This window comes from Roseibium suaedae, assembly GCF_900142725.1.
In the GTDB taxonomy this organism is placed as follows: Bacteria; Pseudomonadota; Alphaproteobacteria; order Rhizobiales; family Stappiaceae; genus Roseibium; species Roseibium suaedae.
This window is the reverse complement of record NZ_FRBW01000005.1, coordinates 114,344-227,835: the sequence shown is the minus strand read 5'-3', so window position 1 is coordinate 227,835 and position 113,492 is coordinate 114,344. Positions and strand designations below refer to the sequence as shown.

The following is a 113,492-nucleotide window of genomic DNA, read 5'->3' as shown; positions in this document are numbered from 1 at the left end:
TGCCGTTGACGATCACGGCGCGGGCTTCAAAGGCCTCAAGGTCTCGGAAGATGATCAGATCAGCCCGCTTACCGGCGGCAATGAGACCAAGGTCTTCGCGGCCGAACCGGCGCGCTCCATTCAAGGTGGCTGCCTGCAAGGCCCATTCCGGCTTCAGGCCATAGCGCACCAGACGGCGGACGACATCGTCCAGACCGCCGTCGCAGGCAAGGTCATCGGGAAATACGTCGTCCGTGCAGAGGGTGACGGTCTGAGGCAAATGGCCGAGCTGATTGAGTGCCTCAACGAACTCCGGCAGCAGATGGTCGTGAGATCCGCGCAATTCGATGGTCAGGCCTGCCCGCAGCTTGTCCATAAGGTCTTCGCCCGAGGTCAGCTCATGATCTGAGGTGACGCCAGCGGCCATGAAGGCGGCAAGGTCTGATCCCTTTAGACTGCGGGCATGGCCGCAGACGGGCTTACCGGCCGCTAGACCGGCCTGCACGATGGCGCTCATGCGGGGATCGCCGGAAATGACGCCGCGCATGTTCATGACTTCGGCAATGCCGCCTATTTCCGGCTTTGCCAGCAGATCCGCAATTACAGAGGCATCGAAATCCGCTCCGGCCTGTTCCAGGCCGGGGGCGGATGGCACGCAGGACGGCGCAAGTGTGATAACGCGCAGCTTGAGGTTTCGCGTGGCCTCAAGCGCGTAATCGACCCCGGCAACGCCGTGAACATTGCCGAACTCATGGGGGTCCCAGACAATGGTGGTCACACCGCGCGGCACGACTGCATCCGCATAGGTGGCCGGGGTGACCATCGAGCTTTCCACATGCATATGGGTGTCGATCAGGCCGGGCGTGACGAAGCTTCCGGTGGCATCAATGATCTCAGCTGCATCGGTCCGGCTGCCGGTGGCGTGTACGGAAGCGATCAGCGGCCCGGTGAGCCCTATGTCCGCAAGCCGCCGTTCTCCGGTCACCATGTCGATGACGGTGCCATTGACGATCAGCCGGTCAAACGGCGCATCGCCACGGGCGGCGGCGGAGGCCTTCAGGCGCAGGGTGCTATCGGCAAGATCGAAAGGTTCCTGAATGGAATCGGTCATGGTTTGGCTGCTTCCCGTTCAAGAGCGCCCAGAATAAGGGCCTTCACCGCGTCTGTGTCGCAGGAGGCTGCATAGGCTGCGTTGAATCTGGCGTGGGTGGCGCGGGTCTCCACCACGGTCCGACCACGGGTTAGGGAACCGGCGGTTTCAACGGCGATGTGGGCGGCTTCAAACCGGATGAGGTCTGGCCGTACAAAGGCTGCTGCTGCGGCAGGGTCGTAAAGGGCCATGGCCGGGCGGCCCCGGCTGGTGGCAATCCCGATAAAGCCGTCCAGCATGTCGGCGATCAGGGCAGCGTTGCGCCCCCCTGCTCCACGAATGGGGACGCTATCGGCGGGAGATGCCAGGATCTGCCGGCAGAAGTCGAGATCAATCATTTTCACGGGCAGGTTCTGCGCGAAAACGATGGCCGCGGCTTCCGGATCGGCAAAGGCGTTGAATTCTGCAGAGGCCGTGTGGTTGCCCTTGGTCAACCCGCCGCCCATCCAGACGATTTCAGCGATCCTGTCTGCCAGATCAGGCCGAGCCAGAGCCAGGGCCGCGATATTGGTCAAGGGGCCAAGTGCGAGGATGCGGCGTGGTTCCGGGGTATTTTCCAGCCATGCACAGAGTGCCAGGAATGCGCCGTCTTCCGAACCCGGCAGAACGGACAGCTTGTCCTGGGGCACGGTGAGGCCCACGGTCGGAATGCCTGTTTCACCAAGGATCCGCTCGGCGGTTTCAAGTTCGCCCATGACTGGCAATGCGCGGCCCGCATGGATTGGAAACGTCCAGCCGAAGGCGGAGGCCGCACCGGCGGCATTGCGGCGCACTTGCTCCAGAGGCGTGTTGCCGAAGACAAGCGACAGGCCGTCCACGGTCAAGCCAGCATCAAGGACCGTCAGAATGGCCGCGATGTCGTCGAACCCCAGATCCGTATCGATCCAGATACCCATTGCGGCTCAGTCCATCTTCTGCAAGGGAGCCGCAGCTTCCGGCGGCAGGTCGAAGGCAAGCTCTGTGCCGAGCGCATAGGCAGGCAGCGCTGCATCCACTTCGGCCTTGACCGGTCCAAGGGGTGTTTCCAGGACATATTCCCGGCTGCTGCCCGCATAGGAAACGCCGCGGACGGTGCCCTTGTAGGGACCTGAACCAAGCGGAATGGAGCGCGGACGCCAGGCAAGACCGGCAGCCTGCGGCAACGGGCCAGACGCTTTCACCTCACCGGCAGGGCCGACGAGCATGCCGTCCTTCACGGCCGTAATGTTCTCGAAACCGACGAAGTCAGCCACGAAACTGGAAGCGGGCTGGTTGTAGATTTCTTCCGGTGTGCCGATCTGCTCGATCGCGCCATTGCGCATGACGACAATGCGGTCGGCCAGGGCGAGCGCTTCCACCTGATCGTGGGTGACGAAAATCATCGTCACGCCGCTTTCCTTCTGCACCCGCTGCAGTTCCGTGCGCATTTCCAGCCGCAGCCGGGCGTCCAGGTTGGAGAGCGGCTCGTCCAGCATCAGGACCTTGGGCTGCATGACCAGCGAGCGCGCCAGGGCGACACGCTGCTGCTGGCCGCCGGAAAGGTCGGGCGTCTTGCGTGCTGCAAAGTCGGAAAGACCAACGGTCTTGAGCCCTGCTTCGACCTTTTCAGTCAAGGCGGCGCCGGACATGCCCTGCAGGCGCAGGCCGAAGGCGACGTTTTCGAAGACGGTCAGATGCGGGAACAGGGCGTAGGACTGGAACACCAACCCGATCTCGCGCTTGTTGGCGGAGACACGGGTGATGTCCCGGCCGTCCAGCACGATCTTGCCGCTGCGCACGGGCATCAAGCCGGCGATGGAGCGCATGGTCGTGGTCTTGCCGCAGCCCGATGGGCCGAGCAGGGCGAGAAGTTCGCCCCGGTGAATGGAAAGGTCGAGGTTTTCGACGGCGGCCGTCTTGCCATAGGCGAGGGTCAGCTTTTCCAGCGTGAGATAGGTGGCGTCAGACATAGCGGGAGAACCCCAGGAAACGTTCGGCGGCAAAGACGATGCCGATGGACAGGAAAGCGAGAAGCGACGAAAGGGCGGCAATGGAAGGATCGAAGACGATCTCCATGTAGCCCAGCATGTCGATGGGCAGGGTGCGCACGCCCGGGCCGGACAGGAACAGGGACACCGGCACCTGGTTAAAGCTGGTCACGAAGCCCAGGATGAAGGCCGCAAGAATGCCGCCCCGGATGTTCGGCAGGACAACGCGGAAGAAGGCCCCGGCGCGGGAGGATCCGAGCAGGACAGCTGCTTCCTCCATATCCGAGCGCAGGTTGTTCAGGCTCGCCGATACGACGCGCACCGCATAGGGCAGCACCAGAGCCGTGTGGGCGATGAACAGCGCCAGGCTGATGGAAATGCCGAGCGGAATGACGAAGTAGCGCAGCAGGGCCAGGCCGACGATGATGCCGGGAACGATGATCGGCATGGAGACCATGAACCGCACAATCTCCGCACCCGGCAGCTTGTAGCGGGACATGGCATAGGCTGCCGGGATGCCGAGGATGAGCGCCGTCAGTGTGCCGCCGATCGCCAGGATCATCGAAGTGACGAAGCTTTGCTGGAAGCTTTCGACGGTGAAGACCTTCAGGATCCACTTGACCGAAAAGCCCTGCGGTGGAAAGGCCAGGGTGTCGCCCGCGGAAAAGGATGCGGCGACGATGATGAAGAAGGGGCCAATCAGAAAGATCAGCACCAGCGACAGGATGGACCAGGTGTAGAGCTTCTGGGTCATTTCGCGCTCCTCGCGCTGGCGATGCGGCGCAACAGAATATTCGCGGCGAAACTCATGGCGATCAGGATCAGGGCAATGATGCTGGCGGAGACAAAATTATTCGCCACGGTCACCTGCTGGTAAAGCAGGGTTTCCAGCATCAGGACCTTGGAGCCGCCGAGAATGGCCGGGGTGATGTAGGCGGTCAGGGAGCCGGTGAAGACAAGTGTTCCGCCGACGATCAGGCCTTCGCGGCTGAGCGGCAGGATGACCTTCCAGAAAACCTGGAACCAGTTGGCCCCCAGAACCCGTGCGGCGGGAACGGCATCGCGCGGCAGGTTCTCAAGGGCGCTGATCAGGGAGATGATCATGAGCGGCAGGAACAGCTGAAGGAGACCGATGAAGACGGCGGTCTCGGTGAAGAGGATGCGGACCGGCCCGTCCGTCAGACCGACAGCGGAAAGCGCCTGATTGATGATGCCGGTGCGTCCCAGAATGACGATCCAGGCATAGGTTCGCGCCACCGGCGAAATCATCAGCGGCAGTACGACGAGCCCGATCATCTTTCCCTTGCTGCTAGCCGGAAGCGTGACGATGGCATAGGCGGCTGCATAGCCGATGACGGCGGCCGCAAGGGTCACGGTCAGGCCCAGCTTCAGGGTCCGCAGGAACACGGCCTGATTGAGCGGCATGGAGAAGAAGTCGATATAGGCCTGGATGGTCCAGCCGTCGGCGGTCTTGAACCCTTCCGACAACAGCAGGGCGACCGGCACGAGAAAGACGACGGCGGCAAACACGGCTGCGGGCAGTGCCAGCGCAAGTGCTTCTGTCCGGTTCTGGAACATGTCGTTTTGCCTTCAAGAGGTTCTTTTAACGGCAGGACCAGAAGGCCACCGCTGATGAGGCGAGGCTGCTGCGGAGGGGTTGAGGGTGGGGTTCAACCCTTCCGCAGCACCTGTCCCTTCGGGCAGGAACTTGTCCTGCCCGAAGGGGGAACGGTCACCCGAAAGGCCTGCCAGAACATGCCGGCAGGCAATCCGGCAGTGCTTACTGGCCGACTTTCGCGTTCCACTCGGCAAGCCAGGCGTCGCGGTTGTCGAGGGAAACCGAAGCCGGAAGAAGCGTCAGGCTCTTTGCGGTTTCGGCGCCGTAGGTGATGTTGTTGGCGACTTCGTCGGACACCTTCACTTCGGAATTGGCCGGGCTGTCGACCAGAGCGGTGGCAAGTTTGGTCTGAACTTCGGTGGAGAGCCAGTAGTCCATGAACTCAAGGGCCAGATCACGGTTCTTGGAACCCTTGGTGACGACCATGACGTTCATGCCGCCTGTCTGGCCTTCCTTCGGGGTTGCCCATGCCAGCGGCAGGTCAAGCTTGGTGAAGGGCGCCCAGGAGAAACGGCCGATGGGAGCGGCCCAGATTTCTTCCTGCTGCATCAACTGCACGAGCTGGGAAGACTTCACGTAGAAGGTAACGATGTCGCCTGCCTTCTTGCTGACCGCGTCGATCGGAACCTGCAGGTCCGGATTGTCGGAACCAAGAGCCTTGCCGAGCATGTAGAGTGCCGGAGCGCCCTGGTTGGTGGTGATGTTCGGGAAGGCGATATGCGGAGCGATGTCGTCCTTGAGCAGATCTGCCCAGGAGTCGATCTTCATCTTGTCGGTGCGATAGACGATCGACGTTGCATAGAATGTGTAGCCGACGCTCATGCCGTCGCCGTTCGGATCCTTGGCAACATCATAGAGCTTGTCGAAATTGGTGAGCTTGGACGTGTCGACCGTGTCGATCAGACCGTTGCGGGAGGCTGCCATGGCATCAGCGGTGGACATTACGGCCATGTCGATGACCGGATTGTCCTTGTTGGCTTCCAGCTTTGCCAGACGCTCGACGCTGTTGCCGGTTTCGACGACGACCTTGCAGCCGCACTTTTCCTCGAAAGGCTTGTAGAGGATCTCGCTGAACTCGTCCTGTGCGAAGGCATAGGCGGAGATGGTCAGGGTCTTGTCCTGAGCCTGGGCAAAGCCTGCGCTCAGCGTCAGCGCGGTTGCCGCGCAAAGAAGGGTCTTGAGGGTCATTCCATGTCTCCTGCTGGTGGTGCTTTTACTGCTTGGGACGAAGCCGGGCCGGTGGTTTGGCGCACGACCAGATCCATTGGCACGCTTGTTCGGTCTGCCTTCGCAACCTTGCTGAGCCGAAGGACGGACTTTTCCTGGTCCGGAGCCGTCTGGGCCTCGATTACGATTGTGAGGGCGGAAATGGCTTGTTCGGCGATGGTTTCCATATCCATGCGCACGGTGGTCAGAGCAGGCGTGATGGCCGAGGACCAGATCAGGTCGTCAAAACCGGTCACGCTGGCCTCATCAGGGACGCGGACACCCGCCCCTTGCAGCTCGGTGAGGGCTCTGAGGGCATGAAGGTCAGAAACGGCGGCAAAAGCGGTCACGCCTTCCTCGAACCGTTCCTTCAGACCAAGATGGCAGCCTTTCCCATGTGCTTCCTCATGGGGCTCGATCCAGAGGACGCGGGCGCGCACCGAAGACGGCAGACAGGACTTGATGCCCCCGATGCGGTCGTTCTGAACGTTGGAGGCAGGGTTGTTGCCGATCAGAAGCAGATCCCTGTGACCAAGGTCCAGAAGATGGCGGGCGACCAGCTGACCGCCCTGCCAATGGTCCGCGGAGACTGTGTTTCCCGGGGTCGAGGGGCTGTCGATGACGGCGACCGGGCTGCCGATGTCGGCAACCCGTGTTCCGCGTCTCGGGACGATGACGATGCCGTCCACACCCCGGTCCTGAAGCTGCTGAATGGCTTTCGTCTGCATGGCCACATCGCCGCGGGAGTCCGCGATCAGCACGCCATAGCCCGCATTCGAGGCAGCGTGTTCGATGGCCTGGGCAATCTGTGGGAAAAGCGGATTGGCAATGTCCGGAAGCACCAGGCCGAGCACCTGGGTGCGGCCGGTTCTGAGCGCCCTGCCCGCCTGGCTCGGCATGTATCCAAGCTCGGCCGCCTTGGCGCGGATCCGTTCCGCCAGCTCTTCCGAAACCCGCCCCTTGCCGGACAAGGCATTGGAGACCGTCGCGGCGGACACGTCCAGCAGCGTGGCAAGCTGACTGAGATTGGGTCTGGTCCGGCTGGTGCTCATAAGCCTTCGCAAGCGCTTGATTAAACGATTAAGCGTAGCGATAGACGAAAAATACGGTTCTGTCGACTCGAATGTCACAGGGGTGTCATCCCGCGAAGACGTGAGGGAAAGCGCGGAAATCTACTGGCTGCAATCAAGAGGGAGTGGGCCCGCAATGCGCTCTATCCTGGCGTGCTGTGTGCCAGGGCGTCGCGATGTGCTGACGTACCTGTTTGCTGAAGGGAGGAAACAGTCTCTCTCTTCAATTCCCATCAGGTCAGGCATCAATGAATGCAACGCCTTAGGTCTATGTTGTCACGCCTTGCAGCAAGGACAGGTCGACGCAGAGACGCTCGGGGGCTTCCTCGCCATTGAGCCGGCTGAGGATCATCTCACCGGCCTGGCGGCCGATCTGTGAGGTGTCGACGCCGACGAGTGACAGACGCGGCGAAAGGGCGGCGAGATCCGAGCGGTCACCAAAGCCGAGGATGCCGACGTCTTCGGGAATGCGTTGCCCCTGCGCTCCGGCCTCGATCATCGCGCCTATCCCGAGAAGATCATTGGCGCAGAAGACGCTGTCAAAGCTGACGCCGCTTTCCTGGAGCTTCCGGTAAGCGCTGCGGCCGTTTTCGATGCTCTCCACCTGATCGACCACCACACTTCCGGTAAGGGGAAGATCGCGCTGGGACAGGCGCTCCGTGAAGCCTTGGAGCCGCAGTTTGCCCCGGCCGCCACCGCGTCCGATGAAGGCTGGCCGCTTGAAGCCGCGATTGGCCAGATGGGTTGCCGCGAGCCTGCCCGCGTCCACGTTGGAGAAGGCCACCAGCATGTCGATCGGGTCGCGGGTATGGGCCCAGCTCTCGACGATCGGAATGTTCAGGTCGCGCAGCATGCGTCGGTTTTCCTCAAGCTCGATCACGCCAGTGAGGAAGACGGCAGCAGGGCGCAAGGCACGTAGCGATTGGATTGCGGTCAGTTCGCGGGAATAGGAATAGGAGGTCTGCCCCACCATCATCTGCAGGCCGTTTGCCTCTATCACCTGAGCGCAAGCCTGGGCGGCCCGGGTGTATTGCTGGCTCAGCAGATTGGAGACAAAGACCGCGACGATGCTGGAGCGGCCTGACCGCAGGGCAGAGGCATGTGGATTGGACCAGTAGCCGGTCTCCTGCACGACCTCGAGAATGCGCTTGCGAGTTTTCTCCGAGACGAGATCCGGGTTCCGGAGCGCTCTGGAGACCGTGATCGGTGACACGTCTGCCAGGCGGGCCACCTCTTCGATCCGGACGGGCTTGCTGCGGCCGGTTTGAGAGGAGGATGTCTCCTCCTCAATGCGCACCACGTCATCAAAGGAGTGGGCAGTCATATCATCCGCCATGATGCCCAGCTCCCTGGTCACTTAAATCAAGAGGCCAACTTGAACCAGGCAATCGCCTGCTTGCGAGTCCGTGTGAAGGCGTCTTGAAAGCACCACGCCACCAACTGAGAAGTGCAAGGATTCTTCAGGCAAATCAAGCCTTTCAAAATCGTGGTACCAGCCCGCGACATCCCCTGCCTTGACTGTATCGCCGACGGCAACGGCCGGTTCGAACCAGCCCCGGCGCGTGGCATAGATCGCTTGCTCATGACTGGAAAGTGCCAGCAGGGTCATCGTCCGGTTCTGCAAGGGGTCTCGGGAGAGAACCGGCTTGTCGCAGATGCCGAGCGCCATGAGGACATTGTCGATGGCCTGGGTGGTGACGGCCATGGATTCTCGGGTGGCTGTGCCGCCGCCGCCGAATTCACCGCTGAGGCCGATGGCGCCTGCACGGGCTGCAGCTGCCATGGAGGTTGGCGCAGAAGCACCATTCTCGGCGATGAAGCCATACGGCAGGGCCATGGCCTGCATCAGGCGGGTGGCTTCCGCCAGCTGTTCAGGCGGACCCTGGCGTTCGATCAGGGCGCAAAGAAGATGTTCCATGGAGGTGCCGCCGGAGTGGAGGTCCAGGACGACATCATGTTTCGGGAACAGTTCATGTTCCAGAAAATGGGCCATGCGCTGGGTCGGCGTGCCGTTCGGATCGCCCGGGAAGGCACGGTTCATGTTGCCTTCGTCCAGCGGAGAGCGACGGCGGGCAGCCATGACGGCGGGGGCATTGGCGAAGGGAATGATGGTGACGGAGCCGCGGATGTGTTCGGGCTCAAGCAGCCGTGCCAGGCGCACCAGAGAGATTTCGCCTTCGTATTCGTCACCGTGATTGCCGGCCATCAGGAGAAGGCTCGGACCATCGCCATTGCGAATGCGGATGACGGGAACCTTCACCTGGAAATAGGGCGAACGATCGACGGAAAAGGGAATGGACAAATAGCTCGAGGACTTGCCGTCGGCGTCGAGATCCAGGTCGTGAAAAATACCGGTATGCATGGATGCTGCCTTGAAAGGGAGATGGGCGGCGGAGGCTGGCTCCGCCGCCCCAAGGATCAAACGTAGGCGACGGCCGTCATTTCGACCCGCAGGTCAGGATCGGCAAGGCGTGCCTCGAAGCAGGCGCGTGCCGGCGGGTTTGCCGGGTCGATCCAGGCGTCGTAGACCGCATTCAGCGCGTCGAAGTCGGTGATGTGAGGCAGAAGCACCGTCACCGACAGCAGCTTGGACTTGTCGCTGCCTGCCTGTGCCAGGAGGTTGTCGATCTTGGCAAGGATTTCGCGGGTCTGCTGTTCCAGCGAGGACTTGCGGTTGTCGGCCACCTGACCGGCGATGTGGACAGTTCCATTATGGACTACGGCCTGGCTCATGCGCGGGCCGACTTCGAAACGTTGTGCAGTCATAGGGTCGTCTATTCCTTAGAGCATGTTGGGGACTTGGCTTGCCTGGCCGAAGAATTCGACCTGCAGCGCGTCAAGCTTGCCGTTGAGGCGGTTGAAGAAGAGATCGGTGTTCAGCCACTGCAGCAGGTTGTGCTCACCCTGGTTGACGGCGATATGGGCCGGGGACTGACGGATACGGAACTTCAGTTCCAGGTCCGCGCTGCCCTTGGCGCTGTTGGCGATCACGCTGTTTTCGGCGAAATATTGGGTCTGGCCTGCGGAATAGGCAGCCATGGCGCTGGCGGCGTCTTCAAAGCGCACGATGTTCGCCTTCGGGGCGTTGTCGGTCAGCCAGACGTCCAGGGTGGTGCCACGGGCAACGGCGATGGAGATGCCGTCCATGTCTTCCGGGCTCTTGAATTCGGCCGAGCTGGCCGGGCCGAAGACGCCGAGATCGGTGGCAACATAGGGGGCGGTGAACATGACCTGCTGGGCGCGCTCCGGCGTTGCGCCTGCGGCGGCAATCAGGATGTCGATCTGGTCGGAGAGCAGGCTCGGCAGACGGGCTGCGCCGGTCACTTCCACGATTTCCAGCTTCACGCCGAGGTCGGCGGCGACCAGATTGGCAAGGCCGATGTCGAAGCCGGTCAGATTGCCGGAGCCATCGCGGTAGCCCCACGGTGCGGAGTCGGCGAGGACGCCGATGCGCACGGTGCCGTTGTTCAGGATGTCGGCGAGCTTGTCGGCGAAGGCGTTGACCGGCGCCAGGGTCATCAGACCCATGACAGCGGCTGCAAATGCAGACTTCAGGTTCATTTTATTATCTTTCCTCTGGATGGTCAGTGAGTTGAGCTGATGAAGTTCCGCAGCTCCGGAGTTGCCGGATTGGCAAAAAGCGCCGCTGGCGCACCTTGCTCATGCACCTTGCCGGCATGCATGAAGACGATCTTGGACGCCACATTGCGGGCGAAGTTCATTTCGTGGGTGACGAGGATCATGGTCATGCCCTGACGGGCGAGGTCTTCCATGACCTTCAGCACTTCGCCGACCAGCTCCGGATCGAGTGCCGACGTTACTTCATCGAACAGCATGAGCTCCGGTCCCATGGCGAGGCAGCGGGCGATCGCGACGCGTTGCTGCTGGCCGCCGGAAAGCTGCTCGGGATAGGCATCGATCTTCTGTTCCAGACCGACGCGGCTGAGCACTTCATGGGCCAGCTTGCGGGCCGCCTCCCCCTTCGCCACACGCTTGGTCAGCGTCGGGGCCAGGGTGATGTTCTGCTCCACCGTCATATGCGGAAAGAGATTGAACTGCTGGAAGACGATGCCGACCTTTTCGCGCAGACGGCGCAGGTCCGTTGCCTTGTCATGCACCACTTCGCCGTTGATGCGGATCTCTCCGTCATCAATGGATTCAAGGCCATTGATGCAGCGCAGGAGCGTGGATTTTCCCGATCCGCTGCGGCCGATGATGGTAACGATCTCGCCCTTTTCAACGTTGATCGTCACGCCTTTGAGCACTTCGACATTGGCGAAGGACTTGCGGACATTTTTGATGTCAACGAACGACATGAAGCTTCTTCTCCAAAGAGCGGGACCACTGGGTCAGCGGGAAACAGATGGCAAAGTAGATGGCCGAGACACAGGCGTAGGAGGTCAATGGCGCGAAGGTTGCGGCACTGGCAAGCTGACCGGCGCGGGCCAACTCGACAAAGCCGACGACCGATGCCAGCGAGGTGTTCTTGATCAGCTGCACCAGGAAGCCGACGGTGGCCGGAAGCGCGATCCGGAAGGCCTGAGGTGCAATCACATGGCGGAAGCTCTGCCATCGGGTCAGGCCAAGACAGGCAGCCGCCTCGCTCTGGTTGGTGTGGACAGCCTGGATGCCGCCACGCCAGATTTCGCCCAGAAAGGCGGCGGCGAAGACCGTGAAGGCGATGCTGACGGAAATCAGGGCCGGAACCTTGATGCCCAGGAACACCGGCACGCCGAAATAGAAGAACATCAGCATGCCGAGCAGGGGAACGCCCTGGACGATCTGCAGGATGACAAGGGCAATGCCGTTCAGCACCGGATTGCGGCTGGTCCGCATCATGGCCATCAGCAGGCCGAGCGGGCCGCCCAGGGCCAGGGCGATGATCACCAGCGTTGCCGTCCATTGTACGGCCCACAGCATGGTTTCGAAGTCGGAGAGGGTAAATCCGCGCATTGACTGGATCCTAGCGACGGGTGGGCCAGCGGAAGGCAATCCGCTCGGCACCGGCAAAAATCAGGCGCAGCGACAGCACCATGACGAAGTAGATGGCGCAGACCACGGCGTAGACTTCGAAGCTGCGATAGGTGCGGCTTTCAACGAAGGCGGCCGTGTGGAACAGCTCTTCGGCGGAGACCTGGCTGGCCAGGGACGAGCCCAGCAGAATGAGGATGATCTGGCTGGTCAGGGACGGATAGATGTTGCGCAGGGCCGGCAGCAGGATGACATGGCGGAACACTTGGAACCGGGTGAGGCCCAGGCATTGGCCTGCCTCGATCTGGCTCCTCGGAATAGACGCGAGGCCGGAGCGGAAGATCTCCACCGAATAGGCGCCCATGTAGATCGACAGGGCCACAGCGGCAGCTTCGAACGGTGGCAGGCGCAGACCTGCATAGGGCAACACGAAGAAGATCAGGAAGATCTGGATCAGGGCTGGCGTGTTCCGGATCACTTCCACATAGGAGCGGATGAGCAGGCGGACAGCCGGGAGCCGGTTGTTCGACAGAAGAGCCCCGAGGAGACCGATGAGCATTCCGGCGACCGTCGCAATCAGCGTCAGCGTCAGAGTCATCTGGATGCCATGCAGGAAATCATCCTGATAACGCCAGAGCTGGTTGAAGTTGAGGGTCATACGACAGGCCTTTTGTGCCGGTTAGCCGAAATAGGTAGGGAAGCTGGCGAGGATCGCGCCGTCCGGGCCGCGTCCCAGGATTGACCGCCAGCGGTCGATACAGGTGCAGGGGTGGGAAATGCCGAACTCGACGACGTCGCCCACTTCCGCCGGATGGCTTGGGTCGACGCGCAGGAAGGCATGCTGGTCGTTCAGCTTGAACACCGATGCGCCCTTCCCGTCTTCTAAGTGGTTTCCATTCCTGTAGAAAGCCAGAGGCCGGGGCATGTCCTGATCAAAGGAGACGTCACGCATGCCCATACCGCAGATCAGCAGGTCAGGTTCCGGCCGGGACAGGACCTCCGCCCAGACCCGGAGCGCGGGTGTGAAGGCTTCGGAGGCCTTCTGACCGGTGACGGGTTCAAAGCCGTTGCGCTGGTCAAGCTGGGCCAGCGCGCGCTCATAGACACCGTGGTCATGGAAGAAGATTGCACCACTGCGCAGGACCATGCGGGCATTGCCGTCAGCTTCGACTGCCGGCAAGAGATGTCTGACCACCAGATCGAAGAAAGAAGAGCCGCCGGCGCTGAGGAGGAGTTCCGCTTCCGGCCGGGCCTTGCGGATCTTGGCAAAGGCCTGAAGAGACAGGTCGCACAGTTCTGCGATGGCAGCTTCCGTTTCGGCCGGGTCTGCCTTGGCGGCGGCTCCCTCGTAGCAGGCGATGCCTGAAAGCTCGAGACAGTCTTTTGCCAGAACTTCGTCAATCAGGGCGGTGATTGCGGCCTCATCCCGCGCACCGGCACGTCCGCTGCCGATTTCGATCAGCACAGGTAAAGTGCGGCCGCAGGCCTTTGCGGCAGCCACGATGGCTTTGGCGGACGCGATGGAGTCGATGAAGAAGATTACTTCCGCTTCAGGATGGGCAGCCAGAAGCTTGCCAAAGCGGACACCGGAGACTTCCCCGCCAATCTGGTTGGCGACAAGCAGCCGCGAGAAGCCGCTGTTTAGAAGCACCATCGCCTGCTGCAGATTGGCGACCGAAAGGCCCCAGGCGCCCTGATCTGCCAGACGGCGGCTGAGTTCCGGAGACATGGGTGTCTTTGCATGAGGCGCCAGCAGAAGATTGCGCGCCTTGGCATAGGCGAACATGGCCTCTGCGTTCTTGTCAAAGGCTGCAAGATCAAGGGTCAGAGCCGGCAGGGAAAGATCCCCCCGTTCCGGATGCAAACCCTTGGAGGCAAGGTCATCGCCTGCCCCAATCACGCCCACCAATCCACGCAGAAAACTCACGCCCAACCTCCAATGATAACGTTGTCATTAAGTGCCAAAATGATAACGTTGTCAATTGGGCCGCTTGCATATTTCTTAGGCCTGCATTTTTGAGGGATTCTAGGGAGTTTTTGCGGCTCTCGCGCTGGAAATCAGTCCAGCCTGCTCACGACTTGATCACGTCAGGAGGGAGGAACAGCAGGTTCCTGAGGCTGAGCTCAGAAAATCCCGACCGGATGTTTTCCGGTCAGGAGCACTTTTGAAATAGGGACTTACCAGGGTTGGGAGGCCGGGCCGACGGTGAATTCGTTGACGGTGGTGTCTTCCGGCATGTCGACTGCGAAAGCGACCACCCTGGCAATGCGATCCGCCGATATCCCATAGGTCGCATAAAGGCTCTTCATACCTTCTGCGCTCCGTTCGTCGGTGATCGTATCAAGCAATTCCGTGTTGATGGCAGCGGGATAGATCGTGGCGGTGCGGATATTGGTGCCTTCCATCGCAGATTCCATTCGCAGCACTCCCATGAAGTCCTTCAGGAACCATTTCGTCCCGCCATAAACGGCGCCGCCCGGATAGGCCTTGAGACCGGCGACGGATGATGTGGCAAGGATCTGTCCGGACTTTTGCGCCAGGAAGGTTGGCATGACAGCGGCCACGCCATTGAGCACGCCGGTGATGTTCACATCGACCATCTGCTTCCATTCCGCGGTCTTCAGGGCGGAGACAGGGCTGCTTGGCATCAGGCCCGCGTTGAGGAAAATGGCGTCGACGCGGCCGAATTTTTCCTTGGCGAGGCTGACAAAGGCATCATTTTCGTTGGGGTTTGTCACATCCAGAGCCGTAAATTCGGCCTGACCACCTGCTGCCCTGATGTCTTCGGCGATCTGACGCAACTTGTCTTCACGCCTTGCCCCCAGAACGACTTTCGCCCCTTTTGAGGCCAGTTCGACGGCGGTGGCAGCTCCGATGCCCGAGGAGGCGCCGGTGATGAGAATGACTTTGTCTTTGATCATTGGGTCTCTCGTATTTTCAAATGTTGATTGTCAGCCGGCGTATTGGCCGTCCGTTACATGTTCCATCCAGTCGACGACCTTGCCGTCCTGCACTTCCTGAAGAGCCGTATGGGTCATGGCGCTATCGGGGGCGGCTCCATGCCAGTGTTTTTCCTCTGGCGCGAACCAGACGATATCGCCCTGCCGGATTTCTTCGATCTGCCCGCCCCAGCGTTGAACCCTGCCGGTTCCGGAAGTCACGATCAGGGTCTGACCCAGCGGGTGTGTGTGCCAGGCTGTGCGCGCGCCAGGCTGGAAGGTCACGCTGGCGCCTTGCACCCGGTCCTTGTCGAAGGAATTGAAGAGCATTTCGACCTGAACCTTCCCGGTGAACCAGTCACCAGGCCCAGCAACCGCCTTGCGGTCATCGGCTCGGATAATCTCCATGAGGTGCATTCCTGTCTTGCGGTCCGGCCAGTGGCCGAACCAGGTGTGAGTGGATGCCTCGCTATTTAGGCTGCTCTGGGTTATTGGATTAGGTGCATTAATTTGCATGAACTAATGAGCAGGATTCAGGAATGGCGCGTGATGAACTGAGCGAATTGCGAGCTTTTGTTGTCGTCGCCAGTGAGAGCAGCTTTACGAGAGCTGCCGCCCAGTTGGGTGTTTCGCCGTCGGCTTTGAGCCATACGGTGCGGGCACTGGAGGAACGGCTCGGTCTGCGTCTTCTGGCGCGGACGACGCGCAGCGTTGCGACGACAGAGGCAGGGGAGCGGCTCTTCCGGTCCTTGTCCGGGCACTTCGAGCAGATCCGCATTGAAGTCGACGCCTTGAGTGAACTACGTGACAAGCCGTCGGGTACGATCCGGATCAACTCGGGAGTCCATGCGGCAGAAACGATCCTGCGGCCTCACCTGAAGCGGTTTTTGCCGGACTATCCGGATGTCAGGGTCGAAGTGTCGGTCAATGACGGGTTCATCGATATCGTCGGCGAGCATTTCGATGCAGGTGTCAGGCTTGGAGAATCCATCAGCAAAGACATGGTGGCCGTGCGGATCGGGCCTGACTGGCGCTTCCTTGTCGTCGGGTCTCCTGCCTATTTTACAGGGCGCACTCCTCCCGAGCATCCGGGCGAGTTGACCGGCCATCAATGCGTCAATCTGCGTTTGAACTCTGCTGGCGGGCTTTATGCCTGGGAGTTCGAGAAGGATGGCCGGGAGCTCGAGGTCCGTGTCTCAGGCCAGCTGACCTATGACAGCATCTTTCCCGTCCTGCATGCTGCACTTGACGGGCATGGACTGGCCTTTGTTCCCGAAGATCTGGCCTGCCCCTATCTGAAAACGGGGCAGCTGGTGGCAGTTCTGCAGCCGTTCTGTCCGCTGATACAGGGCTATCATCTTTATTATCCGAACCGGCGCCTCGCCTCCCCGGCCTTTGCGCGATATGTCGATACGCTGAGGGTCAGAGCCTGAAGCAGCAATGGCCTGCGCTTCAAGACGTTGCTGGCAGCGCAGGCTTCAGCCCACCATATTGATTTAGCCCCGCGATCAACGCTTTGAGTTCCGGCTCGCTCACGGCTGATGCGGCTGCCTCGGGAGTAAACCAGCGCCGCTGACGCTGTTTCTGCTCCGGAAAGCTCTTCGCCAATTCGCGCACTTCAAGCAGAAAAACTTCGACAACTGCGGGCACCAATGCACCCTTGCTCATTTTCTTGATGTAGGAATAGGTGCCACAGGGCTTTTTCTGAATGCGGCCCTTAACGCCGGCTTCCTGCCAAGCCTCCAGCCCGGCGGCCTGGTGCGGTTTCTTCTTCCGCATTGGCCAGCCTTTCGGGATGACCCACCGGCCAGTCTCCCGGCTGGTTATGAGCAGGATTTCCAGTTTCTCCGGGACCGTTTCAGACTTGCGGAAACACAGGGCGCCATATTGGGTCCTGACGCTTCTCTCCCGATAAGCGTCTGCCTTTGCCTGTTCGCTTGTGCTTTCTGTGTCCGCGTAGGGCATGGCTCCCCGATGGCATCAAAACAAGTCTTGAATTGGCTGAGAGGTCACCGGAACAGGTGTTCGTTTTCCTCTTCCGGTTGAGTTGACATGACCCCTCCCCGGACCGTCAAGCACGGTCCCTGTCTTTTGCAGATAGAGTGCGATCTACCCCCGGATTATTTGTCCCAAGCGCCAGTGCGGCAACTTAATCCACTTTGTGCAGCAGTATTGCGCGGAAGTCGTTCACGTTGGTGAGTGTTGGGCCCGTGATGACCTGATCACTAAGAGCTGCAAAGAAGCTGTGGCTGTCGTTGGCAGCAAGTGCTGTCCTGATCGACAATCCCTGAGCCCTTGCACGAGAACACGTCGTTTCGTCGAATAGTGCGCCTGCAACTTCTGCAGCACCATCCACACCGTCCGTATCACATGCGATGGCGGAAATGCCTGGTGCTCCGTCTAGGGCATCGGCCAAAGCAAGGCAGTATTCTGCGTTTGGACCGCCTGTACCCGTACCCTGGTGGGTAACGGTGCATTCGCCGCCGGATAAAAGCAGCAGAGTCTCTCCAGGGGCAAGCGCTGCCTGTTCTTCAAGGGCAAGCCGGGCGTGCGCTGCGGCAACCTCCCTTGCCTCTCCCTCAATGGCGTCGCCGAGTACCTTGACAGCAATTCCCTGGCGGATTGCCTGCTTGCGCGCTGCCTCGAGCGACAATGCAGGTGCGGCGATGATGCGGCTCTCTGCGCGGGACATTTCCCGCGCCGTGTCCGGCCAGGTTATCCGGGATCCGGAAAGCACAGCCTCCATGGAGGGGGGCAGCGGAATGGACCAGCGATCCGCAATTTCCTTCGCCTCCTTCTGGGAGGTTCCGTCGGGAATTGTTGGACCGGAAGCGATCATGGCCGGATCGTCTCCCGGAACGTCCGAGATGATCAGGGACAGCATCGGGGAGGGCCAGGCAGCCGCAGCAAGTCCTCCGCCTTTAACCCTGGAAAGGTGTTTCCGCAGCGTGTTCATCTGAGAAATGGGCGCGCCGCTGGCCAGCAGCGCTTGTGTCATCGCCTGCTCTTCCTGGAGCGTGATGTCACCTGCAGGCCAGGAAAGGAGCGAAGAGCCCCCGCCCGAGATGAGGGCGATGACAAGGTCATTTTCACCGCATCCCTGCAGCAAATCGACAAGACGGCGTGTTCCGGCGAGTCCGCGGCTGTCCGGAACCGGATGGGAGGCACAGACAACTTCGATCCCCCGCAGCTCGCGGCTATAGCCGTCTCGCGTAAGAACGAGGCCCTCGCAAGGACCCCAGACTTTTTCGACGGCTTCCGCCATGCGGGCAGACGCCTTGCCGGCACCGATCACCACCACCCGGCCGGACGGACGGGGTGGCAGCGCCGCAGGAACGGCCTTTAAAGGGTCTGCCGCTGCCACGGCCGTATCGAACAGGCTTCTGAGCAGGTTGCGCTGCCACAAGATTTGCCCGGAAGCCTGAGCCAGCCTGTCAGGAGAGTGCATCTGCAATTGCCTTGCCGCAGGTTTCCGTATCCGCGGATCCGCCCAGGTCTCTGGTCCTCAGAGCTGGTTCTGAGAGACATTTTTCGATTGCGGTAACAACATCGGCCGCAGCCTCAGCATGCCCCAGATGCTCCAGCATCATGGCTGCCGCCCAGATCTGGCCGACCGGATTTGCGACACCAAGTCCGGCGATATCGGGTGCAGATCCGTGAACAGGCTCGAACAGGGAGGGAAAGTTCCGCTCGGGATTGATGTTTCCGGAGGGCGCGATGCCGATGGTGCCGGTACAGGCCGGACCGAGATCCGACAGGATGTCGCCAAAGAGATTGGAGGCGACCACCACATCGAACCGGTCCGGATTGAGCACGAAATGGGCGGTCAGGATATCGATATGATATTTGTCGACGCTGACGCCCGGATAGGCCTTGGCCATCTCCGCAACGCGCTCGTCCCAGTAGGGCATGGTGATTGAAATGCCGTTGGACTTGGTGGCGGATGTGAGCTTCGCACGGGGGCGTCTGGCTGCCAGTTCGAAGGCGTATTTCAACACCCGGTCCACGCCGACCCGGCTCATCACCGTTTCCTGAAGAACGATTTCGCGCGGGGTGTCCTCATACATTTTTCCGCCGATCGAAGAGTATTCGCCTTCGGTGTTCTCCCGGACGATCCACATGTCGATGTCACCCGGCTTACGGCCTGCCAGCGGACAGGGGACGCCCGGCATCAGCCGCGCCGGGCGCAGGCTGATGTACTGGTCGAACTGGCGGCGGAACTGGATGAGGGATCCCCAGAGGGAGACGTGATCGGGCACAGTCTGGGGCCATCCGACGGCACCGAAGAAAACGGCATCGTGGGTTTCAATCTGCGACTTCCAGTCATCGGGCATCATCTGCCCGTGCTTGGCGTAATAGTCGCAGGAGGCAAAGTCGAATTCCTTGTAGCGCAGATCGATCCGGTGCTTCTTGGCAGCCGCTTCGAGAACGCGAAGACCTTCGGGAATGACTTCCTTGCCGATACCGTCCCCTGCGACGACGGCAATGTTCAGATGGTTGCTCATTGGCGCCTCAGTCGTTCCGGCCGCGGATTGCTGCGATGACGGCGTCCGTAACCATGCGGGTCGTTGCCTTGCCGCCCAGGTCTGGCGTGTGCAGCGAAGGGTCGGCGGTAACAGTCTCGACTGCCTGCATCAGCCGGGCGGCTGCGGGTTTTTCGCCGAGATGTTCCATCATCATGGCCGCCGTCCAGAAGGTTGCGACCGGGTTGGCCACCCCCTTGCCGGTGATGTCGAAGGCGCTGCCGTGAATGGGTTCGAACATCGAAGGGGTTTCGCGTTCGGGATTGAGGTTTGCCGTCGGGGCAACGCCGATGGAGCCGGAGAGCGCGGCGGCAAGGTCGGACAGAATATCCGCGTGCAGGTTCGTCGCAACGATCGTGTCGAGAGAGGCCGGGTTCATCACCATTCGGACCGTCATTGCGTCCACCAGCATCTTGTCCCAGGTGACATCCGGGAACTCTTTTGCGACTTCAGCCGCAATCTGGTCCCACAGAACCATGCCGTGACGCTGTGCATTGGACTTCGTCACCACAGTCAGGAACTTCCGGGGACGGCTCTGGGCAAGTTTGAACGCAAAGCGCATGATCCGTTCGATGCCTGCGCGGGTGAAGATCGAGACATCGGTCGCGATCTCCAGCGGCAAGCCGGGATGCGACCTGCCGCCTTGGCCTGCATACTCGCCTTCCGAGTTTTCCCGGACGATCACCCAGTCGAGCTCATCCTTGTTCACGTGCCGGAGCGGTGACTGGATACCGGGCAGGACGCGGGTCGGACGGACATTGGCGTATTGATCCAGAGGCTGGCAAATGGCCAGCCGCAGGCCCCAGAGTGTCAGGTGATCCGGTACATCCGGAGCGCCTACGGCTCCGAACAGAATGGCGTCGAAGGCCCGCAGCTGATCCGCACCGTCCTTCGGCATGAATTCACCGGTGCGCTTGTAGCGTTCGGTCGACCAGTCGAAGTTTTCGACCTGGAATTCAAAGCCGCCGTCGCGCTCTGCCAGTGCATCGAGCACCTCAAGGCAGGCATCGACAACTTCCACACCAATCCCGTCGCCGCCGATGGCGGCGACCTTGTGTATTTTCTTGCTCATAGTTTGCTCCAATTCAGAGAAATAGTCCGGCAGGCATGCGCAGCATCAGCACATTGGCCATGAGCCACCAGAAGCCTGCGCAGATGGCCAGTCCGGTGAGGGCCCAGATCGCCCAGGTGCGCAGTCCGGGCCGGTCGTAGTCTGCAATCAGCATGATCAGGACAAAGGCCGCGAAACTGGTGGCGAGGAAGCCGATCATCGGCAGCGCAATGACCCACGCCAGCATCACCAGTGCGAGTGCCAATCGCCGGGCAGAGCCTGGATCTTGCGGGCGGCGCTGCGAGGCAGGGCCGGAGGGCCGGCGGAGATGCTGAAGGATCAGGATGATTGAGAAGGCTGCAAGGGCAGCGGAAATCGTCCAGGGGAAGACCGCTCCGAGAGGTGACATGCCGTTTGCGCCGGTGAAAATCCAGATCCCGAGGGCGATGAACAGACCGGCAATAGCCATTGACGGCAGGTCGCGGGTTTTCACCTCCGGAGCGATCCGGCTGCCGGAATCTGAAACCGGGTCATCCGTCCTGCTGAGTTGCTTGCGGCGGTTCTTCTTCCAGTCCGACCACATCGGCAAGAGCAGGGTGAGAAGGGCTGCAAGAATAATTCCGATGCTGATGGGCCGGGTGAAGAACATCTCCGCAACGCGGCCGGAAGCATTGCCGATCAGCCAGGTCTGGACAAAGCCCTGCTCGGCAATGGAGCCAAGGACCAGGCCAAGAACAATCGGTGAAGGCTGGAAACCGTAGCGGTTCAGGATCCAGGATAGGATGCCGAGACCGACCATGAGTTGAGCGTCATCGATATTAGAATGGATCGCAAAGGACCCGATGATGGTCAGCAGGGCCACGGTCGGGGCCAGCAGGGCCTTCGGGACCTTGATGATAAAGTTGTAGGCATAGCGGCCGATCAGGAGCCCGACAGGCAGCATCAGGACCGTGGCGATCAGCAGACCCCAAATGAAGGTATAGACAATGGGAGCGTCCGTCGTGAACAGGGTCGGGCCGATCTTGATGCCTTGCACGAGCAGCGCGCCCAGGATGATCGCGTCTGGAGGTGTTCCTGGAATGCCGAGCACGAGCGTTGGAATGAAGCCGCCGCCGACGGTGGCATTGTTTGCAGCCTCTGTTGCCAAAACCCCGTCCGGATTGCCCTTGCCGAAACTTTCAGGCTGGCGGGACGAGCGGCGTGCCTCCGAATAGGACACAAGACCGGCGATGGAACCCCCTGCCCCGGGCAGAATGCCGATGACGGTGCCGATCACCGACGAACGCAGGATGTTGACCTTGCTTTTGATGGCAACGCGGACGCCTTCACCGAGGCGCAGACCGCCAGCTTCAGAAGGCTTCAGATGCGGGTCAGGATTGGCCACGAGATCAAGGATCACGGGAACGCAATAGAGACCGATGATGGCAGAGGTCAGATCGATCCCCGCCAGAAATCTCTGCATTCCGAGTGTATAGCGCACGTCTCCGCCCACAATGGCGACGCCGACCATGGACAGGAACAGGCCGATGCAAGCCCCGATCAGGCCCTTGACCGTGTTGCCGACGGACAGGGCAGCGATCAGGGTCAGCCCGAAAACCGCAAGCCAGAAATATTCCGTAGGGCCAAAGGCCAGTGCAACCTTGGCAAGGGGCGGTGCGAGCAGCAAAAGCGCGATAGCACCGACGAGACCACCAGCGACAGAAGCAATCGTCGCCAGGGACACGGCCAGACCGCCGTCGCCCCGCTTTGCCATCGGAAAGCCGTCGAAGGTTGTCGCGATTGCCGAAGGCGTTCCGGGTGTATTGACCAGAATGGCAGCGAAGGCGCCGCCATAAATTGCGCCGGTGTAGATCGCGCCGAGGGCGATGAGGCCCGCGGCGGGATCCATTGTAAAGGTGAAGGGGACAAGCACGGCCACCGCCATGGTAGCCGAGAGCCCAGGCAAGGCACCGATCACCGTTCCAAGGATCACGCCAACAAGCGCAAGTCCCAGGTTCAGCGGTGTCAGAGCGTCCAATAGGTAGCCGAGAATGTCCATCTTCAAGCGCCGTTACTTGATGATACCGAGCGCTTTTGCGCCTTCGGTATATTCCTCAACCCGTGCTGCGACGAAGTCATTCATCTTGCTGTAGCCGATGTCGGTAAGCACGAAGCCGCCGCTTTCCATTTTCTGCACGAAATCAGGACGCTTGTTGATTTCAGACACGATGTCCGAGATCCGCTGGCGGAGATCTTCAGGTGTCGAGGCCGGAACGGCGACACCGCGATAGGCACCGCCTACGATGTTGTAGCCAAGTTCCTTGAAGGTAGGCACATCGGGGAAGGCTGGAAGGCGCTCGTCTGCAGCAACTGCCAGCATACGCATGGCATCACCCTGAGTTACGCCGGACGTCGCATAGTTGAACCCCGCCATGGTCGAGCCGCCGAGAACCGCGGTGACCGAAGGACCCGTGCCGGAGAACGGCACATAGGTGGTCTTGACATCGGCTTCCGTGTTGAAGCGGATCGCGGCCAGATTGTTGGACGAGTTAGACCCGGAGCCTGCAAAGGTTACGAGGCCGGGATTGGCTTTTGCATAATCCACGAGGTCGGCGAGCGTCTTGAACTGGCTTTCCGCGCGAACAAAGATCGCATCCGGCGTGTAGTGGAAATAGTGAACGGGAACAAGATCTTCGGTCTTGTAGCCGACAGATCCTGCCAGCGGCTGCAGAACCGTGTGCGGCATGTTGATGCCCATGATCGTGTAGCCGTCACCCGGAAGGGAGTTCAACTGCGACCAGGCCTGGGCACCGCCCGCACCGGGCTGATACTGGATCACGACCTGCTGACCGGTGACAGCTTCCCATTCTGCCTGCTGGTACCGGGCGGAAATGTCGGACTCGCCACCTGCGTTGAACGGGATGATGTAGGTCATCGGCTTGGTCGGAAAATCGGCCGCAGACTGTGCGGCTGCGGGAGCAATGGCTCCCAGAAGCGCAACGAGCGCTGTTGCAACGGTTCTTTTCATGGGTTCCTCCACTTGTAACGCTGCACCTTCGCGCAGCGCAGTTGATGCGGGAGTTCAACCGCAGACTGTGTCTGTCGAGTGTGGTCCCGCTCCCTCCCTGACCTTTTGGGCATTCGCCCGGTCTGAGCCAGACACTCCTCAATGCCCAGTGCCTTTCACCCTAGACTGCTGCGTAGAAATAATTAAATTCAGAAAATGAACATCATTATTGCTTTGAGGGAAGTAATGAGCGAGAGCGACATGAGTTTCTTCGTGCTGCTTGCCAGGCATGAAAGCTTTGTGGAAACGGCAAGAGAGCTGGGGGTGACGGCCTCCGCTGTAAGCCGCAGGCTCGCCCGTCTGGAGGATCGGCTGGGTGTCCGGCTCATGAACCGCACCACCCGCCGGGTCAGTCTTACGGGCGAAGGGGAAGTCTATTTCGCCAAGGCTGTCAGGCTGCTGGGAGAAATCGAGGAGCTGGAAAGTAGTCTGCGTACCGCGCGCGAGAGGCCCAGTGGTCTTTTGCGGATCAATGCGACGTTTGGCTTCAGCCGGGCCTATATTGCCCCGACTGCAGCCCTCTTCTCGGAACGCTATCCGGATGTGGATGTTCAGCTGGTGGTGAGTGATGCGCCGTTGAACATCATCGAGCAGGGGTTCGACCTGAACATTCGGTTCGGTCACCCGCCGTCAAGCAATCTGGTGCAGCGTCTTCTTCACCGGAACCGCCGCTTCATGTGCGCCTCTGCTTCCTACATTCAAAAATTTGGGAGTCCGAAGGTCCTCAAGGATCTCAGTCACCACGATTGTATCGTTCTTCGTCAGGAGCATGACATTTACGACATCTGGAAGTTCGAGGGACTGGATGGCGAAAGCGCTTCGGTGAGGGTCAATGGCCGGCTGAGCACCAATGATGGGGAAATGGCGCGAGAGTGGATGCTCGGCGGACGCGGCATCATGCTCAGGTCGGAATGGGATATTGCAAGCCACGTTCGGGAGGGGCGCATTCGGGTGATCCTGCCTGACTATTTTCAGACGGCCAATATCCTGGCGATCTACCCGGAGCGGCATAATCTGACTGCCAAGGTGCGTCTCTTTGTCGATGCGCTTGCCGAGTGTATCCAGTCCTCGAATGCGGCCTCCCCTTTCCAGATCACCAACCAGCAACTTCATGGCCCCAGATAGCAATCGCCTTTGTGCCGAATGGCTGCTATTCAATGCGCATTGGGCATGAATAATCCGGAAGCTGCACATGGACCTGGCTTTGCTCGAAGATTTCCTGGAACTTGCGAGGGAGCTGAATTTTTCGCGTGCGGCAGCGAAGCGGAACCTGACCCAGCCAGCCTTCAGCCGGCGGATCCGCGCGCTTGAGACGGCTCTCCAGACGGATCTTGTTGTGCGTACGACCCGGCAGGTCTCCTTGACCGCTGCTGGTAAGGCCTTTCAGCCGCGCGCCGAGATGATTGTCCGGATGCTGGTGGATGCCCGGCGGGAGGCGCTCGAGGTCGCTGGCCAGGCGCAGCGCAACCTGACCATCGCCGCGACCCATGCCTTGTCCTACACGTTTGTGCCGCGCTGGCTGATGCAGGTGGCGGGTCCAGCCGATGTGGGCATGCTCAACATGATTTCCGACACCCATCGCCAATGTGTCCGGCTTATGGAGAGCGGAGATTCCAGTTTCTTCATATGCCACAAGGGACCGGTCGGCCCCTCCGTTTTGCCCGAGCGCCACTACCTTTGTAAGTCAGTCGGCAAGGACCGGCTGGTTCCCCTTTGTGCGCCCTCTGCCGATGGTCGGCCAAAATGGGAATTGGGCAAGGAGGCAACTGAAGCCCCGCTCATTGCCTATGCGCCTGCCTCAGGCCTGAATGCCATCCTTGAGGCGTTCTGGTCGAGCTTCGGTAGACCAGATGTTGCTCCGGCAATGAGCTCGGTTCTGGCGGCGGCCAATCGCGAGATGGCCAAGGCAGGACAAGGTGTCGCCTATCTGCCGCAGTCTCTTGCCGAGCCGGACATGGCGGCTGGAACACTTGTTCGGGCAGGAAGCGGCAAACACGACATTCCGCTTGATATCGTGATCTACCGCCCGCGTTCGCGCCTCTCGCCTCACTGTGAGGCTTTCTGGCAAAAGGTGGTGAACGGGTCTGTTGATGATTGATGCTGTTCTGGCATGAATTGTCGTGAAATCGGCATTGGCTGCCTGGATCTGAAAAACGTTAGTGTCCTGTCACAAGCCCGAGGACCGGGCCTAGACACCAACGGGACAGCGCCAATGCGTATTGTAGACATTTGCGAAATCACCAAGCCGATCTCCTCGCCGATCCGGAACGCCTATATCGACTTCAGCAAGATGACTGCGAGCCTGGTGGCCGTTGTCACCGATGTGGTCCGGGACGGCCGCCGGGTGGTTGGCTACGGCTTCAACTCCAACGGCCGCTATGGTCAGGGCGGTTTGATCCGCGAACGGTTCCGTGATCGGGTCCTGGAAGCGGATCCAGCGCAACTGCTGAATGAGGAAGGCACCAACCTAGATGCGCACAAGATCTGGTCGGTCATGATGCAGAACGAGAAGCCCGGCGGTCACGGCGAGCGCTCTGTTGCGGTGGGCACCATCGATATGGCGGTGTGGGACGCCATTGCCAAGATCGAGCAGAAGCCGTTGTTCCGGTTGCTGGCCGAGCGCAAAGGCCTTGAAGCGGATCCCCGCGTCTTCGTTTACGCGGCTGGCGGTTACTACTATCCCGGCAAGGACGACAGCGCGCTGCGCAAGGAAATGCGCAGCTATGTCGATCGCGGCTATACAGTGGTCAAGATGAAGATCGGCGGAGCATCTCTCGCAGAAGATCAGCGCAGGATCGAGGCTGTGCTTGCCGAAATCGAAGGCGAAGCGCAGCTTGCAGTCGATGCCAATGGGCGCTTCAATCTGGAGACGGCCATCGCCTATGCCAAGATGCTGCGGGAGTATCCGCTGTTCTGGTATGAGGAAATTGGAGATCCGCTGGACTATCAGCTTCAGGCTGCGATGGCGGAATTCTATCCCGGACCAATGGCAACCGGAGAGAACCTGTTCTCCCACCAGGATGCGCGCAATCTGATCCGCTACGGCGGGATGCGCCCCGACCGGGACTGGCTCCAGTTCGACTGCGCCCTATCCTATGGGCTGGTCGAATATCTGCGCACACTGGACGTTCTCACCGAGCTTGGCTGGTCGGCCAAGCGCTGCATTCCCCATGGCGGACACCAGATGTCGCTGAATATTGCCGCAGGTCTCGGACTGGGCGGCAACGAAAGCTATCCGGATCTGTTCCAGCCTTACGGCGGCTTCCCGGATGGAGTGCAGGTTGAAGATGGTCACATCGTCATGCCTGAACTGCCCGGCATTGGCTTTGAGGGAAAGTCCGACCTGATCAAGGTCATGCGCGAGCTGGCGCAGTGAAATTCTGTCTGGCCCCGGCAGCCATGCCGCCAGGGCCAGACAGAGGTATAAAGATCAGAAAGTCAGCTGGACTTTCATAGACTTGCTGCGGTCTCCTGCAAGCTCAAACGCTTCCACCGCTTGTTCAATCGGGAAGGTTCCCGTGATCAACGGCTTCAAGTTCACTCGCTTGCGGTTGATCAGATCCACCGCAAGGCCGAACTCTTCATGGAAGCGGAAGGTGCCCCGGATGTCTATTTCCTTGGCAACGATCAGGTTCTGGGGAATGGAGACGTTGCCGCCCAGCCCAAGTTGAACCAGAACCGAGCGCGGCTTCAGGGTTTCAAGACCCGTATGAATGGCCTTTTCGTTGCCTGAAGCTTCGAAATGGACGTCAAAGTAGCCTTTGTTTTCGCCGTAGGCTGCCAAGCTGCCGCTGTCCTTGGCGACGTTGATCACCCGATCAGCCCCGATTTCCAGCGCTTTGTCCAGAACAGTGTCCATGACATCCGTGGCCACGATTTCCGCAGCGCCATGGGCCCGTGCGGCGATGATGGCCAAAGCTCCGATGGGGCCGCAACCCGTGACCAAAACGCGCTTGCCAAGCAGGGAGCCTGCGCGGGACACCGCATGCAAGGTCACCGCAAACGGTTCGGCAAGAGCTGCTTCCTGGATGGAGACGTCATCGGCCACCTTGTGGCATTGCCATTGCTCTGCGATCAGCTGCTCCCTGAAAGCGCCCTGAATATGCGGCATGGGCATGGCGCTTCCATAGAAGCGCATGTTCACGCACTGATTCTGCTGGCCTTTCAGGCAATAGCTGCAGGTGCTGCAGGGGCGGCTGGGAGAGATGGCCACCCGGTCGCCAATGGCAAACCCGGACACACCTTCTCCCAGTGCCTTGATCGTTCCCGCTACTTCGTGGCCGAGGATCATCGGCTCCTTGAGACGCACCGCGCCGAAGCCGCCATGATTGTAATAATGCAGGTCCGACCCGCAGATGCCCCCAGCGTTGACCGCAACGCTGATCTGGCCCGGTCCCGGTTGCTCAAGGTCGCGGTCTTCCAGACGCAGGTCCTTCGCGGCGTGAATGACGAGTGCTTTCATGGCAGAACCTCAAACGACCGGAGTCAGGAGCGCGGCTCCGGAAAAATGAGCGGCCAGATTGTCGCGCACGAGCTTGCCCATGGCCTGCCGCGTTTCCACGGTGCCGGAGGCGTGGTGGGGCTGCAGCACGACATTGGTCAGCGGCAGGTAACGGGCATTGATGTTGGGCTCGGTTGCAAAGACATCGAGACCGGCTGCCTTGATCTGCCCCTTTTCAAGCACATCAAGAAGAGCGTCTTCATCAACCGTCGAGCCGCGGGAAATATTGACGATGATGCCGTCCTTGCCGAGCGCTGCAAGCACGCCGGCATTCACGATGCCCTTGGTGCTTTCGCCGCCGGAAAGCGTGACGATCAGGAACTCGCAGCCTCTGGCCAGCTCGGTCAGATCCGCCACGAAGGTGTAGGGCAGGTCTGTCCGGGCGGCGATGTCGAAATAGCTGATGTCGCACTCAAAGGCGGCAAGCCGGCGGGCAACGGTCACACCGACGCGGCCCATGCCAACGATGCCGACCTTCTTGCCGCAGACCCGGGTTACCAGACCCATGTTGCCCTTCGTCCAGCTTCCCTGGCGCACATAAGTGTCTGCCTGCGGGATCTGGCGCGCGGCAGCCAGCAGAAGTCCGACACCCAGATCTGCAACGTCAGCGGTCAGGACATCCGGAGTATTGGTGACCTTGATGCCGTTGCTCTTTGCATAGCCCAGATCAATGGCATCGGTACCGACACCGTAGCAGCTCACGATTTCCAAGGACGGGAGCTTGCCCATGAGAGCAGCAGAAGCGCCAAGCTCGCCACGGGTGGCAATCGCACGGATATTCGCGCCATGCTGACTCAGAAGGGCATCCTTGTCAGCGGCTTCGTAGAACTTGTGAACCTTGTACTTTGCCTCGAGCTCCGTCATGTCCCAGTCCGGATAGGGGCCCATCAGCAGAATTTCAGGTGCGGACATGTATTCCTCCAAAATGATGTTCTTAAGCGTTGAGCAGGATCATTGGCCTGAAGTGAGAGCTGCGAGGCCCGCGAGAGCGTCCTGCAGGACCTTTCCGGCGTCCTGATCGATTTCGACGGTCACCACACCCGGTTCGCCTTCCGGGGATTCCAGGGTGGCAAGTTGACTGTCCAGAAGGGCTGCAGGCATGAAATGCCCGCTCCGGCCTGCCATGCGTTGCGACAGGCAGGCGTGGCTGCCCGTCAGGAAAACGAAGGAAGGCGGCTGCAGACAGTGCCGCCGCAACTGGTCGCGGTAGCGGCGCTTCAGGGCCGAACAGGAGACGACCGGGAGGTCGCCGCGGGCGAGTTCTGAACCAATGAGGTTCAGCCAGGGCTCGCGGTCAGCGTCGGTCAATGGGATGCCGGCGGACATCTTCTCGACATTGGCAGCCGGGTGCAGGGTATCGCCTTCAAGGAAAGAGCGGCCAAGGGCACCGGCGAGCTGTTGTCCGACCGTGGACTTGCCGCATCCGGAGACCCCCATGACGATAATGGGACCCATGAGTTTAGTGCCTCACAGACAGGTCGTGATGCCGCCATCGACATAAAGCGTGTGACCATTCACGAAGGAGGAGGCCTTTCCGGAGAGGAAGATTGCAGCTCCGATAAGCTCTTCGACATTGCCCCAGCGGGCTGCCGGCGTGCGCTTCTCCAGCCAGGCCGAAAACTCCGGATTGTCCACGAGGGCCTGATTAAGCGGCGTCTTGAAATAGCCTGGAGCAATGGCGTTCACCTGGAGGCCATGCTGAGCCCAGTCCGCGCACATGCCACGGGTGAGATTCTTGATCGCACCTTTCGTGGCCGTGTAGGGCGCAATTCCAGGCCGGGCAAGCTCGCTTTGCACGGAAGCAATGTTGATGATCTTGCCGTTTCTCCGGGCAATCATGTGGCGGGCTACAGCCTGCCCAACATAGAATGCACTGGAGATATTGGTTTCGAGCAGCTGCTTCCAGCGATCGATTGGGAAGTCCTCAAGAGGCGTGCGGAACTGCATGCCCGCATTGTTGATGAGGATGTCGATGGGGCCGGTGTCTTGTTCAATGGCATCGATTGCTGGGCCAACGGCCGCAGGATCTGTCACATCAAAGACAGATGCGTCGGCTTCAAAACCCGCATTGCGAATGCCTTGCACGGCAGTCTCGAGCTTTGCCGTGTCGCGGCCGTTCAGAACCACTGAGGCACCGTGCTGGGCCAGTCCCTGAGCCAGCGCCAGACCGATCCCCTGTGAGGAGCCGGTTACGAGCGCCCGTTTGCCGGCAAGATCGAAGAGCGGAAATGTCATGGTTTCCTCCGTCAGGGTGGCTCGGGACGGTTTGCCTGCGGTCTTGCGCAGGGAGTATCCTGGCCGGAAATTGGATAAAGAGACCGGCAAACGAAGCCATCAGGCTACGGCGTTTACCGCGCCGGATTTCGCCTATCCTTAGCTGGCGCCTTACCAGATTGCCCAAGATGACCTTCATCTTGGGTCATATGGAATGCTTATGGATCTGGCCGGCAAAGGATTTCTGACTTGGAGAGCGGAGGCTTGCCTGCTCAAAACCGCGAAAGCCGATGAGGACAATTGCTGCAGCAAGGGAGCCATATGAAATTGCGATCACCCCATATGGCACTCATCACTTACCCCCTCCCGGTTCCGACTCTAACATCGGAAATGACCAGAGCGTCAGATCATGCCACGTGAGAGTGTTGAGTGAGGCACTTGCTAAAGCTGGAAGATCTTTGTCACGGATACCGTGGCTGGAGGATACATTTAGCGAACGTGGTACAATAAAGAAGGGGAACCACTATGCTATTCAACAGGCGCAATATTATCAGCGCGGCGATTGCTGGGGCTATGCTCGCAACTTCTGCGATCACGTCCTTTGCGGAGGTTAAAATCAATCTGGCGGATGCTTTGCCGGATTCCAACTTCATGGTGAAGAACGCTGTCGAGTTTGCCGATGCCGTGAAGACCGTGACTGATGGAAACGTGGTCATTTCTGTGAAGGCTGGCGGCTCTTTGGGCCTGAAAGGTCCGGATCAGCTGACGGCAGTGCGTGATGGACTGGTCGAGATGGCCGACATCAACATCAGCCAGCAGGTTGGCGTCAATCCGCTCTTCGGTGTTGAGGGAATTCCGTTCCTTGTGTCTTCCATGGACGAACTCAAGAAGTATCACGCGATCATTCGCCCGGTCTACGAAGAGCTCGCCGAAAAGAACAACCAGAAGATCCTTTACATGGTCCCCTCGCCGGCCCAGTACGTTTATCTGAAGGTGCTGGCTGCCAATATCGAAGATTTCAAGGGCATTCCGGTTCGCGGTGCTGACAAGAACACTGTCGATATCGTCAGTGCGATCGGTATGGCCGGCTTTGTGATGCCTTGGGGTGAGCTTATCCCGGCTCTGGCCTCCGGCCGCGTGGACGGTGTTGCGACTTCCGCGACTTCGGGCGTTGACGGCAAGTTCTGGGAATTCCTGAAGTATGTCTACCCGACCAACCACACCTGGGGTTCCAACATGGTGACCATCAACCTGGACACCTGGAACTCCATCCCGGCTGACCAGCAGGAAGCGATCCTGAAGGTTGCCGCAGAGCTGGAGCCCAAGTTCTGGGACGTTTCGCGTCAGGGTGACGTCAACAGCATCAAGACCATGTCCGAAAACGGTATGGAGCTCGTAGAGATCTCCCCGGAACTGCGGGCACAGATGGAAGAGCGTGCGGCAGCCCTTCAGGCAGCTTTCCTCGAGCGGGTTCCGGATGCGAAGCCTCTCGTCGAGAAGTACAAAGCTTCGATGAACTGAGATGAGCAGCATGACGTCTTCTTTGAATGAAGATGCACGCAGCAAAGGATTGGTGGCGGCCTTGCAGGCCGCCGCTGATTGCCTTTCCCTGACGGGGGCGTTCCTTGCCGTGCTTTGTATGGTCGCCATGACCCTGCTCGTGCTTGCCGAGATCGTGCTGGCGGGCGTGTCGCGGATCATTCCGTCGGTTCCCTCAACCACGCATATCGGTTGGGAATACAGCGGCTATCTGATGGGCGCGTGTTTTCTGCTGGGTGCAGGCATGACTTTCCGTGCGGGACTGCAGATCCGCGTCGAGGCGTTGCTTCGCGCCGGCAAAGGCAGATTCTCACGCGTTCTGGAGACAATTGCCAGCCTGGCTGGCGCTGCCGTAGCGGTTTTTGTTGCCATGGCGCTTGTGCAGTTCGCGTTGCGGACATGGGGCTACGGCGAAGTGTCCCAGGATAGCCTGACGCCTTTGTGGATCCCGCAAGCCGTTCTGGCCCTGGGTGCTGTCATCATGGCGCTGCAGATGCTTGTCCGCGTTCTTGCCTGTCTGACCGGTGCCCCTCTGGACCGGCCTGACCTTGGGGCTGCTTCCGCGATCGAATAGTCATCGAGACTTTTCCGCATGTCGGAATACTAATTTGGAGAGTTGTCGATGACGGCAGTCATAGGTAGCCTTTTCGGGTTCTTGTTTTTACTTCTCGGCGCCGGAACCTGGATCGGCATGGCCCTGCTCGCAACTGCGATTGCGCTGGGGTACATGTTCCTTCACGTTCCGCTGGACCGGCTGATCCCGCAATATGCGTTCAACATTCTGACGTCGTCGGAACTGGTTGCCCTTCCTCTGTTCGTGCTGATGGGAGAGTTCCTGTTCCGCACCCGCTTGTCGCAGGCCATTTTTGCAGGCCTTGCACCTTGGGCCGGCCTGCTTCCGGGGCGCCTGCTTCATGTGAACGTTATTGGCTGTTCCATTTTTGCGGCCATTTCGGGCTCATCTGCCGCTACGACACAGGTTGTCGGCCGGATGACGTTGAAGGAGCTTCTGGCCCGCGGCTATTCGCCTGACGTTGCCATCGGCAGTCTGGCTGGTGCCGGCACCCTCGGGTTTCTGATTCCCCCGTCCACTGTCATGATCATTTATGGCGTGCTGGCTGAGGAATCCGTGCTGCGCCTGTTCACGGCAGGCCTAATTCCTGGATTGCTGCTCGCCGGTGCCTTTGGCGCCTGGATCATGATCCACACGACCATCAACAAGGATCTCGTGCCGGAAAGTGAAAGGGCACTCAAGCATCTGAGCTTCGGTCAGCGCGTTGCCGCGCTCAAGGAACTCTGGCCAACCATGTTCCTCATGGTCTGTGTTCTGGGCTCCATGTATGGTGGTCTCGCAACGCCGACAGAAGCGGCTGCGATCGGGGTCGTCGGTGCTTTCATTCTCTGCTGGATCCAGGGGATGCTGTCCCTCGAGGTGCTGCGGAACATCGCACTAGGCGCCGTTCAAACGTCGTCCGTTATGGGTCTGGTCATTCTTGGGGCATCCATCCTGGGCAATCTCAGTGCGATGCTGGGCATTCCCGATGCGGTTGCCGCAACTGTTGCGGGCTGGAACCTGTCGCCGCTGTCCCTGATCCTTGCGCTGATGGTGCTCTATCTGATCCTGGGGACGGCTCTGGAAGGGTTCTCCATGATCGTGACCACCTTGTCCGTGGTTCTGCCGCTTGTTGAGCAGGCAGGCTTTGACAAGATCTGGTTCGGTATCTTCATCGTGCTCGTTGTCGAGATGGCGCAGATCACCCCGCCGGTGGCCTTCAACTTTGTGGTCATCCAGAACATCAGCGGACGTGACACGGGTTACATTGCGAAAGTCACGATGCCCTATCTGATGATCATGATCGCCTTCGTGGTGGTTCTTGCACTGTTCCCGCAGATTGTCTCTTTCCTGCCCAACCTGCTCATGGGCTAAGGAGCGTCAGAACGAGGTACCAACGCCCGGTACATGGTTCTGCTAGAGACAAAAGAAGACCCGGAAGCCGAAAGGCTCCCGGGTCTTTTTCTTTGTGAAGGTCAGGTCGATAGCTGGCGACAAGCGTGGGGTACTCGAGGCCTTCTACAGCCTGGCGGGCATCGATCTCTATTTGAACAGCCGAGTTGAAAGATGGAGACGACCTTGCGCGACGAGGCCTCTGCAGGCGAACCGGCAGAGGGGCAGAGGTTGGGACTGGGCACATGAACCTCGTCTTCCCTTTTCGGGCTCCCAATAGCAAAAGGCCCCCGGGGTCATACCCCGGAGGCCTTTGCTGCCTGGACAGGGCCGCTTGGGAGGAGCGCGCGGTCTGTCTGGGCTTTCGGTCACCCGCCACCGAAGTGGCTGAAGGCAATCACTCGTCTGTCGTCAGGCCCTTTGCAGCCAGAACGCCAGCAAGATTGCTGACTTCGATGACGCTCTTGCCTGCCTTGTAGGCAGCGATATAGCCAGCCTCGGCATCTTCGCGGGCCTGGGAAAGCTTTGCGACTTCTGCTGCATCCTCGCGGCGGACGATCACCACGCCGTCGGCATCGCCGCGCACGATGTCGCCCGGGCGGACGATCTGGCCACCGATGACGATGGTATCGTTGATCTTGCCGAGGGTTTCCTTGACCGTGCCAATGACACAGACGCTCAGGCTGAAGACGGGGAAGCCGAGATCGATGATTTCCTTGGTGTCACGGACACCGGTATCGGTGACAAGGGCGGTCACGCCCTTTGCCTTGCAGGCATTTGCCAGCACGTCGCCGAAGGAGCCGGCGTCTTCATATTCTCCGGCGGAGACGATGATGACGTCACCCGGCTGAGCATAGGAGATCGCAACCTGCAGCATGATGTTGTCACGGGGAGCAGACTGAACCGTGAAGGCCGAACCGCAGAAGGACATATTGCGGTCGATCGGCTTGATCTTCTGGTTCACCGCGCCAAGACGGCCCTGGGCCTCGTGAATGGTGGCAACGGAAAACTTGGAGAGTGCTGCGACATCTTCCGGACGTGCGCGCTCGATTTTGGTTCTGACATGTACCATTTGATTTTTCCTGGTTAGGGACGGGTGTTTCAGGAGAGCGCGGCGCAGGCAGCCTCGATACGGCGGCAAGCCTCACGGATCAGGTCTTCCGAGGTCGCGGTCGACAGGCGGAAATAGGGCGACAGGCCGTAGGCTGCGCCGTGAATGGCAGCCACGCCGTTGTCCAGAAGGTAGAGAACGAAGTCGAGATCGTTTTCGATCTTCTGTCCGCTGGGAGCCGTTTTGCCGATCGCGCCACTGCAATTGGCGAACAGGTAGAAGGCACCGTCTGGAGCCTTGCAGGACAGGCCGGGAATCCCGTTGAGCAGTTCAACGGCAACATCGCGGCGGCGGCGGTAGGCCTTGCCGGATTCTGCCACAAAGCTCTGATCGCCGGACAGGGCTGCAGCAGCGGCAGCTTGGCTGATCGACGACGGGCAGGATGAGATCTGCGACTGAAGCTTGTTGATCGCATTGACCAGCACAAGCGGTCCGACCGCATAGCCAAGGCGCCAGCCGGTCATGGCATAGCTCTTGGACACGCCATTGACGGCAAAGATCCGCTCCTTGAGAGCCGGAACGGCTTCCACGAGGCTTACCAGTTTGCCTTCGCCAAACCAGATTTCGTCGTAGATTTCGTCGGTCAGCACGAAGACATGCGGATGACGCTCGAGCACCGCGCCAAGTGCCTTCAGTTCGGCCTCATTATAAACTGCGCCAGTCGGGTTGGACGGCGAGTTGAGCACGAGCCAGCGTGTCTTGGGGGTAATGGCGGCTTCCAGAGCTTCAGGTGTGAGCTTGAAACCATTGTCTTCCGGGCAGGTCACGATGACCGGCTTGCCTTCGTTGGCAATCACCATGTCCGGATAGGACACCCAATAGGGGGCCGGAATGATGACTTCATCGTCGTCGTCGATCGATGCCATGAAAGCCAGGAAGATGATCTGCTTTCCACCGCCGCCGACAGTGATCTGGTCAAGAGCATAGTCCTGACCTGTGTGACGCTTCATCCGGGCGGCAATCGCCTGGCGCAGTTCCAGCGTTCCGTTGACGGCAGTGTATTTCGTCTGCCCGGCCTGCATGGCCGCTACGGCTGCCTGCTTGATGATATCCGGCGTGTCGAAATCCGGCTCTCCGACAGTCATGTCGACAATGTCACGGCCAGCAGCCTTGAGTTCTTTCGCACGTGCTGCCGCAGCCGTACTGGGGGAGGGCTTGATGCGCGTCACGCGCTTAGCAAGCTTGAAATCCGGCATTTCCCAGCGTGCGTCTTTCACGCACGTCCTCTCATTGAAATAACCTTGAAACAATAACTGCAGCCAGATCGCGCGAGGTAAGACGCATTCATTATGGGCCGATAGCAGACGGCGATGTGCGCTCAGGCCCAGGAAAACGGCGGAGATTGCAAGGTCCGGAGGTCAAGGCACGGTCCTCAAGACATAGCAATATCGTCTGACCCCATCACCAGCGCCTTATGCTAGCGTTTTCAAATTACGAAAATGGACCGGAATGCCGGCTTCCCGGATGGAAATGTCAATGGATATTGAACGGCTTAGCAAACTGATGGATTGGATGAACTCCACACCTCTTTCCGAATTTGAATGGAAAGACGGCAAGGAGCACATCAAGCTCGTCAAGACTGCGGCTGCGGCCAGTGACGTGTCTGTTCAGTCGAGTTCTGCTCCTCTTGTCCCTGCTGCTCCCGAGGAGAGCGGCTCAAAGGAAGACCTGGTGCTGGCGCCATTCATGGGCGTTGCACATCTGTCTCCTGAACCGGACACGGCGGACTATGTGAAGCCTGGTTCCAAGGTTGCAGAAGGCGATACGCTCTGCACCATCGAAGCAATGAAGATTTTCAACGCCGTTCAGGCCCCGCATGCCGGGGTCGTCGAGGAGGTGCTGGTCAAGCCCGGTGAGCAGGTCTCGCTGGATCAGCCTCTGTTCCGGCTTGTCAAGAACTGACGTTCGAGACCGAGATGAAGCAAGAAACTCCCTTTGATACCGTTTTGATCGCCAACCGCGGCGAGATCGCCTTGCGGATTTTGCGTGCCTGCCGCCAGCTTTCGCTCAAGGCGGTTTGTGTCTACTCGGAAGCGGATCGGGGAGCTCCTTATCTGGAGCTGGCCGACGAAGCTGTCTGCATCGGGCCGGCTGCTGCATCTGCAAGCTATCTGAATACGGATGCCCTGCTTATGGCGGCTGAAGCCACAGGTGCGGGTGCGATTCATCCGGGCTATGGCTTCTTGTCGGAAAACGCAGCCTTTGCCGATGCAATTGCGGCTTCGGGACGGGTCTTTATCGGTCCTTCGGCGGATTGCATTCGCACCATGGGTGACAAGATCGCGGCGAAGCGCGCAATGATCAGTTCCGGTGTGCCGTGTGTTCCAGGGCCGGATGACGCCCTGATCGGTTCAGCTGATGATATCGCAGCGGTCGCGGGTGACATCGGCTTCCCGGTTATCATCAAGGCCGCAGGTGGTGGTGGCGGACGCGGCATGCGCATTGTCCGCTCAGCTTCCGAACTTGTCGGCGCCGTTGAACTGACACGCAAGGAAGCCGCACGCTTCTTTGGGGATCCGACGATCTACATGGAGAAGTTTCTCGACCGTCCCCGCCATGTGGAAATTCAGGTGATCTGCGACAAGCATGGCAATGCTGTCTGGCTGGGCGACCGGGATTGCTCTCTGCAGAGACGCCATCAGAAGGTCATCGAGGAAGCTCCAGCGCCTGGCATCGACCGGGCTCTTATCGCCCAGATCGGGGAGCTTTGCGCCGGAGCGTGCCGTAATATCGGCTATTCAGGCGCAGGGACCTTTGAGTTCCTCTACGAGGATGGCGCGTTCTATTTCATCGAGATGAACACGCGGGTCCAGGTGGAGCATCCCGTAACGGAGATGGTCACCGGAACCGATATTGTTGCTGAACAGATCCGGGTTGCTCTGGGCCACGAACTGTCGATCCGGCAGGAGGATGTGGTTTGCGAGGGGCATTCGCTGGAATGCCGTATCAATGCTGAAGATCCTTTCAATTTTCAGCCGCGTCCGGGCCGCGTTACCCGTCTTGCCTTGCCAGGCGGACCGGGCATTCGTGTCGATACCCATCTGGTTCAAGGCTACGAAGTTCCCGCAAGCTACGATTCCATGATCGCCAAGGTTATTTCACATGGCCGCACCCGGTCGGAGGCGATCGAAAGGATGCGCGGGGCCTTGCGCCAGCTCAAGATCGAAGGCCCCGCAAGCAACGGGCCGTTGCACGCCTCCCTGCTCGAGGACCCCGGCTTCATCGTGGGCGGGGTGGATATTCATCACCTGGAACGGCTGCTGAAAGAACGGGGGAGCGTGTAACATGAACGTTGTGAACGTGCTCGCCGAGCCCCGGATCAGTCTTCTTGGATCCAGTGCCGTGCTGTTCGAGGCGCCGGGCGACTTTGACATTCATAACCAGCGGCGGGTCTGGGCGCTTGCCGAGCGAGCCTCCTCCTGGCCTGAGGTCGGTGAAGCGGTCCCGGGCATGACCAACCTGACCCTGATCCTAAAGGAGCCTCCGCGCAGCATTGATACGTTGAAGCGCAAGCTCTACGACGGCTGGGCCTCGGGTGAGGAACTGCAGCCGCAGTCCCGAACCGTGGAAATTCCGATCCATTATGGTGGCGAGGGCGGACCGCATCTGACCGATGTTGCCGAGGGAACCGGCCTAAGCGTCGCCGACGTCGTGCGTCTTCACAGCGAGCCTGATTACACGGTCTATGCCGTCGGCAGTCATGCCGGATATTGTTACCTTGGAGGGCTCGACCCGCGTCTCTTCATGCCGCGGCGGAAGGTTCCGCTGCTCAGCATTCCTGGCGGTTCGCTGTCTGTTGCTGGCATGCAGACCGGTGTTTCTGCCTCAAAGGGACCAAGTGGTTGGCATACGATCGGCCGCGCCGACATAGTGTTTTTTGATCCCGCCAACCAGCCTCCTGCTTTGTTGCAACCGGGCGACATGATCCGGTTCAAGGTGGCAGAGGTGCTTTCATGATTGAAATCCTCACCCCCTCCCCCTTGATGACGGTTCAGGATCTCGGCCGGCCCGACTTCTACCGCTACGGCGTCAGCCGGTCGGGCGCCATGGATCGCATGGCTCTTGCCGTTGGAAACATTCTGCTGGGCAATGCGGATGACGCAGCTGCTCTTGAAATTCCGTTGCCGCCCGTTCGGTTTCTGTTCCGGGAAGATTGTGCCTTCGCGCTGACGGGGGCAGATTGCCGTGCCACCCTTGATGGCAAGCCGGTTCCGCCATGGTGGGCAATGGAAGCCCGCGCGGGCCAGATTCTGCAGCTTTCAGCTCCGGTCGAGGGCAGTCGTGCCTATCTTTGCCTGGCTGGCGGGATTGATGTTCCCGCAGTTTTGGGCTCGCGCAGCACACAGCTGCGCGAAGAGTTCGGCGGTCTTGAAGGCAGGCCCGTTTCCAAGGGAGATGTGTTGCCCTCAGGTGACGGACATGCGGAGCTGCCAGCGTCCGGCACAGGCGCGCTGCCCCCTCGCCAGGCTCTCGCCTTCGGCGATGAAAGCGCAATTGCCATTCGCGTGGTGCCGGCTGCGGAATATGAGTGCTTCACAGGCGGGACGAGAGATGAATTCTGGGCTGCGGACTGGGATGTCACCGTTCAAAGCAATAGAGCCGGTTTCCGTCTTTCCGGACTGGAATTAAAGCTCAAGACGACGCTGGAATTGCGTTCGCACGGTATCGTTCCCGGCGTCATTCAGGTGCCGCCCGGCGGACAGCCCATCATTCAGCTCGCAGATGCAGCGACCATGGGCGGCTATCCGAAAATTGGGTCCGTGATTGAAGCGGATCTCTGGCGCATTGGTCAGGCAAAGGCCGGAGACAAACTGAAGTTTGTGCAGGTCACCTACGAGGAAGCGCTGGATGCGCTTTCCGCATCGGGAGCCTATCTCGAGGGCTTGCGTGCTCAAGTAACGCGGCTGCGGAGCCTCGCCAATAAGTGGGCCAAGACATGAATACCGAAGACTTCGACAAGCTTGTTGCGCTCATGCTGGCCAAAGGGTTCAGCCATGTCAGCTATGAGCTGGATGACCGGAAAGTTTCTCTGACACTGCCCACTCACGGCAAGACCGGGGCAGCGCAGGAGGGCCTGAACGCTGGCGCAGGCATGCCCACGCGCGCCTCTGCAAAAGCTGAGCATCTTTGCTCGCCTCTGATTGGCACGTTGCTGGCGGCGCATCCGGGCTCTTCGCAGAAAGCGCTGCAGGAAGGTGATGCTGTTTCCAAAGGACAGCCTGTGGCCTATGTCCGCAGCGGATTGATGCTCATGGCCGTGATTGCAGAGAGCGCTGGAAAGCTTGGCCGTCCGCTTGTCCAGCCAGGCAGCGTCGTTGGTTACAACACACCCGTTTTCGAGTTTTTTCCGGAGCCGGACACCTCCGGGCAAAAAGGATAAGCCATGCAAATCGACATCAATGCGGACCTGGGTGAAGGGTTCGGTCCCTACGCCATCGCCGATGATGCGTCCCTCCTGCAGCTGATCACCTCTGCCAACATTGCCTGCGGCTATCATGCGGGCGATCCTGTCATCATGGATCAGACCGTAAAGGTCGCCGTTGAAAACGGGGTCGATCTTGGTGCGCATGTCAGCTTTCCGGACCGGATGGGATTTGGCCGCCGTGTCATGCAGATGGATCCGGTCGAACTGGAAAAGCACGTTCTTTACCAGCTCGGAGCGCTGGATGCTTTTGCCCGGACCTGCGGCCGCAAGATTGCGCATGTGAACCCGCATGGTGCGCTTGGAAATTTGGCTTCGGCCGATGACGTGATCGCGTCCGCACTGGTGCGGGCGGTTGGGTCGTTTGACAAGTCGATCCGCTTTCTTGTCCTGCCAGGCTCTGCCCTTGAAAAGGCGGCTCATCAGGCCGGCCTTTCCTGCTACCGGCTGTTTCTTGCCGATCGGGCCTACACGGCGGATGGCCAGCTGGCGCCGCGGGCAAGGCCTGGCGCCGTCATCAAGGATGCAGAAGAAGTGATTGCCCGCCTGTTGCGGCTGGTGCGCGAAAAGACAGTCGAGACCATTGATGGTGAAACCATTGCGATGGAAGTGAATTCGGTTCTGGTTCACTCCGATACCCCTGGTGCAGTTCAGCTTGCCAGGACTATCCGGACGAAGTTGCAGGAAAACGGAGTTTCGATCACGGCCCTGTCAAAGCAGGCCTAGTTTTTGAACAGGCTGCCAGTTCCGCATTGCCGGGACTGAAGGTTTGCAGCGACGCAATGGTGTTTACCCGAAACTAAAAACCCGCTGCCGGAGCAGCGGGTTTCTTTTTTACTTGGTCTTCAAAGTGGTCAGGCCGCCTGGAACCTGGAAGGTCGGCATGATTTCAATCAGCCCGACATTCACATAGCTTGGCATGTTGACGGCAAAGGCTGCCGTGTCAGCGATGTGCTCGGCGCTTGGCACTTCATAGCCTTCATAGAATTTCTTATGCGCTTCTTCGCCCGATGAGACACCATGATTGGTGTTGAAGATTTCGGTTTCGACCCGGCCGGGGCAGATTTCGGTCACGCGGATCCGCTTGCCCAGAACATCCACGCGGATCTGCTGGGACAGCATGTGAATGGCGGACTTGGTTGCGTGATACACCGGGTTGCCGCCGAAGTTATAGTGACCGGCGATCGAGCTGATGTTGATGATGTGGCCGCGATCGCGGGCGATCATGCCTGGCAGCACGACACGAACCGACTGCAGCACGCTGCGCAGGTTCAGGTCGATCATATTGTTGATGTCGTCTTCGCCCAGCGTGGTCAGATTGCCGACCATGCCGAGACCGGCATTGTTGACCAGAACATCCACTTCCAGGTTGCCCAGCAGTTCATTCAGGCCGGCGTAGTCGGTCATGTCCAGCTCATGGGGAATGCAGCCGGTGCGGGCGGCAAGGTCCTGAAGCCGGTCCTTCCGGCGAGCCACTGCGTGAACCGTGAGGCCTTCCTTGCAGAAACGCTCAACGATTGCCGCTCCCATGCCGGCAGATGCGCCTGTGACCAGGGCTGTCTTGTAGTCTGAAAAGCTCATGCGTCCCTCGTTGGATAGCAGATTGTCTCGCGCTTGCGCGCCGCTCTCGGAGAGTCTAGGCAGGCAGCGGCGGCGGGTACAGCTCCCGCGCAGTTATGGGGGCAGACTGAATTCTTATTTGCCCGGCTGTCCCGGTCAAACTTCGCCGGGAAAGTTGACTTGCACGGCAATAATCCGTCTATTCGGTTGGACTTAAATCAGGTGGTCTGCAGTGGATACCCGGCGGCTTCGTTTCTTCATTACCATCGTCGATACCGGCAGCATTACCCGTGCTGCGGATCTTTTGCACATCGCTCAGCCTGCGCTCAGCCAGCAGCTCGCAACGCTTGAAGATCATTTTCGCAAGAAGCTTCTGATCCGGGGTCACCAGGGCGTGACTATGACTGAAGCCGGGAAGATCCTTTACCGACATGCGCAGGTTGTCTTGCGGCAGCTTGAACAGGCCCAGGCGGAGGTCTTGACCGATGGCGAGTTTCTGTCAGGACGGGTGGTGGTCGGTCTTGTGCCCTTCAGCAGTGCCGGCACGCTCTCCGTCGATCTGATCCGCGAGGCACGCGCCCGCTTTCCCGGTATTCTGCTGGAAGTGACGGAAAGCGTCAGTCAGCCCTATAGCCAGATGATCATGAACGGCCGGCTCGACATGGCGCTCATTCATGGTGCCGGTCCGATCAAGGGTGTTCACTTCGAGCAGGTCCTGCACGAGGAATTCTTCCTTGTTGCCCGCCGGGACATGCTGGCTGAGCTGCCGGAGGACGGACCGCTGGCCGTTTCCAATCTGGCGGATCTGCCCTTCATTCTGCCTCCAGCTTATAATTTTGTCCGCCGGGCAATCGATATTGCCTTCATGCGCAGCAAGACCGATCTGAAGGTGATCGCTGAAATCGATGCCGTCCGGACCCTCACGTCTGCTGTTCAATCCGGGCTTGGGGTGACGATTGTTCCCTATGCAGTCGCGCAGCGCATTATGGGCGAAAACAGTCCGGTGGCCGTTCGCAAGATCACCAATCCGGCAATCGGTGAAGCGCTGTCCCTTTGTACAGCCGAGCATTCGCCCTTGTCCGAACCGGCAGTTGCAATCAAGGAGCTTCTGCTGGAGTTGACCGGGACGCTTCTGAAGGAAAAAGCTCAGCTGCCTGGGTGAACCTGCTGACAAAGAGCATTCCGCCAACCGGACAGGATATCCGGCTGGCGTTGAATGTCTGATCGCAGTTTATTCGGCAGCATGGGTGCTGCCCGACGCCGTCACGGGTGCGGCGTGCCGGGCGAGCCAGCCGAGGATTATGTCTGCGATTTCAGCGGAATTGTTGTCCATCATCGGCATATGCGAGTTGCCGAAGATGCCCTGCTTCGGCAAGTCGATGCTTTCCGCAGTTCCACCCAGTGCCTGCAGTCTTTCGACCTGGGCAAGAGCGTCAGACTTGTAGGGAATCCAGGCTGCGTGATCGTCGCAATAGTCCCCCCAAAGATAGAGATGGGGCACGCGTGAGGCCGCTGCCAATGCGCTCTCGTTCATTGCAGGAGCGCCTGCCGGCTCCACCAGTACGACGGCCTGCACTCTTTCCGGCATAAGCGATGCGACCCGTTGCGCGAACCACCCGCCTTGCGAATGGGCAACGATGATCACCTTTTCGAACCGGTCCACCAGCTTCTGGTAGGCGGCAACGGAAAGGTCGGCGTTCGTGGTCCAGCGGGGGACGAACTGGGCGCAGAGCTGATCGAAGGATTCGATCGGGAAACGCTGTTTGTCGAAGGCCCGGCGGTTCGCTGGAGAGGCTGCGAACCCGTTCTTCGGCCCCATGCGGAACAGATGCCAGGCATCTTCCAGGGTGCGGTACAAGGGCGCGCTGTCATAGATTTGCGGCCATGGCGACCATGAGGACCGGCCACGCTCCACCGCATCGGAGACCACGACGTCATATCCGGATCTCAGGAAGATGGAAGACCAGCCGGGCCGATTGTCCGGTGTCGTCTCCCAGGTGACGCCTGTCATTGCTCCGCCATGCCAGAAAAGCACCGGTACATCGGACTTAGGCGCCGCCAGCCTGAAATGCTGCGCATACAGCTGACCGTTGACATAGTGACCATTGAGGTCGACGGACCGTGCAGCTGCATTCGGAGACACCTGAACAGTCTGGATGGGCTGATCGGTCAGTTCCACCAGACTTCCCCCGACGTGGAAGGAGAGAATGTCGCGAAGCGCGATTTCGGTATTCATTCTGGGGTCTCCGGCGTATCGGACGCGGCAATGGTGGCGGATTCAAGGGACATCAGACGCACGCGGACGCTGTGACCGGTGAACTGCTGAAGCGTGTCATGCAGCTTGTCGGCAACGGCCTTCCGGACCTCTGCGGTTCGTGCTTCCGTTGCTCGGTGGAACACCTGACAGAGCACCTCTTTGCCGAAGACAGGCGCGATTGCTGCCGTGAACACGACCTGGATGAGGTCCGGCCGTGCGAAGAGGTCCTGGCTGAGGATCTGGACGATCTTGTCCGTCAGCTCCTCCGACTTGCCGCGCAGTGCAGGCAGGACCTTTTCGGAAACCGTTATCTGGGCGATTGGCATGCGGGTTCTCCTACCTTGCACCGAAGACAAGGTTCGGCAGCCATGTGGAAACGGCAGGCACGAAGGTGATGAAGACAAGCAGGAAGAGCATCAGGATGATGTAGGGAACCATGCCCTTGATGACCTTCTCGATGCCCGTGTTGGCGACCGACTTCAGAACGAAGAGGTTCATTCCAACGGGCGGCGTCAGAAGGGCGATCTCCATGTTCACGACCAGGATCACACCAAAGTGGATTGGATCGATGTCGAGCTGGAGGATCACCGGCACGATCAGCGGCACAAAGATCAGGATGACCGAGATCACCTCGAGGAACATGCCCAGAATGAACATGATCAGGTTGGCGATGATCAGGAATTCCCAGGCCGAGAGATCCATGCTTTCGACGAACTCCACGAGGACACGTGTTACGCCTGCACCGGTCAGCCAGTGTGCGAAAGTCAGTGCGCCCAGGACGATGAAGATGATGACGCCTGTCTGACGGACGCCATCCGCGAGGATGGGCAGCACGTCGAGCAGCTTGATTTCCCGGTAGAACAGAAGACTCACGATCAGGGCAACGACTGCAGACAGTCCAGCCGCTTCGGAGATGGTCACGAGACCGGAGTAGATGCCTCCGAGAATGATGACCGGAACCAGGAGTGCGGGCATTGCACGGACGTTGGCCCGGATGAACTGCTTGCGGTCAAGCTTGTCTTCGACGGGCAGATTATTGCGGACCGCGAAGAAGCGGACATAGGCAATCAGCAGTGCTGCCTGGATAAGACCGGGAACCACACCGGCCAGAAACAGCCGGGGCACGGATTCATCCACGATGATGCCGTAGATCAGCATCGCCAGGGATGGCGGAATGAGAATGCCGAGGGTTCCGCCTGCGCCGATGGTGCCGGTGGCAAAGCTGATCGGGTAGCCGCGGTCGCGCATCGCAGGGATGAGGACCGCCCCGATGGCCAGGGCCGTTGCAACGGAGGATCCCGAGATGGCAGCGAACACGGCCGTTGCCAGGATGCAGACAATGCCGAGGGCGCCGCGTGTACGGCCGACCCATGCCGAAGCCATGTCGATCAGGGCCCGCGCAACACCACCACGCTGCATGAAGGTTGCCGCAATGACGAAGAGCGGAACAGCAACCAGCGTGTAGGAGTTCAGATGGTTGGCATATTGCTGGCCGAGGGAAACCAGCGGGTCGCCTTCCACGAGCCAGACCATGGCGGCGAGGCCCGAGAGAACCAGATAGATCGGTACGCCTGCCAGAAGCAGCAGGAAGAACAGGATCAGGACTGAGGTGAGCAACATGGATCAGTCCTTCCGCTTGAGAAGCAGGCAACCGAGTTGCCAGAAGTAAGTTGCCGAGCACAGCCCGAAACCGACCGGAATCGCGCTGTAATAGGCCCACATCGGGAAGCGGATGGATGAATCCGAGCGTTCGCCGAGGAGGAGTGCAAAGTCGACCATTTGCCAGCCGGCAAAGGCGATGCACGTCGAGACTGCAACGCCAAAAAGACAGGCGAAGATCTGAAGGCCCTTCTGCAATCCGGGCGTCATGCGTTCGGAAAGCATTTCGACATTCACATGCATGCGGTCTCGAATGAGACGGCTTGCGCTGAGCATGACCGCCCAGCCGACCAGATAGATGGTGACTTCAGCACCCCAGTCCGGAAGTTTGGTTGGCGCGATGTAGCGCAAGACGGATTCGCTCACGGTCAGGAGCGCCGCAGCGAGAGCCAGGAGACCGGTGGCACCGGTCTCCAGCCCGACAAGGAGTTTTTTCATTGTGACGCTCCGACCTGATTAGCGGTCTTACTTGCCGATCGCTGCGGAGAGCTTGGTAATGAAGTCAGGATCAATGCCGAGTTCATCCACCAGCCCCGGCTGGGCAGCCAGCAGCTTCTGACGCATCTCAACCAGGGCTTCTTCGCTTGGATCCGAGGTGACGATGCCGTTCTTGGCGTTGAGGTCGCGTGCGGCCTGCTGACGTTCGGCAGCAAAGTCACGCTGGCCGTCGACCATTTCATCCCAGGTCGAAAGCAATACCGTCTGAAGATCTTCAGGCAGCTTGTCGAAGCTGCGCTGGTTGATCAGCGGAACGTACTGAACGATCGCCTGGCGGTCTTCCATCGCATATTTTACGCCAGCGTCCCAAAGCTTGGCCGAAGCAACGGATTCCTGCGTGGCCCAGAGCGAGGAAACGGTTCCGGTCTGAAGAGCCTGCGGGACATCGGGCCAGGAAATCTGCACAGGCACCGAGCCCATGGTTTCATAACGCTGCACTGTTGCGGGACCACCCGGAACGCGGACCTTGAGGCCAGCCAGATCTGCCGGCGTCTTGAGTTCCACATCGGTGGAGAAAACGGTGCCGAAGCCAAGGTCGATCGGACGTCCAAGGACCTTTACGCGCAGCTTGTCTTCAATGCGCTTGTGCAGATCCTGACCGACCTCACCATCGACGGCGGCATAGATCTCGTCACGGCCGAGGCCGTAGAACATCGGGAGCTGCTCGAAGTCGCTTTCAGGAACGAAGCGGGAGATCAGCTGGTATTGCGGCATGGCGATATCGATGGCGCCCTGTGCCACAGCTGCGGCTGCTTCGCTGTCCTTGTATTTTGCTGCTGCTTCGAAGATTTCGATTTCGAGACGGCCAGAGGATTTGTCCTCGATGGCTTTCGCGAAGTCTTTCAGCCAGACGTTCCGAACGTGCTGGGGGCTGGTGTCCAGCGTAACGGTCAGCTTGTAATCGGCGGCCATGGCGGCGCTGCTGGTCAGAACGACAGTCAAAGCGGTCGCGGTCAGGAATTTCTGCAGTTTCATTTGATCCTCCCAGAGATGCAGTCCGTCAGAGGTAGCGGCCCCTGACACAAAAAACTCATATTGTTTGCATCTTCCGCTATAATCATTTTTATATGGATCATGGCTCAGCTTGCTCATCAGTTTGATCTCAATAGACTTCAGGCCTTCGTCACTGTTGCGGAAGAAGGTTCGATTACAGCCGCAGCGGAAAGACTTGGCGTTGCACAACCGGCACTCTCGGCTTCTATCCGGCGACTTGAGGCTGATCTCGGCCTGACACTCTTCGACCGGTTGGCCCGGGGTGTTGCTCTGACCCCTGCCGGGCGCCATTTGCTGCCGCAGGTCTACGAGGTTTTCGGTATCCTTGGAACGCTCAGTTCAGAACTCAAGCAGATTGCCACTGAACCTTCCGGGGATGTTTCCATCGGCCTGCCGCCGTCAACAGCAGCGGTTCTGACACAGCCCTTGCTGCGCCGCCTGACAGAGAGATTCCCGAAAGTATCTCTGCGTCTCGTGGAGGCCATGTCCGGATATCTCCACGACTGGATTTCAGCCGGTGAACTGGACATTGCGATCACTTTCAATGAGGTGGAGACGGATACGGTCATTAGTCAACCGCTGATGAAGGAAGAGATGGTTCTCATCGGGGCATCGGATGCGATGCGCGGCATCCCGGATCCTTTTCCGTTCACGCGGCTGGCCGAACTTCCGATCATCATCACCTCCGGACGGCATTCCTTGCGGAACAACCTCGAGCGCAGAATCGAGGCGTTGGGGCTGAAGATGAACATCCGGTTTGAAATTGACGCAGGCCATCAGCTTGTCCGGCTGGTAAGTTCCGGCGAGGGCTACGGGGTCTTCGCCCGCAGTGCCTTTGTCGAAGAGCTTGCGGCCGGACGTGTCCGCGCCGTCTCTCTTTCTCCCGACTACATCAGGACGGTCTGTCTTAGCTATCATCGCCGCAACAAGGCGGATCCGGTCATCGCAAAGGTGATTGCGGAAATTGAGGATCTGACCCGGGAAATTGCCGGAACGGATCAGTGGCCGATGTCCTGAGAGGCCGCAGTGAAAGGCATCCAGTCCGCAGGCAGGGTCAGATCCGGTGAATGGTCACCTCACTGCCGCAGACCTCACGGGCGATGTCGACGACATGCTGATGGTGTGTCAGGTAGATGGCCTGGCCGGTGCGCCCGATCGTGCTCATGACTTTGCAGGCCGAGCGGGTGCGGCTTTCATCGAAGGTTTCAAAGATATCATCACAGAAAAACGGCAGGCAGAGGTTCTGGCTGGCCAGCTGCTGATAGGCGGCTGCGCGTAGGGCCAGATAGAGCTGGAATCGGGTGCCCTTGGAAAGTTCCATGGCTTTCTTGGCCGTTCCCCGCGCGTCGATGGCAAGCAGGGCTTCCGTCTTGCCTTCCGGCTGGGTGGTGAGACGGGCATAAGCGCCGTTGGTGAGGTCGGCAAAGGCCTTTTCCGTGGCTTCCATCATGGAGCTGCGATGGGTGTCGCGGTAGCGGCGGATGGCCTCTTCAGCCAGGCTCAGACCATATTGGGTTTCCAGATAGGTAAGCACCGTCTCTTCAAGCGCCAGTTCCAGCGTCGTCTTGCGCTCGACCAACCGGGCAACCTCGCCGTCGCCGGAGACGGCAGCAAGATCCCGTTGGGCATTTGAGCGCCGCTCGATCGCTTGCTCCAATTGCTGGTCTGCCCGGTTCAGATCTTCATCGATCAGGGATAGGGCAGCGGTCAGATCCGTCTCGGTCTTGTCCTCCAGGCGCAGCTTGGCATCCTCGAGGCTTCCGATCAGGCCCTGAAGAGAGGACGTCAGGTCATCCAGCCGTTTCCGCTTTTCGATGACCTCTCCTGCCAGGCTGACAGCGCTCCTGAGGCTTTGAAGGCTCCCGGTCGCGACCCTGTCGGGGAAGGCTTCTGCCAGAACCAGCCGCTTGCCGTCGATCTCACGCAGTACGGTCTCTGCTGCGGCAAGCCCTGACCTGGCAGCTTCAAGCCGTCGCCCAAGTTCCACATAGGTGTCTTCGGTCTTCTGGGCGGCTTTCGCCAGCTCTTGCAGCTGGCCATAGGTTGCCGCGGGTGTTTCGGACAGCCGGAGGCCAGCTTTTTGCGCGAGATCTGAAACCTCGCGGGAAAAGTCCGCCTGGTCTGCTTCCATGCTCTCTATCTGGCGGGTCAGTCCCGATCGGGTCAGCTCCAGCTCCCGAAGGCTGCGCAAGGGCTGAAGCGACTGGACCAGCAGATCCGTGTCGACCGGCGCCTGAAAACTTTCAGCGGCCAAAGCCTGCCAGCTGGAGTTCGCAGCCAGCTTGGCTGCCTTCAGCTCGTTGATCCGTTGCTGATGGCGCTCGACCGCAGTCTCTTGAGACTTCAGGGCGTCTTCTGCCGACTTCCGCTCGTCTTCCCGGTTGCGTTCGTCCTGCAAGCGGCGGCGGGCCTCCGAAACCAGGGTCTGAAAATCTCCTGTTTCAAGGGTCAGGAGGGGACGAAGGTCTGCGGCAAGACGATTGGCACTCGCCAAGGTCTCTTCATGTTCCTGGGAAAGCCGCTCCCAAGTGCGTTGAGCCTTGGAGGCAAGGTCACGTTTCGCCACCCACTGCGCCAGAAGCTTCGGCGGGACCGGGCTCTTGAAGCCGAAGGCGCGTGCATGCCCGTCCGCCGTGGCAAGCAGAGCGGTCGCCTCTTCTTCAAGCCTCGCAAGTCTCTCCTTGTAGGCAGAATACCGGGCTTGCAACTCGATCCGGCGCTGCTCTTCGCCGCGCAGCTGACCGAGTTCTGCCGCGTGATCAAGACGCAGGCTGCTTGTCTTGTCGAGGCTTTCCATGGCGGCTTCGAAGGCATTTGCCGTGGTCGGGCTGAGGTCTGACTTGTGAACGCTCCAAAGCCGGTCCCGCTCGTCCCTTGCAGACTTGGCATGGTCATCGTCGATCAGGCCGGATGCAGATGTCAGATGTTCAATCTTGAGGCCAAGTGCTGCGAGGTCCCGCTGACTTTCCGAACAGCGCTCTGCGCAAGTCTGGCGCTGGCTTTCAACGCCGTCGTGGGCTCGGGCAAGCTCTTCTGCTTCCGTCAGTGACAGGCCTGACGCCGGTACCGCGTCAAAGGTCTGGCCTGCCATTGCCAGATCCGCAAGGGTCTCATCCCGTGCCGTCGCTGCAGATTTCAGTGCTTCCGTCGCGCTTGCAAAGCGGGGGGCGAGACTGTCGATGGCATAGCGTTGAAGCAATGGGCCGACGGGCGTATTGGCGGTGTCTGCCGTTTTGAGTTCTGCCTGCCGCTCCTGGGCGTGGCGCAAACGGAGTTCCGCCTCCTTGAGCTGCTCCCCTTCCCTTTCAAGTTGGAGAGTGAGATCCCGCAAGGTCTGGCGGGTGTCTTCGAGCTTTTGAAGCTGTGCTTCGGTGACCACGAGTGTGACCGGATCTGTGCCTTCGGGAACCTGCAGATCCCGTGCTGAGCGCGCCATATCCGCATGGGTCTCCGCCAGAGACTTGCGGCGTTTCTCCAGATCCAGTTGTGCCGTGGAGTAGCGGGCGCTGAGGGAGGCAAGGGCTGCCAGCTCGCTCTGGAGGGTCTGGTGAGACGGGTTCCGGACAAGGCCCGCCTGCTCTTCCGTCAGAGTTGCTATTTCTGCTTCCAGCCGGTCCTTGTCACCAAGGAGCCTGTTCTGCCGGGTCAGGAGCTCAACAAGATCCTCAGGATTGACTTCAAGCTGGCGGGGGAAGTCCTCATGATCTGCGAGTGCGTCTGTGAGGTTCTGGATCTCGCTCAAGAGAGGCAGGGCCGATTTTTCAGAGCTCAGAATGGCCTTTTGATCATGAAGGCTTTTTCGTTGACTGCGAAGGTCGGCTTCCTCCTGGCGCGCTGTCTCAAGTGCCTGTTTCAGCTTCTTGTAGGCGCTTGCGGGAATATCCAGATCCTTGATCTGCTGATCAACGTCTGCCAGCTCCTTCTTGAGCCGCGCGACCTCTGTGGAGCTGGCCCTTTTCCTGTAGAGGCTGTCGGCCTTCGACCGGAACTGGTCAAGCACACCGGTCAGGTCGCTGACGCCAGCTGCGGCTGAAAAAAGCAGCCGGCCGATGTCCCCATTGCTGGCGACAATCTCGTCGCCGCCCTTTTCGATGGTCTCGTCATCGAGGCACAGGAGCTGGCGGTAATCGGTTTCCGACAAGCTGCCGAGATGGGCCTGGATGGCCGCTTCCGGCAGGATCATGTCATTGGCATCACGGAGCGACCCGTCCCGGGTGGAGAGACGTGTCAATTCAAGGCGCTGGCCGTTCACATCCAGAACACCTGAAACCTTGAGGTTCTTGCGCTGATGCAGGAAGCCGTAAGGGTCGATATGCGGAAAACCATAGAGAAGCCGCAGGAACCCTTCCATGCTGGTGGTCTTGCCGGCTTCATTCGGCCCATAGATGACATGGAAATCCGGGCGGTCTGGTGTTGCATCGCCAAAGTCATAGGACTTTGCGGAGAAATGGCCGAACAGGTCGAGGGTCAGGGAGCGCAGGCGCATCATTCGCTCGCCCCCTTCATGGCTGCCAAAATGGTTTGTGCGCCCGCGCTTGAAAGATCCGTAGAGAGCTGTCTGGCTGCAGCTTCGTCCGGAAGTAACTCGGCGCGTCTCCTGACCGGAATCTCGGCGCTGACCCCTTCCAGAAGTTCGCTCATTTGAGCCTGAAAGCCAGGCTCTGTGCGAATGGAAGCCATGAGTTTTTCAAGTTCGGCGACGGCTGAAGACGCCGCCGTTTCCGCTCCGGGATCGCTCAGATCAATTTTCAGCTTCTCGATCCAGATCCGGCCTGTGTTGGCAGCAATCTCACCTGCGGTTTCCCGCCAGAGATCCTGATCCCGCAGGATTTGCCATTTGCGTGCCGTGGAGCCCGTCAATGTCAGCCGCAACAGGCCGATGTCCGAGACAAGTCCGGTGCTGAGGTCCTGCAGCCGGGCACGTATGCGGCCGCGAACCTCGTCATCGCTGGTGCAGCCTTCAAGATCGACCTGAAGCTCGCAGAACTCGGCGGCGGAGGTCGGCACTTCGGAAACGGATATCCGCCGCTCTTCGATGGTCAGCAGCGTTGCAGATTTCGGGCCAGCTTCGCCGATGTCCCGTCCCTGCGGGATGCCTGGCATCACGATCCAGGGCGCGCTCGCGTGAACCTGGCGCTTGTGGACATGGCCAAGGGCCCAGTAGTCAAAGCCCATGGCGGAGAGTTCCGATACCGTGCAAGGGGCATAGGTGTCGTGACCCTGGCTGCCGGCGAGCGACGTGTGCAGCATGGCGATGTTGACGGCGTCCTCCTCCGGGGCGCCAAACTTGCTCAACAGGCTTTCGGGAGCATGACGGCCGCTGAAGCTGACGCCGTGGATCCAGATACCGGTCGCCCCCAACTGCTTCTTGCCACCACGGCCATCGAAAACATGGACATTGTCTGGCAGGCTGACTTCACCCGTGACCGGGTTTTCGGCGTCGTGATTGCCCTTGATGTAGAAGACGGCAATGCCTGCGGCCTTCAGCCGGTCGAGTTCAGTCAGCAGAAATGCGCCGGTCTTGGCGCTGCGTTGTGCGCCGTCGAAGAGATCACCGGCAATCAGGAGAGCAGCGACTTCCTCAGTAAGGGCAAAATCGATCAGTTTGGAAAAGGCGGTTCGGGTAGCGGTCTGAACCGCTGACTGTAGGCCTTCCTCGCGCAGGGCAAGCGATTTCAGGGGGGAGTCCAGATGCACATCGGCCGTATGTAAAATCTTGATTGAACTCATTTTTATAAAACTAACTGCCCTGAACCTGATTGTTTCCACCATAGGAGCAGTCAGGATTTCTTGCCAAGCTTGAATTGTACCGGATCTGGCAATTGCAGATTTGTTTTACAAGTTGTTTTCTTGTAAAGTCATTTGACGTGATTTGAGAATGGCTTCCTTATGAAAATCCTGATCATTGCCGATGATCTGACCGGCGCCCTGGACAGCTCCGTCGCCTTTTGCGGACGGGGTCTTTCCGTTGTCTGCGCCCTTTCGCCAGATGCTGTGGCGGAGGCAATCGCCCGGGACCCTGATGTGCTTACAATTTCGGTCAACAGCAGGGAAGGGACTGAAAGTGAAGCCATAAATCGTGTCGAGACCGTCTGGCGACAGTGCCAGAAGCACGACGTATGGGCACAGGCATTTCTTTTCAAGAAGGTCGACAGCCGGTTGAAAGGCCATGTGGCCGCCGAGCTTTCGGTGCTTGCGCCTTTCCGGTCCCGAGTGGCCGTGACACCCGCCATTCCGAAACTTGGACGACTTGTAAAATCAGGCCTGGCTTCCGGCAATGGAATTGCGGTTCCCATTCCCGTGGCTGAAAGAGCGGGCGTGGCCTTCGAAGACGTCATTGATGGAGCGTCCGATGCGGATCTGGACCGTGCCATCGATAAACTTGGAGCCGACACGCTTTTTGTCGGAGCTGCCGGATTGGCCGAGGCACTTGCGCGCAAGTTGGCTCCCCTAGTTCTCAAAGAGCAGCCCGTGCAGATTGAGGCCCCTGCCCTTTTTGCCATTGGCTCGAGAGACCCGATCACTCTTGCCCAGCTGGACCGGCTCAAGGCCACTGATATCGATCGTGTTCTGGCCCCAAATGGTGAAGTCGCATCTGGCATTTCACCAGCGCAGGTTCATGACTGCTTGATCCAGTTGACCGAAGGCGCAGACACAATCTCGGTTCAGACGGCAGCTGAGAGGTTCGCCCTCACCTGTTGCCGTGCCGTCGAGCACATGCGCCCGCGAACGCTGGTTGCCAGCGGCGGTGAGACCGCTGCGGCGATCGCAAAGCATTTGGGTTGCGGTCTGCTGCAGGTCGAGGGAGAGGCATTGCCGGGGCTTCCCGTCTCGCGAATGTTGGATGGACTGCCAGGCATGAGGTTCATCACGAAGTCAGGTGGCTTTGGAGGAGCGGAAACCCTTGTAAGCCTCTACCGGAATTTCATAGTCTTGCCCGCCGACAGTTGAGAAAGCATACGTTTTGAAAAGCGCTTCGCCAAAGGAAACCCGTGACAGGCCAAAGCTGACCCTGGCTGACCGCGTTTATCATTCGCTGTACAGCCGGATCACCAATGGTGAATACCCGCTGAACCAGAAACTTCCCTCCGAGCACACCCTGTCGGAGGAGTTCGGCGTTTCGCGTCCGGTTCTGCGCATGGCCCTTGAAAAGCTGCGGACGGAAGGCGTCATCTATTCGCGCCAGGGTGCGGGAAACTATGTTCGCGCGGCTTCCGCCAATCCGGTCGGCTTCGCCAAGGTGCAGAACCTTGCGGATGTGCAGCGGTGCTACGAGTTCCGGATCACCATCGAAACGGCAGCAACCCGGTTTGCGGCAGAGCGGAGGGACACCGCCTCCCTTAATGAAATCCGGGATGCTCTTGACCTGATGCGGGCTGCCACGGGCAGTCATCAGCACCGGGAAGATGCTGATTTCACCTTCCATCTGTCCATCACCAAGGCCTCGAACAACCATTATTATGAAGCCGCGGTGCGGGCGCTCCGGGAGCACATCTATGTCGGCATGAAAATGCACGGCCAGTCGCTAATGACCGATGGCTCAAAGGCGCTGGAAACGGTGCTTGAGGAACATACCGGAATTTATGAGGCGATCCGCGATCAGGACGGTGACCTGGCGGAGGCTCGCATGCTCGCTCATCTCGAGCATTCCCGCGACAGGCTCTTTGGCAGCGGCCTTCTCGATCTGAGGATGCGGGAGAAATAAAAAAGGCGCCCCCTGATCACAGAGGGCGCCTTTTTCAATTGCTGTCCGGATCCGTCAGGAGCGGCCGGATGCCAGCTTCCCGGCATAGTCGAGAGCTGCCAGCATGTTGACGTGGTTGGCCTTGCCGGTGCCTGCGATGTCGAACGCGGTGCCGTGGTCGACGGAACAACGATCAATCGGCAGGCCGAGCGATACGTTGACCGCTGTATCGAAGGCGATCAGCTTGATCGGAATATGACCCTGATCGTGATACTGCGCGATCACGAGGTCGAAGGCGCCGGTGTTGGCCCGGTGATAGACCGTGTCCGCCGAGATCGGACCCTGGACATTGATGCCTTCTGCCTGGGCCAGCTTCACGCCCGGGGTGATCTGCTCATCATCTTCGCGGCCGAACAGGCCGTTCTCACCGCAATGCGGATTGATGCCCGCCACTGCGATGCGCGGGTTTTCGATGCCCATGCGCTTCAGGTGCTTGTGACCGGTGCGGATGGTTTCGAGAACTCGTTCCGGCGTTGCCCGTCCGATTGCATCCTTCAGGGACACGTGGGTGGAAACATGGAGAACGTTGAGCGTCGGCGATGCCAGCAGCATCCAGCTGGACTTGGACTTTGTCAGATGCGCCAGCATGCCGGTGTGACCATCGTAATGGTGGCCGGCTGCGTTGAGCGCTTCCTTGTTGATCGGAGCGGTCACGATGCCTGCAGCGGTCCCTGCCATGGTCAGTTCGACCGCCTTTTCGATGTAGCGGAATGAGGCTTCGCCGCAGGCAGGAGACAGAACTCCGAACTTGCCGGGCAGACCTTCAACAGCCACATGGATCACGGCCAGGTCATCCGGTCCGATGTCTGAGCCATGAACGACCAGCTTCAGAGACAGGCCGCACGCCTTTACTGCCCGTTCCAGGGTGGGCATGTCGCCAATCACCGCATAGCGTGCGCGTTCCGGCGCGGCCAGCGAAGCCATGGCCTTAACCGTCACCTCGGCACCGACGCCCGACGGGTCTCCCATGGTGATGACAATCGGCTTCTGGGTCATGTGTATCTCCAGTTCGAGGCTTCCTGCCGGTTTCCTGGCCGCCTCGTTAATTCAGATGTTCTTGGCGTTCAGGCAGCGGGCAGGCATGCCGCCACCGATCAGGGTCTTGATGTCTTCGATTACCATCAGGCCCACATTCTCCAACGCTTCCAGCGTGTCGGCCCCTGAATGCGGGGTGAAGACAGCGTTAGGATGGGAGAAAACCGGATGATTGATCGCTGGCGGCTCCTGGACATAGGCGTCGATGGCAACGCCGCCGAGATGGCCACTGGCGAGGCTTTCGGCTACAGCGTCGAGATCGACAACCTCTCCGCGCGCCAGATTGATGAGCTTCGCACCGGGCTTCATCAGGCCGAGGCTGTCCCGGTTGATCAGGGCAGCGTTGTCTTTTCCGCCGAAGACATGCAGCGAGACATAGTCCGATTGGGCCAGAAGCTCTTCCAGTGACAGGAAGCGGATGCCATTGGCTGCCGCGAAGGCCTCGTCCGGGTACATGTCGCTGGCGACAACCTGCATTCCCAGACCAAGCGCGAGCTTGGCCAGTCTCTTGCCGATGTTTCCAAGTCCGACGATGCCGAGGGTCTTGCCGCCAAGCTGGCTGCCGATCCGCCGCTCCCATCCACCGGAAGTCACGCTTGCGTGGCCCTGCGGAATGAACCGCGCCATGGAGAACATCAGACCGACAGCAAGTTCAGCCACCGCATCCGCATTTGCGGCAGGCGTATTGCAGACCGGAAGACCCTTCGCCGTGCAGGCCGGGATATCGATGTTGTCGACACCCACGCCATGCTTGATGACAGCTTTCAGCTTGTCAGCACCTTGCAGGGTTTCGCCGGTGACGGGCACGAGGCCCACCACCAGAAAGTCCGCCCGGCCAATATTCGCTGCCACTTCGGCAGCATCGACGCAGCGGATGAATTCCCACCCGGCTTCTTCAATCAGCGCCGGAACCTTGCCGTGCTTTCCAAAACCCGGAGATGTCGTGACGACAACGGTCATTTCAGCAGGTCCCGCTTCTTCAGGATCTCGACGATCTTCGCGTCCTGTGCAGCATCCGGCAGAAGCGCCGGCTGGCGGGACAGACCGACAGAGCTGTCGTTCATGAAGAGCGCGCGCTTGACCAGCGCGGGCGGGAAACCAAGAGCATAGAGATCAACGCGCAGGCCGGCGAAGTTCTCCTGCGCTGCCTTGGCTGCATCCATGTCGCCTTCGTTGAAGCCCTTGATGATCTGCGCCAGCAGTTCCGGAGCAACGTTGCCGAGACCAGACACGACGCCAGCGCAGCCCTGTTCCAGACCCCAGAGAACCAGATGGTCCGGTGCACAATAGACTTCGAAGTTGCCGACTTCCTTGGCAACGGCAAGGTATTCCAGAACCGTTTCGGTGGAGCCGCCGGAGTCCTTGATACCTGCAATGTTCGGGTGCTGGGCCAGAACCTTGGCCGTGGCCGGTTCGATGTGGTTCTGGGTGCGGGCCGGAATGTCATAGAGGTAGATCGGGGTCTTCACCGCATCGGCGATGGTGGTGAAGTGACGGATCAGACCATCCTGGGTGCAGGCGATGAAGTAAGGCGTGATGACCGCGATGCCGTGCAGGCCCATGTCGTCCACGGCCTTTGCAAGCTGAAGCGTCTCAAAGGTCGACGGGCAACCAACGTTGGCGATCACCTTCACCTTGCCGCCGACTTCTTCCATGACTTCACGGGTCAGACGGATCTTTTCCTCGTGGGTCAGGGCCGAAAAGTCACCATTGGTGCCGCAGACCATCAGGTCGTTGCCAGCGGCGACCTGGCGGCGCACTTGTGCGCGGGTCGCCTCATAGTTGATCGTCTCGTCCTCATTGAAGCAGGTGACGAGGGCGACATGGGCATTGCGGGACATAGATTACTCCGTAATTTCAGGGCGCGCGTTGGACTTGCGGGCCAGCGCTTTCGCGACCATCGGCCAGCCAAGTGACAGCACGGTGAGCGCGAGAAACAGAAGGGTGATCGGACCGGACAGGAATTCGGTCAGATTGTCGCCGGCCTGCAGCAGACCGCGGCGCAGGTTCGCTTCCAGCATCGGCCCGAGGATGAGGGCAATACACAGAGCTGCCTGAGAGAAGCCGAATTTCTGCATTCCCCAGCCGAGCACACCGAAGCCGACCATTGTGTAGAGGTCCACCGGGTTCAGGTTGATCGAGAACGAACCGATGAAGCAGAAAAGAACGATGGAGATGGTCAGCATGCGGCGGGGGACCATCAGGATCTTTGAGAAGACCGGGATGAGTGCCATGCCGAAGATGAACATGAAGATCGTTGCGATGAAAGTGCCGCCGAAGATGCCGACAACGACGTCCGGATTGGTCTGGAACAGCATCGGTCCCGGAGCAAGGCCCTGGATCATCAGGCCGCCCATCAGAACGGCGGTCACCACGTCACCAGGTACGCCCAGAGCGAGGAGCGGAATGAGAGCTGCGGCGCAAACGGCGTTGTTTGCACTTTCGGTCGCGGCAATCCCCGGCATGTGGCCCGTGCCGAATTTCTCGGGCGTCTTGGAAGAACGGCGCGCTTCGTTATAGGCAATCCACGAAGCAGTGCCGGAACCGGTACCGGGGATGATCCCGATCAGAGTGCCGATGAACGAGCCACGGATCAGGGCCGAGCGGCTTTCCTTCATATCTGCCCAGGACGGCCAGCGGTTCTTGACCAGAGTAACCGGCGGCTCCTTGCTGGCAAGACGCTCGATCTGGGTGAAGACCTCGGACAGAGCGAAAAGGCCGATCAAGGCAGGGGTGAAGGCAAAACCAGAAGCAAAGCCCTGAATGCCAAAGGTGAAACGGGAGATGCCGGAAATCGGATCTGCGCCGACGCAGGAGATGAGGATGCCGAGCAGTCCCGAAATCGCGCCCTTCAGAATGTCTCCGGACAGCGAGGCGATGATCGTCAGGCCAAAAAGGGCAAGCGCGAAATACTCAGGCGCCCCGAATTCCAGTGCGATCCCTGCGAGCTGCGGTGCGAGGGTCGCAAGAACGACTGCCGCAATGAGGCCGCCAATGGTCGAGGCGATTGTCGCCATGCCGAGCGCCTTGCCCGCATGGCCCTTTTGAGCCATCGGATAGCCATCAAGAACGGTTGCGGCAGACGCGGGCGTGCCGGGCGTACGCAACAGAATGGAAGAAACACAGCCGCCGTAAATGCCGCCGATATAGATACCGATCAGCATGTTCAGCCCCATTACCGGGGCCATGCCGAAGGTCATCGGGATCAGGAGGGCAACGCCCATGGTCGCGGTGAGACCGGGCAATGCACCGATAATCAGGCCGCCAAGGGTTCCAAGCGCAATGGTCCAAAGCACGTCGAGCTGGGCCAAAGGTGCGAGATACGACAAGGTTTCCATATTAGACCGGCTGCATGAGGGCGCTGCCCTTCAGATGAGTTTGAAGGCCGGAGCGGTGTGCCGCTCCGGCCGGATGACTTGTAGTGTGGCTTACTTGTTCATGCCCAGGAGACCGAGGTCTTCCAGCACAGCCTTGGACATTGCGCTGTCCTTCTTGACGCGCGCTTCGAAGGCCGGGCCATCTTCGTAGGTCACGAATTCACCCATTTCGGTCATCTTTGCGATGAAGGCCGGATCGCTGGCCACTTCCTTGACAGCATTGCGGAGCCAGTCGAGATCGGCTGCCGGAATGCCCTTGGGAGCAAAGAGACCCTTGTAAGACGACCAGGTGAAGTCGACGCCCTTCTCGACTGCGGTCGGCGTGTCCGGGAACAGGTCGATACGCTTGTCTTCCATGACGAAGAGCGGGGTCATCTGACCGGCGTCGGCAGCAGTCTTTGCTTCTGCAGGGGAGGCAACCATGGCATCGATGTGGCCACCGATGCAGGCCGTGCGGGCTTCAGAGGAACCGCCAAACGGAATGGACTCGATCTTGATCCCGGCTGCCTTTGCAAAAGCTTCTGCGGAAACATGGTTCGCTCCGCCTGCGCCCGAGTTGCCGATCTGCGGTGCCTTGGTCTGGGCATAGGCCATGAAGCTGTCATAGTCGTTGAAGGGCGCATCCTTGCAGGCAACCAGAAGCTGGAGCGAGCGGGAGAACAGGCCAACGAACTCGAAGTCGTCAACCGTGTAATCCGCACCGCCGACATGCGGCAGGATCGCGATCGGCCCTTGGGCGCCAGCGCCGAGAGTGTAGCCGTCCGGACGGGCATGTACCGCGGCCGAAGTGCCGATGCCGCCGCCGCCGCCTGGCTGGTTGCGGACAACGGTACGAAGACCGTCAAACTTGCTTTCCAGCGCATCGGCAACAACGCGGATGCCGAGATCGGTCGAACCACCTGCGGAATAAGGAACGATGATCTGAATCGGGCGTTCCGGGAAATCAGCGAGAACCGGAGTTGCTGCCCCAAGGGTCAAGGCGATTGCTGCTACAGTAGTCTTGAACATGATAATTCCTCCCATTGAAGTTTTGAGTGTCACGGCAGCCAGACGGCCAGAAGTTCCGTGAAGCCGTAATAGACAGCGGTGGTCATGATCACCGGGAAGCCCAGCAGAACGAGGATCTTGCGCTCGCCGATCAGCCACAGGCCGGCAAAGGAAGCGACAAGAGTCGAGGGGATGTATCCCACCGGGTAGAAGGCCGCGGCATAGGCAACGAGCAGGACCGCGAAGGCCGCAAGCTTGAGCAGGCCGCCACGATCCGGCAGGTTTTCGGTCGAGAGCGAGCCAGGCAGGCCGCTGCTCCGGAGGCCGCGCACGATGAGAACGAGCGACAAGATGGAAACCGCTCCAATCATCAGCCAGGGCACAAAGGAAGGCCCGGCGATGGTCGATGAGACGACCTGCTTGATCTGGAGCGTGCGCCAGGTTGCGAAAGCGCAAAAGCCGAGAAGCCCCGCGCCGATCCATATGTCAGCTTTGGAATGCTGGGCAGTGGACATCATTCCTCCCAAAGGACCTGCCAAGTTTTGCAAGACCATGACGATGGCCTGACAACTTGTCAACTAAATTTGCGAGAAAATACCCTGAGAAAATTTGATCTATCTTTTACGGCGCTTTCTGATTTTGCCGTTCTTGAGTGCTGGCTTCTGAAAAATCTCGGCATTTCTGCGGAATAATTGATTATATCGATTGAATTTAGCCGGACTGATGCTGAGAGGTTTCAAGTGTGTTTGTTGTAAATTGAAATTGACAAGCAAATTTACAAGTGACTAGATGCGGTCCGATTTCTGCAATCAAAAACCGATGATTGCAATGTGCTACATATGCGGAGGTACCATGCAATCACTTGATGCAGCGCTGACAATGCAGCGCCCGGCTGAAGTCTATTTTGGCGCAGGAACGCTGGAAAACCTTGCCGTTTGGGTTCGCCAAAAAGGCTTCAAGCGGCCCTTCGTTGTGGCCGATCCTGTGAATGCGGCGCGCCTGGCTGTGTTGGGGCTCGATTCCCCTGCCGTCTTCGGTGAGGTCGTTCCGGAGCCCGATACGCATAACTTGTCAAAAGCTGTGAAGGCAGCTGGCGATGCGGATCTGATTATCGGGTTTGGTGGCGGTTCCGCCATGGATCTGGCCAAGCTTGTGGCCGTTCTTGCCGGAACGAATCTTGCCCTGTCCGACATCTCCGGCCCCAACCGCGCTCCGGCGCGCAAGGTCGGTCTGGTTCAGATTCCGACCACTGCCGGAACCGGTTCGGAAGTCGGCACGCGTGCATTGGTCACCGATCCTGACACGCTCGCAAAGGTTGCGAGCGAAAGCCTCAACATGCTTGCGGATCTGGCCATTATCGATCCTGTCCTGACCCTGTCCGTGCCGCCGGCAGTGACAGCGGCCACCGGCGTCGATGCCATGGCGCATTGCGTCGAGGCCTTTACGTCCAAGCGGTCGCATCCCCTGATCGATTCCTATGCGCTTCAGGGCATTCAACTCGTCGGAAAATATCTCAAGCGCGCAGTCGATGATGGTAGCGATGTGGAAGCGCGCGCCGGTCTTGCCCTTGCCGCCTTTTACGGTGGGGTGTGTCTGGGGCCCGTCAACACCACCAGCGGTCATGCGGTCGCCTATCCGCTCGGCACACGTCACAAGCTGCCGCATGGCATCGCCAATGCGCTGATCTTTCCGCATACGCTTGCGGCGAATGCCGAGGCTGAACCGGCAAAGACCGCTGCCATCTGCACTGCGCTTGGCGTTCCCGCCGAGGGCAAGGATGCCGTTCGAAGCGCCGCGATCCAGTTCTGCCAGAGCCTGGGTCTCGACATGCGCCTTTCCGCGCATGGTGTACCGCAAGACGACCTCCCCCGAATGGCAGAGGATGCGCACAAGATCCGGCGGTTGCTGGATTGGAACCCTGTCGATCTCAGCGAGCAGGATATCCTGCAGATTTACCGGGATGCATTCTGAGGCAAGTCAGCCTCTAATTGTCCGTAGATCAAGGGCTCTCGGGAAACTGGGGGCCCTTTTGCGTTTCTACGACAAATCGAACAGGCCTTTGCCGGGAGGTTTTCCGCCAGCTTGAACTGTCAGAAGAAGATCAGCGCGTCCGTGCATTTATTGATGAGCTGCGCGGCTATGGACTGCGTTTGCTTATGGTATCCAAACCGGCCGCTTCGCCAGAGAGCATTCTTATGGCTCTGGCGAGGCGGCACGGTCTCGATCCTTCGAAATTTGCGTCGAATTTGGGAACGGGCACCTAGCTAGACGACCCCTCCGTCTACAATCAACGTTTGACCGGTGATCATTCTGGCTCCGGATGAGGAGAGCCATAGAACGGACTGAGCAATGTCTTCCGGGGTGATAATGTCCTTGAGACATTGGATCTGATGCGTTTCGGCTATCCATGCGTCAGTCAGTTTGGCATTCACCCGTTCGGTGACCACCCGGCCTGGCGCAATTGCATTGACCCTGATGTTTTTTGCCCCAAGGTCGCGGGCCAGACCCTTGGTCAGACCGATGATTGCAGATTTGGCCGCATGATAGGCGGTTAGGTTCCCGGCGAGTTTCATCCAGGCGGTGGAGGACATGTTGACGATGGCGCCCCCACCGGCCTCAGTCATGCCTGGCGCTGCAAGACTGCTCAGGATGGCTTGATGATCGAGGTTCAGCATCATCATCTCACGCCAAACTTCAGGTGACTGGTCCTCCAGAGAGATGCGCCTGTCAACGCCTGCATTGTTCACCAACACGGTAACCGGACCGCGATGTTCCGTAGCTTGCTCAAAGGCAGTCCGGATTGCACCGGTCTCGACCAGATCCAGCGTGATCGGAGAGATCGACCCACTCTTGAGAGGTTCGGTTGAGAGGTCAACCTCGGCCCGGTCTACTGCGGTGACATGGGCGCCTTGTCTGGCGAAAGCCAGGGCCACTGCCTTGCCGATGCCTGCGGCAGCGCCAGTGACCAGTACGTGCCGGCCGGCGAATTCGGAATATTGCACGGTCAAACTGCCACCTCAGCTACCTCTTGTCCGGGCACATCCATCCGGATCGAAAACAGGCCGCCAGACAAGGGAGCCTCTTCCAGAACACTGGCAGGAAGCCGGATCGAGGCCGTCGTGATGTAAAGGGTTTTCTTGTCTTCTCCGCCGAAGCAGCAGCAGGTGGGGCGCGGTACGGGCATATCGATTTCACGGACAAGTTTGCCCTTCGGGTCGTATCCGGCAACCCGCCAGCCGTCCCAGAGAGCGATCCAGACTGTGCCTTCGCTATCGACGGCCAGACCGTCCGGCTTGCCCTCTGAGGGAGAGAATTGCAAGAAGACCCGCCGGTTGGAAAGGGTCCCCCGCTCCAGATCAAAATCATAGGCAAAGACGACGCCCAGGCCGGAGTCTGTGAAATAGAAGGTTCTATCGTCCGCACTCCAGCCAAGTCCGTTGGAGACCTGAAACCCACCATCGACTGCCCTTGCTCTGGTTGGAGTATCAAAGCAATAGAGAGACCCTGATGGCATCGAGGCATCGAGGCTCATGGTTCCAGCCCAGATGCGCCCTGCCCTGTCCGTCTTGGCATCGTTGAAACGGTTGGAAGGCAAGTGGGCTTCCGGATCGTAGATTGGATCGAGTGCGCCATTGGTCAGGTTCAGCTTTTCAAGGCCGTTCTGGGTGATGGCGAGGATCGTTCCATCATTGGCCGGCAGGACTGCGGAAACCAGTCTTGGCGCCGGGTGCATTGCGGTGCCTGTTCCGGCGGGATCGAAGACCCTCGTGGCGGGAGCCGCGATGTCCACCCAGCGCAGCAAGTTGCTGCGCCTGTCCCAGACAGGCCCCTCCCCCACGATCGCGCCAGCCGCCTGAATACACTCGAGCGCTTCTTCAACATGGAGATGGCGCCGGGGATTTGAGGAAATGCTCACGCTTGCCGTACCGATGTTGCCCATGACACGGCGAGCAGCCTCCATCAGGTCGCGGCCAACGATATGCCGCTGTTCATGACTGAGAGCACTCTCGTGTGCGGTGACCGCGATGGCTCCTCTCCCCATGCCGGGGGGGCCATGAACCTCGACCGCAATGACTGTCAGACCGGGAATCGAACGGGATTCTGCGATCGAATAGCCTCTGGCGCGGCTGATTGCGATCTCGGACAGGATTTGATGCCGTTCTTCCAGACTGTAGTTATTGAGATAGTTGCCCATCTCGTGAGGGGGCATTGCAGCCAGAATGGCCCGCCCCGACGAACTCTCTGCGACCGGCAGCGTCCGGCCGACTTCGATGTTGACTGCGAGCGGATTGGCGGGCCGGCGCACATCCACATAGATGACGTGGTCACCTTCATGGGCGACCAGAGAGACGGTTTGTCCGAGGCTCGCTGACAGCCGTGTGAGTTCGTGCTCAGCGGCACTGCGCAGATCGAATGCAGATAGCGAACTGCGGCCAAGCTCGATGAAGCGCTTGCCAAGACTGTAGGTCTTGGCCTGTGTATCATGCTTCACGTAGCCAAATTCGACCAATGCTCCCAGCAAACGATAGAGCGTTGCCTTTGGCAGTTTTGTCTGCTTCAGCAGATAGGTCGAACTGCAGGGGTCAGCTGCTTCAGCAATGAGTTCGATCAGCTGAATGCCCTTCACCAGGGTTCCCGCGCCCGGGTAGAGCTTCGCTATGTTGTCGAAGTTCGGCAAGCCCGCTCCTATACAATCGCTTCGTGGGTAACCGTATCGAATATATGAACTTTGCCCTCCGGCAAAGCGATGCGAATGGTTTCTCCATCATGGTAACGGCGATCATCAATTACGCGGGCAAGCATGGTCTTCTTGTCGCGGGCATCCTCGTCGGAAACGATCTCTGTTTCGATGGCATCCGTCTCCTGGCCTTTCGGCGTGGCAAAGTGAAGGATCTTCTCGGTGCCGAGGCTTTCGACGAGGGACAGCGTTACAGGAACGCCGGTTTCCCCCACCTGCAGGTGTTCCGGGCGGATGCCGAAAATGGCCTCCTTTGCCGTCAGTTTTTGTGGGACTTGCCCAAGCGGGATTCTCTGTTCGCCGAAGCGTGTGAAGGCTTTTCCGTTTTCAATTTCGACAGGACCCCGGAAGAAGTTCATTCCGGGAGATCCAATGAACCCGGCGACAAAGAGGTTGGCGGGCTGGGAGAAAAGTTCGTCCGGTGAGCCCACCTGCTGGATGACGCCGCCGCGCATGACCACGATCCGGGTCGCCATGGTGAGCGCTTCCACCTGATCATGGGTGACATAGATCGTGGTGACGCCGAGACGCTTCTGGAGCTTGACGATCTCCGAACGTGTCTGGGTCCGCAGTTTTGCGTCCAGATTTGAAAGTGGCTCGTCCATCAGGAAGGCGCTTGGTTCGCGAACAATGGCACGGCCCAAGGCAACGCGCTGGCGTTGCCCGCCGGACAATGCGCGAGGACGACGGTCCAAATAATCGGTCAGTTCCAGAATTTCAGCGGCTTCATTGACTGCCTTGTCGATATCGGCCTTTGGAACACCACGCATCTTCAGGCCAAAGCCGATGTTCGAGCGGACACTCATATGCGGATAGAGCGCGTAGTTCTGGAACACCATGGCAATATCACGCTTGCCGGGTCCGAGGTCTGTCACATCCCTGCCGCCGATCTCGATGCTGCCGCTTGTGGTCTCCTCGAGGCCGGCAAGCATCTTGAGAATGGTCGATTTTCCGCAGCCGGAGGGACCGACGAATACGCACAGTTCGCCTTCACCCACATGCAGGTTGAAGTCATGTATGGCCTTGAACTGGCCATAGCGTTTTTGAACGTTCTTAAAGTCGATAGTTGCCAAGGTTCTGGCCTTTCCTGGATTACTTTTCGGCACCGGCGGAAAGACCGCCCACCAGATAACGTTCAAGGAACAGATAGACGCCGATGATCGGCACTGCCGCCATCAGGGAGGCAGCCATGATTGTGTTCCAGTCGGTCACGAATTCGCCCTTGAGCGTCGCGATGCCGACGTTCAACGTCCATTTGGATTCGGATGTCGCAAGGAATGTCCGCGCATAGAGGAAATCGGACCAGCTAATGACAAAGGCATAGAGTGCTGTTGCGGCCAGGCCTGGGGAGGCAACGGGCAAAACAATCCTGAACAATGCCCCCAATGGCGAGCAGCCATCGACAAGCGCGGCCTGTTCGAGTTCCGCCGGGATTGTGTCGAAATAGCCCTTGAGCATCCACGTTGCGAAGGGAACGATCAGTGTCGCCTGAGCGATCACGACCGACCAGAGCGAGCCGACAAGACCGAGCGACTTGAAGATCGCGAAAAGGGGAATGACCAGCAATGTCGCGGGCAGCATCTTCGACGTGAGAATGAACAGCCCGAGAGGCTGTCCACCACGCAGGCGGTGCCGGGACAAGGCATAGGCAGCCAGAACGCCGATCGTCAGGGACAGGATCATGGTTGCGGTTGCCACCATGATGGTGTTCCACATCCACAGGCCGAAGGGCTGGGCTGCCAGAAGGTCGGAGAAGACATTCCACTGCGGATCCCGGGGCCAGAAGTTTGGCGGATAGCTGCGCAGTTGTGTCCGAGGGCTGAGTGCTGTCAGAAACATCCAGTAGATCGGGAAGAGCAGGACAACACAGACCGCTGTGACCGTACCGTAAAGAGCAAAGTTGCCGAGAAGAGACCGTTTTTTCATCATGCTCTCCTAGTGAACCGACTTCGCAAAGCGGCCGACAAGCGCCCGGCTGATGATTGCGCAGATGATCATGGTGACCACGCCGACAGCAGCCCCCTGCCCCATCCGGAAGAATGAGAAGGCTTGTTCGAACGTGAGCATGGAAAGGGTGGTCGTCGCGCCGATGGGCCCGCCTTGTGTCAGCACGTAGATGATCGAGAAATCCCGGAAAACCCAAAGTGTGGTCATCACCATTGTGACGCCGATTACCGGAGCAAGATTTGGGAGCGTGACATAAAAGAAGCGTTGCCAGACGCTGGCGCCATCGACCTTTGCTGCCTGATATTGCTCGGCAGGTATCGACTGCAGGCCGGCGAGCAGCATGATTGAAACGAGCGGATAGCCCTTCCAGATCATGACGAAGCAAACGGCAAAGAAGGCGGCCGTTGCGTTGGAACCGAATTGAATGGCTTCGGAAATGAAGCCTGCCTTCAGGAGCAGCCAGTTGATGACACCGAACGAACTATCAAGCATCCATGCCCAGATGACTGTGGCCACGACTTCCGGCACGGCCCAGGGCAGAGCGACGAAGAGACGTGCAAGGGCTCTGCCCTTGAATTTCTGATTGACCAGAAGGGCAGTGGCGAGGCCGATGACGAGCGAAGTTCCGCCGACGAAGAAAACCATTCGGGCTGTTACCCAGATGGAGTTCCAGAACTCTTCGGAGTTGATCAGCCAATCATAGTTCTTCGTTGTCCAGGGAGCCTGCGTTCCGCCGACACGGGCAATACGCACGTCCTGAAGCGAGATGTCGACGGAGAGCAGGATCGGATAGATGATGATCAGCGCCATCAGGATCACTGCAGGCGCCAAGAGCATATAGCCAAATTTGGACCGGTGCTTTGGCGAGCTGAAATCGATCAAGTTGTTCCTCCCGGAAACAGGCAGCCGTGCGTTTTGCACGGCTGCTCGATTGTTCCTTGTCAGCCTGCGATGCGTTCGACGGCAGTCTGAATGTTTGCCGCGGCTTCCTCTGGACTGAGGTTGTCGATCAGCATGCGCTGAACTTCGCGGAACACGAGTTTCGTCACTTCGTTGAACTCGAGCTCAAGTCCTTTGGGAAGACGGTCGATACCGGCAGCCGAGGCCTTGTCGTTGGCCTTTGCGAAGAGCTCGAAATAGGGCGAAGCTGCGATCTCGGCCGAGTAGTCCAGTCCCGGCATTGGGGCCGGTGACGAGCCAAGCGTTGCGAAGCGCTGCTGCATGTCCTTGGACGTGGCAACCTGGATGAAGTCCCAAACCAAGGCCTTCTTCTCGTCGGAAATGTCGGACGGCATGCCGATGACATTGGATGTCCCGCCAACCGGGGGATTGAGCGGAGACTCGGCGAGCTTCAGATTGTCCCGCACCGCCGGATCCGCCTTTTTCATGACGTTCCAAATCCACGGACCGTCCAGGCGCATTGCAATGCGGCCTTCGACGAGGAGCTGACGCATGTCGCCTGCAGCAGCATCCTTGGGCGTGAGGCCTTCAGTGTAGATTTCCTTGAACCGGCGCAGACCTTCGATGACACCGGGGCTGTTGAAGGCGGGCTTGCCGTTTTCGGTCCAGTTGCCGCCGGCATCGAGCACAAAATGCAGCATGTCGTGCATCATGTTGGAGCCGCCGCTGCTGTCGACGCCGAGGCCATAAACATCGGTGACGCCATCCCCGTCCGTATCACGGGTGGCGGCCTTGGCTGCGGCCAGAAGGCTGTTCCAATCGGTCGGAACAGCCTCGATACCGGCATCCTTCAGGAGCTTCTCGTTATAGGCTAGGATATAGGCCGTATAGAGAAGCATGATGCAATTGGTCGTGCCCTTCCACTCGCAGGTGCTTTGGCCTGCCCAACCATCCAGGTTCATGCCGGACTTCTTGATGTAGGGGCCGAGGTCTTCGAGCCAGCCTTCGTTGGCGAAGCTCTGGTACTCGAATGCGGCCAGGTGCACGATATCGGGCGGAGTGCCGCCAGCAAACATCGTGAACATGGTGTCGGCATATTCACTCCGAGCGACCTTTGTCATCTCGACCTTGACGTCCGGATGTTCGGACTCAAACTTCTGGATGACCTCGTTCCACCAATCACCGTAGCCGGGCTCCCCCTTCATCCAGCTTACGAAGGTGAGGGTTTCCGCAAATGCGGGCAGCGTGGCCATCGAAGTGCTCAGCGCGAGAGCTGCTGCGATAGCGACCTTCTTAAGACGTCTCATAGTTCCTCCTCCTGACCCTGTTCAGTCTTTAATTACCGTCAAGAAATCAAATGCTTCCTCCAGCGGAACAACGCCAATTCCAGGTGTGTCCGGGATTTCGAACCGACCGGCCGAACACGCTGCTGCTCCTCCCAGGAGCTTGGCGTTGCGGTGATAGATCGTGTGCTGGAATTCATGACATGAAGCCCCGGCCGCCAGCGCAGCGCGCAGGCTTGCAGCCATGAAAATGCCAAGCCCAATCGTTGCATGCGGAATGATCTGGGCTCCGGCGTTTGCTGCCATCCGGGAAATCCGCATGAATTGCGTGATGCCGGTGTGTCCCATCTCTGGCTGCACGATCGAACAGGCATTGCTGCGCATCCGGGGTTTGTAATCCCAGTCGGTCCGCCATTCTTCTCCCAAGGCGAGCGGCATTGGAATGCCTTCCGCGACCGCAGCCTGTGCGTCTACATCCTCAGGCGCAACCGGGGCTTCCAGAAACCACGGATTCATAGGAGCCAGAGCGTGTCCGAGGTTGATGGCGGCCTCTGCCGAATAGGCCCAGTGCATGTCGACTGCGATCTTGTGATCGGGGCCCAGGGTCTCGCGCAAGGCAGCGACTTCTCCGGCAACGTCCCCATTGTCGGTATGGCTGATCGGAATCTTGACTGCGTGAAAGCCTTCGTCCTTCCAGCCCTGAGCCATTGCCAGCCGTTCTGCCCGGGTGCCCGCAGGCAGGCCGGATACATATCCGGGGAGCTGTGCTGACCCGGGCTGGCCGAGGGCTGCCTGAAGGCTCTTGTTGTCAGCACGGGCATGCAGATCCCATAGGGCAATATCCAGTGCGGCAATTGCGTCCGCTAGAAAGCCGCCCCAGTATCCCCGATTGCGTTGAAGTGCATAAAGCGCGTCCCAAGTTTCTGCGGGGTTCTGTGCAGGAAGGGACATGAGGTATGGGCCCAGCAGATCGTTGATCAGGCTGGCAACAGCATCCGGAGCGATCAGGCCATAGGTCTCGCCCCAACCCTCCACTCCCTGGGCATCTCGAAGACGAACGACAATCGACCGGTCAATCAGCGGATAAACGGTGCCGTTGAATCCGCGCACGACGTATTTGTCGCCAATCATGGTTTCTCCGCTTCCCGGCTTGCCAAGATAGGCAGTGTCTCTTGGCCGCTCGAATAGGAAGACGTCTACCGAGGTGATCCGGTCATGCATCGGTCAGCTCCATGGCAGCGACGTTTTCATAGAATTCCAGTGTCAGGCGTTTCAGGGTTTCATCCATTTCCGGCAGGGGTTCCCGGACGCCGTCCGATGCAAGGAAACCTCGATGCTTGAGAATGAGCTTGGTCATGCGCATGCGGTACGGAGCCTGGATAAGAAGCAGCGGCAAGGACTTCGTATAGAGGTCCAGAGCCTTGCGGCGGTCCCCGACTTGCCAGGCTTTCATCAGGGCGACGTGAAGCTCGAGCAATTCGATTGCCGGCATGGTCGCGGTTGCGCCGCGAACGAGTTCTTCAAAGAGGTAGCGGGCGCCGCCGCCGCCGATCACGCCATCGAGGTCAGTACCGCATCCAGCAACGAGCTGGGACACTTTCGGGCCGGATGGGATGCCCTCCTCCTTCACGTAGCGTATTGCCGGTACCGCGGAGGCCAGCGCCAGCATTTGTTCGGCTGAAAGGTCCGCCCCTCTTGGCGCAAAGAGATTTTGCAGAACGATGATCCCGCCATCCAGCGCTTCGGCGATGCGGTGGAACCAGGTTTCGACTTCGCTGCCCATTGCTGGAACAGCCATGGCCATGGCGCCGCTGACTTTCAACTCGGCGACAGTGGCGGCCAATTCGACCATTGCCTGCGGATCCGCGGAGTTCACACCAGCGAGCACGGGAATTCTGTCTTCCGCGGTCATGACAACCAGGTCGAGGGCTTTCCTGCGCTCGTCGCTGGACAGATGCACATCTTCGCTCGCAACACCCGGATAGACCAATGCAGAAGCGCCAGCCTGGATGCCGTATTCCACCAAGGCCTTCAAAGCGCCTGTGTCCACCTCGCCGTTGTCATTGAACGGTGTTGGGACGATTGGCAGAACTCCCTCAAGACGAATTTTCATCTAATTCCCTATATTTGAGACTTAATTTCCATAATTGAAACTACAACATTCCTTCGTTATCTTGTCAATCCGTTTCGAGGTACTGCGCAAAGTTGAAGGGAAAACACTATGGAATTCATAGGGGTAGATTGGGGAAGCACTCGCTTCCGTGCATGGGCGCTCTTGGATGACGGGCAAATTGCCTCTGGTGTCGAAAGTGATCTGGGTCTCAAATCTGTGGCGGACGGGAACTTCTCCGGGGCTTTAACAGAGACCTGCGGTGAGATGCTCACCGGGGCTCCAGGCATGCCGATCCTGTTGTCTGGCATGGTGGGGTCGCGAACCGGCTGGAAGGAGGCCCCCTATTGCGCTTGCCCCGCGAGCATCGAGGATGTGACGGCTGCTGCCATTCGGTTCGACATCGCCGGGCATCCGGCCGCGATCTTGCCCGGCGCAACCTGCGTTGATGGCAATGGCCACGCGGATGTGATGCGTGGAGAGGAAATCCAGATTTTCGGTGCGGCCGACATGCTTGGGCTGAAGGATGCGACCATCTGCATTCCAGGGACGCATGCCAAGTGGGCGAGCCTTGTCGGGGGATTGCTGACCGGGTTCCAGACCCATGTCACAGGGGAGCTTTTCGCCCTGTTGCGAGGTCACAGCCTGGTCGGGCAGTTGGCTGATGGAGATGATGAGGATCTTGACGCTTTCAGGCGGGGGATTGATCACGGCATGAAGAAGGCGGCGGCCCATGCTGTTTTTGCTGCCCGGGCAGATGCCTTGCAGGGAAAGCTGGCGCCCAAGGCCGTTTCAGCCTTCTTGTCCGGCGTTCTCATCGGCAATGAACTCGCGGCTCGTCCTCAGGGCGGTATGGGAGCGACCATTCTGTTGGCAACTGGTGTGCTTGCCGAGAGGTATGCGGTTGCTTTGGAGCATGTCGGCGAGCAATTCGTGGTGGTGGATGCGAAGGAGGCGGCCCGCGCCGGTCAGATGCTTGCCGCAAAAACGCTTTGGCAACATGCCGCAGCCAATGGAGAGGGCGCGTGAGCCTTCTTGAAGGGGCGATTCTCGAGCATGTGGCGATACCCTGCAGGGATATTCCCGCCTCAGTGAAGTTCTACCTGCAGCTTGGCTTTGCCAAGGGTTTTGGCCGGATGGAGCCACCTCTCCAGCAAATGCAGCTGGGGGACAGAATGGTCGAGCTGATCGCGGTGGACATTGGTGCGCAAGGGTCCTTATCGATTGCCCATTTTGCCCTTCGGGTTGAAAGTGCATCCGATGCCTGGGATCAGCTTAGCAAGGAGGGGATCCACCCGGACGGTCCGGTTCGCCGGGGAGGCTCCGGAGCAGAGTTTTTCTTCATTCAGGACCCAGATGGGAACCGGATCGAGATCCTGTCGCGATGAGGAGCTTTCGAAGACGCCCGGCGGGACAAGCTGCAGGTCAAGCATGGCGTTGGGCGGATAGAGGAGTTCTTTTCGCTCTCAGCGCCTTGTTTTGTGGAGTTGCGTCGAGCGTCTTTTTGAAAAGCGTTTCCGCCCTTCCGGGAGGTCAGGCGATTGCGATCCGGTCCGCATTCGCTCTTGTCCTTTTGCTGGCAGTTATCGCAGTTCGCTCCTTGAAAGGGAGTGGTGCAAGGCTTGGGAAAACTGGATGTGTTCGAGCGGTTCTGGATGCTACGGCGGGCCTTGCCTTCGCCTATGCGGTCTTTGAGTTGCCGCTCGGCCTTCTGGCTTCCATTCATGCAACATTGCCACTGGTGAGTGTTGCTCTTGCTGCCATTCTTCTTCGGGAGCCGCTTTCCAGGCGAGTGCTCCTTGCCATTGTCATGGGGGCGGCTGGCGTTTTGGTGATCCTGCAGCCAGGGCTAGAGGCCTCGCCGCTGGGGCTCGCCTTGGCGCTTCTGTCCCTGTTTGCCTATGCACTCAGGGATCTGGTGACCCGAAGGATGGAAGCCGGCGGAGATCTGGTAAAATCAGTCGCCCTGTCTGCCTTTCTGATCGGGCTGGCAGGGCTGTTAACGGGGGCGACCATCTCCCCTCCTCCCTTGGTTCCCGGCGACTTCGTTCTGCTTGGACTTGCTGCGGTGACGTTTCTGGGAGCCAACACGATGATCATAGCAGCATTCAGAAGAGCTCCCGTCGCGAGGATTGCGCCCTTGCGCTACTCCTCGATCCTTTGGGCCTTGCTGTTTGACGCCATTTTATGGGGGCATATGCCCGAACCGGCCACCTGGTTCGGCATTGCCATTATTCTGGCGGCGGGGTCCGTGCTTCTTCTGCGGCCTGGGCACATTTCCGGACGCCAGTGAAAGGCCGGAAATCAGGAACGGAGCCGTCAGATTTCCTCACGCGGCTCCGTCAATCACGGCGTCGAAGTCCGACACGTCGGCAAAGGCGGAAACAGCGGTGCGGCCGAACTTGCTGGGGGTTGCGAGAAGCAGTTTCCGGGTGGCTGCGGCCATTGCGGCCTTCTTGATGGCGATCTTTGACAGGTTGAAGTCCATCACCCGGCCGTCCGTGTCGATCGCAGAGCATCCGATCAGCGCATAGTCGACCCTGAGTGCTGCGAGGGAAAGCATGATTTCCTCGCCTGTGAGTGAACCGTCCCTGCCCTCGACCTTCCGGCCCAGCACATTGATCTCGTGGTGAGCCGGATCGAAAGCCAAAGCTGCGCGCATGGAGTTGGTGAAGATCCGGAAGCCGTGCTTTGCGTTCAGCTCTGTAGCCGCCGCCTCGACGGTGGTGCCGACGTCAAGAAACAGGCTCGCACCCTCCGGGATCAGTTTCACGGCAGCTTCCGCAACCCTTTGCTTGTCATCAATGGAGATGCTGCGCTTGTGCTGATGGTCAAGGCGCAGGGTCTCGGTGTTGCCGATGACCCCTGCCCCGCCATGGAAGCGCTGAAGCAGGCCTGCCTCTGACAACATGATGATGTCGCGCCGGATCGTCTGGGCGGAGACGCTGAATTCCTCGGCGAGCGCCTCGATCGTCACAAAGCCGGTGGCTTCGGTGCGGGACAGGATCTCTGTCTGGCGGGAATTCAACTGCGAGCGCTGTCCTGCAAGTGTCATGAACTTGTTCTGATCCAGAGGGTAATGTAAGAAAACTTACAATAGTGGATTGGCTTCTGGAAAGCGAGACATAACATGACAAATGCAAAGTTTTATAACGCCGGCGATGCAATTTACGGTCCCCGTGGACGGCTTGATCCGTGGAACTGGTGCTGGCAGGACGCAGGCCTGCCGGAAGGTGCTGTTGAACTGACAGCTCGTGAAGTGCTCGCTTATCTCAGCCGTTCCGGCGCACGTCAGATCCCCGTCGGGGTAATTGGCCCGCGTGAGGCGGGCAAAGACAAGCTGCAGATGGCCGAGCAGGTTGGATCTGCCATCGGGGGGCTCGGCCTGACCATGATCTGTGGAGGGCGCACGGGGGTCATGGCCGCGGCGGCCAAGGGATGCCGGGCGTCCGGCGGCCTGACCGTAGGCATGCTTCCCGGCCACGACTGGCGCGAGGCCAATGAGGATATCATGCTGCCGATCGCGACGGGTCTGAGCGAAGCACGCAACATGATCATCGCCAAATCTTCCGCTGTCCTGATCGCAATCGGCGGGTCCTATGGCACCCTGAGCGAGATTGCTTATGGCCTCCATTTCTCAAAGCCGGTGATCGTGTTGGGGGATGCACCAGACGTCGCTGGAACTGAGCGGGCCGCGAATGTCGAAGAGGCGATCGAGAGCATGGCTTCCCACCTTTTGACGAATTGACCGTTGTCATAAACCTTACATAATGCACTGCTAAATGTAATATATCTAACAAGAGGCCAGGCGATCGTGTCTAATATTCTGGAGTTGCGTGACGTCACGCGCGTTTTCGGCGACAGGACCGTACTGGACAGGGTGTCCATCAGCATCCGGCAGGGCAGCTTCACTACCCTGCTTGGCGCTTCGGGTTGCGGAAAGTCCACAAGTCTCCGCATCATGGCGGGGCTTGACCGCCCGAGCGGCGGGGATGTGCTGCTGGACGGCAAGACTGTGAGCGGCCTGACCGCTTACGAGCGCAACGTTGCCATGGTCTTCCAGTCCTATGCACTTTATCCGCATCTGACCGTGGCCCAGAATATCGCCCTCCCCCTGACCATGCGCCATCTCTCAACTCTGGGTCGGGTGCCGGTGCTTGGATCACTTGTGCCGGGGGCATCGGAAGCCCGGCGGATGATCCTGGCAAAGGTGGGTGAGACTGCGGAAGCCCTTGGGTTGGGAGAATTGCTCGACCGCAAGCCTGGCCAGCTTTCCGGTGGCCAGAAGCAGCGTGTGGCCCTTGGGCGCGCGCTTGTGCGCGATCCCTCGCTCTTTCTCCTGGATGAACCACTTTCCAATCTGGACGCCCGCTTGCGGGTGCGCATGCGCAGCGAGATCAGTGCGCTTCATCGCCGGACGGGCAAGGCCTTCATCTATGTGACCCATGACCAGACCGAGGCAATGGCCATGGCGGATCAGATCGTGGTCATGATCGGTGGCAAGGTTGCCCAGGCGGGTGCGCCGCGGGAGCTTTACGAGCGGCCTGCAAACCGGGACGTGGCAGCTTTTGTCGGCCACAATGCAATCAACTTCCTTGAGCAGGGCGACGGCATCGAGATTGGCAATTCCGTTGCCGGGTTGCGCCCTGAAGATCTCTCTCCTGATACCGCTGGAACCCTTAGCGCGCGGCTTGAGAGCGCTGAATATCTCGGTTCGGAAATCGTTCTGGGCCTGCGCAGCGCCAAGGGCACGGAAATCCGGGCAATCGCGCCAGGCGATTATGCGGTCCCTGCCCCGGGAAGCGAACTCCGGCTCGGTTTTTCTCCCCGGAAGCTGCATCTCTTCGATGCTACGACGGGCGCACGCCTGGAGACAGCAGCATGAGGCTGTCACCTGATCAAAGGTCAGCCCTGACCAGCCTGTGGCTGGCAGGGCCGGCGACACTGGCGATGGTGGTCTTCATCTTCCTGCCAGTGGCCATTGTGGCGGTTCTGTCCTTCACCGACTACCAGTTCGGGGCCTCGTCCTTCAACTGGAGCGGATTAGACAATTATATCAAGCTGTTCACGTCCAGCATCGGGCAGCGGGCGATTACCAATACCCTGCTTTATGTGGCGATTGTCATCCCCTTCTCTGTTGGTTTCGGCCTCTTTGTCGCAATTGGGCTACATCAGATGTCCACCTGGGCACCGCGATTGAGCAATGTGATGAAAACCGTCTATTTCCTGCCGGTTGCGGCCACGCTCGTGGCCATGTCGGTTGCCTGGCAGATGGTGCTGCATCCCTCTCTCGGAATCGTCAATCAGTCGCTCGCGGCCCTCGGGGCTGCGCCGCAAAACTGGCTGAGTGATCGAGGCCTGGTGCTTTACACTCTGGCGATGATCGGGATCTGGCAAAGCATCGGCTACAACATGGTGCTGTTCCTGGCGGGTCTCGCTGCCATTCCGTCAGACCTATATGATGCTGCCGAGGTGGATGGTGCCGGTAGTGGCTGGTCCCGGTTCTGGACGGTGACCTGGCCGATGCTGGGGCCGACGACACTGTTCGTCATGGTCGTGACCGCCACCAATGCCTTCCGCGTGTTTGAAACGGTTGCCACCATGACCAAGGGCGGTCCAGCCTTTGCCTCTGACACGCTGGTCTATGCGCTTTACCGCGAAGGCTTCGTCTATTTCAAGGCGGGTTACGCAAGCGCTATCACTATGGTTTTCTTCGTCTTTTTGTTGGTTCTGACCCTTCTGCAATTCCGGGTCGTCGAGAAGAAGGTGCATTACAGATGAGCCGCAAGATCCTTGGCCGGAGCGTTCAGACCCTTCTTCTGTCGGTCGGCGCCGCCTTCATTCTCCTGCCCTTCGTCTGGATGTTGTCCCTTTCGGTAAAGCCGCGGGATGAAATCTTCACGACCGATGTTCACTTCCTGCCGTCGCGGTTCGAATGGAGCAATTTCACCTTCGCGTTGACCGAGACGGACATTCCGCTGTTCCTGTGGAACGGCTTGGTCATGGTGGCGGGCATTCTGGTGTTCCAGATCCTCTTTGCCGTGCCCTGTGCCTATGCTCTTGCGCAAAGGCAGTTCGCGGGACGTTCCCTGGTCTTTGGCCTGGTTCTCGGCGCGCTTTTGGTGCCCTTTCACGTGACGGCAATCCCGATTTTCCTCGGTTTTGCGCAGATTGGCCTCCTCAACACCTTCTGGGCGCTGATCATTCCCTTCATTCCGACGGCGTTCGGTATCTTCCTGTTCCGTCAGTTTTTCGCGCAGCTTCCTTCGGATCTGTTTGATGCGGCCCGGGTAGATGGCATGAGCGAGACATCGATTGTCTGGCGCATCGCCTTTCCGCTGGCTTTGCCTGCGGCAACGGCCTTCGCGATCTTCTCGGTGACGGCACATTGGAACGACCTGTTCTGGCCGCTGATCGCCACAACTGATCCGGGGCTGGCTACTCCGCCGCGTGGCATCCTTTACTTCCGTGATCAGGAGTCCGGCGACAATGTCGGCCCTCTCATGGCAGCTGCGGTGATTACCACCGCTCCTCTCGTAATCGCTTTCCTGCTGGCTCAACGCAAATTCATCCAGGGCATCGCTTCGGGCGGCCTCAAGGGATGAGCCGGTCAATATCACCAAGAGCGCGGATCGAACCGGGCCAAAAGATCTTTGAATTCAGGAGCCTACCGAAATGAAACGCATTCTTCTCGCTTCCGCTTTCGCCCTTGCGGGCATCAGTGCCCTGCACGCGCAGGAAACCGGCATCCGTGTCCATTACGCCATTCCGACCATTTGGGCAGATACCCAGCAGAAGCTGGCGGATGCTTTCATGGCTAAGCATCCGGACGTCAAGGTCATGATCGATGGGCCTGCTGAGGGCTATGAAGATGGTGTTCAGCGTCTGCTGCGCGAATCCGTGGCTGGCACAGCGCCGGATGTCGCTTATGTTGGCCTCAATCTGTGGCGCGTGCTGGAAGATCGCGGCCTTGCTCAGCCGGTCGATGGCTTCATCGGCGATGATCCCCTGTCCCAGGGCTACACCCCTGCCCTGCTCTCTCTCGGCCGATACGGTGACAAGCAATATGCGCTGGCGACTTCTGCCTCGACGCTGGTGATGTATGTCAATCCGGTGCTCGTCGAAAAGGCCGGCGGGTCCATGGACGCCTTCCCGGACACATTCGATGGCATCATCGAACTTGCGGCGAAGATTGATGCGCTTGGCGATACGACCGATGGCGTCTGGATCTCCCCTCACGACTGGCGCTATCAGTCGCTTCTGGGTTCCTTTGGCGGCCGTCAGATGAACGAAGATGAGAGCGACATCACCTTCGATAGCCCGGAAGGTATTGAAGCTGCTGGTCTTTATCAGCGTTTTGCCAAGGAAGCGGGCATGAAGTCCTACTCCGAGAACGATGCTCGCCAGGCCTTCCCGGCTGGAACGCTCGGCATCATGTTCGAGAGCTCATCCCTGCAGACCCGGTTCACCGAAGGTGCAGGCGACAAGTTTGAACTTACCGTCAAGCCGCTGCCGGTTGCAACTCAGGACAAGGCCAAGGTCTATTTCCCGACTGGCGGATCTGCCATCGTCATGCTGGCAAAGGATGAGGCCAAGCAGAAGGCTGCCTGGGAGTACATGGCGTTCGTGACCGGGCCGGAAGGTCAGAAAATCATCGTGGAGAACACCGGTTATGCGCCGGCCAATGCCAAGGTGGTTGAGGATTCGTCCTATCTCGGGGCCTTCTATGAGAAAAACCCGAACGCTCGCGTCGCCCATAGCCAGATCGCCAATTACGCCGGTCCCTGGTATGCCTTCCCGGGCGCCGAAGGTGTGGCCGCAACGGATCTGGTTGCCGCGTCCCTGGTTGAAGTGACCGAAGGGGCTGATCCGGAAGCAACGATCAAGGATCTGGCAGAAACCCTGCGCGGTATGCTCGGCATGAAATAAGCCTGAGAAGGTTCAACGAACGGGCTCGCATCCGGTGACGGATGCGAGCCTTTTTTGTGTTGGACGCAGGATTGAACTCAATTAGGACGTGCCGCGAGAGCCTCAGTTCAAATTTATCTAATTGATATTCTTATCAAAAATAGCCCCCCTCCCCTGCGGTTCCCTTCTGCTTTTTCGCGGGCGCACTTCTCCGCCGGAATTCTCAAGTGCTGTTTTCCGCGAGATCAGTCCTTGTTCATATCTGCGAGTACGCGGGCGAACAGGGCTTGTGCGGTACTGTCCGAGACGGACCGGAAGGCCTGAACGAGCTGGTTCCGCTTTGCCCTCCCCTCCCCGCTTGAATAGAACGCCTGTAGGGTGGCCAGATCTGCGTGTGAAAGCAAAGCAAGGGCTTGCATCATCTGGACAGTGGCGATTTCCAGAGCGGTATTGCGCTCGAACACACCATCGGTTTTCTCCTGGCTCTTGCGGCTTTCCTCGACCATCTCCTGCGCTGCTGCGCTCAGATCTGCCGGGATTTGCCGCTTTGCACCTGCCTCCCGCCTAGCGATATAGGCGCGCGCCAGAAGAACGAACCGGTAGCGGGTCAAAGCCACTTCGGCCCCAATTTCGGGCGCAGCCATAGTATCGGCCAGCGACTTGAGGGCGGCCCAGTCCGGCGTGGCATTTTTTTCTGCCAGAAGCGTCTTATACGCTTGCTCAAGTTTTTCTGCACGGACGGCTCGTTCGGCTTCGTCCAGCGCCTTGTCGTGTCCTGGGTTCTGCACTTGCGCTAGAACACTCTCGATCTGATCAAAGGCCTGATCCAGATGATCGGCTGCTTCTGTGAAGGCCGCAATGTCGAGGTCCGGATCCGGCGTGAGTTCCAATGCTTCCGAAATCTGGTGAATGGCTTTCAGAGGGCTGAAATACTCGTCAGCAAGAGGGCGCAACGCTGTGAGCGACTCTTGCAGGCTCCTTCCATCCTCAGGCTGCAGATGGAGGGCATCAGTTTGAATGGCGGAAGACGTTCGATCGAGTGTTTTCTCCACCTGCTCGATTTGCAACATGGCGCCGTTCAGGGTGGCTTCGTCCGAAGCGCTTGCGTTTCTGATCAGGGATGGGCCTGCAAATGCTGCGATGCCAAGTGCCAACAGACCTGAGATGATTGCGTTTTTCGCTGTGCGCCGGACGAAAATGAACGGTTGGATCATGGATGCCTTTCTCGCAGTGAAGTGGATTTCGTTTGAAACTGACGTCGAACGGAATGCGGACTTGGGATCGACATGGCCTAAAAGGGTTCAATCTCTCCCCTCTATCTGACTGCAGTCAGAATATGATCTCAATCAGAAAATACATTCTGCGGCCTCGCTTGGAAAATAACGAGCTGCGTTGGTTAAGCTATTGTTTACCATAATTTTTCAGGCGGCGAGACGAGCGCGGGAGAAGTCATTGGGCTCCTAGAGTGGCTATTCTCTCATGTTTCAGATCCCGCCAGTGCAGCAGCTTCAAGGGTCGATTGGATGTCCTGAAGATCAGATCCTTTAAAGACTGGTGCGTTCAAAGTTTGGAAGCCGGGTTCGTTCCCAGGCAACAGGTCTGAAATTCGAATGGAACGGCAGAGGGTCGCATTGTCCGATCCTGGCTGCTTTGGGTTTGAATTGGAGGCGTTCTGCAAAAAAAAGGCATCGACTGCACGGTTCATATTCCGGCTCTATCGCACCTGTTCCCCTTCCCTTGCGGGTCTTGATTGGATGCGTTTCGGGGATGATTTTTAAGGTCCTTCCGAGCACGACCTTGATTGTGTTGGCAAGCTACCGGTGGAGCATCTGGTCCCCCTGCCCTTCGTGCCCTGGCTTACGGTGTTTGAAGCTAAACTCTATTTGCGCCAATTTGAGTTCTGAAAGCTCCTGAGTGTCACGCGACCTCTTGGCGGCCTTCGGCTGGGAAGCTCAGCGGCGTGAGAATGGACTTTGACTTGCGAGCGTATCGCAATGTGCCGCCGCCGCAGGTGATAGCGACGAAGGACGCGCGTTATTCTCAAAGTGTGCCGCGACAGCGCATTTGCGTTCCTGACGCATGTTTGGCGCAGGTGGAGAGTTTGGCGTCAGTACGGGTTTAATGTGCCTAGAGTGTTTATGCCGACATCCTTGTCCGCGCGATGATCTGGCTGGCACGCATACTGAAGGGCTCTGTTGTCTGCCCTGTGTGACAAACACAGACCGGATTTTTCGTCTTGTCGCGTTCCTCGGCCTCGGGGAATTCATCCTCAAGCGCAGTTGTGCCTGGTCGACCCCATCTGCGCCGATAAGAGAAATGAGACAACTTTCCTTTCGTAGAATTGCTGGGCGACCGAAGAGAACTAGTGACCAGTTCGCATTCGAGGCGATGAGATTGAACAAGGCTGTTGTCCATACTGGAACGGTCTCCCAAAGTGCTCTGACTGGTCGATTGTAACTTTTCGCTCCCAAGCCACTTGAGTGCCGGCTTCTAAGCGAGATGAACCGAAAGCAAGGACTCGTAGACGAGATGGTTCAGAGCTGCAGGTCCAGTTGGTCGATGAGGTTCTCGGTCCGTCAGCGCAACCTTGCTGAAGAGCCGTTTGCGCAGGCCATTCAGCTCTGCGTGGTGTGAGCCCGGAGCATCATGCCGCGCCGGCTCCGCGAGCCCTTCATTCCTGATCGTGACCGAGCAGCTTGTGGCTGGGATCTGGTTGGGCCCATCTGACCCGCAGAATTGTTCTATCAGTTCCACACTCGGGTGATTGCATGTCTGAGCCCGAGGACCGCGTCGGAAATGAGCTCAAATCGGCAAGGGAGGGCACTCCGAAACGAAGGCGGCACAAAGTGGCGGCCAGGCCCGCGCTGGTCTCAGCGAGATATCAGTTGGAGTGAAGGTGTTCGACCAGATGGAGGCAAAGTGATCACCTGCTGGGGAATTTGATCGCTCGGCAACGGAGAAGTTAATCTCGGTTGCCAACCCAATCCTTCATCGGCCGAGCATTTTCAATGCCCTGATCTGAGCGGCGGCTCGGAAGTAGTGTCGCTGATTGATTCTAGGTTCCGATGGTTCAACTTGGAGGAGGGGAAAGAGCCGAAGTCGGATCCGCGAGCCGCCCCACGGAAGAAATTTGCGTTGAAACTCATTGGGAACTCAGCGTTTCTGTCGTTCCATGACAAATCCTGAGAGAATCGCTCTTTCAGAGAAATGCATAAAATCAAGGACTTAACCCCGTGGCATCTGCCACCCGATTCGCCTCTAGCCGGAGTGTTCCTGTCTGAGTACGGTGAAAGTGCATAAGTTGCCGTTCGCTGGCAAGTGGGTAACAGGTCGTTAACCAAAAAGCCTTTGACAAGAATCGGTTGTTCCAGTCTTTTTAGGTCTGACACTTTTTTCCGGAAAAATCGCTTTTTAGCGTCGGAGTGATAAAGACATGGAACAGGTGGCCGGTCTCGATGGTCCACTCGACCCGAATAGCACGCGCGCCAAGATCGCGCGCTTTTCGTCGTTGTTGAGCACACAGATCAAAAACAACTGGCAACTGAACTATCCGCCAGAAGCCCGCAAGCAGCTCCGGCATTTCTCGTCTTCCGAAGTCGCCGATCTCGTGGGCATCTCGCCTGCGGCTTTGCGTCAGATGTCGCTGGACGGGGAGGGGCCTCAACCAGAGCGCTCTGATGGCAACCGCCGGATCTATACGCTCGCCCAGGTGAACGAGCTGCGCAAGTTTCTTGCTGCGAAGAAACCCTCGCACGCCACGGCCTATGATCCGCGGCGCCGGGACGGCGACATGATGCAGATCATCGCCATCGCCAACTTCAAGGGCGGCTGCGCGAAGACCACCACGGCGCTGCACCTTTCCCAGTTTCTGGCACTGCAGGGCCTGCGTGTTCTGGCGATCGATCTCGACACCCAGGCAAGCTTGACCGAAATGCTCGGTGTGCAGCCGGTGCTCGAAGTTGGAGACAATGAAACGGTCTTCGGCGTTCTCCGCTATGACGAAGAGCGTCGGCCTTTGTCCGAGGTGATCCGCCCGACTTACTTCGAGGGTCTGGACATCGTTCCGGGGCAGAGCGAGCTGCAATATTTTGATTATGAAACGCCAGCGGCGATCGTCAGCAACAAATATGTCGGTGACGAGTATTTCATCCGGCGTCTGGCAACGGCGCTGCGCAGTGTCGAAGACCGGTATGATGTGGTGGTGATCGATGCGCCGCCGCAGCTGTCATATCTGACGCTGAACGCGGTGTTTGCGGCAACGGGACTGATCATTCCGGTCCAGTCAGCGATGATCGACGTCGCCAGCATGAACCAGTTCCTCTACATGCTGGATGAAATGCTGGAGCAGATGGCCCATTTCGGTGCGCCGGTGGATCATGAGTTCCTGCGCTTTCTGCTGACGCGCCACGTGCCTCATGATGTTCCGCAGGTGAACATTGCCGCGATGCTGCGGTCTCTTTTTGGTGAGAGTGTCGTAACCGCTGCCGTTCTCGAAACCACGGCGATCACCAACGCGGGTCTGGAAAACAAGACACTTTACGAGCTTGAAAAGGGCGCGGTCGGACGAGACACCTACAATCGCGCGATCGAGGCGGTGAATGCCGCCAACTCGGAGATCTACAAGAACATTCTCAAAGTTTGGGGCAGGACATGAGCGCAACCAAAGCAACAGACCGGGCAAAGCGCCTTGCTGGAATGTTTGGTGCCGTTGACCCGGCTGCCCTTGCCAAGCAGGCAGAGCAGGAAAAGAACGCCGATCGGTCCATGACCACGGCGCCAACCAAGGCGCTGAAGGCGAGTTTCGCCAATATCGAGCAGGAAAACATCAGGCTGAAGGCCGAGCTTGAAAAGGCACAGGTGCTGGAGCTGGATCCGGCGATTTGCCGCCCGCCGCTAGTTCAGGACCGACTGGAATGGACGGATGATGATCCGGATTTCCAGAGCCTGCTGACCTCGATCGATGCGGAAGGGCAGCGGCTTCCTATTCTGGTGAGAAAGCACCCGACAGAAGCCGGGCTCTATCAGATCGCTTATGGCATGCGGCGAACCCGGGCTTGCCAGGTTCTGGGTCGAACCGTAAAGGCCTATGTTCAGGAGCTGACGGATGAAGAACTCATCCTCGCCCAGGGACTGGAAAACAACGAGCGGAAGAACCTCAGCTTCATTGAGCAGGCGCTCTATGCCCAGAGCCTGTCCAGGGAAGGGTATAACCGCCGGCTGATCGCCCGCGCCGTTGGGGTTTCGGACGAGACCAACGTTTCGAAGATGGCAACCATCGCGGGACAGATCCCGCTTGGAATTGTCAGGCTGATCGGAGCTGCGCCAAAGATCGGGCGCACCCGATGGGCTGCGTTCGCGGAATTGCTGGACGGGGAAGGGAAGGGGGCTCTTGCGGAGACCGCACTTCAGGTCCTTCCCGGCAGCGCGGTCTGGACATCGGCAGATACGAACAAGCGGTTCGATCTTGCCTTCCGGACCGCACAAAAGGCGCTGATTGCAAAGCCGGTCAAAGCGAAGCCGCAAAAGCGCTCCCTTGAGCGGCTTGGTCGAACCTTCGGTGCGCTCGAGGAGAGCGACACAGCCGTAAAAATCACCCTCAATGCAAAGTCCGAGCCCGCATTTGCCAGGTTCCTGGCCGAGCGGATGGACGCATTGATGGAGGAATTCCATGAACTGGAAAGGGGAGGGGAGCCAACGCATTAGCTCTAAACGAGAGAACCCGCCACAAGGGCGGGTCCTAACATTGAGATAAGCACAAGGCTTAAACTCTCTTCGTCGCGGTTGAGATTTTAGAATCACTTGTGTGCAGAAGCAAGTTCTGTCTGAGCACAGAGCAACGACTTTTTGCGCCTTTTGCTTGTCCCGCACCTAAAATCACGATCATGCCGGTCTGCCTAGCGCTTCCGGCAAAGGAGGACTTATGTCTTCTTCTCAGCAGATTGCGAGTTTTCGCAAGGTGTCTGCGGGCATTCTTGCGAGTGCACACCTGGCAGGTCTCGATGACCGGCCGGTCGTTGCCAAGCGTGACATTTCCCTCGTTCTGAAGCGGGTTTCGCCTGCTCTCGGGATCGATGGCACCACTTATCATGTCCTCGATATTCTTCTGGGCCTGGTCCAGTCGGATGATTTCCAGGCTGGGCGTCGTCCAGTCGTTGCCATCTCCAATCAGCGTCTGGCGGATTACACACAGCGATCCACTCGGACGGTCGCACGGTGCCTGAAAAAACTCGTGGAGGCGGGAATTTTGGCTTATCGGGACAGTTCAACCGGGCGTCGGTTCGTCTATCGCGGTCATGCGGGAGAGCCTGAGCAGGCCTTCGGACTGGATTTTACGCCGACGTGCTTCAATCTTGAGGCCTTCAAGGAACAGGCTGATGCCTTTCAGCGCCGGCTTAGGCAGCAACAAGCCGCAAAGCGGGCAGTCATTCGTCATTCGCGGGCGATTGTCGATCTGGTCAACGCAATGGGACCTGAATTTGCTGACTTTGAAACCCGCTGTGAGGAAATCCGGCTTCGCGAAGGGGTGGAGTTGATCGATCGTGCGGAGCTGCTTAAAGCACTTTATCTTGAAGCGCTGGAAGCCGTGCACGAAATGCATAAGGATCAGAATTCAAACGAAAAAACGACATGCGAGGGTGACATAAGTGTCATCCCATTACCTATTACAAGCCATCCCGATTCATTAACTTGTAAAAAAGAACGGACTTGCTCTAACGAGCAAGAAAACAAATCTAAATCTGACAACGGCTACGCCGTTGAGATGGCTTTTGAAAAAAAGCCTAGCGGCGGGGGCAATCCCTCACAACAAGCGAATAAGCCTGCGGATACCTCCAGAAGTGAGAAATCCACCGTTTCAGCCACCACTCCAGGCATCAATGCAGGCAAGACCAATCTCGATGGCGTTTCTATCGGGCTATTGCAATCTGCCTGCAGCACAGTTCAGGCAGAAATCGGCGCTTCATTCTCAAGCTGGCCCGCGATTTGTGATGCCGCGGAGGATTTGCGCGTTTTGATTGGGCTTAGCCCGGCAGGCTATCTGTCGGCGGTCGAGCGGCAAGGTCGATATTTGGCCGCTGCCTGCCTCGCGGTCGTTGCGGAGAAGGCCTTGCGGGATCCGGAGCAGATATCTTCTCCCGGAGGCTATTTCCGCGCCATGATCGACAGGGCAGGGGAGGGCAAATTGCACCTCTACAAGACGCTCCATGGTTTGGTGAACACGTGATGGCAGTGTTCACCAAACCGAAGATGCAAATGACAGAATGCGAGGCGGTTCTGCTTCGTTAGCTGGCTTATAAAATTTGACCAAGAGACGCGTATTCGGTTCTCGGGATGGGAGGAGACCGTGAAATTTGGAGCAAATTTTTGGTTGGAGCGACCAAAATAGTGCGATCGGAGCCGACTAAGGCTTTTGCTGCATCAATGCGAAGCCGCCACCGGGAAGGTCGGGATGAGAGATGAGGAGGAGGCTCTTCTGGGAAGCGCCCGAGAGCTTTGAAAGGTCTTTCTGATCCAGAAAATAGACAGGCAGATGCTCCGGCAAATTCAGAGCGGCTCGAATGTCACCGGTTGTGTTGGCGTCCGCCGGAACGGAGATGACACGGAAGGAAGCCGTAGGCTTATCAAGAGGTTCGCGACGTGGCACTGGGAGATATGATGCGATCATCGCGCCGAGCAGAAGAAGAGCGATTGCGCTGGTTCCCAAGGCAATTGACCAGGCAAGCCAGGTTGGTCCGGGAAGGGGGACAGCGTTCCGTGGCGATGATGCCGCGTCTTGTGGGGCGGTTTCTGAAGCGTGCAAGCTTTCGGGAGGTTCGTGAAACTTTGGCGCATATTGTCCTTTGGGAATGGAGATCCGTACACCGCCTTCTCCACCACGGGCGATATAGTAGCTGTCGAGATCATGCCGCAAGCGCCGCGCTTCCAGCCGCACGACCGGATCGGTTTGCGGATCGAAGCTTTCATCGCGTCCGAAGACCGCAAGACCGATTGCATAGCCCTTGAGTGCTTCTTTCCTGTCTGCAAGCGTTTCTTCGACAAGGAATTTCAGCATTTCGCGGCGTTTGGGTGTCGCCCGGAACTGATCGTTTTCGAGAATGTCTTGCAGCTCTTGCCGGATACGACTGAGGCTTGTTAGCGCATCTGCTTGATTTTCTGCAACTTTTCGTTGTTTTTCAGGACGCATTGCAGACCCTTTAATTTCTTTAGAGGGAACCGCCGTTGACTTTACCCTGATCCTCAATCGTTTCCCATTGCGAAATTCTGAGACCGCAACCAGAAGGTTTATGGGGTGCGTGCTCTCTGTTCGAACATGTTCGAACCTTGATAAATAGCAAAAGCCGCTGCGTAACTCATTCTGTTCTCGGGAGGGAAGAGGCATGGGGAACGGTGAATGGAAGGCGAATGAACTTATTCTATCGCTCTTTTCCATCGATGAGTTTTCACTCCGCCGGTTATGGATCAGCCACCCTGAGTTCAAGTCTCTTTGCGAAGACTACACAATTGCTAATTGCGCTTTGGAGCACTGGCTCCAGGACGCGACAAAGTCCCAGGACTATCGCGACCTGGTCGAGGAACTGGGACAGGAAATTTACATCTTTCTTGGTGAGCACGGCATTCAGCCAAAGGAAATTTGGGCAGTCTCCTGGTCATCGCAAACTGGAAACGGGTCGTGAAAAGGGAGAATGAACCATGCAGAAGATGATGCGAATGCACTTCGGCCTTGCCCTGTCTGCGCTTCTTGCGTGTTCAGGCCCTGTCTTTGGACAGGATCAGAAGCCCAATATCCTCGTCATCTGGGGCGATGACATCGGCACCTGGAACGTCAGCCATAACAATCGTGGCATGATGGGCTACACGACGCCGAACATCGACCGGATCGCGGCAGAAGGGCTCGCTTTCACCGACTATTACGCGCAGCAAAGCTGCACGGCTGGCAGAGCCGCCTTTATAGGCGGGAATGTGCCGGTGAGGTCAGGAATGACCAAGGTCGGTTTGCCGGGAGCCGAACAGGGGTGGCAGCAGACGGATGTCACCATGGCCACTGTGCTCAAGTCTCAAGGGTATCGTACCGGTCAGTTTGGCAAGAACCATCAGGGGGACCGGAACCAGTATCTTCCGACGGTGAACGGTTTCGATGAGTTCTTTGGCAATCTCTACCATCTCAATGCCGAAGAAGAGCCGGAAAACCGCGATTATCCGGGCGACAAGGTTCTTGCCGACGGCAAGACCTTCCTGGAGGGCTTTGGTCCTCGGGGCGTTCTGCATTCCTGGGCTACGGATACGGATGACGAGACCGTTCAGCCGCGCTGGGGCAAGGTGGGCAAGCAGAAGATCGAAGATACTGGCCCTCTGACCAAGAAGCGCATGGAGACGGTGGATCAGGAGACGAATGATGCCGCCAAGGCCTTCATTCGGGATGCTGTGGCTGCTGGCGAGCCGTTCTTCGTCTGGTGGAACGCAACGCGGATGCATTTCCGGACCCATGTCAGTGAGGAGCACAAGGGCATCTCTGGCCCCTCTGGTGATGAATACCACGATGGAATGGTCGAGCATGACATGCAGGTTGGGCAGTTGCTCGATCTGGTCGACGAGCTTGGCATCGCGGACAACACCGTTGTGATGTACTCGACGGACAATGGTCCTCATTACAACACCTGGCCAGATGCAGGGACCACGCCTTTCAGGTCGGAGAAAAATTCCAACTGGGAAGGGGCTTATCGCGTTCCGACCTTCGTCCGCTGGCCGGGTCAATTCCCTGCTGGCAAGACCTTGAACGGGATTGTGGCCCATGAGGACTGGTTGCCGACCTTTGCCACGATCGCCGGGGCTCCCGACATCAAGCAGCAGCTTCGTGATGGTGTCGAGCTGAATGGGCGCAGCTATCACAACTACATCGATGGATATAACCTGCTGCCTTACCTGAAAGGTGAGGGGGACAGCCCGCGTCACGAGTTCTGGTACGTCAATGACGATGGTCAGATCGTCGCTGCCCGTTATGACGACTGGAAGGTGGTGTTCCTTGAGAACCGCGGTGAGGCCTTCGGTGTCTGGCGCGAACCCTTTACCGAGCTGCGCGTGCCGCTTCTTTTCAATCTGCGGCGCGATCCCTTCGAAAAGGCTCAGCACAATTCCAACACCTACAACGACTGGTTCCTGGACCGTGCCTTCGCGATTGTCCCGATCCAGGGGCTTGCGGCCAACTTCCTGAAGACAATGGCAGATTATCCGCCAAGCCAGACGCCGGGATCCTTCAACCTCTCGGCTATCGAAAAGCAGCTCAGCCAGGGGGCAGGGAGCAGATAGACTGACGGCTTTGCAATTGGTCCCGGGGCAGCAGGCTGCCCCGGGTTCCGCTCAAACTGGTGATGTTTTCCGAGCTCTCAATTGGGAGCCGGAACATGGGCGAGAGCCCAGAACTATGAGGTTTCGAGATGTTTGAGAGTGCAAAAGGGCTGATTGGGCGCGTGCTGGCCGGCAGCATCTTGAGCTTGGGTCTTGCGGTCCTTCCGGCTTTTGCGGCGGATCCTCTGCCATCCTGGAATGACGGTGAGAGCAAGAGTGCCATTGTCGATTTTGTAACGGCCGTCTCGACCGAAGGCGGGCCGGATTTTGTCGCACCCGCAGACCGCATCGCGACCTTCGACAATGATGGCACCTTGTGGGCAGAGCAGCCCATGTATGTGCAGCTTGCCTTTGTCCTGGACAGGATCAAGGTGCTGGCCCCTGAGCATCCAGACTGGCAGGGTACCGAACCATTCAAATCTGCGCTTGCCGGAGATATGGCTGGCGTTGCTGCGTCGGGTGAAGCAGGGCTTTTGCAGCTTTTGGCTGCCACGCACTCGGGCATGACCTCGGTGGAGTTTACTCAGATTGTTTCGGACTGGGTCGCCAAGGCGAAGCATCCTGAGACTGGAAAACTCTACACCGCAATGATCTACCAGCCCATGCTCGAGCTGATCCGCTACCTGAAAGCCAATGATTTCGACGTCTTCATCGTCTCAGGGGGCGGTATCGAGTTCATGCGGCCCTGGACAGAGCAGGTTTACGGTATTCCGCCGCAGAATGTGGTGGGGTCCACGATCGAAACAACGTTCGAAATGCGCGACGGCGGGCCGGTTCTGCTGCGCGGCGAGCATGTGTCCTTCATCGATGATGGTCCCGGCAAGCCGGTCGGCATCCAGACCCATATAGGCAAGCATCCAATCGCTGCGTTCGGCAATTCAGATGGCGACTTGCAGATGCTGCAATGGGTGACTTCCGGCCCGGGCAAGCGCTTTGGCGGGATCGTTCATCACGATGATGAAAAGCGTGAATACGCTTATGACCGCAAATCCCATTTCGGCAAACTGGACAAGGCCCTTGATCTTGCCCCGTCTCAAGGGTGGCAGGTCTTCTCCATCAAGCAGGACTGGAAATCCGTTCATCCGCAATAGGGAGTCAAAAGGAAGTTGTATTTCTTATATTTGCTCCATAGAGTTTCATCGCAGCACATAAGTCACTTTTACCGCTGCGGCATGTGGCGCGCACCGAGATTGAGCTGAAGGCAGGAAGACGGAACCAGACAGTCACCGCAGACGCCGGGGGCCGAACTCCCGGCAAGCTGAAAAGGGAGGCCTGGAGTGTGAAGCTCCGGCAGACGCGATGAAGAGAGTTGTTGCCTCGTTTTTGATTGCGGCGCTTGTCGCAGAACCCGCCTTCGCCGCAAATGTGGTGACCACTGCAAACGTTAATTTCCGGCAGGGGCCGGGCACTCAATTTGGCTCCTTCGGCACTGTTCCCGCCGGAACGTCCGGAGAGTTGAAGGAGTGCGACGATGCTGGTGCCTGGTGCTCTGTCGTTCTGAATGGCAAGGCCGGTTTTGTGGCCGGCAACTATCTCCAGCTTTCCGAGCCCGAGAAGGAAACCGGTTGGCCGAGAAGCTTCGAAACAGGCAGCGGTGCGACCCTGATCCTCTATCAGCCCCAGTTTTCCGATTGGGAGAACTTCACCCAGCTGAGTGCACTTGTAGCTGCGGAATACCTGAAGAAGGGCGAATCCAATCCGGTTTTCGGTGTGATTGGCCTTTCCGGCAAAACCGCGCAGGATGGGGATACGGGCAATGTCATCATCAGCGACATCACGGTTACGGAGCTGAATTTCTCTGCCCTTGACCGCACGGCCATGACGGATCTGACGCTGGAAGTCGGCAAGATCCTGCCCACAGGCACCCTGTCTGTTGCCGAGGACCGGATCACTGCCGGGCTTGCTGAGTTCAAGCGTATGGACGACGTCAAGGGGCTGAATTCCGAAGCACCTCCGATCTTCATTTCCGAAGAACCTGCCGTTTTGCTTCAGACCGACGGTGAGGCCATACTGGCCCCCGTGAAAGGCGGCAAGGACGTCCAGTTTGTCGTCAACACCAACTGGGATCTGCTGAAGGATGATGCAAGCGGCGCATTCTATCTGCGCGATGAAAAATCCTGGATGACCAGCAATTCCCTGGCGTCCGGCTGGACGGCTGTCAGCAGTCTGCCCCCGTCTCTCTCTTCCTTGCCGGCGGATGATGAAAACTGGAAGGAAACAAGGGAGGCGATGCCTCCGGAAGCTTTTGCGGATGGAGCCGCACCAAAGGTGATCTATTCGGATGTACCGGCCGAAATGATCGTCTTTGAAGGAAAGCCGGAGCTGGAAGCTGTTCCGGGCACGGGCCTGCAATGGGCCTCCAACACGGACAGTGATGTCTTCTACCTGGCGGAAACAAAGGCCTGGTATATTCTCGTCTCCGGCCGCTGGTTCCGGTCTGCCGAGTTGCAGGGGCCTTGGGAGTTTGCGACGCCGGACTTGCCGGATGACTTCCTCAACATTCCCGAGGATGCGCCTTACTACAGCGTGCGGGCCTCCGTTCCCAACACGTCCGAGGCTGCTCAGGCGCGCCTGAAAGCCAGCATTCCCACAACTGCAAGGGTCAAGGTCGGATCGGTTGCCGCGGATGTGGCCTATGCCGGAGATCCGGAGTTCCAGGCGATCGAAGGAACCTCCCTGTCCTATGCGGTCAACACCAACGACCAGGTGATCAAGGTCGGAGACCAGTATTTCGTTCTGCAGGACGGGATCTGGTTTGTGGGCAGCAGTCCGACCGGCCCTTTCCAGGTGGCGACGTCCGTTCCGGACGAGATCTATACGATCCCGCCAAGTTCACCGGTCTATAATGCCACCTATGTCCGCATCTATGACAGCGAACCGGACAGTGTCTGGTACGGCTACACGATGGGCTATCTGACCGGCTTCCTGTCCTGGGGTGTCTATGTCTATGGCACGGGCTGGTACAATCGGCCTTGGTACCGTCCTGGACCGTTCCCGATCTACTTCCCCCGGCCTGTCTCCTATGGCATCGGCGCGTTTTATAATCCGGTCCGTGGCACCTTTGGCCGCTATGGCTATGCCTATGGACCGCTGCGCGGCATTGCCGGTGGTGGGATCTATAATCCGCGGACTGGCGGTTATATCCGCGGCGCTGCGATCAGTGGCCCTCTGGGCAAGGCCGGGTTCATTGCCGGATACAATCCGCGCACGGGCAATCATTTCATCGCAGGTGGCGGCCGTGGCATTTACGGCAACTGGAAGGGCGGCGGTGTCGTTGGTGGCGGAGAATGGGCGCGTACCCGCGATGTGAAAGCTTCCGCGATCGCCAAATGGTCCGAAGGTGGCAAGCGGCCTATTCCTGGGCTCAACCGGCGCGGAGAGGTATTTGGTGGGCGCGATGGCAGCGTTTACCGCCGCCAGGGCGACAAATGGCAGAAGTTCGAGGGGGGCAAGTGGTCCCATGTGCAAAAGCCGACGGAAGGCGCCCTGCAGGACCGTCTCGGAGAGCTTGGTGGCGCTGCGGCCGCAGGTGGAGCCCTCGGAGGGGCCGGTCTTGGCGCTGCCCTGGCCAACCGGCCGGCAGGTGACAGGCCCGCGCTCAACCGTCCTGGCGGTGGTCTCGGCAACAAGCCGGGCGGCCTTGTAAAACCGTCCATTGACCGGCCTCAAGTCAACCGGCCCGGAGCTAACAAGCCTTCGACAAACCGTCCTCAGGTCAATCGCCCTGCAGGAAACAGGCCGAACATTACCAAGCCTGGGGCGAACCGGCCGAGTGTGAACAGGCCCCAGACAAGGCCCGCCACGCGTCCTGCTGCACGGCCGCAAGCTCCTGCGCATCTGGGCCGGGATGTACGGGCCCGTCAGGTCGGGAACCGTCAGGTCAGCCGCCAGCGCATGTCACGGCAGGCCCCGCGCCAGCATGTTGGTGGCCGTGGTGGTGGCGGCCACCGGGGCGGCGGCGGTGCAAGGATGCGCCGGCGGTAGGTATTTGGGATGATCTGAATTGGCTCGCATGTGGAGGCCTGGATAATGGTACCTCGTGGGAAAATGAGGGCGGCTGCGCTGCTGGCAGCGTCTCTGTTGGGGCTAGAGGGAACAACAGCTCAGGTCTTGGCACAGGACAGTCAGGACCTTGCAAAGAAGCTCTCCAATCCTGTGGCATCCTTGATCAGTGTTCCGCTGCAATGGAACTATGACCACGGTTTCGGGCCTGTCGACGGTGACAAGGTCACGTTGAATATCCAGCCTGTCATTCCGATTTCCCTGAATGACGACTGGAACCTTATTTCCAGAACGATCCTCCCGGTAGTCTGGCAGAACGACATTGCGGGCAACTCCGGAGATCAGTTCGGGCTCAGTGATGTGACCCAAAGCCTGTTTTTCTCGCCCAAGCAGCCGACTTCCGGAGGGCTGATCTGGGGTGCTGGTCCGGTCCTGCTGTTTCCCACCGGTACGGATGAGCTACTCAGTACCCGGAAATTCGGTGCCGGTCCGACAGGTGTCGTCTTGCGTCAGAGTGGCCCCTGGACCTATGGCGCTCTCGTCAATCACATTTGGTCCTTTGCGGGGCAGGGCAGCCGCAGCGATGTCAATTCCACCTTCCTTCAGCCCTTCGTGACTTACACGACGGACGATGCCTGGACCTTCGCTCTCAACACGGAGAGCACCTATGACTGGACCTCGAATGAATGGTCTGTTCCCATCAACGCCATGGTCTCCAAACTGGTGACTTTTGACCAGCAGCCGGTCAGCTTCCAGCTCGGCGTCCGCTACTATGCGGCCAGTTCGGATAATGGTCCGGAGGGGTTTGGTGCAAGAGCGGCGGTTACGTTCCTTTTTCCGAAATGAAAGGGATGAGGCAGGGAATTAACTTCCTGCTCGCAAATAGGTGGCAATGTCTGGTTATATACAACCCATTGGAATTGTAGCCAGATAGCCGAAGCCCATGTCCTGGCAAGTTCGGGATGCCACGGTGGAAGCGGAACCTGAAACGGGACGCAGAACTCTGATGACCAGACTGGCCATGACCGTTGTTGCGTGCCTGATCGCCCTGGCTTTTTTCAGTCTTTCCGGAGCTTCCTTCGCCCAGACGTCTCAGGGGACTCCCACACCGGCCTATACTGGCACCGCTTCCTGCTCTGGGTGCCATGAGGGCGAGGCAGCATCCTGGCGCAAGTCCCATCATGCCCACGCCTGGATGGAACCGGGGCCAGATACGGTTGACGGCGACTTTGGCAACGTCCGTTTTGAGCACAATGGCACGACCAGCCGGTTCTTCACAAAAGACGGCAGCTATTTCATTGAAACCAGCGATGTCGCGGGCGAACCGAAGACGTTCAAGGTTGTCGGCGTTGATGGCATCACGCCGTTGCAGCAATATCTGGTCGAGACCGAACCGGGACGGATCCAGTCGTTTGACGTGGTCTGGGATCAGATCAAGCGGCGCTGGTACCATCTCTATGGCGACCAGGCGCCGGAAGCGAACGACGGGTTGCATTGGACCGGTCCCTATAAGAACTGGAACGGACGCTGCGCTGAATGTCACGCCACGGGTTTCGAAAAGAACTACAGCCCAGCGACCCGGACCTACTCCAGCCGGCAGGCAGAAATAGGCGTTGGTTGCGAGGCTTGTCATGGCCCCGGAGAGGCGCATGTCGCCTGGGCCCGCGACCCTGCTGCTGTCAGTCCCTTTCCCGGGACGGGCTCCAAGGGCCTTCTGATCGACTTTGCCAAGGGGCTGCCACAGACCGAGCTCCAGCAATGCGCAAGCTGTCACTCCCGCCGCGAGGCGTTTGAGGATGGCAATCCGCTGCCAGGCACACCGTTCCATGATGCCTATCGTCTGTCGCCCTTGCAGGCTGGGCTTTATCACGCCGATGGCCAGATCCTGGACGAGGTCTATGTCTATGGCTCGTTCCTGCAGTCGAAGATGTATGCCAATGGCGTCACCTGCACCAATTGTCACGATCCGCATTCCGGCCAGTTGAAGGCGGAGGGCAACGCGGTCTGTACCCAATGCCATAGCCCGGCCGCCAACCCGGCTTTCCCGGCGCTGCAGGCACGGCTTTATGATGATCCGTCCCACCACTTTCATGAGCAGGGCACGGCTGGTGCGGAGTGCAAGTCCTGTCACATGATCGAACGGGTCTATATGGGCATTGATGGCCGCAGGGATCACTCTTTCCGCGTTCCCCGTCCTGATCTCTCCGACAAGCTCGGCACACCGGATGCATGTACGGACTGCCATGCGGACAAGGGCGCCGCGTGGGCGGCTGGCGAACTGGAAAAGTGGTTTCCAGATAGCACCCATCGCGGACCTCATTTTGGAGAGGTCTTTGCTGAAGCGCGGGAAAATGCCTCGGGCATGAGCGGTGACCTTCTCGGCATTGCCAAACAGGCGAGCTTTCCGGGCATCGTGCGCGCCTCTGCGCTGGACCTGCTGATGAGTGCGGCAACACCCGAGATTACCTCTGAGGCTGCGAGCCTCATCGAGGATCCGGATCCGCTTGTTCGGGCCGCAGCCTTGACGCTGCAGCAGCAGGCCACGCCGATGGATCGTATTTCCCGCGCCATTCCCGCGCTGGACGATCCGGTGAAGGCCGTCCGCATTGCTGCGGCCCGGCTGTTCATTGGCGCTCCAATTGCCCAGATGCCGCCGAAAATGTCCGCCTCTGCGCGCAAGGCCATGGGCGAATGGCAGCAGTCATTGGCCTTTAAGGCGGATTTCCCCGAGGTGCATCTTGTGCTTGGCGGTACAGCGCTGGTGTTGCGGGATGCGAGGGCTGCAGTTGCCGCTTTCGAAGAGGCGGCAAGGCTCGATCCCCAATTGGTCGATGCCTGGATCATGCAGGTGCGGATCAAGATGGCGGTGGGAGATATGGCTGGTGCGCAGATGAGTTTGCAAAAGGCTCTTCTTGCCAATCCGGGAGTTGCCGCTCTTGAGGCCTACCGGAATGAGTTGTCCCGCTAGTGCGCTGGTTTTCCCTTTTCCTTGGCTGGTTTAGTCATCCTTATGGGCTTGTATCCTAAGAGATACATTAATTTGACTATTGTATCTTATGGGGCGCAATATCTATGGTGTGGCTTGTGCGGTTCAGCGTTCTGTCCTATGTTCCCTGAGGGGTACAAACGGTGAAGTTTTGTATCTTTCAGGAGGCAAAGAGCTGGAAATGGACAAGTTCGGCACTCTGTCGCTTTCCGCGCATAACGGATTGCGATTGCTGGCGGCGGAAATACAGGCTGGACGCAAGCTGCGCGGCTGGAGCGAAGACGAGCTTGCGCGGCGCCTTGGCTGTGCCCGCAAGACGGTGAGGGCGATCGAAGCAGGCCAGCCGACCGTTGCCATCGGCTTTGTCTTTGAGGCTGCCCAGCTGGTGGGTCTCGATCTCTTCGGCGGTGCTCAGGCAATCGATGAAAGGCTGGCGGAAACGCGGATCAAGCTCAATTTGCTGCCCCAGAGAGTTCATGCCCGCAGGCCGGAGCTGAATGATGATTTCTGAGCCGAAGGAGCTGTTCGTCTGGATCTGGCTGCCGGGGCAGGTGGATCCGGTCGTCGCCGGCCGCGTGGCCGAGCGGGACGGGATCATCTATTTCAATTACGGCCGCAGTTATCTGGCTCGCGCAGACGCCATTCCGGTGTTCAACCTGGATTTGCCCCTTGAATCCGGCGTGATCGATCCTCCTTCCGGCCATGGACTTGCTCCGAGCCTGCGCGATGCGCTGCCTGACCGCTGGGGCCGCCGGGTCATCATTCATGATCTGCTGGGCCAGCGCCGGGAGGCGATCAACGAAGACAGCTTTGGCGAAATGACCTTCATGCTGCATTCCGGCTCGGATCGTATTGGCGCGCTTGATTTTCAGGCATCTGCAACGCACTTCGTGCCGAGAGAGGGGGATAATGCGTCCTTGCAGGATCTTCTTGAGTTTGCAGACAGGATTGCCGCCGGGGAGCCCGTGCCGCCTGCACTTGACCGGACCATCCTCCATGGCAGTTCCATTGGCGGGGCAAGGCCGAAGGCGCTCCTGAACGACGTGACGGATGGGCGGGCGCGCAAGATGATCGCCAAGTTCTCTGCCTCCAACGACGTCTTTGCGATGGTGAAGGGCGAGTTTGCGGCCATGAAACTGGCGCAGGCTGCAGGTCTGAATGCCGCGCCGGTCGAGATCGCCCAGGTGCTTGACCGGGACGTGCTGCTGGTTGAGCGGTTTGACCGTGTGTCTGCGGGAGAGGGAAGCTGGAAGCGCCGGGCTATGGTGTCAGCTCTCACCTGGACACAGGAACACGAGATGTCGGCGCATCATATTTCCTATCAGATGCTTGCGCAGCTGATCCGCAGGGATTTCTCGGACCCTTCCCGGGATCTGGTGGAGCTGTTCTCCCGGATGACCTTCAACATTCTGGTCGGCAACACGGATGACCATGCCCGCAATCATGCTGCGTTCTGGGATGGCAAGGCGCTCTCCCTGACGCCGGTCTATGACGTTGCGCCGCAGACACGGGGCGGGGAGCGGGCCAATCAGGCGATGATCATTGCGGACAATGCCCGCAGTTCCCAGCTGCTCCTGGCGCTGAAGGCGGCACCGGCCTTCCTGCTTGCGCCGCAGGAGGCCCGCAGGATCATCGATGCTCAGGTTGCGACGATCCTCGCGCATTGGCGGGATATCTGTGACGCTGCAGGCATGACAGAACTGGAGCGGCGCTTCTTTGAAGGCAGGCAGTTCCTGAACCCTTATGCCTTCGAAGGCTACGGGCCAGTTCCCGCCTTCGGGTGACCTGTTTCCGGATGGCCATTGCTGAAATGAAGACGCCCGCACAAGTGATTGTGCGGGCGTTTTCTTTATCCAATGCGGCCATCAAGCACCGTGTCCGGCGCATGTCCTGAACTGCAAACTCGGGAAGAGCGTTACTTCTGCTGGTCGAGGGCAGTCAGGGCCTGGTCGAGGCCGTTGAAGGACAGGGGCACGCCGATCAGGTTGCCCGCGGAATCCTGAAACTTCAGAACGCCAGCTTCAACAGAGCGGACGGACTTGAGCATGGCTTCGTCCGGCTTCACATCCGCAAAGCAGCCACCGGGCGTGCAACGGGTCCAGGCAAGGTCGGCAACTTTCGTTTCCTTGCCTTCTTCCGTGCTGCTGAGGTTGATCTGGCCAGGCAGGGTGACATTCACCGGGACGACGGCCGTCAGGATCAGCTCTTGCTGACCGGGGAGGCGGCCGATCGCGATCTGGGTGAAGGGCGCATTCTGGCCCTGAACCTGCACCGTGTGAATGATCTCGCAGCTGTTGACGGTCGCCTGTGCGCCCGATGCATCGGCAGCGCCCGTTGCCATCTGAACGCAACGCAGCACCCAGTTGCCATAGGTTGCCGTTGTGCTCTGAGGAGCACCGGAGGCGGGCTTGTTGGCCGGCGAGGCGGCGAATGCCGGGCTTGCCATAACCAAAGCGGTTGCAAGGCTGATGGTGGAGGCAGTCAGACGGAGCGGGAAAAGCTTGTTAAACATCAGGGATCTCAAATCAGAAGAGATTGAAAGGGTCGCCTTGTCTATAGGACATGCCAGAGACAGAGAAAAGCGCTTAGAAATGGGGGGCTGGCGGAAGTCTGATTTCCTTGCCAGCCCAATGAGCCCAAGTGTGTGCCGATGGCCAGCTTTCAGGAACGCTCCGCGAAAACCTTCCAGTGTTTTGGCCGGAAGGCGATGCGGCTGCGGGTGGCGGCCGGATGGTCTGCCGGAAGATCGATCTCCACCCTGTGTTGCGGTCCGCCGATTGCCAGCTCTACCCGCCGGGTTCCAGCAACCCGCCGGCTTGAGAGTACGGTTCCTGCGAGACAGCCTCCGCATCCGTCCAGAATGTCCACGTCATGCGGACGGAAGTAGAATGCGCCCTCGCTGTTACTCTGATCGTGGGTGCGAAGGCCAATGGTCCGGTCTTCCAGCCAGATTTCACCATTGACGATGCGGACAGGCAACTGACTGGATTCCCCGATGAAGCTGTAGACAAAGGGCGAGACTGGCTCGTCGTAAATCTCGTCGGCCGTTCCGATTTGCTCGATCCTGCCCTTGTTCATGACGACCAGCCGGTCTGCGAGTTCCAGAGCCTCTTCCTGATCATGGGTCACGAACACGCTGGTGTGGCCGGTCGTATCATGGATGTCTCTCAGCCAGCGGCGCAGATCCCGCCGCACCTGGGCGTCGAGCGCGCCGAAGGGCTCGTCCAGAAGCAGAATGCGCGGTTCGACGGCGAGGGCACGTGCCAGAGCAACCCGCTGCCGCTGTCCGCCGGAAAGCTGCGCAGGATAGCGGTTCTCAAGGCCCGGGAGCTGCACCAGTTCAAGCAGCTTTTTGGCGCGAGCGCGGATCTCCGTCCTGGAAAGCCGTTCTCTGGAAGGCCGGACCTTGAGGCCGAAGCCGATGTTTTCGGCAACGGTCATGTGCCGGAAGAGGGCGTAGTGCTGGAAGACGAAGCCGATATTTCGCTCTTGAACAGATTTGCGTGAGGCATCTTCCTCTCCAAAAAAGACCGACCCATCGGTCGGAAAGTCGAGACCGGCAATCAACCGCAGAAGGGTTGTCTTGCCGGAGCCGGATGGTCCGAGCAGAGCGATCAGTTCGCCCGAAGCAATATCCAGGGAAACGCCGTCCAGAGCGGCAAAGCGGTCGAAATCCTTGCGGATGCCGCGAATATGAAGATTCATTTCGTGAACTCCAGAGGTTGCCGGCGGCGGCGGGGATGCGGCGGCGCGGGACAACGGGAAAGCCATCAGTGTTTGGAGCTGCCGGTATGATTGCGGCCGTAGACCTGCTCCAGGAGGGCCTTGAGGCCGAGCGTCAACAGGGCGAGGAGCGCCAAGACTGAGGCGACTGCAAAGGCGGCTACGAAATTGTACTCATTGTAGAGAATTTCGACCTGCAGCGGCATGGTCACGGTCTCGCCACGCAGGCGCCCGGACACCACGGAAACGGCCCCGAATTCGCCCATCGCCCGGGCGTTGCAGAGCAGTACGCCGTAAAGCAGTCCCCATTTGATGTTGGGCAGGGTCACTAGACGGAAGGTCTGCCATCCGCTGGCCCCAAGGGACAGGGCCGCCTCCTCGTCACCTGTGCCCTGATCCTGCATGAGCGGGATCAGCTCCCGCGCGACGAAGGGAAAGGTGACGAAGATCGTGGCCAGAACAACGCCGGGCACGGCAAACAGGATCTGCACGCCTGCGCTTTGCATATAGGGGGCAAACAGACTGCCGGTTCCGAAGAGCAGGATATAGACCAGCCCTGCGATCACTGGTGAGACGGAGAAGGGCAGATCAATAAGGGTGATCAGGAATGTCTTACCCTTGAAGTCGAACTTGGCGATTGCCCAGGCAGCCGACACACCAAATACCAGATTGAGAGGCACCGAGATCAGGGCGACGGTGACGGTCAGCCGGATTGCGGCAAGTGCATCGGCCTCAGACAAGGCGGCCAGCGCGGCAGTTGGTCCACGCCGGAGGGCTTCGGAAAAGACAGCCGCCAGCGGCAGAAACAGCACCAGGGCCAGAAAGACGGCGGCAACCGCAATGAGGCCCGCCTTAAGGAGGGGGCTTTCGCTGGTGGCATCCCGGAAGACGATGGGCGCGGTGGGGGGCACGGATTTAGAGGACATGGCCAAACCTCCTGCGGCTCCAGGCCTGGATGAGATTGATGAGCAAGAGCACCAGGAAGGACAGGGACAGCATGATCGAGCCAATCGCTGTCGCTGCGGCGTAATTGTATTCCTCTAGCCGCATGACGATCAGAAGTGGTGCGATTTCAGAGACATAAGGGATGTTTCCGGCGATGAAGATCACCGAGCCGTATTCTCCGACGCCCCGGCCGAGAGACAGCGCGAAGCCGGTCAGAAGCGCGGGCGCAAGGCTTGGGAGAACGACGCGAAAGAGCGTCTGCAGCCGTGAGGCTCCCAGCGTTGCTGCGGCTTCTTCCACGTCCCGGTTCAATTCCTCCATCACCGGCTGAACGGTCCGCACTACGAAGGGCAAGCCGATGAACACCAGCGCAATTACAATGCCGAGGGGCGTGTAGGCGATGCGAAGACCATAGGGCTGGAGAAACTGTCCGATCCAGCCGTTGGGGGCATAGATGGCGGTAAGCGCAATGCCTGCCACGGCGGTTGGCAGTGCAAAAGGCAGGTCGACTGCGGCATCGAGCAACCGCCGCCCGGGGAAACGGTAACGCACCATCACCCAGGCGACGATCAGTCCGAAGACCACATTGACGGCGGCCGCTGCAAAGGCGGTCCAGAAGCTGGTCGCAAGCGCGCTCAGCACCCGGGGGTCTGATCCAAGGCTTGCAAGGTCAGCTCCGCCAAGGGAGGCTGCCCGCCAGCCCAGGCAGGCGAGCGGGATCAGCACCACAAGACTGAGATAGAAGAGGGTGAAGCCGAACGTTATCCCGAAACCCGGGATAACGTTGCTGCTTCGCCACCGCCAGCGGGTGGAGAGGACGGTGGTCATGGTCAGTTTCCGGGCTTGTAGATCTGATCGAAAATGCCGCCATCCCCGAAATACTCCGGCTGGACCTTGGCCCATCCGCCGAAGGCCTCGATGGTCGCAAGGTCCAGATCGGGGAACTTCTCCAGCAGGCTCTTGTCGCTGACCGCTTTCGGGTTTGAGGGCCGGTAGTAGTGCCGGGCGGCAATCGTCTGGCCTTCATCACTGTAGAGGTAGGTGAGATAGGCGGTTGCCAGGTCCCGCGTTCCCTTGGCATCCACCACCTGGTCGACAAGGGCGACCGGCGGCTCGGCTTTCACCGAGACGGAAGGAACGACGATGTCGAAGGCATCAGGTCCCAGTTCCTCGATGGCCAGAAAAGCTTCGTTCTCCCAGGCCAGCAGAACATCGCCGATACCGCGCTGGACGAAGGTGGTGGTGGCTCCTCTTGCGCCGCTGTCAAGGACGGGAACATGCTTGAACAGGTCGGTTACATAGCCGCGGACCTTGGCTTCGTCACCGCCATATTGCTTTTCGGCCCAGGCCCAGGCTGCAAGGAAGTTCCAGCGGGCGCCGCCGGATGTCTTCGGATTAGGTGTGATGACTTCGATGCCGTCCCGGGTCAGATCACCCCAATCCTTCAGCTCCTTCGGATTGCCCTTGCGGACGAGGAAGACAATCGTCGAGGTGTAAGGGGCATTGTTGTCCGGCAGTGTGCCCCGCCAGTCGGGCCGGATCTTGCCCGTCTTCTCGGCGATGGCGTTGATATCGGCTTCAAGCGCCAGAGTGACGACATCCGCCTCAAGGCCGTCGATGACGCTGCGGGCCTGAGACCCTGAGCCGCCATGGGTGACCTTGATGGAGGCAGGCTCATGGCCCTCGGCTTGCCAATGCCGTGAAAAGGCCTCGTTGAAATCCCGGTAGAGTTCGCGGGTTGGATCGTAGGACACGTTGATCAGGGTTTGCTGGGCGTGAGCCGCACCCGGACCTGCAAACTGAAGTGAGACCGCCAGAAGCGGCACGGTGAGTAGAAGGTTTCTGCGAGTGACTTTCATATTCCGTATCTCCCATTAACAGGTAAACTCTATCGAATTAGTAGAGTATTGGAATGCGGAATTCGACCAAACTAGACGGTTTTTTTGAAATGCTATTCTATGACAGGGAGAGAAATCCGGATGAATGCGCCTCGCAGGCGGCATCAAGCCGTGCGTGGGCAGAGCGCGCAGGTCTTTTCACCGGAGCATTGCAGAGGATGAATCTGGCTGCCAGAGAGGCGCGCTAGTCGACAAGAGCCGGGTCAGGAAGACCTTCGGCAGACGCGAGACTGTCGGCAATGGTGGTCTTGTCGAGCACGTCCCGGGTAGCTTCGGTCACTCGCGCAAAGACCTGCCTGATTTCGCAGGCCGTTTCATCCAAGCAATCGTCACAGCGGCGATAGGCGATCCGGCTCAGACAAGGCAGGGGCGCGATCGGGCCATCGATGATGCGAAGCACTTCGCCATAGGTGATCTCACTGGCTGGCTTCAGCAGAAGATAGCCGCCAGACTTGCCGCGCTTGGAGACAACGATGCCGTGACGCTTGAGATCAAGCAGGATCTGCTCGAGAAACTTTTTCGGGATGCTCTGCTCTTCCGCGATGTCCGATATGAACAGGGCCTTGCCGGGTTGCTCGATGCGGGCGAGAGAGACCAGCGCCCGCAAGGCGTATTTCGCTTTCTGAGAGATCACTGTCCGGCAACACTTCTAGAACCCGCACCGCCCCCGATGCGATGCTCCAATACCCGATCAAATTAGTCGGGTCATTGGCCAGGTGCAAGGCTCGGGACATGTGACAGGGGCTGTTCGGGCAAGGATGCTTTTGTGCCACGTGGCAGACGCGGCCGAAACCTGGGGCTCGGACCCCTAGTCCTCCCGGGCCACATTGCTGAGGGGAGAGGTGCCGCCCTCGGAAAAGCCACGGTATCTCAGATGACTGCGGTTGAGATGGGCCCGCATGGCTTCGCGCGCCTTTTCCGGGTCGCCGGAACTGATGGCCTCACAGATGGCCCGGTGCTCTGCCACGGTGTTCTGCACATAGGCTGGCGTGATCAATTCCGGGTTCAGCTCCTTGGAAAAGGCTGGCTGAGGCAGGATCTGAAGGCTCATCAGGCTGAAGAATTCGATGAAGGCGCCATTGTTTGTGGCTTCTGCAATCGAGCGGTGAAAGACGAAGTCGAGCTGGTCGAGAGCACTTTCGTCGTCCAGGGAGGCTTCGAATTTCCGGGCAGCGTTCCAGATGTTGGATTCCTGCGCCCAGGAACGGCGTGTTGCGGCAAGGCCGGCAGCGTGAACTTCAAAGGCCATGCGCAGTTCAAGAAGATCCATGAAGGAAGTCTTGAGCCTGGCGAGCGGGGCAAGGGTCACATCCGCATCAACGGTTCCGGGCTGTTCCGGCTGAAGCCGCTGGGGATCTCTGACGAAGACGCCAACCCCGTGACGCGCCTCAATAGCTCCGTCGGACTTCAGGGCGGATACGGCTTCGCGGATCACTGTACGGCTGACGTTGAATTGCTGGGCGAGATCGTTCAGAGAACCGAGCTTGTGCCCCTTGTCGAGCTGGTTGTCACTGATATGCGCCTTAAGGGCCTGAATGGTCCGGCCTGTGAGTGTGTCCAAGGGTCACCTGTCTTCTTCGCGCCGGCTCGTGGCAGGCGCCTTATTCGCTTGTGAGGGAGAAGGTAGCACTACTTGCGGAAGAGATGCTACCTTTAATGCTCAAATTTCCGGCAAGAGTGTGCGCACACTTGATGCAATCCGGGAGTCGGGCTCTCTCGCAGCGAGGAATTTGGATTCGTTTTCTCAAAATTATTTTTTTCGGAATGCAGTGAGATTTCGCAGATATCATCGCGTTCATGGAAATTTTTATATAAGTATCAGTTAGTTGAAAGTCTCTCGGCTGGAAACTTGTCTAGAGATAGTATCTCTTTGAATGCTATTGACAAGAGGTACTATTTCAAGAATTCTAATCCCACAAAACAGCGCTCACACCGAACGGAAGCTTCACAGCAGATCGCCAGGTAAAGGGCCAGGGGAACAGGGCAGTCCAAAGGGCGCCCAGTAAAATCAGATGGATTGTCGCTATGAGTGTCGTTTCTGCACGTCTCTCCGAGCTGGGCGTCGTATTGCCCGCAATCGGACCGGCCTCGGGCAACTATGTCCCATACCGGCTTGTCGGAAGCCTTCTCTTCATTTCAGGCCAGATCCCCCGGATCGATGGTGTTGAGCATTACGCAGGTGTCGTCGGACAGGAGGTCACTCCGGAAGAGGGGTATCAGGCGGCCCGGCTCTGTGCCCTCAACCTTGTGGCACGCGTGAACCATGCGCTGGATGGAGACCTCGACCGGGTGATCGCCTGTGCCCAGTTGCGCGGGTTCGTCAATGCGCCTGCCGATTTCAAGGGGCATCCGGCGGTGATCGATGGCGCGTCCGATCTTCTTGTTCAGATCTTCGGCGAAAAGGGGCGGCATGCGCGAACGGCGCTTGGTGCCGGTTCCCTTCCGCGCGGCACCTCTGTCGAGGTCGATGCCATTTTCGAAGTTGCAGCCAAAGCTTGAGAACACAAAAGGGGAATTGGCATGGACCGGTCCAGCATGTCGGACAAAACCATCGAGATGATTGGCGTCAACAAGTGGTTTGGCCCGCTTCACGTCCTCAAGGACATTGATCTGACCGTTGCCCGCGGAGAGCACATCGTTTTGTGCGGACCGTCCGGCTCGGGCAAATCCACCCTGATCCGCTGCATCAATCATCTGGAGGAAATCCAGAAGGGGGCGATTTTCGTCAATGGCACGGAGCTGGGACCTCAGGGAAACAACGCTGATCACATCCGCCGTGACGTCGGCATGGTGTTTCAGCAGTTCAATCTCTTTCCGCATCTGACTGTTCTCGAGAACTGCATGCTTGCCCAGCGGCGGGTGCGCAAGACGTCTGTCGCTGAAGCCAGAGACAAGGCCATGCGCCACCTGGAGCGGGTGCATATCGCCGAACAGGCGGCCAAATATCCCGCGCAGCTCTCCGGTGGTCAGCAGCAGCGTGTTGCCATCGCCCGGGCGCTCTGCATGGACCCGCAAGTCATGCTCTTCGACGAACCGACCTCCGCGCTTGATCCGGAAATGGTCAAGGAGGTGCTCGACACCATGATCTCTCTGGCGGACGACGGCATCACCATGATCTGCGTCACCCATGAGATGGGGTTTGCCCGGGCCGTTGCCCACCGCGTGATCTTCATGGACCGGGGCGAAATCATCGAGAGCGCGGCGCCGGAAGCCTTCTTCAGCAATCCGGGCCACGAGCGGACCAGAGCGTTCCTCGGCCAGATTCTCAATCACTGAGGAGGGGGCGATGAATTACACGTTCGATTTTGCCCCAGTCTTTGCCGCGTGGCCGACCCTGCTCGAAGGCATCATGGGCACGCTTCGGATGTCGTCGCTGTCGATGGTCTTCGGCCTGGGCCTCGGCATCATCTTCATGATGATGCGGATGAGTGGCCGACCGGGCCTGCGCACGGTGGCCGTCGGCTACATCGAGCTGATCCGCAACACACCGATCCTGGTCCAGGTGTTCTTCGTCTTCTTTGGCATGCCGGCAATCGGCATCAGGTTGAGTGGTGAACAGGCGGCGATCCTGGCGATGACCTTGAACTGCGCGGCCTATGCAGCGGAAATCGTACGCGGCGGCGTTCAGTCCATCCGTCCCGGCCAGATCGAGGCGGGCAGGGCTCTCGGCATGCATACGGCGGACATCTACCGCTTCATTGTCTTCCGCCCGGCGATCCGAGCCGTCTATCCGGCCCTGTGCAGCCAGTTCATCCTCCTGATGCTGAACTCCAGTCTCGTGTCCTCCGTCTCGGCGGAAGAGCTGACTTACTACGCTCAGACGCTGGATTCCCAGACTTTCCGCAGCTTCGAGATCTATCTCACGCTCGGTGTCATCTATCTCGCGCTGTCCCAGGTCCTGTCTGCCGTACTGAGCCTGATCGGCAGGGTCTATTTCTCCTATCCGACAAAGTGAGGCACTGAGATGATCCGTCAATTTGGTTGGGGAGAGTTCCTGTTCCTGCTCGAAGGCGCGCGCTGGACGGTTGTCCTCTCGCTGCTGGCCTTCACCGTCGGGGGCGCCCTCGGACTAGCCGTGGCACTGGGCCGGACCAGCAAATGGAAGCTGCTGCGCATGGTGACTGCGGCCTATATCCAGGTTTTCCAGGGAACGCCGCTGCTGATCCAGCTCTTCTTCGTCTATTTCGGCCTGCCGTTGCTGGGGCTGAAGGTGGACGTCTGGGTGGCGCTGACCATCGGCCTGTCGCTTCATACCAGTGCATTTCTGGGTGAGATCTGGCGCGGCAGCATCCAGGCGGTCCCTGATGGCCAGAGCGAAGCCGCCCGGGCCCTTGGCATCGGATATGTCCACCGGATGGTCGATGTCGTGTTGCCCCAGGCTTTCCGCATCGGGCTTCCGGCAACCATCAGCTTCCTCGTCAATCTGATCAAGGGAACGGCCCTGGCGGCTCTCCTGGGCCTGACGGAACTGACCCGCTCCGGCCAGCTGATGGCGAACATCACCTTTCAGCCGCTGCAGGTCTATGGCGCGGTTGCGCTGATCTATTTCTGCATCTGCGTCCCCCTGACCTATTGCAGCGCAAGGATCGAACGGCGGCTGAACGCCGCTCGGTAAGCAAGAAAGAATGCTAATAAAATCAACCAGAGGTGAGACTATGACGACTAAAGCATCGACATTTTCACGGTCCAAGGTACTGGGTGGCCTGGCGGCCCTGCTCCTGACAGCCACGGCCTTTGCGCCGGCAGCACAGGCCGTCACACCGGAAGAGATCAAGGCCAAGGGTACAGCGACCATCGGCGTGCAGATGGACCAGTTCCCCTGGGGTTTCATTGACCAGAATGGTCAGAACGACGGGTTCGATATCGAGATCGCGAAGCTGATCACGAAGGAACTGGGCGTCGATGTGAAGTTCGAGCGCATTACCGGTCAGAACCGCATCCCGCTTCTGGTCAATGGCAATGTCGATTTCCTCGTGCCGTCCATGACCATCACGGAAGAACGGGCGAAGGTCATTCAATATGTGATCCCCTATTCCTCCAATGACATCACGGTCTGGGGCAAGAACGATGCGGAGATCCAGGGCAATGACGATCTGGGCAACTACGTGATCGGCGTGAACCGGGGCAGTGCCTTCGATCCGCTGCTGGTCAAGGTTGCGCCCGCAAACACGCAGATCAAGCGGTTCGATGACGATGCGACCACGGTGCAGGCTCTTCTGTCCGGTCAGGTGGATGCCATTTTGGGCAGCGTGACCTACGGCCTGGTCATCAACCAGACCGGCAATGGCGATACCTTCGAGCGCAAGTACAAGGTCGCCGACAATTTCCAGGGCATGGCCGTCCGCAAGGGCGATCAGGAGATGCTTGATTTCCTGAATGATTTCGTCGCCCGCCACACGGAAGACGGTGTGCTGGACGAACTCTACAAGAAGTGGATTGGCTCCGACCGCGCCAAGCTTCCCACGACCCTGCCGGGGGTTGACTTCACCGGCAAGGAATAAGGTCACAGCCCTGCGCAGCCTTCAGGTTGCTGCGCAGGGCCCCTCAGAAAATCAACAATCGAAGAGCTTTTGCCTCCGCCACGCAATGCGGGCGGGGAACGCCCGCCGCATGCCGAATACACGTCCTCCGGGGCGGTGCGGGCAGGAAGTTCGACTACGGAGCAGAGTCAAGAAAATGGCGAAAGATGGCAAGCAGATCAGGGTCGGTGTCGATATCGGCGGCACCTTCACCGACGTTGCGATGGAGGTCGGCATCACGCTCCATTCAATCAAGGTGCTCACCGATTATTCCTTCCCGGAAAACGCGATCGTCAAGGGGATCCGCCAGGTGGCCGAAGTGGCAGGCGTGGCGCTGTCCGAGATCGACACGATCATTCACGGGACAACGCTCGCAACCAACGCCCTGATCGAACGCCGCGGCGCCCGGACCGCCTTCATCACCACCAAGGGCTTCCGCGATGTCATCGAGATGCGCACGGAAAGCCGGTTCGAGCAATATGATCTGGACATCGTGCTGCCGGCGCCGCTTGTGCCGCGCAACGAACGCTTTGTTCTGGATGAGCGGATCGGCGCGGACGGGTCTGTGCTCAAGCCGCTGGATCTGGCTGAAGTGGATGCGCTGTGCAAGCGGATCATCGAAGCGGGTTATGAGAGCGTCGCGATCGGATTCATTCATTCCTACCTGAACGGGGCTCATGAAAAGGCAGTGCGGGATCGCCTGCTCGCTCTGAAACCCGGGATTTCCGTGTCGATTTCCTCGGAAGTCTCGCCGCAGATGCGCGAATTCCAGCGGTTCAATACGGTTTGCGCCAACGCTTTCGTCAAGCCGCTGATGGCTTCCTATCTCAACCGGCTGGTTGGCCGCCTGACGGAAGAAGGCACGCGCTGCCCGGTGTTCATGATCCACTCGGGTGGGGGCATCATCAGCGTTGAAAGCGCGATCGAGTTTCCTGTCCGCTTGCTGGAATCCGGCCCGGCGGGCGGGGCAATCTTTGCGGCCCATATCGCCAGCAGCTACGGCCTCGACCAGGTCCTGTCCTACGACATGGGCGGCACCACGGCGAAGATCTGCCTGATCGAGAACCAGGCGCCGAAGACTTCCAAAACCTTCGAAGTGGCGCGCACATGGCGCTTCAAGAAGGGCAGCGGCATGCCGATTTCCATTCCGGTGATCGAAATGGTCGAGATCGGTGCAGGCGGCGGCTCCATTGCGACCATCGACAGCATGCGCCAGATCCGGGTCGGCCCGCACAGTGCCGGATCTGAGCCGGGGCCTGCCTGCTATGGACGCGGCGGCGAAAATCCGACTGTCACGGATGCCGACCTCATTCTCGGCCGTCTGGATGCGGACGAATTTGCTGGCGGGGCGATGAAGCTTGACCGGCCGGCCTCTGACAAGGCGATGCACACGGATCTTGCGGCCAAGCTGGAAACGGATGTTTCGACCGCTGCCTATGGCCTCAGCGAAGTGGTCGACGAGAACATGAGCAATGCCGCCCGCATGCACGCGGTCGAAAACGGCAAGGAACTTTCAGAATTCACCATGATCGCTTTCGGCGGCGCGGCGCCCATCCATGCGGCCCGGCTGTGCGAAAAGCTCGGCATGTCGGACCTCATCATTCCGCCGGGAGCAGGCGTCGGTTCGGCCATCGGCTTCCTTCGGGCCCCCTTCGGCTTCGAAAGCGTGCGCAGTGCCTATAGCCGCCTGAGCCGGTTTGAAGCCGGTGCAATCAATCAGACCATTTCTGACCTGATCGCAGAAGCAACATCCTTCGTGCGCTCTGGCGCTCCCGATGCAGATCCGGATCTCGAATGCACCGCTTACATGCGCTACGTCGGCCAGGGCTGGGAAGTGCCGGTCACCATCGACGTGCGGGACTATTCGGCGGCGGATGGTGACCTGTTCCGGTCCCTGTTCGATACCCAGTACGAGCATTTCTTCGGCCGGGTCATCGATGGTCTGGATGTCGAGATCGTCAGCTGGTCCCTTCGGGCCACGTCCAAGGTCGCTCCGCCAGAGCGCATCGGCACGCTGGAAAAGACAGGCAAGGCCAAGGTCAGTGGAACCCGCGAAATCTTCGACGTCCAGGAAGGAAGTTTCCAGCAGGCATCTATCGTCGCACGCGCCGACATGAAGCCGGGGGACTTTGTCTCTGGTCCTGCCGTCATCACTGAACGTGAAACTTCGACCATCATCACCGCCAGCCGCGAAGTCATCATGCAGGTTGATGGCTGCCTTCTCGTACGCGTCAAGCAGGCCGCTTGAACGGAGGACACCCAATGAAAACCAACGCACTTTCCGACGTCCACATGCAGATCATGTGGAACCGGCTGATCTCCGTCGTCGAAGAACAAGCCGTCACCCTGATCCGGACTGCCTTCTCCACCAGTGTGCGCGAGTCCGGTGACTTGTCCGCCGGTGTCTTCAACCGGGGCGGCAAGATGATCGCCCAGGCAGTTACCGGCACGCCAGGTCACGTGAACGCCATGGCGGAAGCCGTCGGCCACTTCATCCGTGACATCGGACCGGAGAACATTTTCGAAGGCGATGTCTACATCACCAACGATCCCTGGAAGGGAACTGGCCACCTTCACGACTTCACGGTCGTCTCGCCCAGCTTCAAGAATGGTGCGCTTGTCGGCTATTTCGCCTGTACCGCCCATGTGGTGGATGTCGGTGGGCGTGGCTTCGGGCCGGATGCCAACGAAGTCTATGAAGAAGGCATCTTCGTTCCGATCATGAAGTTCGCCGAGCGGGGAACGGTCAACAAGGACCTCGTGAACATTCTGCATAACAATGTTCGCGAGAGCCATCAGGTTGTCGGAGACGTCTACTCGCTTGCTGCCTGCAACGAGATCGGCCATCGCCGCCTGATGGACATGATGGAGGAGTTCGAACTCGACGATCTGGAAGAGCTCGGTGAATTCATCTTCAAGCGCAGCTACGATGCGACGATCGAACGGATCGCGGCTTTGCCGAAGGGCTCCTATTCGAATGTCATGCGGGTGGATGGCTATGGCTCCCCAATCGACATCTCCGTGCGCCTTGATGTCGGGGTGGATCACATCCTTGCGGATTTCGATGGTACGTCGCCGCCAAGCCCGAAGGGCATCAATTGCCCGATCATCTACTCGGCAGCCTATGCCTGCTACGGCATGAAATGTTCGATCGCGCCGGAAATTCCTAATAACCATGCATCCCTTCTGCCGTTCCGCGTCATTGCGCCGGAAAACTGCATTCTGAATGCCAAGCATCCGGCGCCGGTGTCTGTCCGGCATGTGCTGGGTCATCTCGTGCCTGATGCCGTGCTGGGTGCGGTTCACAAGATGCTGCCGGGCAAGGTGCCGGCGGAAGGGGCAGGGGCCCTCTGGAACCTTCACGTCAGCGTGCGTCCGCTTCAAGGAGAGGGTGCTCCGGCTGATGGCGGCCAGCGCGCGGAAGTTCTGCTCTTCAACAGTGGCGGGGCCGGTGCGCGGTCCAGCCTCGACGGTTTGAGCGCTACGGCGTTTCCGAGCGGCGTGCATTCCATGTCCATCGAGGCGACCGAACATGTCGGGCCGGTGATTTTCTGGCGCAAGGAGCTGCGGGATGGCTCGGGCGGTGCGGGACAATTCCGTGGTGGCCTTGGTCAGGTCGTCGAGATCTCTCCGGCCCCAGGTCATGAGATGCATTTCAACGCCATGTTCGACCGGGTCGATCATCCGCCCCGTGGCCGGGAAGGCGGTGAGAACGGCGCTGCTGGCGCGGTTCTGCTTGATGACGGTCAGCGCCTTGCCTCGAAAGGACGGCAGCATGTTCCTGCCGGCCGCCGTCTGATCCTCCAGCTTCCTGGCGGCGGCGGCTATGGCCCTGCGGACAAGCGGGAGGCTGAGGCATCGCAACGCGACCGGGATTTCGACTACGTCCCGGCCAATTGACCTCCCAAGGCGCGTCCCCATCGAGCGCCTGACCGGCAGGGCGGGGCATCGCCTCGTCCTGCCTCCTCTTTCCAGTTTCGAGGAATGCGAGAATGACATTCGAAAACAGTCGGGCAGCGGGCATCAAGTCTTCTCCGAGCATGGCGATCGCGATGGCGGCCAAGAAACTGGCTGCCGAGGGGAGAGACATCATCGATCTCTCGCTGGGAGAGCCGGATTTCGAGCCGCCAGCCCATGTCGCAGACGCGGCAATTGAGGCGATCCGGAAGGGCCGGATCCGGTATGGCGTTCCGGCAGGTCAGGAAAACCTGCGCCAGGCGATTGCCGCCAAGTTCAGGACCGAGAACGGTCTGACCTATGCGCCGGACGAGATCATGGTCGCAAACGGGGCCAAGCAGATCCTGTTCGATGTGTTCCTGGCAACTCTGGAGCCGGGTGACGAGGTCATTATTCCAACCCCGTGCTGGGTGTCCTACGGCGATATCGTTTCCCTGCATGGTGGCAAGCCGGTCTATGTCAATTGTGGGCCGGAGACCGGTTTCAAGCTGACGCCCGGCATGTTGGCGGCGGCCATTACGCCCCGCACCCGCTGGCTGATGCTGAATTCTCCGTCCAACCCGACCGGCGCCATCTACAGCGCCGCCGAGTATGCTGCGCTGGAAGCCGTTCTGAGCCGCTATCCGCAGATCCTCGTTCTCTCGGATGAGATCTATGAGCATGTGCTGCTGCGCGATGTGCCTTTCGTGTCTTTCGGCGCGGCCTGTCCGGCGCTCCGGGACCGCACCCTGATCGTGAACGGGGTGTCCAAGGCCTATGCGATGACCGGCTGGCGGGTTGGCTATGCAGCTGGTCCCCGGCAGCTGATGGCCGCCTTGAACAAGATGCAGTCTCAAAGCGTGACGTCCGTCTGCCCTGTGGTCCAGGCGGCAGCCCTTGCGGCCCTGACCGGC

107 protein-coding genes (2 of these 107 running past the window's edge) are annotated in these 113,492 nt (G+C 59.2%); 45 read left to right on the top strand and 62 right to left on the bottom strand.

Annotated elements, in window-relative coordinates:
- The 17 genes from BUA94_RS19900 to BUA94_RS19820 form a co-directional block, all read right to left on the bottom strand.
- Positions 1-1,090 carry the 5' portion of an adenine deaminase gene (locus BUA94_RS19900; RefSeq protein ID WP_073015105.1) on the bottom strand. Its footprint begins 698 nt before the window's first position, so 1,090 of the gene's 1,788 nt are visible here — the first part of the coding sequence; its start codon is at positions 1,088-1,090; its stop codon lies off the left edge, out of view.
- Entirely contained in the window at positions 1,087-2,025 is a 939-nt protein-coding gene (locus BUA94_RS19895; protein ID WP_073015104.1) for a nucleoside hydrolase, read from the bottom strand. The genes BUA94_RS19900 and BUA94_RS19895 overlap by 4 nt, the downstream gene beginning before the upstream one ends.
- Positions 2,026-2,031: 6 nt before the next feature.
- Positions 2,032-3,057, bottom strand: a complete 1,026-nt coding sequence (locus BUA94_RS19890) for an ABC transporter ATP-binding protein (RefSeq protein WP_073015103.1) — start codon at positions 3,055-3,057, stop codon at positions 2,032-2,034.
- Entirely contained in the window at positions 3,050-3,829 is a 780-nt protein-coding gene (locus tag BUA94_RS19885; RefSeq protein WP_073015102.1) for an ABC transporter permease, read from the bottom strand. Before BUA94_RS19885 ends, BUA94_RS19890 begins: the two co-directional genes overlap by 8 nt.
- Positions 3,826-4,653, bottom strand: a complete 828-nt coding sequence (locus tag BUA94_RS19880; RefSeq protein ID WP_073015101.1) for an ABC transporter permease — start codon at positions 4,651-4,653, stop codon at positions 3,826-3,828. The genes BUA94_RS19885 and BUA94_RS19880 overlap by 4 nt, the downstream gene beginning before the upstream one ends.
- A 202-nt stretch (positions 4,654-4,855) precedes the next feature.
- Positions 4,856-5,881 carry an ABC transporter substrate-binding protein gene (locus tag BUA94_RS19875; protein WP_073015100.1) on the bottom strand — a complete coding sequence of 342 codons (1,026 nt, stop codon included), beginning with the start codon at positions 5,879-5,881 and terminating at the stop codon, positions 4,856-4,858.
- The gene (locus BUA94_RS19870; protein WP_073015099.1) at positions 5,878-6,951 is read right to left on the bottom strand and encodes a LacI family DNA-binding transcriptional regulator; all 1,074 of its coding nucleotides are present in this window, start codon (positions 6,949-6,951) and stop codon (positions 5,878-5,880) included. Before BUA94_RS19870 ends, BUA94_RS19875 begins: the two co-directional genes overlap by 4 nt.
- Positions 6,952-7,237: 286 nt before the next feature.
- Positions 7,238-8,305 carry a LacI family DNA-binding transcriptional regulator gene (locus BUA94_RS19865; RefSeq protein ID WP_235860655.1) on the bottom strand — a complete coding sequence of 356 codons (1,068 nt, stop codon included), beginning with the start codon at positions 8,303-8,305 and terminating at the stop codon, positions 7,238-7,240.
- A gap of 21 nt (positions 8,306-8,326) precedes the next feature.
- Entirely contained in the window at positions 8,327-9,331 is a 1,005-nt protein-coding gene (locus BUA94_RS19860; RefSeq protein ID WP_073015232.1) for a succinylglutamate desuccinylase/aspartoacylase family protein, read from the bottom strand.
- 56 nt (positions 9,332-9,387) lie between these two features.
- Positions 9,388-9,735: a RidA family protein gene (locus BUA94_RS19855; RefSeq protein WP_073015098.1), complete on the bottom strand. Its 348-nt coding sequence runs from the start codon at positions 9,733-9,735 to the stop codon at positions 9,388-9,390.
- 15 nt (positions 9,736-9,750) lie between these two features.
- Positions 9,751-10,530, bottom strand: coding sequence for a transporter substrate-binding domain-containing protein (locus tag BUA94_RS19850; protein ID WP_073015097.1), 780 nt, complete (start codon positions 10,528-10,530; stop codon positions 9,751-9,753).
- A 23-nt stretch (positions 10,531-10,553) separates the two neighbouring features.
- Positions 10,554-11,285: an amino acid ABC transporter ATP-binding protein gene (locus BUA94_RS19845; RefSeq protein WP_073015096.1), complete on the bottom strand. Its 732-nt coding sequence runs from the start codon at positions 11,283-11,285 to the stop codon at positions 10,554-10,556.
- The gene (locus BUA94_RS19840; protein ID WP_073015095.1) at positions 11,272-11,922 is read right to left on the bottom strand and encodes an amino acid ABC transporter permease; all 651 of its coding nucleotides are present in this window, start codon (positions 11,920-11,922) and stop codon (positions 11,272-11,274) included. Before BUA94_RS19840 ends, BUA94_RS19845 begins: the two co-directional genes overlap by 14 nt.
- 10 nt (positions 11,923-11,932) lie before the next feature.
- Positions 11,933-12,598, bottom strand: coding sequence for an amino acid ABC transporter permease (locus BUA94_RS19835; protein WP_073015094.1), 666 nt, complete (start codon positions 12,596-12,598; stop codon positions 11,933-11,935).
- 21 nt (positions 12,599-12,619) lie between these two features.
- Positions 12,620-13,867, bottom strand: coding sequence for an alanine racemase (locus BUA94_RS19830; protein ID WP_235860654.1), 1,248 nt, complete (start codon positions 13,865-13,867; stop codon positions 12,620-12,622).
- Positions 13,868-14,118: 251 nt separating this feature from the next.
- Positions 14,119-14,862 (bottom strand): SDR family oxidoreductase, encoded by a 744-nt coding sequence (locus BUA94_RS19825; protein ID WP_073015092.1) that lies wholly within the window; start codon positions 14,860-14,862, stop codon positions 14,119-14,121.
- Positions 14,863-14,892: 30 nt separating this feature from the next.
- Positions 14,893-15,288 carry a (R)-mandelonitrile lyase gene (locus tag BUA94_RS19820; RefSeq protein WP_073015091.1) on the bottom strand — a complete coding sequence of 132 codons (396 nt, stop codon included), beginning with the start codon at positions 15,286-15,288 and terminating at the stop codon, positions 14,893-14,895.
- Positions 15,289-15,419: 131 nt separating this feature from the next.
- Here BUA94_RS19820 and BUA94_RS19815 point away from each other — a divergent pair, with 131 nt between their 5' ends.
- On the top strand, positions 15,420-16,313 hold the full coding sequence (locus BUA94_RS19815) for a LysR family transcriptional regulator (RefSeq protein WP_073015090.1): 894 nt from the start codon (positions 15,420-15,422) through the stop codon (positions 16,311-16,313).
- A gap of 19 nt (positions 16,314-16,332) precedes the next feature.
- Here BUA94_RS19815 and BUA94_RS19810 read toward each other — a convergent pair whose 3' ends face one another.
- The 6 genes from BUA94_RS19810 to BUA94_RS19785 form a co-directional block, all read right to left on the bottom strand.
- Positions 16,333-16,659, bottom strand: a complete 327-nt coding sequence (locus BUA94_RS19810) for an NUDIX hydrolase (protein WP_235860653.1) — start codon at positions 16,657-16,659, stop codon at positions 16,333-16,335.
- Positions 16,660-17,029: 370 nt separating this feature from the next.
- Entirely contained in the window at positions 17,030-18,328 is a 1,299-nt protein-coding gene (locus BUA94_RS19805) for a glycerate kinase type-2 family protein (protein ID WP_073015089.1), read from the bottom strand.
- Positions 18,315-19,385 (bottom strand): tartrate dehydrogenase, encoded by a 1,071-nt coding sequence (locus tag BUA94_RS19800; RefSeq protein WP_073015088.1) that lies wholly within the window; start codon positions 19,383-19,385, stop codon positions 18,315-18,317. Before BUA94_RS19800 ends, BUA94_RS19805 begins: the two co-directional genes overlap by 14 nt.
- 7 nt (positions 19,386-19,392) lie before the next feature.
- Positions 19,393-20,475, bottom strand: coding sequence for a tartrate dehydrogenase (locus BUA94_RS19795; RefSeq protein WP_073015087.1), 1,083 nt, complete (start codon positions 20,473-20,475; stop codon positions 19,393-19,395).
- 13 nt (positions 20,476-20,488) lie between these two features.
- On the bottom strand, positions 20,489-22,492 hold the full coding sequence (locus tag BUA94_RS19790) for a tripartite tricarboxylate transporter permease (protein WP_073015086.1): 2,004 nt from the start codon (positions 22,490-22,492) through the stop codon (positions 20,489-20,491).
- A 12-nt stretch (positions 22,493-22,504) separates the two neighbouring features.
- Positions 22,505-23,461: a tripartite tricarboxylate transporter substrate binding protein gene (locus BUA94_RS19785; protein ID WP_073015085.1), complete on the bottom strand. Its 957-nt coding sequence runs from the start codon at positions 23,459-23,461 to the stop codon at positions 22,505-22,507.
- Between the two features lie 225 nt (positions 23,462-23,686).
- Between BUA94_RS19785 and BUA94_RS19780 the strand changes: the two genes are divergently transcribed.
- The 3 genes from BUA94_RS19780 (at position 23,687) to BUA94_RS19770 (ending at position 26,876) form a co-directional block, all read left to right on the top strand.
- Positions 23,687-24,625: a LysR family transcriptional regulator gene (locus BUA94_RS19780; protein WP_073015084.1), complete on the top strand. Its 939-nt coding sequence runs from the start codon at positions 23,687-23,689 to the stop codon at positions 24,623-24,625.
- Between the two features lie 67 nt (positions 24,626-24,692).
- Positions 24,693-25,598 (top strand): LysR family transcriptional regulator, encoded by a 906-nt coding sequence (locus tag BUA94_RS19775; protein WP_073015083.1) that lies wholly within the window; start codon positions 24,693-24,695, stop codon positions 25,596-25,598.
- Positions 25,599-25,712: 114 nt separating this feature from the next.
- The gene (locus BUA94_RS19770; RefSeq protein WP_073015082.1) at positions 25,713-26,876 is read left to right on the top strand and encodes a mandelate racemase/muconate lactonizing enzyme family protein; all 1,164 of its coding nucleotides are present in this window, start codon (positions 25,713-25,715) and stop codon (positions 26,874-26,876) included.
- Positions 26,877-26,930: 54 nt separating this feature from the next.
- On the opposite strand, the gene BUA94_RS19765 is transcribed toward BUA94_RS19770, so the two are convergent.
- From BUA94_RS19765 to BUA94_RS19750, 4 genes are read right to left on the bottom strand one after another with little or no spacing between them, the layout of a single operon-like run.
- Positions 26,931-27,962 carry an L-idonate 5-dehydrogenase gene (locus BUA94_RS19765; protein ID WP_073015081.1) on the bottom strand — a complete coding sequence of 344 codons (1,032 nt, stop codon included), beginning with the start codon at positions 27,960-27,962 and terminating at the stop codon, positions 26,931-26,933.
- Between the two features lie 9 nt (positions 27,963-27,971).
- Complete coding sequence (locus BUA94_RS19760) at positions 27,972-28,913, bottom strand: 2-hydroxyacid dehydrogenase (protein ID WP_073015080.1); 942 nt, start codon at positions 28,911-28,913, stop codon at positions 27,972-27,974.
- Between the two features lie 39 nt (positions 28,914-28,952).
- Positions 28,953-29,456, bottom strand: coding sequence for a gluconokinase (locus BUA94_RS19755; protein WP_073015079.1), 504 nt, complete (start codon positions 29,454-29,456; stop codon positions 28,953-28,955).
- 12 nt (positions 29,457-29,468) lie between these two features.
- Positions 29,469-30,236 (bottom strand): SDR family oxidoreductase, encoded by a 768-nt coding sequence (locus tag BUA94_RS19750; protein WP_073015078.1) that lies wholly within the window; start codon positions 30,234-30,236, stop codon positions 29,469-29,471.
- 552 nt (positions 30,237-30,788) lie between these two features.
- Here BUA94_RS19750 and BUA94_RS19745 point away from each other — a divergent pair.
- From BUA94_RS19745 to BUA94_RS19735, 3 genes are read left to right on the top strand one after another with little or no spacing between them, the layout of a single operon-like run.
- Positions 30,789-31,736: a TRAP transporter substrate-binding protein gene (locus BUA94_RS19745; RefSeq protein ID WP_235860652.1), complete on the top strand. Its 948-nt coding sequence runs from the start codon at positions 30,789-30,791 to the stop codon at positions 31,734-31,736.
- Positions 31,737-31,746: 10 nt separating this feature from the next.
- Entirely contained in the window at positions 31,747-32,328 is a 582-nt protein-coding gene (locus BUA94_RS19740; protein WP_235860651.1) for a TRAP transporter small permease, read from the top strand.
- A gap of 48 nt (positions 32,329-32,376) precedes the next feature.
- A complete protein-coding gene (locus BUA94_RS19735) occupies positions 32,377-33,681 on the top strand; it encodes a TRAP transporter large permease (RefSeq protein WP_073015076.1) in 1,305 nt (434 codons plus the stop codon).
- Positions 33,682-34,096: 415 nt separating this feature from the next.
- Here the strand turns inward: BUA94_RS19735 and BUA94_RS19730 are convergent, their stop codons facing one another.
- Both BUA94_RS19730 and BUA94_RS19725 read right to left on the bottom strand, forming a co-directional pair.
- Positions 34,097-34,771 (bottom strand): 4-carboxy-4-hydroxy-2-oxoadipate aldolase/oxaloacetate decarboxylase, encoded by a 675-nt coding sequence (locus tag BUA94_RS19730; RefSeq protein WP_073015075.1) that lies wholly within the window; start codon positions 34,769-34,771, stop codon positions 34,097-34,099.
- A 29-nt stretch (positions 34,772-34,800) separates the two neighbouring features.
- Complete coding sequence (locus tag BUA94_RS19725) at positions 34,801-36,006, bottom strand: aspartate transaminase (RefSeq protein WP_073015074.1); 1,206 nt, start codon at positions 36,004-36,006, stop codon at positions 34,801-34,803.
- Positions 36,007-36,286: 280 nt separating this feature from the next.
- Between BUA94_RS19725 and BUA94_RS19720 the strand changes: the two genes are divergently transcribed.
- The 6 genes from BUA94_RS19720 to BUA94_RS19695 are packed head-to-tail and all read left to right on the top strand — an operon-like array spanning position 36,287 to position 40,958.
- On the top strand, positions 36,287-36,712 hold the full coding sequence (locus tag BUA94_RS19720) for an acetyl-CoA carboxylase biotin carboxyl carrier protein (RefSeq protein WP_073015228.1): 426 nt from the start codon (positions 36,287-36,289) through the stop codon (positions 36,710-36,712).
- 14 nt (positions 36,713-36,726) lie between these two features.
- Complete coding sequence (gene accC / locus BUA94_RS19715; protein WP_073015073.1) at positions 36,727-38,094, top strand: acetyl-CoA carboxylase biotin carboxylase subunit; 1,368 nt, start codon at positions 36,727-36,729, stop codon at positions 38,092-38,094.
- Between the two features lies 1 nt (position 38,095).
- Positions 38,096-38,767, top strand: a complete 672-nt coding sequence (gene pxpB, locus BUA94_RS19710) for a 5-oxoprolinase subunit PxpB (protein ID WP_073015072.1) — start codon at positions 38,096-38,098, stop codon at positions 38,765-38,767.
- Positions 38,764-39,750: a 5-oxoprolinase subunit C family protein gene (locus BUA94_RS19705; RefSeq protein ID WP_073015071.1), complete on the top strand. Its 987-nt coding sequence runs from the start codon at positions 38,764-38,766 to the stop codon at positions 39,748-39,750. The genes pxpB and BUA94_RS19705 overlap by 4 nt, the downstream gene beginning before the upstream one ends.
- Positions 39,747-40,190: an acetyl-CoA carboxylase biotin carboxyl carrier protein gene (locus BUA94_RS19700; RefSeq protein ID WP_073015070.1), complete on the top strand. Its 444-nt coding sequence runs from the start codon at positions 39,747-39,749 to the stop codon at positions 40,188-40,190. Before BUA94_RS19705 ends, BUA94_RS19700 begins: the two co-directional genes overlap by 4 nt.
- A gap of 3 nt (positions 40,191-40,193) precedes the next feature.
- Positions 40,194-40,958: a LamB/YcsF family protein gene (locus tag BUA94_RS19695; protein ID WP_073015069.1), complete on the top strand. Its 765-nt coding sequence runs from the start codon at positions 40,194-40,196 to the stop codon at positions 40,956-40,958.
- 108 nt (positions 40,959-41,066) lie between these two features.
- Here BUA94_RS19695 and BUA94_RS19690 read toward each other — a convergent pair whose 3' ends face one another.
- Entirely contained in the window at positions 41,067-41,813 is a 747-nt protein-coding gene (locus BUA94_RS19690) for an SDR family oxidoreductase (RefSeq protein ID WP_073015068.1), read from the bottom strand.
- Positions 41,814-42,024: 211 nt separating this feature from the next.
- Here BUA94_RS19690 and nac point away from each other — a divergent pair, with 211 nt between their 5' ends.
- Positions 42,025-42,954, top strand: coding sequence for a nitrogen assimilation transcriptional regulator NAC (gene nac / locus BUA94_RS19685; RefSeq protein ID WP_073015067.1), 930 nt, complete (start codon positions 42,025-42,027; stop codon positions 42,952-42,954).
- A 69-nt stretch (positions 42,955-43,023) separates the two neighbouring features.
- Here nac and BUA94_RS19680 read toward each other — a convergent pair whose 3' ends face one another.
- The 5 genes from BUA94_RS19680 to dctP are packed head-to-tail and all read right to left on the bottom strand — an operon-like array spanning position 43,024 to position 47,181.
- Complete coding sequence (locus tag BUA94_RS19680) at positions 43,024-44,028, bottom strand: alpha/beta hydrolase (protein ID WP_073015066.1); 1,005 nt, start codon at positions 44,026-44,028, stop codon at positions 43,024-43,026.
- Positions 44,025-44,375, bottom strand: a complete 351-nt coding sequence (locus BUA94_RS19675; RefSeq protein ID WP_073015065.1) for a hypothetical protein — start codon at positions 44,373-44,375, stop codon at positions 44,025-44,027. Before BUA94_RS19675 ends, BUA94_RS19680 begins: the two co-directional genes overlap by 4 nt.
- Positions 44,376-44,385: 10 nt before the next feature.
- Entirely contained in the window at positions 44,386-45,669 is a 1,284-nt protein-coding gene (locus BUA94_RS19670) for a TRAP transporter large permease (RefSeq protein ID WP_073015064.1), read from the bottom strand.
- A 3-nt stretch (positions 45,670-45,672) separates the two neighbouring features.
- Positions 45,673-46,146: a TRAP transporter small permease gene (locus BUA94_RS19665; protein WP_073015063.1), complete on the bottom strand. Its 474-nt coding sequence runs from the start codon at positions 46,144-46,146 to the stop codon at positions 45,673-45,675.
- 27 nt (positions 46,147-46,173) lie between these two features.
- On the bottom strand, positions 46,174-47,181 hold the full coding sequence (gene dctP, locus BUA94_RS19660; RefSeq protein WP_073015062.1) for a TRAP transporter substrate-binding protein DctP: 1,008 nt from the start codon (positions 47,179-47,181) through the stop codon (positions 46,174-46,176).
- Between the two features lie 99 nt (positions 47,182-47,280).
- Here dctP and BUA94_RS19655 point away from each other — a divergent pair, with 99 nt between their 5' ends.
- Positions 47,281-48,216 (top strand): LysR family transcriptional regulator, encoded by a 936-nt coding sequence (locus BUA94_RS19655; protein ID WP_073015061.1) that lies wholly within the window; start codon positions 47,281-47,283, stop codon positions 48,214-48,216.
- A gap of 37 nt (positions 48,217-48,253) precedes the next feature.
- Here the strand turns inward: BUA94_RS19655 and BUA94_RS19650 are convergent, their stop codons facing one another.
- Positions 48,254-51,688 (bottom strand): ATP-binding protein, encoded by a 3,435-nt coding sequence (locus tag BUA94_RS19650; protein WP_084082143.1) that lies wholly within the window; start codon positions 51,686-51,688, stop codon positions 48,254-48,256.
- Positions 51,685-52,929 (bottom strand): metallophosphoesterase family protein, encoded by a 1,245-nt coding sequence (locus BUA94_RS19645; RefSeq protein ID WP_084082142.1) that lies wholly within the window; start codon positions 52,927-52,929, stop codon positions 51,685-51,687. Before BUA94_RS19645 ends, BUA94_RS19650 begins: the two co-directional genes overlap by 4 nt.
- A 159-nt stretch (positions 52,930-53,088) precedes the next feature.
- On the opposite strand from BUA94_RS19645, the gene BUA94_RS19640 reads away from it, so the two are divergent.
- Positions 53,089-54,150, top strand: coding sequence for a four-carbon acid sugar kinase family protein (locus tag BUA94_RS19640; protein WP_073015060.1), 1,062 nt, complete (start codon positions 53,089-53,091; stop codon positions 54,148-54,150).
- A 13-nt stretch (positions 54,151-54,163) separates the two neighbouring features.
- The gene (locus tag BUA94_RS19635) at positions 54,164-54,904 is read left to right on the top strand and encodes a FadR/GntR family transcriptional regulator (RefSeq protein ID WP_073015059.1); all 741 of its coding nucleotides are present in this window, start codon (positions 54,164-54,166) and stop codon (positions 54,902-54,904) included.
- A gap of 54 nt (positions 54,905-54,958) precedes the next feature.
- Here the strand turns inward: BUA94_RS19635 and pdxA are convergent, their stop codons facing one another.
- The 6 genes from pdxA to BUA94_RS19605 form a co-directional block, all read right to left on the bottom strand.
- Positions 54,959-55,939: a 4-hydroxythreonine-4-phosphate dehydrogenase PdxA gene (gene pdxA, locus BUA94_RS19630; protein WP_073015058.1), complete on the bottom strand. Its 981-nt coding sequence runs from the start codon at positions 55,937-55,939 to the stop codon at positions 54,959-54,961.
- 51 nt (positions 55,940-55,990) lie between these two features.
- The gene (locus BUA94_RS19625) at positions 55,991-56,938 is read right to left on the bottom strand and encodes a phosphoglycerate dehydrogenase (protein WP_073015057.1); all 948 of its coding nucleotides are present in this window, start codon (positions 56,936-56,938) and stop codon (positions 55,991-55,993) included.
- Positions 56,935-57,819 (bottom strand): dihydrodipicolinate synthase family protein, encoded by an 885-nt coding sequence (locus BUA94_RS19620; RefSeq protein WP_073015056.1) that lies wholly within the window; start codon positions 57,817-57,819, stop codon positions 56,935-56,937. Before BUA94_RS19620 ends, BUA94_RS19625 begins: the two co-directional genes overlap by 4 nt.
- Positions 57,820-57,822: 3 nt before the next feature.
- On the bottom strand, positions 57,823-59,316 hold the full coding sequence (locus tag BUA94_RS19615) for a tripartite tricarboxylate transporter permease (protein WP_073015055.1): 1,494 nt from the start codon (positions 59,314-59,316) through the stop codon (positions 57,823-57,825).
- Between the two features lie 90 nt (positions 59,317-59,406).
- The gene (locus BUA94_RS19610; protein WP_073015054.1) at positions 59,407-60,363 is read right to left on the bottom strand and encodes a Bug family tripartite tricarboxylate transporter substrate binding protein; all 957 of its coding nucleotides are present in this window, start codon (positions 60,361-60,363) and stop codon (positions 59,407-59,409) included.
- A gap of 29 nt (positions 60,364-60,392) precedes the next feature.
- Positions 60,393-60,857: a tripartite tricarboxylate transporter TctB family protein gene (locus BUA94_RS19605; protein ID WP_073015225.1), complete on the bottom strand. Its 465-nt coding sequence runs from the start codon at positions 60,855-60,857 to the stop codon at positions 60,393-60,395.
- Positions 60,858-61,194: 337 nt separating this feature from the next.
- On the opposite strand from BUA94_RS19605, the gene BUA94_RS19600 reads away from it, so the two are divergent.
- Entirely contained in the window at positions 61,195-62,313 is a 1,119-nt protein-coding gene (locus BUA94_RS19600; protein WP_073015053.1) for an iron-containing alcohol dehydrogenase, read from the top strand.
- Between the two features lie 293 nt (positions 62,314-62,606).
- Here BUA94_RS19600 and BUA94_RS19595 read toward each other — a convergent pair whose 3' ends face one another.
- From BUA94_RS19595 to BUA94_RS19560, 8 genes are all read right to left on the bottom strand, one after another.
- Complete coding sequence (locus BUA94_RS19595; protein WP_235860661.1) at positions 62,607-63,344, bottom strand: SDR family NAD(P)-dependent oxidoreductase; 738 nt, start codon at positions 63,342-63,344, stop codon at positions 62,607-62,609.
- Positions 63,345-63,346: 2 nt separating this feature from the next.
- The gene (locus BUA94_RS19590) at positions 63,347-65,020 is read right to left on the bottom strand and encodes an SMP-30/gluconolactonase/LRE family protein (protein WP_084082141.1); all 1,674 of its coding nucleotides are present in this window, start codon (positions 65,018-65,020) and stop codon (positions 63,347-63,349) included.
- Positions 65,021-65,028: 8 nt separating this feature from the next.
- A complete protein-coding gene (locus BUA94_RS19585) occupies positions 65,029-66,153 on the bottom strand; it encodes an ABC transporter ATP-binding protein (protein ID WP_073015051.1) in 1,125 nt (374 codons plus the stop codon).
- A gap of 19 nt (positions 66,154-66,172) precedes the next feature.
- Positions 66,173-67,006 carry a carbohydrate ABC transporter permease gene (locus BUA94_RS19580; protein ID WP_073015223.1) on the bottom strand — a complete coding sequence of 278 codons (834 nt, stop codon included), beginning with the start codon at positions 67,004-67,006 and terminating at the stop codon, positions 66,173-66,175.
- 9 nt (positions 67,007-67,015) lie between these two features.
- On the bottom strand, positions 67,016-67,864 hold the full coding sequence (locus BUA94_RS19575) for a carbohydrate ABC transporter permease (protein ID WP_175558093.1): 849 nt from the start codon (positions 67,862-67,864) through the stop codon (positions 67,016-67,018).
- Between the two features lie 104 nt (positions 67,865-67,968).
- Positions 67,969-69,234, bottom strand: a complete 1,266-nt coding sequence (locus BUA94_RS19570) for an ABC transporter substrate-binding protein (RefSeq protein WP_073015050.1) — start codon at positions 69,232-69,234, stop codon at positions 67,969-67,971.
- Between the two features lie 21 nt (positions 69,235-69,255).
- Positions 69,256-70,431, bottom strand: coding sequence for a mandelate racemase/muconate lactonizing enzyme family protein (locus BUA94_RS19565; protein ID WP_073015049.1), 1,176 nt, complete (start codon positions 70,429-70,431; stop codon positions 69,256-69,258).
- Entirely contained in the window at positions 70,424-71,323 is a 900-nt protein-coding gene (locus BUA94_RS19560; RefSeq protein WP_073015048.1) for a dihydrodipicolinate synthase family protein, read from the bottom strand. Before BUA94_RS19560 ends, BUA94_RS19565 begins: the two co-directional genes overlap by 8 nt.
- Positions 71,324-71,431: 108 nt before the next feature.
- Here BUA94_RS19560 and BUA94_RS19555 point away from each other — a divergent pair, with 108 nt between their 5' ends.
- The 3 genes from BUA94_RS19555 to BUA94_RS19545 are packed head-to-tail and all read left to right on the top strand — an operon-like array spanning position 71,432 to position 73,613.
- A complete protein-coding gene (locus BUA94_RS19555; protein WP_073015047.1) occupies positions 71,432-72,349 on the top strand; it encodes a 2-dehydro-3-deoxygalactonokinase in 918 nt (305 codons plus the stop codon).
- Entirely contained in the window at positions 72,346-72,708 is a 363-nt protein-coding gene (locus tag BUA94_RS19550; RefSeq protein WP_073015046.1) for a VOC family protein, read from the top strand. The genes BUA94_RS19555 and BUA94_RS19550 overlap by 4 nt, the downstream gene beginning before the upstream one ends.
- Entirely contained in the window at positions 72,705-73,613 is a 909-nt protein-coding gene (locus BUA94_RS19545; protein ID WP_073015045.1) for a DMT family transporter, read from the top strand. Before BUA94_RS19550 ends, BUA94_RS19545 begins: the two co-directional genes overlap by 4 nt.
- A 36-nt stretch (positions 73,614-73,649) precedes the next feature.
- Here BUA94_RS19545 and BUA94_RS19540 read toward each other — a convergent pair whose 3' ends face one another.
- Positions 73,650-74,375 carry a DeoR/GlpR family DNA-binding transcription regulator gene (locus BUA94_RS19540; RefSeq protein WP_073015044.1) on the bottom strand — a complete coding sequence of 242 codons (726 nt, stop codon included), beginning with the start codon at positions 74,373-74,375 and terminating at the stop codon, positions 73,650-73,652.
- 75 nt (positions 74,376-74,450) lie between these two features.
- Here BUA94_RS19540 and BUA94_RS19535 point away from each other — a divergent pair, with 75 nt between their 5' ends.
- The 5 genes from BUA94_RS19535 to BUA94_RS19515 all read left to right on the top strand — a co-directional run bounded on the left by BUA94_RS19535 (position 74,451) and on the right by BUA94_RS19515 (position 79,249).
- On the top strand, positions 74,451-75,068 hold the full coding sequence (locus BUA94_RS19535) for a TIGR00725 family protein (protein ID WP_073015043.1): 618 nt from the start codon (positions 74,451-74,453) through the stop codon (positions 75,066-75,068).
- A gap of 66 nt (positions 75,069-75,134) precedes the next feature.
- Entirely contained in the window at positions 75,135-76,205 is a 1,071-nt protein-coding gene (locus BUA94_RS19530) for an ABC transporter ATP-binding protein (RefSeq protein ID WP_073015042.1), read from the top strand.
- Positions 76,202-77,101 (top strand): carbohydrate ABC transporter permease, encoded by a 900-nt coding sequence (locus BUA94_RS19525; RefSeq protein ID WP_073015041.1) that lies wholly within the window; start codon positions 76,202-76,204, stop codon positions 77,099-77,101. The genes BUA94_RS19530 and BUA94_RS19525 overlap by 4 nt, the downstream gene beginning before the upstream one ends.
- Positions 77,098-77,925: a carbohydrate ABC transporter permease gene (locus tag BUA94_RS19520; RefSeq protein ID WP_073015040.1), complete on the top strand. Its 828-nt coding sequence runs from the start codon at positions 77,098-77,100 to the stop codon at positions 77,923-77,925. Before BUA94_RS19525 ends, BUA94_RS19520 begins: the two co-directional genes overlap by 4 nt.
- A 70-nt stretch (positions 77,926-77,995) precedes the next feature.
- Positions 77,996-79,249 (top strand): ABC transporter substrate-binding protein, encoded by a 1,254-nt coding sequence (locus BUA94_RS19515; protein ID WP_073015039.1) that lies wholly within the window; start codon positions 77,996-77,998, stop codon positions 79,247-79,249.
- A 224-nt stretch (positions 79,250-79,473) separates the two neighbouring features.
- Here BUA94_RS19515 and BUA94_RS19510 read toward each other — a convergent pair whose 3' ends face one another.
- Together BUA94_RS19510 and BUA94_RS23390 are read right to left on the bottom strand one after the other, a co-directional pair.
- Positions 79,474-80,442, bottom strand: coding sequence for a hypothetical protein (locus BUA94_RS19510; RefSeq protein WP_073015038.1), 969 nt, complete (start codon positions 80,440-80,442; stop codon positions 79,474-79,476).
- Positions 80,443-80,705: 263 nt separating this feature from the next.
- On the bottom strand, positions 80,706-80,933 hold the full coding sequence (locus BUA94_RS23390) for a hypothetical protein (RefSeq protein ID WP_139251215.1): 228 nt from the start codon (positions 80,931-80,933) through the stop codon (positions 80,706-80,708).
- A gap of 1,728 nt (positions 80,934-82,661) precedes the next feature.
- Here BUA94_RS23390 and repA point away from each other — a divergent pair.
- From repA to repC, 3 genes are all read left to right on the top strand, one after another.
- Positions 82,662-83,882, top strand: a complete 1,221-nt coding sequence (gene repA / locus BUA94_RS19505) for a plasmid partitioning protein RepA (protein WP_073015037.1) — start codon at positions 82,662-82,664, stop codon at positions 83,880-83,882.
- Positions 83,879-84,931, top strand: a complete 1,053-nt coding sequence (gene repB, locus BUA94_RS19500) for a plasmid partitioning protein RepB (RefSeq protein WP_073015036.1) — start codon at positions 83,879-83,881, stop codon at positions 84,929-84,931. The genes repA and repB overlap by 4 nt, the downstream gene beginning before the upstream one ends.
- 217 nt (positions 84,932-85,148) lie before the next feature.
- A complete protein-coding gene (repC, locus tag BUA94_RS19495) occupies positions 85,149-86,450 on the top strand; it encodes a plasmid replication protein RepC (protein WP_073015035.1) in 1,302 nt (433 codons plus the stop codon).
- Between the two features lie 177 nt (positions 86,451-86,627).
- On the opposite strand, the gene BUA94_RS19490 is transcribed toward repC, so the two are convergent.
- The gene (locus BUA94_RS19490; RefSeq protein ID WP_139251214.1) at positions 86,628-87,410 is read right to left on the bottom strand and encodes a hypothetical protein; all 783 of its coding nucleotides are present in this window, start codon (positions 87,408-87,410) and stop codon (positions 86,628-86,630) included.
- Between the two features lie 193 nt (positions 87,411-87,603).
- Here BUA94_RS19490 and BUA94_RS19485 point away from each other — a divergent pair, with 193 nt between their 5' ends.
- The 8 genes from BUA94_RS19485 to BUA94_RS19450 all read left to right on the top strand — a co-directional run bounded on the left by BUA94_RS19485 (position 87,604) and on the right by BUA94_RS19450 (position 98,341).
- Complete coding sequence (locus BUA94_RS19485) at positions 87,604-87,900, top strand: hypothetical protein (protein WP_073015033.1); 297 nt, start codon at positions 87,604-87,606, stop codon at positions 87,898-87,900.
- A gap of 34 nt (positions 87,901-87,934) precedes the next feature.
- Positions 87,935-89,530: an arylsulfatase gene (locus tag BUA94_RS19480; RefSeq protein ID WP_408011976.1), complete on the top strand. Its 1,596-nt coding sequence runs from the start codon at positions 87,935-87,937 to the stop codon at positions 89,528-89,530.
- A 128-nt stretch (positions 89,531-89,658) separates the two neighbouring features.
- Complete coding sequence (locus BUA94_RS19475) at positions 89,659-90,660, top strand: HAD family hydrolase (RefSeq protein ID WP_073015032.1); 1,002 nt, start codon at positions 89,659-89,661, stop codon at positions 90,658-90,660.
- A gap of 208 nt (positions 90,661-90,868) precedes the next feature.
- A complete protein-coding gene (locus tag BUA94_RS19470) occupies positions 90,869-93,553 on the top strand; it encodes an SH3 domain-containing protein (protein ID WP_073015031.1) in 2,685 nt (894 codons plus the stop codon).
- Between the two features lie 63 nt (positions 93,554-93,616).
- Positions 93,617-94,417 carry a transporter gene (locus tag BUA94_RS19465; RefSeq protein WP_139251222.1) on the top strand — a complete coding sequence of 267 codons (801 nt, stop codon included), beginning with the start codon at positions 93,617-93,619 and terminating at the stop codon, positions 94,415-94,417.
- 160 nt (positions 94,418-94,577) lie between these two features.
- Positions 94,578-96,539 (top strand): cytochrome c3 family protein, encoded by a 1,962-nt coding sequence (locus tag BUA94_RS19460; RefSeq protein ID WP_073015220.1) that lies wholly within the window; start codon positions 94,578-94,580, stop codon positions 96,537-96,539.
- A gap of 199 nt (positions 96,540-96,738) precedes the next feature.
- Positions 96,739-97,068, top strand: a complete 330-nt coding sequence (locus BUA94_RS19455) for a helix-turn-helix domain-containing protein (RefSeq protein ID WP_073015029.1) — start codon at positions 96,739-96,741, stop codon at positions 97,066-97,068.
- Entirely contained in the window at positions 97,055-98,341 is a 1,287-nt protein-coding gene (locus tag BUA94_RS19450; RefSeq protein WP_235860648.1) for a type II toxin-antitoxin system HipA family toxin, read from the top strand. Before BUA94_RS19455 ends, BUA94_RS19450 begins: the two co-directional genes overlap by 14 nt.
- A gap of 131 nt (positions 98,342-98,472) precedes the next feature.
- Here BUA94_RS19450 and BUA94_RS19445 read toward each other — a convergent pair whose 3' ends face one another.
- The 7 genes from BUA94_RS19445 to BUA94_RS19415 all read right to left on the bottom strand — a co-directional run bounded on the left by BUA94_RS19445 (position 98,473) and on the right by BUA94_RS19415 (position 104,684).
- The gene (locus tag BUA94_RS19445; protein ID WP_073015027.1) at positions 98,473-99,069 is read right to left on the bottom strand and encodes an invasion associated locus B family protein; all 597 of its coding nucleotides are present in this window, start codon (positions 99,067-99,069) and stop codon (positions 98,473-98,475) included.
- Between the two features lie 149 nt (positions 99,070-99,218).
- Entirely contained in the window at positions 99,219-100,262 is a 1,044-nt protein-coding gene (locus BUA94_RS19440; protein ID WP_073015219.1) for a sulfate/molybdate ABC transporter ATP-binding protein, read from the bottom strand.
- 65 nt (positions 100,263-100,327) lie between these two features.
- Entirely contained in the window at positions 100,328-101,206 is an 879-nt protein-coding gene (cysW, locus tag BUA94_RS19435) for a sulfate ABC transporter permease subunit CysW (RefSeq protein WP_073015026.1), read from the bottom strand.
- On the bottom strand, positions 101,196-102,053 hold the full coding sequence (gene cysT, locus BUA94_RS19430) for a sulfate ABC transporter permease subunit CysT (protein ID WP_073015025.1): 858 nt from the start codon (positions 102,051-102,053) through the stop codon (positions 101,196-101,198). Before cysT ends, cysW begins: the two co-directional genes overlap by 11 nt.
- Positions 102,054-102,055: 2 nt before the next feature.
- The gene (locus BUA94_RS19425; protein ID WP_139251212.1) at positions 102,056-103,084 is read right to left on the bottom strand and encodes a sulfate ABC transporter substrate-binding protein; all 1,029 of its coding nucleotides are present in this window, start codon (positions 103,082-103,084) and stop codon (positions 102,056-102,058) included.
- A 223-nt stretch (positions 103,085-103,307) separates the two neighbouring features.
- The gene (locus tag BUA94_RS19420; RefSeq protein ID WP_073015023.1) at positions 103,308-103,757 is read right to left on the bottom strand and encodes an RrF2 family transcriptional regulator; all 450 of its coding nucleotides are present in this window, start codon (positions 103,755-103,757) and stop codon (positions 103,308-103,310) included.
- 174 nt (positions 103,758-103,931) lie between these two features.
- Entirely contained in the window at positions 103,932-104,684 is a 753-nt protein-coding gene (locus tag BUA94_RS19415) for a FadR/GntR family transcriptional regulator (RefSeq protein WP_073015022.1), read from the bottom strand.
- A gap of 464 nt (positions 104,685-105,148) precedes the next feature.
- Between BUA94_RS19415 and BUA94_RS19410 the strand changes: the two genes are divergently transcribed.
- The 8 genes from BUA94_RS19410 to BUA94_RS19375 form a co-directional block, all read left to right on the top strand.
- Complete coding sequence (locus BUA94_RS19410) at positions 105,149-105,622, top strand: RidA family protein (RefSeq protein WP_073015021.1); 474 nt, start codon at positions 105,149-105,151, stop codon at positions 105,620-105,622.
- A 36-nt stretch (positions 105,623-105,658) separates the two neighbouring features.
- Entirely contained in the window at positions 105,659-106,399 is a 741-nt protein-coding gene (locus BUA94_RS19405) for an amino acid ABC transporter ATP-binding protein (protein WP_073015218.1), read from the top strand.
- A 10-nt stretch (positions 106,400-106,409) separates the two neighbouring features.
- Positions 106,410-107,078 (top strand): amino acid ABC transporter permease, encoded by a 669-nt coding sequence (locus tag BUA94_RS19400; protein WP_073015020.1) that lies wholly within the window; start codon positions 106,410-106,412, stop codon positions 107,076-107,078.
- Positions 107,079-107,087: 9 nt separating this feature from the next.
- Positions 107,088-107,738: an amino acid ABC transporter permease gene (locus tag BUA94_RS19395; protein WP_073015019.1), complete on the top strand. Its 651-nt coding sequence runs from the start codon at positions 107,088-107,090 to the stop codon at positions 107,736-107,738.
- 40 nt (positions 107,739-107,778) lie between these two features.
- Complete coding sequence (locus tag BUA94_RS19390; protein ID WP_073015018.1) at positions 107,779-108,624, top strand: transporter substrate-binding domain-containing protein; 846 nt, start codon at positions 107,779-107,781, stop codon at positions 108,622-108,624.
- Between the two features lie 175 nt (positions 108,625-108,799).
- Positions 108,800-110,890: a hydantoinase/oxoprolinase family protein gene (locus BUA94_RS19385; protein WP_073015017.1), complete on the top strand. Its 2,091-nt coding sequence runs from the start codon at positions 108,800-108,802 to the stop codon at positions 110,888-110,890.
- Positions 110,891-110,904: 14 nt separating this feature from the next.
- On the top strand, positions 110,905-112,542 hold the full coding sequence (locus tag BUA94_RS19380) for a hydantoinase B/oxoprolinase family protein (protein ID WP_073015016.1): 1,638 nt from the start codon (positions 110,905-110,907) through the stop codon (positions 112,540-112,542).
- A 92-nt stretch (positions 112,543-112,634) separates the two neighbouring features.
- Positions 112,635-113,492 carry the 5' portion of a pyridoxal phosphate-dependent aminotransferase gene (locus tag BUA94_RS19375; protein ID WP_073015015.1) on the top strand. 348 nt of this gene lie beyond the right edge of the window, so the window shows 858 of its 1,206 coding nt (coding positions 1-858); the start codon lies at positions 112,635-112,637; its stop codon lies off the right edge, out of view.

Excerpts from the sequence above, each read along its gene's own strand:
- repA (WP_073015037.1), top strand. The coding sequence starts at position 82,662 with ATGGAACAGGTGGCCGGTCTCGATGGTCCACTCGACCCGAATAGCACG.
- BUA94_RS19775 (WP_073015083.1), top strand. The coding sequence starts at position 24,693 with ATGGACCTGGCTTTGCTCGAAGATTTCCTGGAACTTGCGAGGGAGCTG.
- cysT (WP_073015025.1), bottom strand. The coding sequence starts at position 102,053 with ATGACCACCGTCCTCTCCACCCGCTGGCGGTGGCGAAGCAGCAACGTT.
- BUA94_RS19640 (WP_073015060.1), top strand. The coding sequence starts at position 53,089 with ATGAAAATCCTGATCATTGCCGATGATCTGACCGGCGCCCTGGACAGC.
- BUA94_RS19540 (WP_073015044.1), bottom strand. The coding sequence starts at position 74,375 with ATGACACTTGCAGGACAGCGCTCGCAGTTGAATTCCCGCCAGACAGAG.
- BUA94_RS19855 (WP_073015098.1), bottom strand. The coding sequence starts at position 9,735 with ATGACTGCACAACGTTTCGAAGTCGGCCCGCGCATGAGCCAGGCCGTA.
- BUA94_RS19880 (WP_073015101.1), bottom strand. The coding sequence starts at position 4,653 with ATGTTCCAGAACCGGACAGAAGCACTTGCGCTGGCACTGCCCGCAGCC.
- BUA94_RS19560 (WP_073015048.1), bottom strand. The coding sequence starts at position 71,323 with ATGAAAATTCGTCTTGAGGGAGTTCTGCCAATCGTCCCAACACCGTTC.
- BUA94_RS19535 (WP_073015043.1), top strand. The coding sequence starts at position 74,451 with ATGACAAATGCAAAGTTTTATAACGCCGGCGATGCAATTTACGGTCCC.
- BUA94_RS19515 (WP_073015039.1), top strand. The coding sequence starts at position 77,996 with ATGAAACGCATTCTTCTCGCTTCCGCTTTCGCCCTTGCGGGCATCAGT.
- BUA94_RS19600 (WP_073015053.1), top strand. The coding sequence starts at position 61,195 with ATGCAATCACTTGATGCAGCGCTGACAATGCAGCGCCCGGCTGAAGTC.
- BUA94_RS19520 (WP_073015040.1), top strand. The coding sequence starts at position 77,098 with ATGAGCCGCAAGATCCTTGGCCGGAGCGTTCAGACCCTTCTTCTGTCG.
- BUA94_RS19460 (WP_073015220.1), top strand. The coding sequence starts at position 94,578 with ATGACCAGACTGGCCATGACCGTTGTTGCGTGCCTGATCGCCCTGGCT.
- BUA94_RS19650 (WP_084082143.1), bottom strand. The coding sequence starts at position 51,688 with ATGATGCGCCTGCGCTCCCTGACCCTCGACCTGTTCGGCCATTTCTCC.
- BUA94_RS19485 (WP_073015033.1), top strand. The coding sequence starts at position 87,604 with ATGGGGAACGGTGAATGGAAGGCGAATGAACTTATTCTATCGCTCTTT.
- BUA94_RS19455 (WP_073015029.1), top strand. The coding sequence starts at position 96,739 with ATGGACAAGTTCGGCACTCTGTCGCTTTCCGCGCATAACGGATTGCGA.
- repC (WP_073015035.1), top strand. The coding sequence starts at position 85,149 with ATGTCTTCTTCTCAGCAGATTGCGAGTTTTCGCAAGGTGTCTGCGGGC.
- BUA94_RS19380 (WP_073015016.1), top strand. The coding sequence starts at position 110,905 with ATGAAAACCAACGCACTTTCCGACGTCCACATGCAGATCATGTGGAAC.
- accC (WP_073015073.1), top strand. The coding sequence starts at position 36,727 with ATGAAGCAAGAAACTCCCTTTGATACCGTTTTGATCGCCAACCGCGGC.
- BUA94_RS19610 (WP_073015054.1), bottom strand. The coding sequence starts at position 60,363 with ATGTTCAAGACTACTGTAGCAGCAATCGCCTTGACCCTTGGGGCAGCA.
- BUA94_RS23390 (WP_139251215.1), bottom strand. The coding sequence starts at position 80,933 with ATGAACCGTGCAGTCGATGCCTTTTTTTTGCAGAACGCCTCCAATTCA.
- BUA94_RS19895 (WP_073015104.1), bottom strand. The coding sequence starts at position 2,025 with ATGGGTATCTGGATCGATACGGATCTGGGGTTCGACGACATCGCGGCC.
- BUA94_RS19680 (WP_073015066.1), bottom strand. The coding sequence starts at position 44,028 with ATGAATACCGAAATCGCGCTTCGCGACATTCTCTCCTTCCACGTCGGG.
- BUA94_RS19480 (WP_408011976.1), top strand. The coding sequence starts at position 87,935 with ATGCACTTCGGCCTTGCCCTGTCTGCGCTTCTTGCGTGTTCAGGCCCT.
- BUA94_RS19405 (WP_073015218.1), top strand. The coding sequence starts at position 105,659 with ATGTCGGACAAAACCATCGAGATGATTGGCGTCAACAAGTGGTTTGGC.
- BUA94_RS19400 (WP_073015020.1), top strand. The coding sequence starts at position 106,410 with ATGAATTACACGTTCGATTTTGCCCCAGTCTTTGCCGCGTGGCCGACC.
- BUA94_RS19725 (WP_073015074.1), bottom strand. The coding sequence starts at position 36,006 with ATGCCGGATTTCAAGCTTGCTAAGCGCGTGACGCGCATCAAGCCCTCC.
- dctP (WP_073015062.1), bottom strand. The coding sequence starts at position 47,181 with ATGAAACTGCAGAAATTCCTGACCGCGACCGCTTTGACTGTCGTTCTG.
- BUA94_RS19820 (WP_073015091.1), bottom strand. The coding sequence starts at position 15,288 with ATGGAGATTATCCGAGCCGATGACCGCAAGGCGGTTGCTGGGCCTGGT.
- BUA94_RS19565 (WP_073015049.1), bottom strand. The coding sequence starts at position 70,431 with ATGCATGACCGGATCACCTCGGTAGACGTCTTCCTATTCGAGCGGCCA.
- BUA94_RS19730 (WP_073015075.1), bottom strand. The coding sequence starts at position 34,771 with ATGGTACATGTCAGAACCAAAATCGAGCGCGCACGTCCGGAAGATGTC.
- BUA94_RS19745 (WP_235860652.1), top strand. The coding sequence starts at position 30,789 with ATGCTCGCAACTTCTGCGATCACGTCCTTTGCGGAGGTTAAAATCAAT.
- BUA94_RS19845 (WP_073015096.1), bottom strand. The coding sequence starts at position 11,285 with ATGTCGTTCGTTGACATCAAAAATGTCCGCAAGTCCTTCGCCAATGTC.
- BUA94_RS19615 (WP_073015055.1), bottom strand. The coding sequence starts at position 59,316 with ATGGAAACCTTGTCGTATCTCGCACCTTTGGCCCAGCTCGACGTGCTT.
- BUA94_RS19555 (WP_073015047.1), top strand. The coding sequence starts at position 71,432 with ATGGAATTCATAGGGGTAGATTGGGGAAGCACTCGCTTCCGTGCATGG.
- BUA94_RS19465 (WP_139251222.1), top strand. The coding sequence starts at position 93,617 with ATGAGGGCGGCTGCGCTGCTGGCAGCGTCTCTGTTGGGGCTAGAGGGA.
- repB (WP_073015036.1), top strand. The coding sequence starts at position 83,879 with ATGAGCGCAACCAAAGCAACAGACCGGGCAAAGCGCCTTGCTGGAATG.
- BUA94_RS19780 (WP_073015084.1), top strand. The coding sequence starts at position 23,687 with ATGAGCGAGAGCGACATGAGTTTCTTCGTGCTGCTTGCCAGGCATGAA.
- BUA94_RS19510 (WP_073015038.1), bottom strand. The coding sequence starts at position 80,442 with ATGATCCAACCGTTCATTTTCGTCCGGCGCACAGCGAAAAACGCAATC.
- BUA94_RS19750 (WP_073015078.1), bottom strand. The coding sequence starts at position 30,236 with ATGACATTTCCGCTCTTCGATCTTGCCGGCAAACGGGCGCTCGTAACC.
- BUA94_RS19425 (WP_139251212.1), bottom strand. The coding sequence starts at position 103,084 with ATGAAAGTCACTCGCAGAAACCTTCTACTCACCGTGCCGCTTCTGGCG.
- pxpB (WP_073015072.1), top strand. The coding sequence starts at position 38,096 with ATGAACGTTGTGAACGTGCTCGCCGAGCCCCGGATCAGTCTTCTTGGA.
- BUA94_RS19395 (WP_073015019.1), top strand. The coding sequence starts at position 107,088 with ATGATCCGTCAATTTGGTTGGGGAGAGTTCCTGTTCCTGCTCGAAGGC.
- BUA94_RS19665 (WP_073015063.1), bottom strand. The coding sequence starts at position 46,146 with ATGAAAAAACTCCTTGTCGGGCTGGAGACCGGTGCCACCGGTCTCCTG.
- BUA94_RS19770 (WP_073015082.1), top strand. The coding sequence starts at position 25,713 with ATGCGTATTGTAGACATTTGCGAAATCACCAAGCCGATCTCCTCGCCG.
- BUA94_RS19440 (WP_073015219.1), bottom strand. The coding sequence starts at position 100,262 with ATGAATCTTCATATTCGCGGCATCCGCAAGGATTTCGACCGCTTTGCC.
- BUA94_RS19825 (WP_073015092.1), bottom strand. The coding sequence starts at position 14,862 with ATGATCAAAGACAAAGTCATTCTCATCACCGGCGCCTCCTCGGGCATC.
- BUA94_RS19720 (WP_073015228.1), top strand. The coding sequence starts at position 36,287 with ATGGATATTGAACGGCTTAGCAAACTGATGGATTGGATGAACTCCACA.
- BUA94_RS19470 (WP_073015031.1), top strand. The coding sequence starts at position 90,869 with ATGAAGAGAGTTGTTGCCTCGTTTTTGATTGCGGCGCTTGTCGCAGAA.
- BUA94_RS19445 (WP_073015027.1), bottom strand. The coding sequence starts at position 99,069 with ATGTTTAACAAGCTTTTCCCGCTCCGTCTGACTGCCTCCACCATCAGC.
- BUA94_RS19865 (WP_235860655.1), bottom strand. The coding sequence starts at position 8,305 with ATGGCGGATGATATGACTGCCCACTCCTTTGATGACGTGGTGCGCATT.
- BUA94_RS19870 (WP_073015099.1), bottom strand. The coding sequence starts at position 6,951 with ATGAGCACCAGCCGGACCAGACCCAATCTCAGTCAGCTTGCCACGCTG.
- BUA94_RS19800 (WP_073015088.1), bottom strand. The coding sequence starts at position 19,385 with ATGAGCAACCATCTGAACATTGCCGTCGTCGCAGGGGACGGTATCGGC.
- BUA94_RS19580 (WP_073015223.1), bottom strand. The coding sequence starts at position 67,006 with ATGAAAAAACGGTCTCTTCTCGGCAACTTTGCTCTTTACGGTACGGTC.
- BUA94_RS19785 (WP_073015085.1), bottom strand. The coding sequence starts at position 23,461 with ATGAAAAGAACCGTTGCAACAGCGCTCGTTGCGCTTCTGGGAGCCATT.
- BUA94_RS19885 (WP_073015102.1), bottom strand. The coding sequence starts at position 3,829 with ATGACCCAGAAGCTCTACACCTGGTCCATCCTGTCGCTGGTGCTGATC.
- BUA94_RS19575 (WP_175558093.1), bottom strand. The coding sequence starts at position 67,864 with ATGCTCTTGGCGCCTGCAGTGATCCTGATGGCGCTGATCATCATCTAT.
- BUA94_RS19605 (WP_073015225.1), bottom strand. The coding sequence starts at position 60,857 with ATGTCCACTGCCCAGCATTCCAAAGCTGACATATGGATCGGCGCGGGG.
- BUA94_RS19410 (WP_073015021.1), top strand. The coding sequence starts at position 105,149 with ATGAGTGTCGTTTCTGCACGTCTCTCCGAGCTGGGCGTCGTATTGCCC.
- BUA94_RS19875 (WP_073015100.1), bottom strand. The coding sequence starts at position 5,881 with ATGACCCTCAAGACCCTTCTTTGCGCGGCAACCGCGCTGACGCTGAGC.
- BUA94_RS19450 (WP_235860648.1), top strand. The coding sequence starts at position 97,055 with ATGATGATTTCTGAGCCGAAGGAGCTGTTCGTCTGGATCTGGCTGCCG.
- pdxA (WP_073015058.1), bottom strand. The coding sequence starts at position 55,939 with ATGACCCAGAAGCCGATTGTCATCACCATGGGAGACCCGTCGGGCGTC.
- BUA94_RS19390 (WP_073015018.1), top strand. The coding sequence starts at position 107,779 with ATGACGACTAAAGCATCGACATTTTCACGGTCCAAGGTACTGGGTGGC.
- BUA94_RS19675 (WP_073015065.1), bottom strand. The coding sequence starts at position 44,375 with ATGCCAATCGCCCAGATAACGGTTTCCGAAAAGGTCCTGCCTGCACTG.
- BUA94_RS19700 (WP_073015070.1), top strand. The coding sequence starts at position 39,747 with ATGAATACCGAAGACTTCGACAAGCTTGTTGCGCTCATGCTGGCCAAA.
- BUA94_RS19490 (WP_139251214.1), bottom strand. The coding sequence starts at position 87,410 with ATGCGTCCTGAAAAACAACGAAAAGTTGCAGAAAATCAAGCAGATGCG.
- BUA94_RS19755 (WP_073015079.1), bottom strand. The coding sequence starts at position 29,456 with ATGGGTCCCATTATCGTCATGGGGGTCTCCGGATGCGGCAAGTCCACG.
- BUA94_RS19810 (WP_235860653.1), bottom strand. The coding sequence starts at position 16,659 with ATGCGGAAGAAGAAACCGCACCAGGCCGCCGGGCTGGAGGCTTGGCAG.
- BUA94_RS19385 (WP_073015017.1), top strand. The coding sequence starts at position 108,800 with ATGGCGAAAGATGGCAAGCAGATCAGGGTCGGTGTCGATATCGGCGGC.
- BUA94_RS19545 (WP_073015045.1), top strand. The coding sequence starts at position 72,705 with ATGAGGAGCTTTCGAAGACGCCCGGCGGGACAAGCTGCAGGTCAAGCA.
- BUA94_RS19860 (WP_073015232.1), bottom strand. The coding sequence starts at position 9,331 with ATGCATACCGGTATTTTTCACGACCTGGATCTCGACGCCGACGGCAAG.
- BUA94_RS19760 (WP_073015080.1), bottom strand. The coding sequence starts at position 28,913 with ATGTCCGCACCTGAAATTCTGCTGATGGGCCCCTATCCGGACTGGGAC.
- BUA94_RS19620 (WP_073015056.1), bottom strand. The coding sequence starts at position 57,819 with ATGTCCCGCAATGCCCATGTCGCCCTCGTCACCTGCTTCAATGAGGAC.
- BUA94_RS19795 (WP_073015087.1), bottom strand. The coding sequence starts at position 20,475 with ATGAGCAAGAAAATACACAAGGTCGCCGCCATCGGCGGCGACGGGATT.
- BUA94_RS19570 (WP_073015050.1), bottom strand. The coding sequence starts at position 69,234 with ATGAGACGTCTTAAGAAGGTCGCTATCGCAGCAGCTCTCGCGCTGAGC.
- BUA94_RS19765 (WP_073015081.1), bottom strand. The coding sequence starts at position 27,962 with ATGAAAGCACTCGTCATTCACGCCGCGAAGGACCTGCGTCTGGAAGAC.
- cysW (WP_073015026.1), bottom strand. The coding sequence starts at position 101,206 with ATGTCCTCTAAATCCGTGCCCCCCACCGCGCCCATCGTCTTCCGGGAT.
- BUA94_RS19655 (WP_073015061.1), top strand. The coding sequence starts at position 47,281 with ATGGCTCAGCTTGCTCATCAGTTTGATCTCAATAGACTTCAGGCCTTC.
- BUA94_RS19670 (WP_073015064.1), bottom strand. The coding sequence starts at position 45,669 with ATGTTGCTCACCTCAGTCCTGATCCTGTTCTTCCTGCTGCTTCTGGCA.
- BUA94_RS19525 (WP_073015041.1), top strand. The coding sequence starts at position 76,202 with ATGAGGCTGTCACCTGATCAAAGGTCAGCCCTGACCAGCCTGTGGCTG.
- BUA94_RS19625 (WP_073015057.1), bottom strand. The coding sequence starts at position 56,938 with ATGACCGTTGTCGTCACGACATCTCCGGGTTTTGGAAAGCACGGCAAG.
- BUA94_RS19690 (WP_073015068.1), bottom strand. The coding sequence starts at position 41,813 with ATGAGCTTTTCAGACTACAAGACAGCCCTGGTCACAGGCGCATCTGCC.
- BUA94_RS19890 (WP_073015103.1), bottom strand. The coding sequence starts at position 3,057 with ATGTCTGACGCCACCTATCTCACGCTGGAAAAGCTGACCCTCGCCTAT.
- BUA94_RS19705 (WP_073015071.1), top strand. The coding sequence starts at position 38,764 with ATGATTGAAATCCTCACCCCCTCCCCCTTGATGACGGTTCAGGATCTC.
- BUA94_RS19790 (WP_073015086.1), bottom strand. The coding sequence starts at position 22,492 with ATGGACATTCTCGGCTACCTATTGGACGCTCTGACACCGCTGAACCTG.
- BUA94_RS19475 (WP_073015032.1), top strand. The coding sequence starts at position 89,659 with ATGTTTGAGAGTGCAAAAGGGCTGATTGGGCGCGTGCTGGCCGGCAGC.
- BUA94_RS19735 (WP_073015076.1), top strand. The coding sequence starts at position 32,377 with ATGACGGCAGTCATAGGTAGCCTTTTCGGGTTCTTGTTTTTACTTCTC.
- BUA94_RS19645 (WP_084082142.1), bottom strand. The coding sequence starts at position 52,929 with ATGAGTTCAATCAAGATTTTACATACGGCCGATGTGCATCTGGACTCC.
- BUA94_RS19815 (WP_073015090.1), top strand. The coding sequence starts at position 15,420 with ATGGCGCGTGATGAACTGAGCGAATTGCGAGCTTTTGTTGTCGTCGCC.
- BUA94_RS19805 (WP_073015089.1), bottom strand. The coding sequence starts at position 18,328 with ATGCACTCTCCTGACAGGCTGGCTCAGGCTTCCGGGCAAATCTTGTGG.
- BUA94_RS19740 (WP_235860651.1), top strand. The coding sequence starts at position 31,747 with ATGACGTCTTCTTTGAATGAAGATGCACGCAGCAAAGGATTGGTGGCG.
- BUA94_RS19835 (WP_073015094.1), bottom strand. The coding sequence starts at position 12,598 with ATGACCCTCAACTTCAACCAGCTCTGGCGTTATCAGGATGATTTCCTG.
- BUA94_RS19695 (WP_073015069.1), top strand. The coding sequence starts at position 40,194 with ATGCAAATCGACATCAATGCGGACCTGGGTGAAGGGTTCGGTCCCTAC.
- BUA94_RS19840 (WP_073015095.1), bottom strand. The coding sequence starts at position 11,922 with ATGCGCGGATTTACCCTCTCCGACTTCGAAACCATGCTGTGGGCCGTA.
- BUA94_RS19850 (WP_073015097.1), bottom strand. The coding sequence starts at position 10,530 with ATGAACCTGAAGTCTGCATTTGCAGCCGCTGTCATGGGTCTGATGACC.